Raw genomic sequence first — 115343 nt, 5'->3', positions numbered from 1 at the left:
CTAAGCATGTCTTGGCTGTCATCAGATTTCGTTCCAATTCCCCTTTTACAGGCTCAAGTAAAACCGTCAAAACACCATTACAGCCAATGCCCTGTCCCCAGGACAAATCGTCCTCCGCGCTCATATCAAAGCGGACAATCAACGGCTCTCCTGCAGCCCAGACCTGTTCTGACCGTTCAACGAGATCTTCTTCCAGACAACCGGCGGATAACATTCCGACTCTTGTTTTATCCCCTAAAATCAGCATGGAGGCCCCTTCTTTCTTATAAGCGGACCCCTCTGTTTTAATGATGGTAGCCAGTACCTTAGCTTTCTTAGAATTGGCGATGACATCCAAAATCCGGTGTATATCATCCATTTCATGTCCCCCGCTTTTACCTGATCATATCTGCATCTGTATATCCGTATTCTTTATTTCCAGAAAACATTACAAACGCTTCAGCAATTTCTTCGTTTCTAAAAAAAAAGAGTCTTTATAGACCTTATGACCGGGCGGCGGGTGCGACAGCATGTCGGAGCGGAGAGATTCCAATAACATGTTCTGTTCCTTCAGTTTCCGATTGTCTGTTTCACCCTGCTGTATGCCTTTAAAACCCGCAAAGTATTCACTTAACACTTGTAAATCATTCCCCAGCTCCCTTTTGTCACTTGAAGATAAAGCTCCTTCTTTTTCCCATTCTTTTAACGTTTTCACTATATTTGACAGATACTCAAATCCGGCGTTCAACTTTTGCATCTCTATTTGATAGCTTGAAATGATGTTTTTATGTTTTTTTCTGACGGGGTTGAATTTTAAGCTGTCAGAGGCTGTTTGCAGCATCTCTTTTGCCGTATGCAGCTCCCGCAGAAGATTGTTCATTTTATATTCCATAAGGTTCCCCTTTCCTTGTCCCCACTCTGATTGAACCCATTTGGAGAGGTCTGAAAGTGTGCCGGAAAGCTGACGAGCCAATGTTTGAAAAGAATCCGCTGCCTTTTTTGTGTAGTCCGGCGGAAAAAGAAACATATGAACCAGAATGGCGATGATGACGCCGATCACCGTATCGATGATTCGATCGAATGCATAATCTTTAGAGTTTCGTTCAAACGTAAAGACCAACAAAATGGTGAGCGCTACCTGATGTAAAACCGTTACATCTATTCGCAACCACTTCGCAATGTAAGTACCGCCTAACAGGAACAGCCCCAGCATCCAGCCATTCATTGGCAAGTGACTGACAAGATAGGACGTTAACATGATCCCAATCGCAGTTCCCGCAATACGATGAAAAGAAAAGCGAATCGACTGATCTATCGTTGGCTGCAAACATAAGATAACAGATAGCGGCGCTAAATAGGGATGCTCAGAGCCCGCCAGTTTTGCCGCTTCCCAAGAAACCGCAGATGCAATCGCCATCTTCCAAACCAAAGATGTTTTGTTTTGAATTTTTTCACTTTTCATCATACGCCCCCTCCTTTCAGAAACCTTTTCCACTAGGTTTCCGTGACGGAAAGGGATTTATACTGTCGTGTGGAAAATGCGAAAAGAAGCTGTTGTTTGCAATAAAGGTGCTTCTCTGGGCTCTTCTGGTTTCTTCCCTCCTTGATAACTTCGCATCAGATATGAACCCTACTCTCCTATGACTTTCGAAGGGAAACATACAAACCTTGTTGGTTAATGTGATGAAATTGGGTGAATTTTTTATCATTTTATATGGTAAGGGTTTAAGATGCAGATTGCCTTTGTTAGTATGGCAACCAAAGGAGGAGGATCAATTATGCAAAGCAAAATGAAGCTAACCGCAGTGAAACTGGCAGCCTTGGTATTCCTAGCAGGTGCCTTTGCCCTCCCGGTTTTCCCCCATGCTGCGGCTGCCGCAGAATCCCAAGCTACATACAAAGTTGAGAACCTCAACGACAGTGAGCTGAAGATGACGTTCCATCATGCAGATGTTCATATTGACGCTAAAGGCAAGGCAACCCTAAAAGACAACATAACGGGCGAGGAGCAGGCTCTTCCGAAAAGCTCTACTGACAAAAATGGTGACCCCGTTACACTGAAATATGAAAAAATCAAAAATGGCGTTTTAGTCAAAGTCGTAAACAAAGACGCTGGAAAAACGAGCGGTTCAATCAGCACCCAATCAGTCGGGAAATGTATTTTAGGTACTGGCGGTGGTGCGGTAACTGGCGGCGGCACACTGGGTCTCGCAGGAGCTGCTGTAGGAACAGTTACAATACCCGGCATCGGAACAGTAGGAGCGGGTGCCGTTGGAGCAATTACCGGCGCTGTTGGCGGTGCAATGACAGGAGCTGCCGCATCTTGCTTTTAACCATGAAGAAAAAGGGGCCCGCGCCCCTTTCTTTTACTAACTATGGAAGGTGGTCGACATGTACAAAATCATCATTCCTTCAATACTAGCCATCTTCATTCTCTGGATTCTCTTACAAATTTCGCTGGAGATAAGCATCGTTAAGAATCCATTGAATTATTTTATCGTATTCATTGTCTTCTTTCTCTTTATTAAGATGGTGAAAGAGAAGCAACAGTAGGTTGCTTCTTTTACCATGTGTAGAAAATAAATCCATATCTTAATGAATTGTATAAGCAGAAACCAGATTTAAATATATAAAAAGTCTATTCTAGACGCTCTATATATATTTATTCGAATTTAATTTTAGGCAGGCATTTATTTATGATACGATTCACAGGAATGTATCTAAATGAGGTTTTATTAGTTTACGATAAGTTCTCCCCTTTTTGAATCCTTGAGTTAATCCCCATCCACCATTTTGACTTTCTTTTACTGATAATTTGGGCATCTGTGAAACCCTAACTACTACTAAGTATATTCTTTAAATCCGCAATCAAATATTTTATCTCAATCTATTCAGTATTCCCTTTTCCTTAGTAATTTCTAACTGCTGTTCTCTTAATTCTTTATTTAAGGTAGATACATTTATGTCCTTCATCAAAATAAAAAGCTCCCTTATAGCTGAATCTTTTATTTGCATTATAGGGGTATCAACATTATGCCTTTTCATTTCAACAGCATTTTTAACTCTTTTTATATATTCAAACTGCTCTTCAAATAACCATATGTCAGAATAGGGGAAAGTACCTATTCCTAAAAGGGTTTCTTTCATTATATGAACATTGTACTTTAGATTATTATAGTTCCATTCAAGCAACTTAGCTAATAAGAGTTTTAAGTAGTATTTTACTTTTAGCAATTCATCTATATCTTTAGTTCTCTTTAACAAATCAGTTAATTTTCCTGCAACAATAAGACACGCAAAGTAAATAGATTTGTTGTTAAAATCAATTAAGAAATACATTAACCTTTCTTTTTTTTCTTCCTTTATCAATTCTATTAGTAGTGCACTTAAAGGAATTCCCGACATTGATAATTCACCATCGTACTGGTCCCTGATATCCCCCGCTACTCTATTCCATTGTGGATTTATTTTTTGAGGAATAAAGTAATGGTGAGAAGAATGAAGATCGATTAACATCATCCTTATATCTTCAAAGTACTCAGTTATATTATTGGAATAGTAATGCTTACTAGAAGACAAATCGCTCTTCTTATTTAGGATCTTATAGTAATCTACAAAGAATCTCCCGTAAATTCCCCTAACACTCAATAATTCACCCCTCAATTTTCCAAGTCGTGTGTAAGATAGATCGTTATTTAAAAGAAGAAAACAATACTCCATACTTAATTTCATAGCTGTCTTTATTTCTATGTATTGTGTTGAAGTTATTTCATCTTTAGAAATTGTTATGAGATCTATAATTTCCTTAAAATGATTTCCAATTTCATATGAAAAAATCACTGTTTCATTTTTAATAAAAACACTTAACATCCTGTTATATTGATACAGAGCTTCAAATTTTTTTGTTTTCTTTACTAATTCACTAATACAATTAGACCACAAAGAGATGATATCGGATTTGTTCATCATCTCCGTATGATTTTCCTGTATTTCTTTTCCGTAATTCTTCAATGAAAGATCTGTTATCTTTTCAAAAACCTTTAAATTCATTTTATATTCTATATCATCACGCCAGATTCTTTCTACTGTATCGTTAACTAATTCAAATAGATTGTTAGACAGTTCATAAGTTGGGTCAAAAGATTTCTTTGCATACTTTTTTATAATTTTTCTATTTTCCAAGTAATATAGTGCGATAATCTTGTTTCTCGTTAACTGTGGAAAATTAGTATAAGTAATAACTTTTAGAATTAAAATTGTTATTGCTATCATTGAAGATAGAAATAAGAAGACAATACTCTCTGAATCAGGCTTAGTCATCATCAGGTATAAATTTATAAATAAAAGAACAAATATGAATGGTGTTAATAATAGAATATTGCTTAGTATCGAATTTGAAAAAGCTACGCTATAAATTGAAGTTCCCAACATCTTTTCTTTCTTTATATTTGAGATAAGAGAAAACAGCGAAAGAATTAAAAAAGTTATACTTATTTGGGCTATTACAAGTCTGGTATTTATTTCAGAATTAGTTACAGGTATGTAAGACAATATTTTCTGCAGAAAATCAAAGTTTATAATTTTTGTTAATTGGAGGACTAATCCAACATATGTTATTAAGATGATATTTTCTAGTATTTTGAATATAAACATCATCCAATTATATAATACAAATCTTATCTTTAAATCTAAATAATTTTTTCCTCTTATTAAAGAGTGCTTAATTCCTTTAATTCTATGTTTGAATTTCTTCAATATTAATCACCCTTTACATAATCCTGAATTTAAAGCTATGTTTAAAATTTCTTTCTCATACAATGAGTACCCATTGGTATTGAAATGTTGATCACATATTAATTCTACGAAGTTCAACATCTATGGGAGTAAATTAGCCGAAATAAAAGCTAAGTTTGGTTCTTATGAAATTTGATAAAATTTTTTAAGTTCTGTTGTTATCCAAAGGAATACTGACTAAACGACCTAAAGCATTTGCTGGCGGGCTCCCGACGCCTTTATAAAACAGCTACTCAGTAGTTAATTGATAAGATTCACATTAAAACAAAAATCAAACTCAAGTTCAATATTGAACCTGAATTTGATTTTACTAATTGTAAACATTTTGAAAAAATATACTTGTTCACTTATTGTATCGTGAAACGGATAATGAAAACAAACTTTAGTACCTCTTCTAATAATGGGTTATTACCTTATCTACAACAATATTTCCCTCTACTTATGATAAGGCTCCCCACGATTAATCCGAAAAGCCCGATAAACCTGCTCCACTAAAATCAGCCGCATAAGCTGATGAGGAAATGTCATTTTTGAGAATGACAGCTTGTCGTCTGCGCGTTTCATGACGGCGTCGCTTAGGCCGAGTGAGCCGCCGATGACGAAGGTGATTTTGCTTTTTCCATAAGTCGCCAGCTTATCTATTGTATCGGCCAGTTCTTCGGATGTTTTCATTTTTCCTTCGATGGCGAGGGCGATGACGTGGGTGTCCGGGCTGATTTTGGCCAGGATGCGATCGCCTTCTTTGTCTTTGACGATTTTCATGTCTTGGTCGCTCAGGTTTTCCGGCGCTTTTTCGTCCGGGAGTTCAATGATGTCGATTTTTGCGTAGGCTGAGAGTCGTTTTTTGTATTCTTCAATGCCTTGCTTGAGGTATTTTTCTTTTAGTTTTCCGATGGTCACTATATTGATATTCACAGGTCATCCCCACTTTAGAAACAAGTTATTCATATATATTGTCCACAATTGTGGATATCTTTTCTGTATTTTGTGTAGGATCATTCGTTCCCTACTAGATATGTTGCAGTGTCCCCACATAATTCACAGGCTGTGGATAAACTGTTAGTATGTTCGATTTTTCTGATTTCGGGCGGAAGCTCATGATCATCTATGTACATGTCCAGCACGGTTTCGATATGTTCTTCACAAGAATAATAAGCGGTTTTCATTGTTACATCCTCCGATTTTCTTTTGCGCGCGGCAATTGTTCTCTTTTCAATATAACCTATTTATACACATGTTAGTAGTGCTTCGGGCTGAGTTTTATCCACAATTCGGCAAATCACGCGCAAAAAGAGCCGGTGTTTTCAGCATCCGGCTCTTTACGTGTTTTCTCTTTTTTCTAAGCGAAGGACGAACAGAATTCCTAATAGACACGCCAGCAGCGTACGGCATACATCTATCCAGTCCATCTTTCCGTCATTTAAAAACGCGGCAAGCTTTTTCTTCATCGGCTCCCTCCTAAATTCCTCTATCTCTATGTTCGGTGGGCTTTTCTCTTGTTATATAGCCTTATCATGAGGGTCACAACGATATATACAATCATAATCAATGCCCCGTTACTCACATCAGGGTATCCAATCAACATATTCATTATGACAAAAACAATGGTTATACAAATGACGGACAACAATAAGAAGATACTGAATGATTTCAAATGAACACCTTCTTTCCCGCAGTAACGTTTCATTATAAAAAGCTTACCAAAAGCGGCAAGCTCTTCCGAAATGTTTATACTCTTCAAAACCCACCCATCACCTGCACATCATACAGCTTGAGATGGCTTTTCGGCGTGACAATGTTTTTTAAGTTTGGGATGGTTCGGTCGTTCAGTTTTTTGCCCGTTTTCAGGTCGAAGGATTCGATTTTGGCGGGCTTTTTATAGCTGTACGTGAACAGATACAGCTTTCCGTTTTGATGGGTCAGCTCCTTGAAGTCGGCTTTCATTCGGGATGCGGGGAGGGTGAAGGCTTTTTTGCTTTTTCCGGTCTCAGGGTTGATGCGGTAGACGGTTCCGAAGCCGTCAACGAAATAGAAGCTGCGCCGCTCCATGAAAAAGCTTTTTTTGAAGCTGAACGGCATGGAGTCATAGATCGTCTGTTCGTCATTTTTATAAGCGGCGATGTCATACGTTTTGATGGCGCCGCTGTTTTTCATGACTTTCACCATTTGGTAGATGTGATCGGCTTTTTCCCCTCTGGTGACAAAGCAGACGGCGCTGTCGTCCGCGGCGAGCTGGGATTCGACAGACGTGCCTTCTTTGTACGTCCATGTCGCGATTGATTTTGTATGGAGCTTTTCTTTAGCGGCCTGAATGTCTTGGATGTGATAGCCTTTTTCGTCATCTGTCGGCGTGAGCGCGAAAAGATGATCTTTAAAAAAGCCTGAAGCGCGGATATAGTGCGGGATGACGTCTTGCTTCCACTTGCCGTCAATCTGGCGGTACAGCTCTGAGCGGTAGCTGCCGCCGCTCTTGTCGTAGCCCGAATTATACAGCGTGTAAAAGCCTTTCGCCCGCTCGATATATCCCGCGCTGTCTCCCGTATGCTGGTACGCTCTTTTATACGTGTGAAGGCCGCCCTGAACGGTGTAGATTCCTTTTTTGTCCTCCAGCAGCACGCTGCCGTCATGCACTTTGGCCGATCCGAGCTCAAGCCCCTTCATGTGATAAGAAGAGAGCCGCCCTTTTTCATCGGCGAAGAGGGCGTAGCTTTTTCCGCCGCCGAACGTGTCTTGGTCAGCCGCAGTGGAGAAATACAGCAGCGCCTCTTTATCTTTCAGAAAATCAGGGTCATTTAATGTGTCTCTCGCAACCTCCGCAGGATCTTCCGTGCGGAAATAGAAGAAGCATAAGACCGCTGCGGCGGCGATGATCACTAAGAGTATCCAGATGATTTTTTTCACGTTGTACTCCTTAGTGAATGGTCAGAATCGTGGCCGTGTAGGACGAACTTGTGATGTCGCGCGGGTATACGCCTAAGCCGCCGTTAGAGTCGATATCAATCCCGGCTTTTAAGAGGAATGCCGACCACAGCAGTTTTGAGCAGTTTTTGGCGCCTTCATGGCCCGTATTTCTGTTATTGACGAAGTTGAAGGAGTACTCATCACCGACTCTTGATACAGCCCAGTCAGCGGCGGCTTGTTTTTGGGCGTCGGTGACTTTTACGGTCTGGACGATTGAATTGTCTTCGACTTCTCTGCCGTTATAAGCAATCTGGCGGACGCCGTCTCCCGGCACGGATTCGACAATTTTATCAGCGGATGAATACATGCCGACATGCCCGTGGTTGTAATAAGCCGTGTATGAGTTCGTGTAATAAATATTGCCTTTTGTGCTTTTCGGAAGTTTTTTGGTTCCTGACGATCCGCCCATCGCAGAGATCCCTTCTTTGGAAGCGATTACATTTCCTTGCACCTTGTCTGCCGTGATTTCTTGATGAAACTGCTTGAGAATTGCTTCTGTTGAAACGTGCTTCTGTTTGGCAAGCTCTTTGGCGGATTGGAGAACGTCTTGGGGAGTCGTGCCCTGCTGAAGCTCTGCGATTTCTTTTGCGTAGCGGGCTGTTTCTGTTTCTTTCGCTTTTACATTCATACCGGAGAACGACAGAACCATGGTGAATGACAGGGCAAACGGGAGGACGGCTTTGAACAGCTTTTTACACATCATGACTTCGCCTCTTTTCTTTGAGTATAATTTTTCCACATTTGTATTATATGACGGAATTGCGATAAAAAAATATACAATTTACAGATTTTTAAAAATTTTATAACAATATGTAAATCTTATGCATAAAACATTTTCAAATATCAGGAAATCCGGTTATCATACAAGAAAGGGGGAGGACATATGAAGGACAGAACGATCGGTTCGATGCGGGTTTCCGCAATGGGGTTAGGGTGCATGGGCATGTCGGAATACTATGGCAGCCAGAGTGAGGAAGAGTCGATTTCCACACTGCATCATGCCGTTCATCTCGGCGTGAATTTGTTTGATACGGCTGATCAATATGGATTGGGTGCGAATGAAGAACTTGTCGGCAGAGCGCTCGCCCCATTCAGAAAGGAGCTGTGCCTCGCGACGAAATTCGGTTATGTCCGAAGCGAAAAGGGTGAGTTTATCGAAATCAACGGCCGGCCCGATTATGTGAAAAAAGCGTGTGACGCCAGTCTGAAACGTCTCGGGACGGATTATATCGACCTTTACTATCTGCACCGGGTTGATCCGCGGGTGCCGATTGAAGAAACTGTCGGCGCCATGAAGGAGCTGATAGACGAAGGAAAGGTGAGGTATATCGGATTGTCAGAGGCTTCCGCAGAAACGATCAGGCGCGCCGTCCGCATTCATCCGATTGCCGCGCTTCAATCGGAATATTCTTTATGGAGCAGGGAAGCGGAGGAGCATGTGCTGCCCGCCTGCCGTGAGCTCGGCATCTCTTTTGTGCCTTACAGTCCGCTCGGCAGAGGTTTTCTTTCCGGAAAGATGACGTCGACCGATCAGCTGGATGCCGATGATTACAGAAGAAGAACGCCGAGATTCCAGGGAGACAATTTGGCGGTGAATATAGGGCTAGTCCAAAAACTTACCGCCATTGCCCGGGAAATGAATATCACCGCGCCTCAGCTTGCGCTCGCATGGGTTCTCGCAAACGGCGATGACCTCATTCCGATTCCGGGCACAAAAAAGAAACACTACTTGGAAGAGAACCTCGCCGCTCTCGACATTGTGCTTCCCGAGGATGTGAAGGCGCGTTTGGATGAGATGTTTCCGATCGGCACCGCGGCCGGCGAGCGTTATCCGGAACACATGATGACATTGTTAGATGAATAACAAAAGAGGCCCAGCGTGCGGGCCCCTTTTCACGACAGCTTTTTGCTCATGATGACATCCGTCTCCAGAAATCCCGTCTTCTCATACAGCTTCCGCGCCGTTTCGTTATGAGCGAACACATGGAGAGAAATCTTGCGGACACCCAGGTCTTTGGCTTTGTCCTCCAGCCTTGCGAGTGCCTCTTTTGCATAGCCTTTGCCGCGGAAAGGCGGATGAAGGCCGAAATCATAAATAAATGCGTCCTGCTGCGGGTGGTCCGGATCGGCGTGAAGCCACAGCCAGCCGGCATTTTCCTTTCCGTCCAATGTCAGCGTCCATAAATAGTGATCGGCCGTCTCCAAGCCGTCAGGAAGCAGGTCTTCAAACGCCAGCTCCGCTAATTCCGGCGCTTCGTCAGGCAGCCATGTTCCCGCTTTTACCTTTTCTTCAGCGTAATGCTTGGTTGAATGGGCGAGATAGGACTGAAATTCTTGTCCTGTCATCGGCTGCAGCGTGATAGCCATTGAATCACTCCTTACAAAACACGGACTGAAAGCGGTATCATGCAGTATTATCCGAAGGCTCCGTTTTCCGCCGGTTTTATGATTTGGTCGGCTTGTGCCGTTGAACCAGTTTGCGCAAATAATCCAATCGAAATGAGACTTGCCAAGGCTGCTGAGAGTACAATGAATTTACATGTTTTCATTACGAATCCCCTCCGTTAATCTCAAAATTTGGTCATTGGCATCAATTGATTCCTGAAAATACTTCGCCGCCAGTTTGTAATTCTCCTGTTTTTTAAAATGCGCCGCGGCTTGATACGACAAATCGGAAACGTCACTCCACAGCTCTTTCCTTCTTAACTCGGCGAAAGCTGATTCAAGCGATTCTTCACTCTGGTCAATAAAGACATGCTGTAAGATGCGCAGCTTTTGGGTGTATACGGGCTCGTTTTTTTCTTCAGCGGCATTCAGCGCTTTATGCAGCCAAAACCGGCCCTCATCCATCTGTTCCTGTTTCAATAACACTCTGGCCAGCATGTACAGACTCCGCACCGAATATGCTGATTGCAAATGCTCCTTTTGATCGAGAGCCGTTTCAAACTCGACCCGCGCCTCCTCAAGCTTTTCCTGTCTTTCATAGCAAATGCCTGCGTTAAAGTGGGCGAGCGCCTCAATATGCGGATCGCCCGCTTTGGCGGCTTGATGAACCGCCGTCTGCAGGAGCTCTTCGGCTTTCTGGTAGTGAAACAAGTCCATTCTGTTACAGCCGATCACCATTAAACACTGTGCTTCTCTGACCGCGTACATTTCATTGGCTTTGTAGATCTCCAACGCTTTTTCCGCGTGGTTCATCGCAAAGTAGTTTTGGCGGATTTCATAGTAGGCAATCGCCACTTGATAATTAAACTCGGCTCTTTCAATCTCATTCGGTATGTGCCGGAGCCTGCTTTCAGCAATCCGGTAAAAATTAATGGCGTTCATAAACCGTTTACGGTAAAACTCGTGCATTCCGGAAAAGAAATAATAATAGTATTGAATCATCTGGTCTGTTTTTTCTTTATCGGCGTTCAGCTGGATCGTTTTTAAAATGCCGTCTGTTTTCTCATACTCTTCCATTAAAAGCTTATAGCGGGAATCAATTAAATTAAAATAAAGGAGCACCGTTTGATTTTGTGTCATATTTTGCAGATCCGTAAGCAGTTGTTCTCTTAACGCCTCAGCCGATTCGGTGTTGTGCTTTTTGATTTCCTCATACCAGTCACTGATTTTTTTCGCAACTGTTTCGTGGGCCATCACTTCAGCCATCTGTCAGGACACCTCCCTTTCCCATTTTGTGTAATAAATATATCATATTTACAGGTCTAAAAAGAGGGTGACAGCCCGCTAGTTTCCTCGTGGCAACAAAAAAACCCCCGCAAGTGCGGAGGCGCATATTTTATAGTAGTTTTTTTCCTAACAAAGATTCTACCAGCTCGACCGCTGTTTTGCCGGTTTTGTTTTTGTGATCGAGGATCGGGTTGACTTCGACAAATTCAGCTGAAGTGATGATGTCGGCATCATACAGCATTTCCATTGCCAAGTGGCTTTCACGGTAGCTGATGCCGCCGACGACAGGCGTGCCTACGCCGGGTGCGTCGCTCGGATCAAGGCCGTCGAGGTCAAGGCTGAGGTGAACGCCGTCACAGTCTGACAAGTAGTCAATGGTTTCTTCAATGACCTTTGTCATGCCGAGGCGGTCAATCTCATGCATCGTATAGACCTTCATGCCTGTTTCCTTAATGTATTCACGCTCGCCTTCATCAAGCGATCTCGCGCCGATGATGACGACGTTCTCCGGCTTGATTTTCGGGGCATACCCGCCCAGGTTCACCAATGTGTCGTGCCCGACGCCGAGGCTGACGGCCAGCGGCATTCCGTGAATATTGCCTGACGGCGATGTTTCCAGGGTGTTTAAGTCGCCGTGCGCGTCGTACCAGATGACGCCGAGCTGTTTATAGTGCTTTGCCGTTCCTGTCAGCGTTCCGATCGCGATGCTGTGATCGCCGCCCAAGACGAGAGGGAACCGCTCATTCTCAATGACGCTGTCCACCTTTTGGGCGAGCTGCTCGTTCCCCGAGAGCACAGAGTTCAGATTTTTCAGCTCTTCATCATTTTTGAGTTTTTCACGATTGACGGGGATGTCGCCTAAGTCTTCCACCGCATACCCCATGTCAGATAACCGTTCAATGAGATGCGCGTAGCGGATGGCGCTCGGGCCCATGTCCACTCCGCGTCGTGCTTGTCCTAAATCCATCGGCATTCCAATAACTGAGATATTCTTGTTCATCCGTTTTTCCACCTCAACATGTTGTATGTTGTCCTGTGCGGGTTTCTCAAAGATGACTTGGACACGAAAAGATTTAAAGCTCTATCTGTTTTTCTGACTGCTTATGCTTTTTTACATACAGATGATAGACGATAACGCACACCGCCATGAACGGAATGCCGCAATAAAGGGCGAGCCGCTGTTCTGAATCAAATGCGAGGCTGATCAGAACAACCGTGTTTAACGTCAGCCCGATAATAGGCAGCACCGGGTACAGCGGTGTTTTAAACTTCAGGTCTTCCACTTTGCCGCCTTCGCGGATGTATTTCCGTCTGAACATCAGCTGTGACAGGGAAATCGTAATCCAGCCGACCTGCGCGCTTAGTCCGGCTAATGATAAGAGAAACATATAAACGGTTTCCGGCGCTGCTACTTTAGACAGCAGTGACAGGCAGGCGACGGCCAGCGTCACGATCAGAGCGTTCATCGGCACCCCGCGTTTATTTGTTTTGCCGAGCGATTTAAAGGCTTGTCCTTCGTTCGCCATGGCATATAAGATACGCGTCGATGCAAACAGGCCTGAGTTGGCCACTGAGAGCAGCGCAATTAAGATAACAAAGTTCATAATATCGGCGGCATATGGAATACCGATTTGTTCAAATACCACGACAAACGGGCTTTCGACCACTCCCGCCTGCTTCCACGGAATCATGCCGGCAATGACGATGATGGAGAGAACGAAAAAGACAAGCGTTCTCCATACCGTCTGCCGGATAGAGCGCGGAATCGTTTTCTCGGGATTTTCACTTTCTCCCGCGGCAACCCCGATCAGCTCCGTTCCCTGGAACGCGAAGTTTACGGTAATCATCGTAATAAGCATAGCCTTAATGCCGTTCGGAAACAATCCATCCTCATAAAAATGGGAGAAGAAAGGAGCCTGCTCGCCGTGTTTCATGTCAATCAGGCCGAACATGGCGGCGCCGCCCAAAATAATAAACAGCAGAATGACTACAATTTTAATGCCGGAAAACCAAAATTCCGACTCAGCGAACGCTTTTGTGGTAATGGCGTTCAAAAGAAACATCAGTCCGACAAACACGAGGCACCACACCCATACGGGAACATGCGGAAACCAGCGGAGCATCAATTGTCCCGCAGATAAAAACTCAATGGCGCATGTCACCGCCCAGCCGAGCCAGTACAGCCAGCCGAATGCGAAACCGAAAGCGGGGCTGATGAATTTGGTTGCGTACGTCTGAAACGACCCTGATACGGGAAGGGCAACCGCTAGCTCGCCTAAGCAGAGCATTGTCAAAAACATAATAAAACCGCCGACCAGATAAGACAGAACCGCGCCCAGCGGTCCCGCCTGGTTAATTGTAAATCCGGTACTCAGGAAAAACCCGGTGCCGATCACTCCGCCTAATGAAATCATAAACAAATGGCGTGATTTCATTGTGCGCTGAAGCTGATTCTCTTTTTGATTTGTATTCACTATTCTGCACCCCTTCAGCAACTTGTATTGGAACCAAGCCGGTGCTTTGAAACCGATTTGCTGTCCAAAGAGCCTCTATTTGTATATGAATGTTATATGAAATTCATTTTCGTACATAAAGATACATTATACTAAAATACTGTCGCCGCGCAAATAGAGTGTGCTGAATTTTTTATTTGTAAATTCCATACAAGCCGAGGGAAAGCATTGCCGCATCAAGCTTTTACGCGTTTTGAAGCACGTTTGTGATCTTTTGGATCGCCCAGTCCAAGTCTTCCTTGGAAATCATTAACGGCGGTGCAAAACGGATCACGGTATCATGTGTTTCTTTGCATAAAAGCCCTTCGCCTTTCAGCTTTTCACAATAAGGGCGGGCCGCTTCTGTCAGTTCAACGCCGATAAACAGGCCGCGACCGCGCACGTCTTTTATGATCGGGTTATCAATTTTCTCAAGCTCTTCTTTAAAATAACGGCCAAGCTGAAGGGAACGCTCTGCCAGCCCTTCTTCCTCAAGGACTTCAAGAGATGCGAGCGATACTGCGCAAGCGAGCGGGTTTCCGCCGAATGTCGAGCCGTGGGAACCCGGGTTAAACACGCCGAGAATGTCACGGTTCGCCGCAATGCACGAAATCGGGAAGACGCCCCCGCCGAGCGCTTTGCCTAAGATGAACATATCCGGTACGATATTTTCCCAGTCAACCGCGAATGTTTTCCCTGTGCGGCCGAGTCCCGTCTGAATTTCATCAGCGATCAGAAGTACATTTTCTTCCTTACAAATGGCTGCCGCTTCTTGTAAAAATCCTTCCGGCGGAATGACGATGCCCGCTTCTCCCTGAATCGGTTCGAATAAGAAAGCGGCTGTGTTCGGGGTGATCGCCCGGCGCAGCGCTTCTGCGTCTCCGTATGGAATTAATTTTATACCCGGAAGCATAGGTCCGAAACCGCGTTTATACTCATCTTCTGAAGAAAGGGATACCGCAAGCATCGTTCTGCCGTGGAAGTTGCCGATACACGCAATGATTTCCGCCTGGTTATCCGCTACTCCTTTGACCTCATATGCCCAGCGTCTCGCCGCTTTGACAGCGGATTCAACGGCTTCCGCCCCCGTATTCATCGGCAGAATCATATCTTTTCCGGTCAGCTTGGCTGTTTTCTCATAAAACGGACCGAGCTGATCATTATGGAACGCGCGTGACGTCAGAGTGATTTTATCCGCCTGATCCTTCAGCGCCTGAATGATCTTCGGATGTCTGTGCCCCTGGTTCACCGCAGAATAAGCACTCAGCATATCCATATATTGATTACCTTCAGGGTCTTTTACCCAAACACCCTGCGCCTCGGAAATAACAATCGGCAGAGGATGATAGTTGTTCGCGCCGTAATGTGAAGTTTGGCTGATAATTTCTTGAGATTTTGTGAAAGCTGACATAATCTGATTCCCCCTTGTTTTGTAATCATTCAACATTAGATCTTGCTTTCCCTTTTTATAAAGCAAGTTCCGTGCCAATCCGAAAAAACGGGATGTTTCGCCAGCATTCTTTCTTTTCCCGCAAAATTTTCCGGCAGTTTGCGTGCAAACTTCAGCCAAGCGCAAAATTTTTTTGCGTTTTCCGTTCGATTTATTTTAAAATAATGAATGTTAAGACGATTGAGAGGGGGAATTGACCTGCACACAACCAGCGAATTTTACACACTCGTGTTACAAAGCATTCTGGAAGAGATTGATGTCGGGCTGCATGTGGTGGACGAGAAGGGCAGCACCGTCATTTACAATAAGAAAATGATGCAGATTGAAGATATGGATGAACGGGACGTCCTGCATAAAAACCTGACTGATGTATTTATGTTTTCCAATCAGCAGGACAGCACGCTCGTTCAGGCCCTTCAAGAAGGCAAAACGATTAAAAACGTAAAGCAAAGCTATTTCAATAACAAAGGCCAGGAAATCACGACGATCAACCACACCTTCCCGATTGTGCAAAACGGCGAGATCAAGGGAGCCGTGGAAATCGCCAAGGACGTCACCAAGCTCGAACGGCTGATCAGGGAGAACATGCACAGGAAAGAACAGAACAGCTACACGTTTGACAGTATTCTCGGCAACAGCCCGGTTATTCGGGAAGTCATCGAAAACGCGAAACGGGCAACCCGTACGTCATCGTCCGTTCTTTTGGCCGGCGAGACGGGAACGGGCAAGGAACTGTTTGCCCAAAGCATTCACAACGGCAGCCAGCGCTCAGGCGCCCCGTTCATCTCACAAAACTGCGCCGCCCTGCCGGACAGTCTGGTCGAAAGTATTTTATTCGGCACGAAAAAAGGCGCCTTTACCGGAGCCATCGACCAGCCCGGCTTATTTGAGCAGGCGCAGGGAGGCACCCTGCTCCTTGATGAGATCAACTCTCTCAATCTCAGCCTGCAGGCAAAACTGCTCCGCGCCCTTCAGGAAAAGAAAATCCGGCGCATCGGATCAGCTCAGGACAAACCGATTGACGTCCGCATCATCGCCACGATGAATGAAGACCCGATCACCGCCATTTCAGAAGAGCGGCTGCGCAAAGATTTATACTACCGCTTAAGCGTTGTCACGCTGATCATTCCCCCGCTCCGGGAGCGCAAGGAAGATATTCTGCCTCTGGCCGAAGTCTTTATCCAGAAAAACAATCACCTGTTCCAAATGCATGTCGATTCGATCAGTGACGATGTGCAGCGATTCTTCCTGGAATATGACTGGCCGGGCAACATCCGCGAGCTTGAACATATGATTGAAGGCGCCATGAACTTTATGACGGATGAAACGACGATTACGGCGGCCCACCTGCCTTACCAATACCGGATGAAAATCAAACCCGCTGACACGGAAACCAAAGCCGTCGCAAGCACCCAGCCCGGCACCGATTTAAAAGACAAAATGGAAAACTTCGAAAAATACATGATCGAAAAAACCCTGAGAAAACACGGCAATAACATATCCAAAACGGCAAACGAGCTCGGAATCAGCAGACAGAGCCTGCAATACCGCCTGAAAAAATTCGGTCTGGACCGGATGAAATGAATCCATACAAAAAAAGGCTGAGATGCTCCTCAGCCTTTCGTCAGGTTATATCTGATTGGCAAGCCGCTCTCCGGTAAACCAAAAGTTCTCACTCACTGCCAATGTATGTTCCGTATTCTCGACTTGATGCCACCAATGGCGCGGCGCGTAAATGATTTCTCCCGCCTTTTGTCTGAAGCGGATCGGAGACGCCTTTTGCACCAGCGGTTTTTGCTCAATGTCTTTTTCATCAAAGACATTGATATTTCCTTCGTACAAATACGGAGAGTCGTCCGGATGATAGAAGATCCATTCCTTCTCCCCGAAAATGACGCCGTTCCACGCGTGCGTGCTGTTAAAATCCTGATGCAGCGGCGTGCCTGTCTGCTTAGAACCGAGAAAGAACCATTTCCAGTCCCGTCCCGTTTCTTCATCCGCTCTCAATGTGTCTTTTGTAAAATACTCGGGTGCGGAATAGACAAGGTCTAAGTCATTTTGGTTCAGCTGCGTAAAATTCCAGTCACAGTACCATTTGTCATCATTCTGATCAATGTACTCGATATAGTTGGAAAGCTTTACTTGTTTAAACGTTTTGACCCCTTCGATATCTGATTTCCGGATGGTGACCATTCTGTCTCCATAGTGTTCGTCAATGTATTCAAGCGTCCACGGCCTGCATTCCCAGTGATCCATTGCCCCCGTCAAAATAAAAGGTTTTTTATCAGCATACTCGCTTACAAAAAGATCGTACGATAACTCATTGATTGTCAGTCTGTCAATGGTCATATCCATTCCCCTTTTATTCGGCAATCTGCCGTTTTTTTTGTTTGGCGTAACTGTATGGACCTGAAAAGATGGTGACGTTTTGATTCTCAAGCCAGAAAATCTTGTTGAACTTCTCCAGCAGGTTTCTGTCGTGAGAAACGCAGATGATGGTGCCTTGAAACTGCATCAGGCTGTTTTCGAGAATTTCCTGAGATTCAATATCCAAGTGGTTGGTCGGCTCATCCAGGATCAGGACATTCAGCTTTTTTTCCATTAAGATGGACAGCTTCAGCCTGATTCTTTCACCGCCCGACAGGACGGAAAGTTTTTTAAAGACCGACGACCCGTAAAATCCGTACTTGGCCAGCATATTCCGGGCCATGCCCTCTTCAGTCAGCAGATTTTCTTTAAAGAATTGCAGAATCGTCTGACTCGAATCTCCGACGTGGCTCTTTTGATCAATGTAGCCTATCTTAAGATTTTCCCCCACTTTAATGGTGCCGTCCGACAGTTCTCTTTCCCCGATGATGCAGCGGATCAGCGTTGTTTTGCCGACGCCGTTTCTGCCGACGATGCCGATTCTGTCTTTATGCTTTATGCGCAGGTTCACATTTTGATATAAAAGGGAAGATCCGTTGGTCACCTTTCCGTTTTCAATGAACACAATATCTTTTGAACCGGCGCCCGCTTCCTGAAATGCGTTTTTTAATTTTTGCTCCGTCCGGACCGGCTTATTGATCAGCTCGATCCTTTTCAGCGCCTTTTCCATATTATTCGCGCGTCTGTGCAGGCCGACAGACGGCGGATTTGAGCGGTTGGCCCAATCTCTCAGCTGGGCGATGGATTCCTTCATCTTCTGTATTTTTCTCTGCTGTTCTTCATATTTCTCAAACTGGGCGATGATGAATTCTTCCCGCTTTTTCAAATATTCGCTGAATCCGTAAGGCCAAATCTTCACCTCGGTATCGTCAATCTCGAGCACCTTCATCGCCGTTTGGTCGGCAAACGTTTTATCGTGGGTCGTAAACAGAATGGTTTTGTTCGATTTTTTAATAAACCCTTCAAGCCATTCAATCGCATGGACATCCAAATGGTTGGTCGGCTCGTCCAGCAGTATAACGTCGTCGTTGCGGATTAAAATTTCGGCAAGGCCGGCTTTTGTCTTTTCGCCGCCGCTCAGCTTTGAAAACGGCTGATCCTTTAATTCGCTGAGGCTGAGCCCATTGCATACTTCATCAATCATCGCGTGCATCTGGTAGCCGTTGTTCCGCTCAAATGTTTCCGTGTATTGACTGTACTTTTCCAATAAAGCAGTCAGCTCGTCATCACTCATCGGTTCCGAAAGCTTCAGCTCAATGGCCTTCATTTCCTTCTGGATCGCCGCGAGAGCTTCAAACGATTTTTCCAGATATTGATACAACGTCAGATCTTCATGGGGATCAGCGATCTGCTTCAGCAAACCGACCTTCGCCCCTTTGTTGATCGCAATCGTTCCTTCATCTGCCTCAAGCTCTCCGGAAAGCACCCTGAACAGCGTGCTTTTGCCGGAACCGTTCGGCCCGGCCACGAGCACTTTTTCGCCTTCATTGATGAAAAAAGAAACTTGTTTGAAAATCGTATCTCCCGCTAAATTTACCGTAAGATTATGAATATTCAGCAACTCACATCATCCCTTTGTCATTCTGGTTCAAAGCTCGACTTTATTCTGGATGGCGACGCTCGCTTTCAGTTTGTAAAAGCTGAGCATCATAAACAGCGACAATAAGATGGATAATACCCCGATTGCGGTCAGCAGCAAAGCTGAATCAAAATAGTCCGTTAAGAATCCGATAAACGGAAAGGCAATGAACATGAAGAGCGAGGTCATCAAACTGATAATGGACAGCAGCGTGGCTCTCGTTCTGGACGGAATCTCATTATTCACCACCTGACTGGATACGGGTTCTATCACATCATAGAGCGCGTTAATGACGACAAAAGCCGCAATCGTCACGTACAGACTGCCCGAAGGTATAAACAGATAGGCCGCCCCGATGATGCAGAATGTCAGCAGAAGCACGCGCCTCGGCGTGAATTTTTCCGCCGGCTTGGAAGAAAAGATGGAGCACAGCGCCTGCAAGATGGACAGTCCCGCAAAAATAATGGATATATTGCGCACGGACAGCCCTTCCTGACTTAACAAATCTTGTCCGTACATATAAAAAACCGATGTAATCGCAAAGAAGACGGAGAGTGACAGCACCAGATATTTAAAGGCTTTGTTCAGCCTGAAGAAATCTTTGACTTCTTTTAAGATGTCACCGACCGTCTGCGTTTCGTGTTCACTGTTTTCAAATTTGATTTCCGTCAGCTGTGTAATGACCGCCATCGCAATCAGCTGAGTGACAATCCCGGCGATAAACACATACGACCATGATATTTCCTGCAAGTAGCCGCCGATGCCCATGGCAATCGCAAGACCGAGTATGACAAGTCCGTTATAATTTCCGATGGATTTGCCGTACCACTTTTCTTTCCCTTGTTCTTTCAGTGAATCAAACAAAAAGGCGTGATCCGTTCCTGATATAAACGTCAGCCCGATACCGTATATAATATGGGCGATGAAGAGGGCGATGAAGTTATGGAAGCTCAGGAACATCACCAAATAGATAATGACCATAAAATGGCCGAGCAAGAGCGATTTTTTTCTCCCGATTCTGTCCGAGATGACGCCGCTCGGCACTTCCGCCAGAAACATCGCCAAATTCAGGACCGATTGCAGGATGCCCACAAGAAACAATGAATAATTCATGCTTGTTAAATATAAAATCCAAATTCCCCGTTCAAAAAAGAAGTTTCCGAAAAAACCGGAGAAGTAAAGCAAATTTCGATTCCGCAAATGAATACCCCTTTCCAGCTATCTGCATTTAACATCATGAACAGAAAGGAGCCCGTCAGTCTTTACACTAAAACCCTCTATACATGGATCTTGCAGATACAGACTTTTCCCAAAACAAATTGGGCAATAATGAGTTGTATTCTCGAATAACCCAAAAAGTTCCTTCTTTTTTTCAGATCCTATGGCATCAATGATCGTTTTTTTCTTCTCCGGATCGCTGATGTCGCGGATGAAATATTTGATATAGCTCAGCTCATGCATGTAAGCCGGCAGGAACAAATGGAGCTCAATATCAAACCCGCTTTTATCCATATGGTAATAATCATTGAAATGACTGACGCGGGAGACGGATACGTCCGCTCCGGCCCGCCGAAACAGATCAGCCAGCCTTTCAATGATCTCTCCGTTGGGATAATAATCGGCATAAACGATTCGGATCGGTTCTTCTTTTGTCAAAAGGGGCGGATCTTTCTGCGGTGTCCTCCCGCTTTCCCATATACCGATCAGTGAATCAGTCGGTGTGATGATATGCCCCAAATCCCCGGCCAGCTTTTGTTTATCAAAATAATGCTGAATGAAAGTTCTCAGCATGTCGTCCTTTACCTTGAAGGTAAATAACATCGGCAAATGATTTTCTTTAAAATCAGCATATTGCCGATACCTCATGTTTAAATGATGAAACTGGGTGTGGCAGGTCACGTCCGTTTGATTCGTTTCGTACAGCCCGATGCTTTTTTCCAGATCATCATTCAAAATAAATTGGATGGTCTGAACCGTGCGGTGATCCGCGGGCGTCATTTTATATTGCGGATTCCGCTCAAATTCCAGCCCCTTCTCAAACGTTCGCTTGAATCGGTACGGGCCGTTTTCCGGCACATCGCCCCCGGCGGTCGCCGGAATCAGAAAGCTGCTCTGCAAAACGGATTCTATTTCATCAGACGGCTCGTCTAAGGTGACTTCAAAGCGTTTTTCGCCCGTTACGTTCACCCCGAGCTGATCGGATGAGACGAGGCCTTTTACATACGGAACGGCCTGTTTTATGTTCAGGAAACTGCCGAGATGGGGGCTTTGATTTTCTTTCGTCAGATGATAGATGATCGTTTGAACCACACCCTCGGCGTCACCTAAATAGTCCGGGTGAATGTCCACCTGACAGGTGCGGGGATCTTTGCGGATAATCCGGCAGTTATAGCCGTCCTGCAGGCTTTCATACATAATGCTGCAAATCATCTTGCTTGTGTAATCCTGCGTATCTAATGGGTTCAAGCGTATCGGGCTTGTGTCGATTTCTATTTTCAGAGGGTCGCCCGGTTTTCTCGCCGTACGATGCATCGTCTTCATAAAGCGCTTTCCTTTTGAGAAAGCTTCGTTTCTGTAATATGAAGGCCGTCAAAGTCCAGGCCGATGCGGGTATTCAGGGATTTCGGGCTTCCGCCTGCAAGGTATGTGATAATGTCATGAGACATAAACGAGGATATAATACCGTTTGTCGCTCCTAAGGAACCTTTGATCGGTTCATCGGGGTAACAGTTCAGAAGTCCGGCCGGCATGTTTTTTTCATAAGTGACGCCGGATTGATAGGATTCAGGCGTGAGCAGAGGCCCCCATTGGCCGCTGAAGCTGCCGACACCCCCGGTCATAAACGCGATATTCCGCTCCTTACAATACCGGTAAACCCATTCAGAAATGTTATGGGGTTTGTCAGCGGCATTTATGACGATATCAATTTCATACGGATCTAACACACACAGGTCCTGCGGCTGTGTAATTTCCTGATGGTAAAGTGCTGCGTCCGCATGGGGATTGATACCCGCAATATAATCTCTGCATTCTGAGATCTTTAATTTGCCTACAGAAGATTTATTATAGACGAATTGTCTGTTCAGGTTATGTACTGATACGGCATCGAAATCAATGAGAATAAAATGCTGCATGCCCGCCGCCAAAAGGTTTTGAAGAATGATCGTTCCGACGCCCCCCAGACCCACGATCGCTGCCCTGCTGCCGTCTAATCTGTTTTGGATCAGATTGGGGTTTTGGTTGTATTTCTCAAAATGATACAGCTGCTTTTCAGTGATGCAGCCTTCACGGCCGTTTTGCCATGGCTCTATTAAAGCATCCAATTTCATTAACGCATCGAAAAACTGGTTTCCCGCTTCCTCTCCCAGAAGATCAGAAAGCTCTTGTTTTTCACAGCCGGTGATCAGCCGTTCAACCGCCTCTTTGATCTCACTCGTATGCGCAAGCTTAATCGCCTTTCGATATTGAATGATAATATGCGCCGTGTAGGTCAGCACCTGCACGCTGTCTTTAAACTTCCAGCGCTTACAGTCAGTTGACATCATGACATACCCCCTGAAAGATAATAACTCCCCAATGAGGGGAGTCACGGCTTTACTAGCAGCGATGCACCAAGCTTGCTGTTTCTGTATCAAGATCAAGTTCTTCAATCTTCATCAGTACACACCCCCTTTACCAATAACTAGATATTATCATCAATATTGGAAAAGGACAAGTTATTTTTTGAAAATTTAGAATTTATATATAAATTGTGATATTTCTTCCTGCTTCCCGGTTTATCCCGGCAGCCGGATGATGAACACGGAGCCTTTTCCCTGCTCACTTTTCACTTCAATTGTTCCGTTATGGCTGTCGATAATGGTTTTGGTAATGGCAAGACCCAGCCCCGCGCCGCCGGATTGACGGGATCGGGAGGTTTCCGCCCTGTAAAACCGGTCAAACAAATGAGGCACATGCTCCGGAGCGATTCCCGTTCCGTTATCCGCAATCATAAGCATGATTCCTCCGTCTTTCTGCAGGGAGACGGTGATGACACCCGTGTCTTCATCCGTATGCTGCACCGCATTGTAAAACAGATTGAGAATGACCTGCTTCATTTTGTCTTTGTCAAAAACGGATTCTATCTTTTGATCGACAAAGAACTCGAGCTTCCGGTTTCTCGCGAGTAGCTTCAGCTGAGCCTCCATTTCCAAAATGACGTCTCCCAATGCGCCTTTTTTCATTTCAAAGCTCGGCACCCGGTCAATCTTCGCTAGAAACAGAAGATCCTCTATCAGCTTATTCGCCCTGGCGGATTCCGCGTACATGCTTTGAAGCGCTTTTTCTTTCTGCTCCGGCTTCTCCGCCGCTCCGCGCATTAAAATTTCGATAAAGCCGTGAATGGAGGTAAGCGGCGTTCTCAGCTCATGTGATGCGTCTGATACAAACTGCCGGATTCGTTCCTTCGCTTCTTTTTCCGCCTGAAAAGAGGTTTCAATCCGTTCCAGCATCTGATTGATGGAGATGCCCAATGACTCAATTTCGGCCTGCTTCCTATCGATCGGCAGCCGTTTATCGAGACTGCCGGCATTAATGTCACCCATCATACGCACAATGCGGGACAGCGGCTTGAGTGTGAGCCGGATCACCGGCAAGAAAACAAACAGTCCGATGACCAAAGCCGCAAAGGAAAGCACCGCGAAAATGCTGATCTGGCGGAAAAGCGAATCATTCAGAGGCTGGGTCAGCGTGCTCATCTGCACAACTCCCGCCTGCCTGCCGTCAACGGAAATCGCCTGAAACACGACGATGATTTCCTCACCCGCCTTATTGTGAGCCACCTGATAGTGAAGCGCCATTGTATCTGTCAGCGCATCCTGATACACTTTTTTCGGGAAAGAAGGAGCGGCCCCCGCGTGCGGGTCTTCTGATAAAACAGACATCTTGTATGATGGATTGATAAAAGCAACCGTCACCCCAGGGTAAATCAAATTCGGATGAGCCGGTGTTTCGGAACGGGCAAGGGTTTTGATTGACCTCCATACGCTTTGATCCATTGAATTGATATAACTCTGAATGCTGATCGCCTGATTTTCATACATCGTCCGTGTCATAAACATGTACTGAGTGCCGCCGATGAAACATAACAGCAAGGCCAAAATCGCCAGTGACCTGAACAGGAGCTGGAATCGCAGGGTTCTGTACAGCCGTTTCATGCCAGATCCACCCTGTACCCGGCGCCCCGAACCGTGCGAATCACCTTGTGTTCTTTGTCCTTCAGCTTTTCGCGCAAAGAACGGATGTACACCTCGACGATATTGTCTTCCCCGTAAAAATCATAGCCCCATACCTGATCGAGAATCCTCGTTTTGCTGAGAACCGTTCCGTGGCGGAGCACTAAACATTTCAGCAGTTCATATTCGGTGGCGGACAGCTTCAAAGGCTGTTCATTGTAAAAAATCTCTCTGCTCCGGTCATCGATTCGGAAGGGGCCGAGCACCACCTCATCGAAAAGATGCGGAAACTGGTTGCGGATTCTTGCGTAAATTCTGGCAAGCAGCTCCTCAAAGCTGAACGGTTTGATCATGTAATCATCAGCGCCTTCAATCAGCGCCTTTACGCGAAACTCTACTTCATCCTTCGCGGTCAGCATGATGATGGCGGTATTGCTTGTTTTCTTAAGCATCCTTGACAGCTCAAGCCCATCCATTCCCGGCATCATCACGTCCAAAACGGCAATATGAGGCTGAAATGTTTTCACAAGATTCATCGCCGACATCCCGTCTGCCGCGGACATCACTTCAAACCCTTCATTGACAAGCCCCATCGTTAAAAAATCAATGATGGCGGGCTCGTCGTCTACAATCAGCACCTTGATGCCTTTCAACTTATCCATGATGCAGTCTCTCCTTAGATGTATCAGCCTGTGTTTATTTTTTTCGCTTCCCCTTCTATTATTCGCTTTTATCTGAAACAAAACTGAATCTAAGCTGAAAATCCGCTGAATTCAGGAAGTTTTCAGCTTAGATTCATGTTGTTTTCAGTTTGGGTCTTTACAATAAGCCTTAGTTGGGAAGCCAACAATGAAATGTTTAAGGAGGAATATATGATGGGAATTACAAAAGTTTTATCAGGAGCTGCACTGGGGACCATACTTTCAATCAGTTCTTTAACTTCAGCGCATGCGGCTGTCATTCATAAGGATGACGCAGCGCAGACGAAAGTGGAAACGAAACAGCAGGCTTCCGTTTCTATCTCTAAAGCGAAAGAGACCGCATTGAAAAACTGCAGCTGCAAAGGCGTCGTTCAATCAGCGCAAATGAAAAAAGTCAACGGCGCTTACGTATATGTTGTCAACGTCCTTGACGTAAAAGGAAAGCAGCACACCGTCAATGTCAACAGCTCCAGCGGAAAAGTCGTGAAACATCAAATTGAAAAGAAACAGCAATTCATCTCAAAATCCGGCGCTGAAAAAATCGCCGTGAAGAATTGCAAAGGAACAGTGAAGTCTTCTGAGCTGAAGACCGAACATAACGTCATGGTTTACGTGGTTCAGGTGTCAGGACAAGACGGGAAGCTTCACACATTCCATATCAATTGTAAAAACAGCAAAATCGTCAAACATGATATAAAGAATAACCAGCAACACATGACCCGTGCAAAAGCGGAATCGTTCGCACTCAGCCATTGCAAAGGCGCTGTGAAATCCGCTCAAATGAAAAAAGAAAACGGCGTATCAGTCTATGTTGTCAGCATATTCGGCCAGGACGGCAAGCTTCATACGCTCCACATGGACGGCAAAAGCGGAAAAATCCTGAAAGAAGAAGTGCAGAAAAAACAAGTGATGATCGCTTCTAAAAAAGCGCATTCCATCGCGCTCAGCCATTGCAAAGGCGCTGTGAAATCGTCTGAAATGAAGAAAGAAAACGGCGTCTACAAGTACATCGTGAAAATCACTGCCCAAAACCATACGGAACAAACGGTGAAAGTAAACGCTCAAAACGGAGCCATCTGTAAATAACAAAAAATAAGCTGCCGGCAGTTTCATCTGCCGCTTCAATTCAGCAGCACCAGTCTGTTTCAATCACAAAGTTCTAAGTTCATGTCTACCTTTTTCTAAATATACCCATTTTTAACTGAACGTGTTGTGACCCACGTTCAGTTCTTTTTTATGGCTTCTGAAAAAAGGCATAAAAAAAGCGCCCTGAAAAAGGACGTTTGATATGACATGTTTCATTTTCTTAAATTCTGCATTCTAAAATAATTCTTCCTTCACATTCACCTTCAATTTCATTCAATACGATGATCACATCAGCCGTTTTCATGTGTTTCACCTCCCCGTTTTCATAATAGTATAATATTAACAAATAAATCAATAAAAAACAGCCCGGATGTCCGGGCTGTTTTTTTATTTCTGTAATCGATCCGCTTCTGTCAGTTTGACTTCCGCTGTTTTTTTCTTTCCCGAACGGTAGAACGTGATGTTCACACGGTCGCCGATCTTTTTGCGATACAGGCGCTCACGGAGATCCACAACGTCATTGACCTTATGTCCGTCGAACCCGGTGATCACGTCGAGCTTTTTCAAACCCGCTTTTCCGGCCGGTGAAAACGCGTCGACACCCATAATGACCGCCCCGGTTTTAATGCCTTTCGGAAGTTTCAGCGTCTGGCTCCAATGGTAGCTCGCAATATCCGTTAAGGATTTCATCTCAATACCGAGGAAAGGCCGTCTGACTTCTCCGTATTTTTCTAAATCCTGAATAACGGGAATGACAAGCTTTGACGGGATGGACAGGCCGATGCCTTCAACGGCGGATTCAGCGATCTTCATTGAGTTGATGCCGACCACCTTGCCCGATATATCCATCAAAGCGCCGCCGCTATTGCCGGGATTAATCGCGGCGTCGGTCTGCAGCACTTCCGCATTCCAATCCGGCTGTCCGTCGCCGTTTGAGTCAACGGGCACTGCCCTTTCCGTGCCTGAAATGATCCCCTGTGTCACTGATCCCGCAAATTCAAGCCCGAGCGGATTTCCGATCGCAATGACCGGTTCTCCGACTTTGACCTGATCAGAATTGCCGAACTGGGCGGCCGATTTGATTTTATCAGACTTCACCTTCAGCACGGCAAGATCCATCAGACGGTCGCTCCCGATCAGTTCAGCAGGCACGCGTGAGCCATCCTTCAGGCTGATCTCAATTTCAGTCGCACCTGCAATGACATGGTGATTGGTTACGATATAAGAAGTGTTTCCGTTCTTTTTGTAAATGACGCCCGATCCGCTTCCCGCTTCGCCGCCCTCTCCCCAAATATCGGTCTTTTGGATATTGAGAACACCGACTACCGAATCTGATACACGGCTGACCATATTCGTGACAGCATCGTTGACATTTACGTTGACTGTTTTCACCTGTTCGCTGCCGAGACGCTGGCTGGTGCTTTTGCTGCTTTCTCCATGGTCTCCGCCTGTCCAGTACGGCAGCAGGAAAGCCATGAGCGCGGCCCCGACGATGACGCCGATCAGACTTGATAGAAAGTACCCTCTCTTGCTGCGGCGGGGCTGTTCGGAGGCGTACTGTTCATCATCGCGATTATAATCCACCCTATCTCAAATCCTTTCAAGAGTACTCGATTTGCTTATAGTGTGGGTCAGATCGCGGATTAATAATCATGATTCATTTGGAAAAATTACACGGCGCACAGCGGCGTCGGGATTTTCGGATCGGTATCAAATAACTGAAACGTTTCCCCGGCGACAAATCCTTTCGCAGCCAATGTCTGCTGCACGGACATTCTCGCCAGTTCCTTCATATTGTTGTCTTGGCTCAGATGCGCCAAATAGATGCGCGATGTGCCGTCGCCGATGACATCAGTCATGGCGAGCGCCGCGTCTTCATTCGAGACGTGGCCGACATCGCTTAAAATCCGCCGCTTAATGCTCCAAGGGTATCTGCCCATTTGCAGCATGCCGACATCATGGTTGCTTTCAAACACAAACACATTGGCCGAACGGATAATGCCTTTCATTCTGTCGCTCACATACCCGGTGTCCGTCATCAGCGCGAGCTTTCTGCCTTGGTAGTGGAAAACATAAAACATCGGCTCAGCCGCGTCATGAGAGACGCCGAATGACTCAACATCAAGCCCGCCGAAGGATTTCACGCTTTCCATCGGGAACAAAAACTTTTGTCCGGTATCCAGCTTGCCGATCTGATTCTCCATCGCTTTCCACGTCTTTTCATTCGCGTAGACGGGAAGACCGTACTTTCTCGCAATGACGCCGAGCCCTTTAATATGGTCGCTGTGCTCGTGAGTGACAAAGATGCCGTCGACGTCGTCTATCTTGCGGCCGATTCTCTCCATCAGCCCGTCCATCGCTTTACCGCTCAGGCCGGCATCCACCAGAAAAGAGTGCTCCTCTGTCTCCAGATAAAACGCGTTTCCGGTACTCCCGCTCGCAAGCACGCTAAATTGCAAGCCCATTGTGTCTCACTCCATTATTTATTTTGATTGTTATCAATGACTGTGCTTTCCAATGCGTTCACAGTGTACGTTTGCAGTGTCTTTTTCTTCGTCCCTTTTGACTTATCTTCAATTGTAATTCTCCATACCGGCGCCAGCACCTGCGTACTTGTCAGCGGATATTGGGCAATATAGCCGAACTTAACGCTTTTAACGGCGCAATTCGCTTTTAAGTAATTTTGAGAATACAATAATTCGACCGCATCCAGCTCAGGAATCAGGCTCTCCGTCTGGATTCGCTTGAATGACTCCAGCATGGTCTGCTCGTAAGATACGACCTCGTTTTTATCGTTCAGATGCAGAATCACCTGTCCGATCGCATCCGTGGACGAGTCAAAATCCTGATAAATAAACTGGCCGTCATACATCTGGTAAAAAATGATTTGTTTTTTATCCTTGTCGACTTTCCACAGTTTATATTTTTCACCGCCGGTTACTTTAGAGCTGACGAGCGATTCCGCATCCTCCTGCGTTTTTTGCTTCGATAAACCGACCGGATCGGTAAATTTCATTTTCAGCGTCGTAACCTTGTGATCATCCGCCGGCATCTCCATTAAAGGCTTTTGATCTTTCAAAGCATCAATATCTTCGGCGGTAAATACCTTTTGGCCCGCCGTCAGCCGGTAGCCCGTTGCGGAATCAGAAGACAGGTTGCCGAATGTGATATGATCCATCTCCATGTCTTTTTCCACATTTGAATTTTTAATCACTTCGTATTCACTGCTCGAGCGTTTTTCAAAAAACTGATAGCCGAGAAAAATATCGAGGATGAGGAAGGCAATGATGAAGATCGTTTTTGTCTTATTCCACTCCATTATCGTCCTCCTCCTTCCCCAGCAGATCTTTCGTAATCGGGACGATCTTCCCGTTGATTTTCATACTCCAGACGGGTTCCAGTTCAACGAGATCATTCGTTGATGAAGAGACCATTTGATAGGACAGGAAGATCTGGTCGATTTTATTCACGTCGTATTTATCCTGCTGCTCCAGCAGAGACACAACCTCATTGCCGTTCATCATTTTTACGTCTTTTGTTTTAATCGGATTCGGTCCGAGAACATAGTTCGGCCGCTTGTAGCTGAGAACCTCGTCATTGGCCCATTGCAGGGTCAAAACAGGTCCGGATCCGAAAGGCTTAGACGTGCTGTTGATCACGGGCATTTGGTCTTTAAACATGTAGAAACTCAGCTGCTGGTTATCACTCACATTGAAAAATTGATAATGATCCGTCCAGCTTCCCGTATCCTCTAAATATTTATAACTTTTCTTAATCAGCTCGCCTGTTTGATAAGAAGCGCTTTGTGCCAGGTTCCGATGCTGGAATTGAATCTGCCGCTGTGTCGAGTTGATTTCCAGACGGCTGATTCCGTCAGTCAGCACATTCCGATTGTAATTCGGGTCTTCTCTGACCGTGCTCGGATCATTAAAAAGCGTCTGCTTAAACAGGTTCGTCTTAATGGTTTCAGTGATAAATTCTTTTTCCTTCATATTAAACCGCGCATTCGGCATGAGAAATTCTTTGCTTTTTCCGACCGAATAGAGGTGGTATAACGGCATACTCGACTTTTTGCTGTACAGCTCATTCATCAGATTGCGGTAATTCGCCGATTCCACAGTCACTTCCAAAATCAGCTGCTTGCTGTATGAGACCATGTAAATCTTCTTATTCGTCTTATTCTCATTAAACGGAATGACAATATGGTCAAATGAGCTGTATTCCATTGACGGATTCGACCATTTAAACATCGTTTGGAAGAAATCAATCGGAATGGTGTCATTGAATTGCAGATCGAGCTTTGCCGAATTGCCGTTTCTGCCGTAAAGCCAATTTTTAAAACCGAGCTTGTCGTATTGATCGGAAATATCCTTCATCCCTTTTACTTCCCATTGCGGCAAATCCGCCCACAGGTCATTAAAGAGCGTCTCATCATTCACTTTGTAATGAGAGCCGTTTGTATGAATAAACATATCCCGGGGTTTTACCGTTTGCGACACTTTTTGGCTCGTTTTATCAATTTTATGCTTTTCCCGGACAGTCGATTTGGTTGAGGCCGTGCCTTCTGAAAAATTGGGCTGGAATGTCCAAATTCCCCATGTTAAAACAAGACTAATGACGACCAGCACTGACAGTATGACTGTTTTTATATTTTCACGCCTCATCCCAATCATCCTCTTGCTCTTCTTTATATGGAAGAGTAAATGTAATCTTCGTTCCTTTGCCTTCTACACTGTCGGCCCAAATGTCTCCGCCGTGCGCCTGAACCATCTCTTTTGCAATCGCAAGGCCGAGTCCGGTGCCGCCGAGTTTTCTTGTGCGCGCTTTATCCACTCTGTAGAAACGGTCAAAGACTTTTTCCACATCTTTTTTCGGAATGCCGATACCTTCATCTTTTACGCTGATATAAAGCAGCTCTTCTTTCTCATTCACATCGACTGAGAAAGTGACATGTCCGCCTTCCGGTGAGTATTTCAGTGCGTTAGAAATGATATTATCGAGAACCTGCGTCACTTTATCCTGATCAATCTCCACGTACAGATTTCTGTCCGGAAGCTCGCGGATAAATTCGACATGCTGTTCTTTCGTCATTTCAAAACGATCGATAATCAGTGACATAAAGCGGATCATATGAATCCACTCCCGATTAAACTGATAATCTTTGCTGTCGAATTTAGAAAGCTGAAGCAGGTCGTTCACCAATCTGATCATGCGCTCAGTCTCATTTTGGGTCACCATTAAGAAACGCGGAGCGATATCTTTGTTTTCCCACGCGCCTTCTGCAAGCGCCTCTAAATAGCTTCGCATGGTCGTCAGCGGTGTCCGCAGCTCATGAGACACGTTGGCAACGAACTCTCTGCGCTCCCGATCGAGTTTTTCCTGTTCGGTGACATCATAAAGAACCGCGATTAAACCGTCGATTTTTCCGTGCTCTCTCTGAATAACGGAAAAATTCACCCGCAGTACAGTCGTTTCATCGTCACGTTCGATCTCCAGCAGCATTGAATCCTGCTGTTCTACTAAATCCTCAAATGTAAAGTTCTCTTTTATGCCCAATAAAGACGTAATCGGCATCTCTAAAGCCGTTTCACGTGAAACATTCAGCAGCTCAAGCGCAGGGCTGTTTAAAAGAATAATAGCCCCGTTGCGATTCGTTGCGATGACACCGTCCGTCATATACGCGATAACGGAAGAAAGCTTTCTTCTCTCCCCTTCCGTCATGGCTTGGGCATCTTCAAGCTCTCTCGTCAGATGGTTGAATGTCGTTGCGAGCTGACCGATTTCATCATGCCCGTATTTCCGCACCTTTCTGGAGAAATTCCCTTTTGCCAGTTCCATCGCCTGCTTACGCATATCTGACAGCGGATGGGTAATGGTGCGGGCGAGAAAAATACCGAGAAGAGCCGTCAGAACAAGGGCTAAGCCTGTTCCTGAAGCAAGAATCGAGTTGACGGTTTTCATCTGGTTAAAGGTATCTTCCATACTGGCCACGACATAAATCGCGCCGACAACTTCCTGATTCTCTGTGACGACAGGTTTTGCTGAAATCAGCACTCTGTTTTTGCTTTTAGGATCATAATATTTTTTTGAATAGGCCTGTTTTGTTGAGAAAATCCGTTTAAAAATCGGGTCAGTCGTCTGTTTTCCCGCTATTTCCTCGCCATAAGGCCTCGAAGAACCGACGACCTCATAGCTTTTATCAACAAATGTAATCTCCCGTATTTCATTATTCTTCGTAAAATCATTCAAAATCCGTTTGACATCATCTTTAATAACGGTGCTGTCATTATCTCCTTTATATTCCTGCTCAATATAATAGGATAGATTGTCAATCCGCTGATTTAACGATAATTCATAGGACTTGAGAAGAGAATTCTCCACCTGTTTCACAAAGTACACGCCGATAATCTGCATGGCGATGATAATGAGAAGCACATAGATCAGCGTGATCTTAAACTGAATCGACCGAAAAAAACCAACCTTATTCATCGCCGGTTAGTCCTGTTCAGGGTTTCTCAAGTAATAACCGACACCCCGTCTTGTGACGATCCAGTTCGGATGGCTCGGATTATCCTCGATTTTCTCGCGAAGGCGGCGCACTGTTACATCCACCGTTCTCACGTCACCGAAATAGTCATAGCCCCACACAGTCTGCAGCAGATGCTCACGCGTCATAACCTGTCCGATATGTTTGGCTAAGTAATGAAGCAATTCAAACTCACGATGGGTCAGCTCGATCGTTTCTTCTCTTTTTGATACGACATAAGCGTCAGGGAAGATGACGAGAGAACCGATATGAATGTCATTAGAAGCTGATTCTTCCTCAGCCGGCGCAACCGTAAGCTGGCGGCGCAGGTTCGCTTTGACGCGGGCCAGAAGCTCACGCGTGCTGAAAGGCTTCGTGACATAGTCATCCGCTCCGATTTCAAGCCCGATGACCTTGTCAATCTCCGAGTCTTTTGCCGTCAGCATAATAATCGGCATATCATATTTTTTCCGGACTTCCCGGCACACTTCAACTCCGTCTTTATTCGGAAGCATAATATCTAAAAGAATTAAATCAGGCTGAAGCTCCTCCACCATTTCCACGGCTTCGTTTCCGTCGTACGCACAATGCACGTCATAGCCTTCTTTTCTTAAATTAAACTCTAATATATCTGCAATCGGTTTTTCATCATCGACTACAAGGATTTTCTTATCCATCATCTTGATTTTCCTCCTGCCAGAATGACTTCATTTCATCTATTGATGTTTCATGATGATCACAATTCGGATCGTGAAAAACGTTCCCCGTCTATTATAACGGTTTCAGGTCAAAAGATAAAAAAATTAAAGAGAACAGCGCAAAAACGTATTGAACTGCCATCCTTTTGTCATGTTTTTTATTTTCTTTTAAAAAATAATATTTTTTTGAAACCTCACAAAAAAAAACGCCGTCTAGTGTTTGACGTCTTCTTCTGGGCCGGCTGAAAAGCCGGCTCTCCCTTTTTTTATAACAAAAGAAAAAACGCACCTACTATTGCAGATGCGTTTGGGTAAGTGGCTCGGGACGGAATCGAACCGCCGACACACGGATTTTCAGTCCGTTGCTCTACCAACTGAGCTACCGAGCCAGATGTTTCTTTTCTATACTATAAAGTAAAGTAAAATGGCGGTCCGGACGGGACTCGAACCCGCGACCTCCTGCGTGACAGGCAGGCATTCTAACCAACTGAACTACCGGACCTTACAGTAATTTGTCCGGAAAGCCGTATCGTGGCGGCCCTCCGAGGACAAATAAGGAGTTAGCAATAACGCTAAAGTAAATCAATGACCCGTACGGGATTCGAACCCGTGTTACCGCCGTGAAAGGGCGGTGTCTTAACCGCTTGACCAACGGGCCATAAAAAGTGGTGAGCCATGAAGGACTCGAACCTTCGACCCTCTGATTAAAAGTCAGATGCTCTACCAACTGAGCTAATGGCTCTTGATGTGTCGGATTATGTATCATAGAGCATTCAGACAAAAGCTTTCTTGCAGTACTCTATTGAAGCTGTTCCGTAACAACGAGATTTATAATATCATAGAACATTCGAAAGTGGCAACTACTTTTTTGAAAAAAATCTATTATTTTTTTCCTACATAAAAAAACAAGCCTCCGTGACCGGAGGCTTGTTTGCTGCAAATTCTTAGTTAGCGCGGTATACACTGCGGATGACGTTCGTTTGTGAACGGTCGGGACCGACAGAGAAAATAGAAAGCGGAATACCTGTCAGCTGAGATACGCGTTCCAGATAATGGCGCGCATTTTCAGGAAGATCGCTTAATGTTTTTGCGCCTGTGATATCTTCCGTCCAGCCAGGCATTTCTTCATATACCGGTTCACACTCTGCGAGAGCTTTCAGACTTGCCGGGAATTCTTCAATCACTTCACCTTTGTAGCGGTAAGCGACACAGATTTTCAATGTTTCAATGCCAGTCAGCACATCGATTGAGTTCAGAGAAAGATCTGTGATTCCGCTGACGCGGCGGGCATGGCGGACAACAACGCTGTCAAACCAGCCGACACGGCGCGGACGGCCTGTCGTTGTGCCGTATTCGCGTCCGACTTCACGGATTTGATCCCCGATTTCATCTTTCAGCTCAGTCGGGAAAGGACCGTCACCGACACGGGTTGTGTACGCTTTAGATACACCGACGACGTGCTGGATTTTTGTCGGGCCTACGCCTGAACCGATCGTCACCCCTCCGGCGACCGGGTTGGATGAAGTGACAAACGGGTATGTCCCTTGGTCGATATCAAGCATAACCCCTTGAGCGCCTTCAAATAAAACGCGGCGGCCTTCATCCAGCGCGTCATTTAAGACGACGGATGTATCGCATACATACTTTTTAATCTGCTGGCCGTATTCATAATACTCATCCAGAATATCTTCAATTTTGAAGCCTTCCGTTTCATACATTTTTTCAAGCAGACGGTTTTTCTCTTCAAGGTTCCGTTCAAGCTTTTCTGCAAACACGTCACGATCTAGCAGGTCTGCGATCCGGATGCCGATCCGCGCCGCTTTGTCCATATAAGCAGGTCCGATGCCTTTTTTCGTTGTGCCGATCTTGTTGGCCCCTTTGCGTTCTTCCTCTACTTCATCCAGTTTCAGATGGTATGGAAGAATGACGTGGGCTCTGTTGCTGATTCTCAAGTTATCCGTGCTCACATTGCGCTCATGAAGATACGCAAGCTCCGTTACGAGCGCTTTCGGATCAACAACCATTCCGTTCCCGATGACACACGCTTTATCTTTATAAAAAATTCCTGATGGGATTAAATGAAGCTTGTACGTGACTCCATCAAACTTGATGGTATGTCCTGCATTGTTTCCGCCTTGATAACGTGCGATCACTTCTGCATTTTCTGATAGGAAATCTGTAATTTTACCTTTTCCTTCATCGCCCCACTGCGTACCTACTACGACTACTGAAGACATATATCCGTGCACCTCCGTTAACCTTTCAAAACGATATCTCATTCAAACAAATTAAGTGTATCAGTGCCGAAACAGAAAGTCAATCGTAAATCCGAACATTTAAATCTTATCAATCTATATTTGTTCGCCTTAAACATGATTAAAAGCGTTTTCTATTTCATTTGCTATCTATTACTCCCGAAACTTTCATGCTTTAACAAGAAAAAGAACCCGTAATCAGGGTTCTTCAGACAGTCATTTATATGCCGCTTGTATTCATCAGGACGACCCGCCAGCCGTCAGGATCTTCGATGGTCACGCCTTTTTCTTCCCAGTACGGATTTTCGGGTGCTTTCTCCTCATATCCCATCTGCTTTAATTTCGTGCTGATGCGAATGACCTCCTGCTGATCAGGGATGTAAAAGACAAGCAGGCTGTCGCCGTGCGGAACGGGTGCCGGCTGAGACGAACCGGTTTCTTCGGTGAATTCTAAGTGGTATTGCGTATGGGGCAGGCCGAACATGACACCGCTGTAGCCCTCATGTCCGGAAAAGCTGCCGATCCTCTTCAGTCCGAGGCCCTCTTCATAAAACCTGATGATTTCTTTGAGCTGTCCGGTCGGCCGGGCAATCCGGATTTGTGCCGCTTGAAATTGCGGAAATTCCATTGTCATCATCATTCCTCCCTTAATGTCATTATATAAAAGCGCTTTCTTTATTTCGTCTGCCGAACGGACGGCATTCTCTCATTCTTTCGGATGAAAAAAAGCCTCAAGACATTGCTTGAGGCTTTACGCACCTGCCGGAACACCGCCGTCATCAAAGCGCCGTTCCAGGTTTACGAACTTATTGTATTCTTTCACAAAAGCCAGTGAGACGGTGCCCACCGGGCCGTTACGCTGTTTGGCGATAATGATTTCGATGATGTTTTTGTTTTCGGATTCTTTATCATAGTAATCATCACGATACAGGAAGGCGACGATGTCGGCATCCTGCTCAATACTTCCCGACTCACGGATATCTGACATCATCGGACGTTTATCCTGCCGCTGCTCAACACCCCGGGAGAGCTGAGACAGGGCGATGACCGGGACTTCAAGCTCCCGCGCCAGCGCTTTTAGCGCCCGTGAAATTTCCGATACCTCTTGCTGGCGGTTGTCGCTTGAACGGCCGCTTCCCTGAATGAGCTGCAAGTAGTCAATTAAAATCATGCCCAATCCGTTTTCCTGCTTCAGCCGGCGGCATTTTGAACGGATTTCGCTGACGCGGATGCCGGGGGTGTCATCTATAAAGATACCGCTGTTTGACAGGCTTCCCATCGCCATCGTCAGCTTGCCCCAATCTTCTTCCGTCAGATTTCCCGTTCTGAGATTTTGGGCGTTAATATTCCCTTCGGCGCAGAGCATACGCATGACAAGCTGCTCGGCACCCATCTCAAGACTGAATATCGCGACGCTCTCATCCGTTTTGGTGGCCACGTTTTGCGCAATATTTAAGGCGAACGCTGTTTTCCCCACAGACGGACGGGCCGCGACAATAATCAAATCATTCCGCTGAAACCCCGCTGTCATCCGGTCAAGCTCGATAAAACCGGTCGGAATCCCGGTAATATCGCCTTTCCGGTTGTGAAGCTGCTCAATGTTGTCGTATGTTTGCACAAGCACGTCTTTAATATTTTGGAAGGCGCCCGAATTTTTTCGCTGCGCGACCTCCATAATCGTTTTTTCCGCATCGCTTAATAAATCTTCAACTTCATCCTCGCGCGTATACCCGTCTTGAGCGATCGAGGTCGCCGTTCTGATTAAACGGCGGAGAATGGATTTTTCCTCAACGATTTTCGCATAATATTCTATATTAGCCGCTGTCGGAACGGAATTCGCGATGTCCGTCAGGTAAGAGACGCCTCCCACCTCTTCTAACAAATCGGTATTCGCAAGCTCTGACGTTACCGTGACCAAATCAACCGGTTCACCGCGGTCTCCGAGCACGAGCATGGCATTGTAAATTTTTTGATGTGACATTCTGTAGAAATCATCCGGAATCAACACTTCAGAAGCCAGTGTTAACGCAGACGGCTGTAAAAAAACAGCACCTAACACGGCCTGCTCAGCTTCTATGTTTTGCGGCGGCAGCCGATCATTCAGAAGGTCTGTCATGCTAAGCACCGTCCTCTCCTTAAAAAATATCCAAACTCCATTTTACCATTTCTCAAGAAAAAGAATAGAAAAATATCGCTTTCCCTGTATTTGTTAAACAGCGGCTGCGTGTTTCGCCATTCTGAATGCCGGGAAACTGATAAATAAATCGAAACCAGGAGGTAAGAAGGATGAAAACATATGCAGTAACACCCAGTGTTGATGCGGACGGATGGTTTGTGAAGGTGGAAAATGTGGCGCCGACGGCTCTTTATACATCGAAGGACGCGGCGATCGAGAAAGCGGAGCAGACGGCTAAAGAGAACAGTCCGTCTAAGCTTGTCATTTATGATCAGCATAAAAACATTGAAGAAGAACGGTCCTTTTAAGAAAAGCCTTCGCCCGAGCGAGGGCTTTTCTTATTCGATGAAACGGATGTGCAGCACCGTCTGCGCCATGAGATCGGCCGTTTTTTGATACAGCTCCCATTCTTCACAGGCGGCGAATACTTTCATCATGTCCTGCAATGTCTGTTTCAGTATGATAAATTCGTCAATTGTCCGCAGTTCTGCGGCTTTTTTCTGATAATCAGCCAGCTTCAGCTGTAATAACATCAATGGCGATTGCATAAAAAACCTCCCCCATTCTGTTATAAAGCCCCGCTTTTCAAACCTCCATTCCTTTGTCATATCCTCTTACGATAGATTTCTGATTTTAGTACAATAAAGAAACGGAAGGAGTGATCACATGAAACCGCTGCAAATTTCCGCCGAAACGGCGCAAAAACTCGCAGAATCACTGAATATGCCGCTTGAGAGAATCATGCACATGCCTCAGCACATTCTGCTTGCCAAATTAGCTGAAATCCAAAAAGAGAACGATCACAAATAAAGGCTGCTCTCTCATATATATGTGCGGGAGGCGGAAGCGATGGCTTTCCGCCTCTTTTTTTCGTGAAGAAAATTTTGGTAAAAAATTCTTTGAATCGTTATCGTTTATTCATAACTTTTTCATATTTATTTTTTACAATGGGGTCACAAAAGAGGTGAAACCATTGAAAACAAAACGACTGGACATCGTTCTTATTGGTATTTTATCAGCAGCGGCGGCTTTGAATATGTACGGCATTTGGCAGGATGATGCCGCCAACCAGTATTATTTGGCTGCCGTCAAAAGCATGACGCAAAGCTTTCACAACTTCTTCTACGCATCCTTTGACCCGTCCGGCTTTGTCACGGTAGACAAACCGCCTGTCGCTTTATGGATTCAAACGATTTTCGCTTTGGTCTTCGGCGTACATACATGGAGCGTGATTCTTCCTCAGGCTTTGGCGGGGCTCGGTTCCGTTCTGCTGCTGTATTTCATGATAAAGCCTTCGTTCGGCACGGGCGCGGCCAGAATCGCCGCTTTTGTCATGGCGCTGACGCCGATTGCGGCGGCCGTCAGCCGGACGAATAATCTCGACAGCATGCTCGTCTTTACACTGCTTCTCGGTTCCTGGTGTTTGATGCGCGCGGTGAAACGCGGCAAAATCATTTGGCTCTTATCCGCATTCGCACTTGTCGGTCTTGCCTTTAATATGAAAATGATGCAGGCCTACATCGTGCTTCCGGCTTTTCTGCTTTTTTATCTCATTGCATCACACACATCCATTAAGAAAAAACTGATCTCACTTCTCGCTTCTTCAGCCGTTCTCCTGGCGCTCTCCGTCTCATGGGCAGCAGCCGTTGATTCCATTTCCGCATCAAGCCGCCCCTATATCGGCAGCAGCCAGACAAACTCCGTGCTGGAGCTGGCATTCGGGTATAACGGGACGGAAAGGCTGCTCGGGCAGACGACGGGCCTCTCTCACGGCAGCATGACCGGCGGAAAAAGCGTGATGCAGGAAGGGATGGGCATGCAGCCTCCGGGAACGAACAGCCCGGCAATGGGCGGCAGCGCTCCTCAGGGAAAAAACGGGCAGGTTCAAATGCCCCGGCAGCCATCCGGACAGAACGCGGCCTTACCGCAAGGGAGCGGAACTCCTCCGGCACAAAACGGCGGCTCACAAGGCCCCGGCGGCGGAAAAAGCATGAGTATGAACATGTACGGCAACGGTACCCCGGGTGCGCTCAGGCTTTTCCAATCTGAATTATCGGGGCAAATCAGCTGGATGCTGCCTTTTGCGCTCACCGGTTTGTTCGGCGCCATCATCAGCTGGTACAGAAACCGCCGGGAAAAAGCGGAGGAAATGAAAGAAACGATGTTTTGGACAGCATGGCTTGTGCCTGCCGCCGGTTTCTTCAGCATCGCAAGCTTTTTCCATCCGTACTACTTAATCATGCTGGCGCCTCCGATCGCAGCCCTTTCCGGAATCGGCTGGCGGGCCTTATATGATTTATACAAGCATGATAAAGGCTGGACGGGCTGGCTGCTGCCTGCGGGTGTCTTTCTCACCGCCGGTTTTCAGGTCTTCATCGTAAGCGGGTATACAAACCAGATCGGCAGCGCTTGGATGTACATCCTCGGACTGTTGGGGCTCGGCACTGTCATTGCCCTCATTGTGATGAAATACAAGCCGTTCGGCAGACAACTGACCGTGATCACCATGTGTGTGTTGATGCTCACGCCGCTGTACTGGTCAGCCACGCCGATCCTTTACGGCGGAAACAGCGTCATACCTGAATCCGGCCCGCAGCTGAAAAGCTCAAACGGCGGCAATATGTTCACCTCTGAAGTGGATACAGGCCTGCTGTCTTATTTGAAAAAACATCAGACAGGTGAGGAATATCTGTTTGCAACGCTCACCACGGTGACTGCGGCGCCTTATATCATCCATACGAATGAATCAGTCATGGCACTCGGAGGCTTTAACGGAACCGATCCGATTTTAACCGTCTCACAGCTGAAAAAACTTGTTGATGATGGAAAAGTGAAGTATTTCTTATTATCCGGAAACAGTTCAGGCAACACAAAGCTTGTCTCATGGATTAAAAAGAACGGCACAAAAATCTCAGCTGACCAATACAGCACCGGAAAAACAACCTCAGCCCGGCAAGGAATGACAGGCGGCCCGGGCGGACAAAGTCAGCAGACTCTGTATGAGATGAAAAAATAGTTCGGAAAGAGGCTGGATAGTTAAACACCGGCCTCTTTATTTTGCTCTTGAAGCACCTGCCATGCGGCGCCGGTATCATTCAGAAAAATGATTGATAAATACTTTCTATTTTTGAAACCATCAGTTCCTGGCGCAGATGCCGGCCGGCATAGGAGCGTGCTTCTTTTCCAAGCCGTTCCCTGAGAGACTGATCCGTAATCAGCATTACGAGAGCATCAGCAAGCTCGCGGCTGTTGCCGGGCTGACAGATAAGCCCTGTGGCCTCATGCCGGATCATCTCAGGGATTCCTCCGCAGTCAGTTGCGACAATGGCTTGACCTGAGAACATCGCTTCGATGATCGCTATAGGGAAATTATCATTCAATGTCGGCAGGACAAATATAGATGATTCAGCCAAAAGCGCCGGCACATCACGTCGTTTTCCGAGGAAAAACACATTTGAGAGGCCCAGTTTCCGTCTCTTCTCTTCCAGAAACCCTCTCATGTTTCCGTCTCCGATGATCCATATATCAACTCCGGATAAATGGTGCCGGATGCGGGCGAGAGCGTCCAGCATCACATCATGTCCTTTTCGCTCGGTCAGACGGGAAACGCACGCAATCACGAGCTTTTCAGCACGTTTGGACTCAGGGGCATCCTGAATATCAATGCCGGTATGAACAGTCGTCAGCTGAGCCTCCTTCGCTCCGTACTCCAGCAAGGGCTCGTGAAAGGAGTCGCTGATTGTAATGATTTTATCCGAAGCCCGAATACCCTGCCTTTCTATTTCACTGAAATATGCCTCTTCTATTGAACCCTTTTGGATTTTATGAAACTTCATCCGGCTTTTCGTAAAATGTCCGTGCGGCGTGAAAAAAAGAGGACGCTGATACGTTTGATTAAGGTATCCCAGCAAAAATACCGCAAATAAATCCTGCGCGTGAAACAGGTCATATTGTTCTAAGTCTTTCTCCTTCAAAAATCTTTGAAAGACATGTAAATAGCTGAGATTCTTCAAAAACTTTTCGTTTGCGGCGCCGTATCTGCCAACAAGAAACGCTCTGATCTCGTCAGCGGCCCGCGGGATATCTTCCTGAAAAAAAGATGGCGGCATTTGGAGCGGCGAGATGACATCCGCCTGATGACCGATGCGCTCAAAACCCGTCTTAATTGATGTGATATAGCTCGCCAACCCTCCGACATTCGGGTAACGGAGAAAGGTTGCGTACAGAATACGCAATGGCTTTTTTCGTTTGGGGGAGCTTTTTCCTTCCGCACAGAACGAATACAGCATCTCTGGCTCACTTTGATGTTCGATCCCGTAAAATTGATCCATGACGCGCAATAAGGCAAGAGGCACCAGACCGTTCGGCTTGCCGATCTCTTCTTTCACATCCGCTCCCCCTCTCTCAAACTTATAATCCTAATTCCCGTCCCCATTTTGACACTTTGTCAACATGATACGGCAGCAGTTCTCCTCCCCGATTGTCGAAGATTCTCCGCAATTGGGTATGAAGCCCTTTCTCAAGTGTTCTCTGCAAATAAGCCATTTTATAAAGCGTCATAGGAGGGGTCTGAAAATGAATGCCCCGCTTTTTCATTTCTTTCGTATACACTTTTACGCAATACGTACGAATATCTTCTGCGTGCCGGCTCCAATCTTTTCTGAAGCCAAGCAGAATTTCAACCAGCACCGTCATATCAAACCAAACCGGCGCGTATTTTGCGGATTCCCAATCGATGAATTGAATATCCCACGGTTCATGGCCGGACGCATCGTGGGTGCAGATATTCTGCATATGAAGATCACCGTGTGTGATGGCTGAGCCGTTTTGTATCAATTCAGGGAAAAAATCCGGCTCCTCCTGCTCAAGCAAGTTTGTGATTTGCCGATAATGAGGCTTCACGATATCTTTTGTGCGCTCATCTTTAAGAGCTCTATCCAAAAATTCCGCTGTCTTTTTGATCTGCTTTTTACGCCCTTTTCTCATGGTTTCCGATCCATATACCGGCAGCCACGACCGCCATTTACCGTCAGAAATATTCTTGTTTTCAAAGGTGCGGCTGTGCAGTTCTGCGACAGACGGAATAATATACTTGAAATGCTTCGGGTGAAATGTAAGCTGTCCCCTGATCTGGCTGACAAACTCCATAAATATCCACGTTTCATGGTCACTTTCTTCTATAAGATAGATATCCGGCAGCAAATCCCCTAAAACAGAACGGGCTTTCCCGTATATATTAATCTCGATCTTGTTTTTTTCACGGGAAGATTTATACACCTTCAATATCAGCGGAACAGTTCCGGATTTTTTCTTTACAAACAGTTTATAAATGGAGCTTCTGTCTGTTGATTTCAGACAAGTGATGTCATCCGGATTCACCGCAGCCCTTTCACCGAACGAATACGACAGTTTTTCGTCAATTCTCAGTTTTTGAAATGCGCCATACAAAATCTCCTTTTCATACATGCCGATCTTCCTTCCGCTTCCGTTTCCAGCTGTTTTTGAGATGAGACCAAGTGTTTCTGATAAATGGCATCGGGTCATTCCAAGCAAAAAGAGCGTACTCTTTTTTTCCTTTACACCCTTTCCAAAAATCCCGGAACGTCATTTCTCCTCTTTTTCGTTTCTTCAAAAACGTTAAGAAATAACGCACCTCATAAATCCAGTTGATTCCGTCTTTTTGTTCGAGCTGGGGCTTCACATGCTGTCCGGTCAAATACAGATAGTACATGTAAACGAAATGAACGCCTGCCGGTTCTGTCAGGCTATGGCTGAGCCAAAAGCGCGGATTAATTTCGATAAACTTGTAAACATTGTCCCGGGGATCCTTTTTAAATTCCGCCATGCCTACTCCCTTCAGCTGAATCGCTTCAAAAAACGGCAGGGTCTTCTTGATTAAATCAGGAAGCCGTTTGCTGACGACGTGGGCCCCCGCGCCAAAATCAGCAGGGAATTGATGGTTCTTTTGCAGAGAGAATAGGCCCATTAATTTCATTTGGTCATCATAAAAAGTGGCGACTTTATAAAAACACTGGTTGTCTCCGGGGATGATCTCCTGCACGAGCAGTTCTCCATTTTCTCTGTAGGAGCTGAACTCCTTGCGCAATTGTGCTGCATCCTTCATTACAATTGCTTTTTTGTTTACTTTTTTTCTGTATTCATGGCCGGCCACCGGTTTTAAAATACACGGGAAATCAATATTGGCGATGGCCTCTTCCAGCTCATCCTGGTTGTTCGGAAAAAAGGTTTTCGGGCAGGGGATGTGATGCTTGACCGCTAATTCATATGCTTTGCTTTTATCTAAGACCGTTTCTAACAGAGAGTGGCTCGGGAGCAAAAATAAAAAAAAACCGGCTAATGTCTCGCGGAATTTAGATATAAATCCCGCATAATCATCAGAACCTGCGTACAGAACCGGCTTTGCTTGGAATCGCTTCCCGAAATCAGTCAGAAATGTCAGCAGTTCTTCCTCTTCTGTTAAAGGGCTGGGACATATCCCGCAATCTGCCAATCTTGATTTTCCGATACGATAAGGTCCCTCCGTGTCAAACGCGTAAACATCGATTCCTCTTCGGGCAAGACTGCGAATGATCCCAATCCCGTTTGCACTGAAATCAAGTACAACGGCTGCATGTTCATGTTTCATGATCTCCCTCCGAGCTGTTGGTATTTTGATAAATCGATTCGATATTTTTTATCATCGTCTCACTGCTTAAATATTTCTCCGCGTAGGCCTTTGCGTTTGAAGCAGCCTTCTCCCGCGCAGATTTGTTAGAGATAAAAAACGCTAAAGCCCGGGCAAGAACCTTTGCATTTCCCGGCTCGACAATAAGTCCCGTTTTGTTATGGCGGATCAGATCCGGAATACCCCCGCAATCGGTCGCGATGATAGCCGATCCGCTGAACATCGCTTCAATAATCGAAATCGGCAGACTATCATTAATGGTCGGCAGTACGAATATGTCCGTCATATTCAAAATAGCGGGAACATCATCTCTTTTTCCTAAAAAGGAGACCATAGATAGATTCAGTTTTCGAGCCTGTTCCTCTAAGGCGCTCCTCATCTCTCCGTCGCCCGCGATCAGCACTTCAACATGTTCAAGCAGATCAGACGGAATTCTTGAAAGTGCGTCAAGCAAATGATTATGTCCTTTTCTCGGGCCTAATCTTGCAATACACGCGATGATGATCTTATTTTTCGGTATCGGGGTTTTTCTTTTCCCGCCTGTTTTTGCATCGTAATCGATTCCTGTGATCACCGTTGCCATGTCTTCCTGTTCGGCTCCGAGCTTCATGAGCGGGCTGCGGAACGTATCGCTGATAATAATCAGGCGATCTGCGTATTCAATGGCTTTCATCTCTAGTTTTTTATAATAAAACTCTTCTACCGATCCTTTTTTAAAAATGTGAAATTTTAGTCTGTTGAAAGTAAACATGCCATGCGGTGTAAAAAACAAAGGTTTTTTATAAATACGGTTGAACCTGCCCAATATATTGGCTGTAAATAAATCTTGAGCATGAAACACATCATATTTTTCCAAATGAATCTTTTGAAGCATTTGCTCGTATATAAACATCAGCCGATTATTCTTCAAAATATGATCACTGTAATCCCCGTATCTGTCACTAAAGAAATCTTTTAATTTCGGAACAACATCCGCCCGCAATTCTTTTACCTGTGCGGAAGGAAACTGATTGGGGGATATGACATCCACCTTATGACCTCTTTTTTTCAGTCCTTCACTAAGCGTTTTAATATAGTTTGATAAACCGCCCGTGTGCGGGTAGTCCCAAAACGTGGCAATCAAAATGGATAACTTCTGTTTTTTTCCGTATAATCGCGGAATATGATGTGCATGTTTCATCTGAGTCTTTACTGCCGTCTTTTTTTGCGGGTGCGCTTTGACCCCGTAATAGCGGTCAAGCGTCTGAATCATATACGGATACGGGACGGAAAATGTCTTGATCATTTCCAGATCCTCCGCACGACTTCAAAAGCTTCAGCGTATTCCACACCCGCCGTCATCCCTCTGACTCTTCCTAAATGTGTAACGCCTTCATATGAACGGGGATGAGGGTAATCCCTCATTTCTACGTCATAGTGGTGAAGCGCCGCGAGTTTGGCATCCATTGTGTCTGTGATATTAACGAAGTAATTAGGCTTGAAGAGTTTATCAGCCGTATTCCTCTCCCACTCGCTTGAAGATAGCGTTTCAAACGTAAGCAGTTCGATAGGCTTTTGATTCGGAAGCGGTCTGGCGGCTGTTAAAACTGCTTGGAACGTTCTCTGGTGGTCCATATTGACATCGCCGTAATGATGTGTAAAGATTTTTTCAGGCTGATAGACGCGAATGAGCTGTTCTAATTCTTTGACAAGCTTATGAAGAGGGATACATTCCAGCTCTAAATTCGTATGCTCCAAAAAGATGACTTTCTCAATTCCTAGCTCTTGATTCGCGCGTTCGCCCAATTGTTTAATATGATGAGCTTCTTCTTTTCTTCCTAATGCTGTAATAATGGAAATCACTTTATATCCTTCATTGATCAGCCGTTTTATGGTGCCCGCTGATCCCAATAGTTCATCGTCGGGATGAGCGCCGATAACCATAATATATTCTCCCATTTTTTCCACACTCCACCAAACAAATGTTACAAATATCATATGACGACCCTAAAAAAAGGAAACTTACATATGCGGATTTTCAGAAACTTACAATTCCCTTCGCCATTCCCGGTAGCGTGACGGATTTAATTTTTTTATGGTGTTCAAAAACTCATCCGCCAAGCCGTATTTGTCCAGTCCTTTTAATAGTTTTACGGGAACTCGGGTAACGGTCGAAAAGGCTCTTTTATGGTCGATCACTTTAAGTTCACCTTGTTCGTTCATCAGAATATGTCTGATTTCGGCATCCCATCTGGCAAAACCGATATCTTTTAATTCATCCAGCATGTTTAAAATATCAGCTGTCAGTTTGACGGACAGGGATTTTTCTTTTTTGATATGGCGCGCAAGGGAGGTGCCTTTGACGTATTCCATCACAATATAATGATCTCCGTATTCATACAGTTTCGGGATCACCGGTGAACCATATCCGAGCTGTAAAGCTTCCAATTCCTTCTTACATGTCTCTTTTTTAAAAAAATATTTTACGCATTTGTTGTGTGTTAAGCGATAGACCTCCCCGTCTTTTCCGTCTCCGATCAGCGGATAGTGTTTCAGCGCTTTTTTATTCGCCGGATAATTAAAATATGTTTCAGAAAAAAATCGTTTCATACCGACACATCCTTCGTCATGATGTAATATAATATTCAATCCGTAACGATCGGAAATGAAACAATCTCATCATTTTCTTGCGCTGCGACGTCTGCTGACATGAAAAAAACCCGCCGGATCGGCGGGTTTTTCATTGTGTATTACTCTTCTTCTTTTACGTGAACCTTCAGCACAGCCTGAACTTCAGGGTGCAGCTTTACAGGAACGTTTGTATATCCCAGTGTGCGGATACCGTCTTGGAGCTCCAGTTTCCGTTTATCCACTTTAATCTTATGCGTTTTTTGCAGCGCTTCTGCAATCTGTTTACTTGTGACAGATCCGAATAGACGGCCGCCTTCACCGGATTTGGCACTCAGCTCAACAGTCAGCTGTTCAAGCGTTTCTTTCAAATCTTTCGCTCTTTCAAGCTCGGCAATCGCTTCTTTTTTCTCTTTTTCTTTCTGTCCTTTCAATGCGCTGATGTTTGTCGCATTTGCTTCGACAGCGAGGCCTTTTTTAATGAGAAAGTTATGTGCATAACCGTCTGCTACGTTTTTCATTTCGCCTTTTTTTCCTTTACCTTTTACATCTTGTAAGAAAATAACCTTCATCTCTGAACGCCTCCCTCAAAATATTCATCAATGGCTTCCTTCAGCCGGACGAGCGCTTCTGAGACAGAAATGCCCGATAACTGGGTTGCCGCATTGGTTAAATGCCCTCCGCCATCCAGCGCCTCCATAATAATCTGCACATTGACCTCGCCCAGCGATCTCGCACTGATGCACACCGTATGCTCATCCCGCCTGGCTACCGCAAATGAAGCTTCCACTTCACTCATCGATAAGAGGGAATCAGCCGCCTGCGCAATCAGGACCTGGTCAAAGTACTCCTCTTCGTTCTCAGGAAGAGAAGCAATCGCGATATGTTCTTTATAAAGAGACGTATGCTGGATCAGTTTCGCCCGCTTGATATAAGAACCGACGGATTCTTTGAGAACTTTCTGCACCAGAACCGTATCTGCGCCTTTCGCTCTCAAATAAGAAGCGGCGTCGAACGTCCGCGAGCCCGTGCGAAGGGAAAAGCTCTTCGTATCCACTATTATACCAGCTAACAGGGCCGTCGCTTCAATCATATTGATTTTGAGCCGCTTCGGCTGGTATTCAAGCAGCTCCGTCACGAGTTCTGCGGTGGATGAAGCGTATGGCTCCATATAAACGAGCAGCGGGTCTTTAATAAATTCCTCGCCTCTGCGGTGGTGGTCAATCACAACGATGTGCTCGATTTTGTTCACGAGACGCTCTTCCATCACAAGGGACGGTTTATGTGTATCAACGACGACAAGCAGCGTGTCATCATTTGAAATTTCCATCGCCTCTTCCGGCGTGATGAACCGCGACCACAGCTCTTCATATTTTTTAATTTCTTCAATCAGGCGCTGAACGCTTGATCCGATCTGGTTCGGATCAATGACGATGTAGCCTTCTTTGCCGTTGGCCTGCGCCACCTTTAATATTCCGATTGCGGCTCCCACCGCGTCCATATCAGGAAATTTGTGCCCCATGATAATGACATTGCTGCTTTCTGAGACAATCTCCTTGAGCGCGTGAGAAATCACCCGGGCGCGCACCCTTGTGCGCTTCTCCATCGGATTCGTTTTGCCGCCGTAAAATTTCACCTTGCCGTTCGGCATTTTGATCGCCACTTGGTCGCCTCCGCGGCCGAGAGCCAAATCGAGGCTGGACTGCGCCAGATCTCCAAGCTCCTTCAAGGAAGAAACCGAGGCGCCGATCCCGATGCTGAGGGTCAAAGATACAGTGTGAACGGATGTTTTTTCTCGGATTTCATCCAAAATCGAAAATTTCGCGTTTTCAAGCTCCGTTAAAATGTGTTCATTTAACACCGCGATAAACCGCTCCGAGGACGTCCGTTTCAGGAAAATGCCGTACTCCTGCGCCCACGCATTTAATAATGAGGTGACCTGGCTGTTCATCGTACTTCTCGTTTGGTCATCCAGCCCCTGTGTGACGTCATCATAGTTATCTAAGAAGATATATGCCAGCACGGTTCTCTCATTTTCGTACTGCTTTTCAATCTGAATCTGTTCTGTCACATCAAAGAAATAAAGCAGGCGCTCATCTCTTTTAATCACTACTTTAAACTTCCGCTCATTCAAGGTGATCGTTTCCGAATCGACCTCCTGCTTGATCAGCGGCACGACGGCCTCGCATGTGTCATACAGCGAGCGTCCGACGAGCGTGCTTTCATTAAAACAGGAAGACAAAAACGGATTCGCCCACTCAATGTAATATTGATCATTAAACAGCATAATCCCGATAGGCATTTCCATTAATGCCTCTTCGCCTACTTTTTTCAATCTATACGATAACGTGGAGATATAATCGTCAATTTCTTTTCTGATCAGAGAATCCGCACGCTTAATGAAAAACAAGATCACGGCGAGCAGCACAACGCCGATGGCTCCTATCAGCCAGTTAAAGTAAATGCTGATGAGGATTATGATGATTGACAATGCAATCAATGCATAGATGGGATACCGAAACAACGGTTTTTCATAAAAACTAGGCATTTCTATCAACTCCCCACCTGTAAGTCACACTCAATTTCGCGTCACCTTATTTCTTATGTTAAAGCCTATGTCAATGATGCCTAAGAGGAGATACACGGACAAGATGAGCGGAAAAAGCACCCCCAGCACAATTGCTAATACAGGAACGGCTTTCGGCATCTCCATTTCGCGGCAATAGAAAAAAATAAACGCTAATCCTTGAATACAAATCAGCAAGCTGAGAATAAATCCCCCATTCAATGAAACCGAATACAGCATATGCCCTTTTTCTAAAGGCAGAAACCCTAATATCGTCACAATAAAATACAGAATGACAACGCTTTGCGGGAGTTTGAGCTCTCTAAAAGGCTTCATCTTCGGAAGATCAGGGGAAAATCGCCGTAAAAGCGGCCTTGCCATCGCATAACTGAGGAAAGAAAAAACGATGCCGGTCAATACGAGCACTGTCGGAAAAAGATATTGAACCGTGCTCAGCTGACTTTCCATCAGCTTGATCTGCTTCCCGAACTGGTCTCCATAACCGAGTTGCTTTGACATGGTTTCTGCTAAAGACAGCGACTCCCGAAGCTGGGACATGGTGGTATCAACCACATTCATGTTAAGGAACACGATGCTGACCACAAAAAAAACGACGCCGCACAGCACATACGCCATAGCGCCGGCAGCAACCGCATAGCCGGGCTGTTTCTTTTTAAAATAATATCCCATGGCGATTCCCGTATAGGCTGCCGTAAAAGCGCCTGTAAGCCCGGTAAACGAACCTACAATAAAGCTGACAGGAAGGCTGGCAAGCCCCATCCATACCCCGGGCTTCAGACCGTGCCGAATGGTGTAAAGAATGATCGGCAGCGGCAAAGCAAAGAGAAGAATTGCCCCCAGTAAAGGGAGGTACACGACCAAAAGGGAAATGATTGCAAAAATACTGATCAAAATGGCGCCTTCTAATAGAGCCCTTGTATTTTTCACTTACTCACCTCAAACCTTGTATCATTCGAACATACGAATAGAAAAGAGCAGCTTAGACGACTGCTCTTTTGACGCCGCAATGTCTCTTTCAAGACCTGAATTTTCCATAAACTCTCCAAAATACACGTATATATTTTAACATAAGTCGAAATCGCAAGTAAAATGAGCGCGGACAGCCGCAATGTTCCATGTGAAACATGAAAACAGACAAACGGACATCCCAGTGAAAGAATGCCCGTTGTATCAGTGATCCTGATCATCCATGAAACCAGAAGTATCTCTGTTTTTCTTTTTGGTTTTTCGTACATATAACAAGACGATAACGATAAGTAAGAGAGTGGTCGCCTGCAAAACCCCGCTGCTGAAAAGGAAGAAGTTCTTTATCATGTCCCACATATAGTTTCACCTCTATTTCGTATTTCCTTTACATTGAGTTTCCCTTTCTGGAAACTTCAAAACATCAGGAACAACATCGGGACCGGGGCATATGCTGAAAGTGAAAATGAAGGATAAAGGAGATTCTTACACCATGACTGAGCGGAGAACATTAGCATGGCATGAAACATTAGAACTGCATGAGTTAGTAGCTTTCCAGGCAAACGGACTTGTGAAATTAAAAAGAACAGAGCGGGACGTAAGCGATGCCAGATTAAAACAGCTTTACAGATTTTCCATCCATTCGCTCGAACAAAATCTGCGTGAACTGCTTCCTTTCTTCCCTGAAGCTCCCGCTTTTCGTGAGGATGAAACAGAAGAGCGCGCTGATTCCTCCTTTTACAGCGGCGGCCTGCTGATCATGGCCAAAACGTCTGTCCGCAATTACGCCGGAGCCATTACAGAGACGGCCACACCTCAATTAAGAAACGTTTTCGTCAAGCACTTAAACGCGGCCATCAAGTGGCATCAAATGGTCTTTGAGTATATGGAAGAACGCGGTCAATATCCGGCTTACAACCTGAGCGAATTGCTGAAGAATGATGTGCGCAACGCCAGAAAAGCCATCGCGATGAAATAAAAAAAAGCAGCAAGGAATTTAATCCTTTGCTGCTTCTTATTTTTGAGCGGACTGATCTTGAGGAGACGTTTTTTCCCGGTATGCCTCGAGAAACTCCCGGTTGGCATCTCCCCATTTCTTCATTTGCAAAACGATCGGTTCCAGCGACCTGCCGAATTCGGTGAGTGAATACTCCACCTTTGGAGGCACCTGCTGATATACCTCGCGATGCACGATGCCGTCCGCCTCGAGCTCGCGAAGCTGAAGCGTCAGCATACGCTGCGTAATGCTGGGACAAATGCGCCGAAACTCATTAAACCGCTTTTTTCCGCCGATCATATGATAAAACAAAATACCCTTCCACTTTCCGCCGATAACGGAAAGCGTCAGTTCAACCGGACAACCTTCTTTATTCGGATATATGTTCATTTTTCATCCTCCATAGTACCTTTTTTGATACTATATGCTGATTAGCATCTGACTTACCCAGTATTTTACTCGCAACCCTCCCCAACTCTCAACAAAAATGCTTCTTTTTCACATCAATTTTTAAGGTTTTGAAGATTACACCCTCCGCAAGACGTGTTAAACTATAAAAAGATTGTTTACACTACAAAAAAGGACAAGGAGTTATTATGGAAAAAATTCTTATTTTCGGACATCAAAACCCAGACACAGATACCATTTGCTCTGCCATTGCCTACGCTGATCTAAAAAATAAACTCGGCTTCAATGCTGAGCCCGTCCGCCTCGGACAAGTCAACGGCGAAACACAATACGCGCTTGATTATTTCAAGCAGGAAAGCCCGCGTTTGGTGGAAACAGCCGCAAACGAAGTAAACGGCGTCATCCTTGTTGATCACAATGAACGCCAGCAAAGCATCAAGGATATCGAAGACGTTCAGGTTCTTGAAGTTATCGACCACCACCGTATCGCCAACTTCGAAACAGCGGAACCTCTTTACTACCGTGCTGAGCCGGTCGGCTGTACGGCTACGATCTTAAACAAAATGTACAAAGAAAATAACGTGAAAATCGAGAAAGAAATTGCGGGCCTCATGCTGTCAGCAATCATTTCCGACTCTCTGTTATTTAAATCTCCGACTTGCACGGAGCAAGATATCGCAGCGGCAAAAGAGCTTGCTGAAATTGCCGGCGTAGATGCGGAAGAGTACGGCTTAAACATGCTGAAAGCGGGCGCCGACTTAAGCAAAAAAACGGTGGAAGAACTGATTTCTCTTGATGCGAAAGAGTTCACGCTCGGCAGCAAAAAAGTCGAAATCGCCCAAGTCAACACAGTTGATATTGAAGATGTGAAAAAGCGGCAGCCGGAATTAGAAGCGGCTCTTTCAAAAGTAATTGCTGAGAAGAACCTTGACTTGTTCCTTCTCGTGATTACGGATATTCTGGAAAACGATTCCCTTGCGCTTGCCATCGGTGATCAAGCGTCAAAAGTGGAAAAAGCATTCAACGTGACTTTAGAAAACAACACGGCTCTTTTAAAAGGCGTCGTATCCAGAAAAAAACAAGTCGTTCCTGTTTTAACAGACGCGATTGCAGAATAACCAAAACACCCCGGAAACCCGCCGGGGTGTTTTTTTATTGCTCATTCATCAGACGGCCGTTTCGTAAGCGCCTTCTCCGAAAATCATTTTGACGTAATTTGATATGCAATATATAATATATCACATGAAAGGCGTTCGTTTTCCTAATTATTGTAAGTCAATATCACAACATCAGAATCGGGGGGGTCTATCCTGGAAAAACACGCTGCTCTTTCTTATTCACGAACAACAGGCATTTGGCTTGTGCTGACAGGAGCTATCTTATGGGGGGTCTCGGGAACTGTTGCCCAGTATCTGTTCCAGCACCGCCATTTTAATACAGAATGGCTGACTTCGGTGCGCCTTCTGGTGTCAGGGGCGCTTCTGCTCGGCATCGCGTACCGCAAAGAAAAAGGACGGATATGGGCTGTTTGGAAAGATAAACGGGACAGAATTCCCCTTCTTTTATTCGGGGTTTTCGGAATGTTAGGCGTTCAATACACCTACTTCGCGGCAATTGAGTACGGCAACGCGGCCGCTGCTACCGTTCTTCAGTATTTAGGGCCAGCGATCATTACATGCTTTTTAGCGATTCGCGCAAAGAGAATTCCTTCAGCAAAAGAGCTTCTCGCCGTCTTATTGGCGGTTGCCGGCACATTCATTTTGGTCACGCACGGGAATGTCGGAAGCCTGTCCATATCCGGTCTGGCTGTCTTTTGGGGCATCAGTTCGGCGTTTGCACTGGCGTTTTACACCCTTCAGCCGCATCGTCTGCTGAAGAAATGGGGATCGGCCATTATTGTCGGATGGGGCATGCTGATCGGCGGAGCCGCCCTCAGCTTGATCCGCCCGCCCTGGAAATTTGAAGGCGAGTGGTCCTTGCCGGCATATGCCGCGATTGTGTTTATCATCATTTTCGGGACGCTCATCGCTTTTTATTGCTACTTGGAAAGCCTGAAATATCTGAGTGCCTCTGAAACCAGCCTGCTCGCCTGTGCGGAGCCGCTGTCGGCAGCTTTTTTAGCTGTTATCTGGCTGCATGTTCCCTTCGGAATATCAGAATGGCTGGGTACTTTGCTGATTTTAGCCACCATCGCTTTATTATCTATCAAGAAAAAATAACCTCTCTTTTTTAGAGAGGTTTTTTCCCAGGCTCAGAGCACACCTTAGTCTCAATTACCCATAAATTAAAAGGTCTTTTTTCATTTTACTATCATCCAAAAGAGGAAAATAGACCAGTTGTCAATAGAATCAGACTCTAATAGAATGATGTCGACAAGTAAATCATGCAGGATTGTTACTGATAAAGCAGGCAAGACCTAAAATGTGTTAAGGGCAAAGTGTATTCTTTGGCGTCACCCCTTACATATTTTAGGTCTTTTTTCTGTAACAAACCTGCCATCCATGGATGCAGGAGGATCGAATCGGCAGATCGCAAAAAAAGGTACATACAAAAGGAGACATGAACATGAACATCAAAAAATTTGCAAAACAAGCCACAGTTCTAACTTTTACGACTGCACTTCTGGCAGGGGGAGCGACTCAAGCCTTCGCGAAAGAAAATACCCAAAAACCTTACAAAGAAACGTACGGCGTCTCTCATATCACACGCCATGATATGCTGCAGATCCCTAAACAGCAGCAAAGTGAAAAATACCAAGTGCCTCAATTCGACCAATCAACCATTAAAAATATCGAGTCCGCAAAAGGACTGGATGTGTGGGACAGCTGGCCGCTCCAAAACGCTGACGGAACAGTAGCTGAATACAACGGCTATCACGTCGTGTTTGCTTTAGCGGGAAGCCCGAAAGACGCTGATGACACATCCATCTACATGTTTTATCAAAAAGTCGGCGACAACTCGATCGACAGCTGGAAAAACGCGGGCCGTGTCTTTAAAGACAGCGATAAGTTCGACGCCAACGATGAAATCCTGAAAGAACAGACACAAGAATGGTCCGGTTCTGCAACCTTTACATCTGACGGAAAAATCCGTTTATTCTACACTGACTTTTCCGGTACACATTACGGTAAACAAAGCCTGACAACGGCACAGGTAAATGTGTCAAAATCTGATGACACGCTCAAGATCAACGGAGTGGAAGATCATAAAACGATTTTTGACGGAGACGGAAAAACATACCAGAACGTTCAGCAGTTTATCGATGAAGGGAACTATACATCCGGCGACAACCACACGCTGAGAGACCCTCACTACGTTGAAGATAAAGGCCATAAATACCTTGTATTCGAAGCCAACACGGGAACAGATAACGGATACCAAGGCGAAGAATCTTTATTTAACAAAGCGTACTACGGCGGCAGCACAAACTTCTTCCGTAAAGAAAGTCAGAAGCTTCAGCAAAGTGCTAAAAAACGCGATGCTGAATTAGCGAACGGCGCCCTAGGTATCGTAGAGTTAAACGATGACTACACATTGAAAAAAGTCATGAAGCCGCTGATCACTTCAAACACGGTAACTGACGAAATCGAGCGCGCGAATGTTTTCAAAATGAACGGCAAATGGTACCTGTTCACTGATTCACGCGGTTCAAAAATGACGATCGACGGTATTAACTCAAACGATATTTACATGCTTGGTTATGTATCAAACTCTTTAACAGGTCCTTACAAGCCGCTGAACAAAACTGGTCTTGTACTGCAAATGGGTCTTGATCCTAACGATGTGACGTTCACTTACTCTCACTTCGCAGTGCCGCAAGCCAAAGGCAACAATGTCGTGATCACAAGCTACATGACAAACAGAGGCTTCTTTGAGGATAAAAAGGCAACATTTGCGCCAAGCTTCTTATTGAACATCAAAAACAAGAAAACATCCGTTGTCAAAAACAGCATCCTTGAACAAGGACAGCTTACGGTTAACAACTAATAACAACAAAAAGAAAATGCCGATACTTCATTGGCATTTTCTTTTATTTCTCAACAAGATGGTGAATTCAATCATGGCACGAAAATGGCCCATTGTAATATTGATCTTTTTGGGTGCGTTCCTGTTTGTCGGCTTACTGCCGAACAAAACCCACAATTCCTCTGACACAAACACGGAGCATAAGAAGAATTACCGGGCGGCGTATCATTTTACGACCCCGGACAAATGGAAAAACGACCCTCAAAAGCCCATTTTTTTCGAGGGGAAATATCATTACTACTATCTTTATAATCGGGATTACCCGAACGGCAACGGCACAGAATGGCGGCACGCCGTATCAGAGGACTTGGTGCACTGGACGGACGAAGGCACGGCTATTCCGAAATACACCAACGAAAACGGCGATATCTGGTCCGGTTCTGTCGTCATTGATAAACACAACACGGCGGGCTTCGGCAAAAACGCGCTGGTCGCCGTCACAACGCAGCCGACAGCCAAAACAAAAGCCCAGGAACAATATTTATGGTACAGCACGGATAAAGGAAAAACGTTTACTTCCTATAGTGATCAGCCCGTGATGAAAAATCCGGGAACTAAGGATTTCCGGGACCCGAAAGTGATCTGGGATGAACAGGATGACAAATGGGTGATGGCCATGGCCGAAGGCGAAAAAATCGGTTTTTATGAATCACCCGATTTAAAAAATTGGACTTACACGGGCGGTTTTATCACTCAGCAGATCGGTCTCGTCGAATGCCCCGACCTTTATATGATGCGTGGAGATGACGGAACAGCCAAGTGGGTTCTAGGCGTAAGCGCAAACGGCAAACCCGCAGGCAAACCGAATACGTACGCGTATTGGACCGGAAACTTTGACGGGAAGGAATTTACCGCCGATCAAGAAGAACCGCAATGGCTCGATTACGGCTTTGACTGGTACGGCGGCGTCACATTTGAGGACGGTAAAAGCGAAGATCCGCTGACAAAACGCTATGCGCTGGCATGGATGAACAATTGGGATTATCCGAATGAAACACCGACACTAAAAAACGGCTTTAACGGCACGGATTCTATCGTCCGTGAAATCCGCCTTCAGCAGCAGGACGGCGGCACATACAGCCTTGTGTCAGAGCCGGTTGAAGCATTGAACCAATTAACCTCTTCAACTGACAGCATAGAACACAAACAGGTGAACGGTTCAGAGACACTGCCGATCAAAGGTGATACATATCAGCTTGATATGGATATCGCTTGGTCAGATATCAAAAATGCAGGCGTCAGACTCAGAGAATCGGCAGACCAAAGTCGGCATATTGATGTCGGTATTTCAGCAGAAGGCGGCTACGCCTATGTGAACAGATCGTTTACAGGCCAGCCTGATAAAACCGGCGCATACGCCGAAAGCAAAGCCCCATTTGACGGAAACAAAGGGCGCGTCCATCTGAAAATTCTCGTAGACAAAACAAGTATTGAAGTATTTGCAGACGACGGAAAAACCGTTCTGACAAATGAAGTGTTCCCAAAACACGAAGATCAGGGAATCACGCTCTTTTCTGAAGGCGGCTCCGCTGACTTTCAGCATATTGAGATGAAGCATCTCGGTTCGATTCATTCTTAGACGTCCCTCTTCATTTCTAACCAGCGCCCGGACTGTGGTAAAATGCAAATATGTATACTACGATTCATGAGGTGTTCCATTGGATAATCAAAACAAAGAACCTGTGCTGAAAAGAACCATCATGCGGGACGAAGTGTATCGCACACTCAGAAACTGGATCATAACGGGCAAGCTCAAACCGGAAACAAAGTTAAAGGACAAGGATTTGTCGGAAACATTGGGAATCAGCCGCACCCCGATACGGGAAGCCTTATTGCGGCTGGAAGATGACGGCTTGGTGATAACAAAAGCGAACAGATGGACGCTTGTCGCTCCGATTGAGTTAAAAGAAGCGGAAAACTTGTATTCCATCGTCTGGACGCTTGAAAAACTCGCATTGCAGCAAGCTCTCCCGCATGTGGACGATGCCGTGATTCAGGAATTGAAACAGCTGAATGAAAATCTTCTTCAAATGATGAAAGACGGCGATAAACTGGCCACCCTGGAAGCGGACAATGCATTTCACCATCGCATCATTCTGCTTGCGGACAACGCCGAACTTCACAAATTGCTAGTAAGCCTGAAAGTCAAAATTCAGAGAATGGAAATCCGCTATTTCAGTGAAAACGGCGCTTTAAACAGATCATATAATGAACATTCTGATATCATTCACGCATTAGAACAGCAAGATGCCGCCGCTGCTTTTACAGCGCTTGAAGCGAATTGGAAAAACAGTTTAGAACGGCTGCAGAACATGGCATAGCAAACGAAAAAGCCAAATCACTTATATGATTTGGCTTTTTTACTGATATCACAAGACAGCCGCGTTGGCTGTCTTGTTTACTTTTTGTTTATATATAAATAAATACCGTAATCCGTAGGCACAGAAGCATACCCCATCTGTCTGAGCATGGCTGTTATATTCCCGCGATGATACGTTCCGTGGTTCACAACATGGAGGATCATATCGGCCGCTGCGGTTTTCATGATGTCACCTGACGGATGCTCTATTTCAAGGGGGAGACTGATATTTTCTTCCTTTTGCAAAAATAATTGATACCGGTCTGATAATTCCGAGAACATATCTTCCAGCTCTTCTATCTCTTTAGACAAGATGTCCTCTTTTTGCTGTTCAGCTGATTTCAGCGTATCCTCCAGACGCTCTCCGGAGAACACATCAAACCACCCCTTATCCGACAGATACACATGAGTCAATACACCGGCTATCGACGGAAAGACACTTTGAATCTCCTTACGATACACATCCTCCGGAAGCTCTTTAAGCCGGGTGAATATTTGCTGATTTGCCCAAAGATGATAATCATACAATTTCAGTGCCAGATGTCCCACATTACCCTCTCCTCTCTCGATATAGAACGTACGTTCCTAATTATACTACACTACATGCGGCTTTGTACCATCTTCTTCATTCGCAGCTGAGAAAATCCGATAAAAGCCGAAATTAATAAGAGGAGGCCTGCGCCAATATAAATAAACCGCACGCCGAATACATCCGAGATAACCCCCGTTCCGATAATGGAAAACATAAAAATGAACTGAACTAAAGCTGATCTCGCCGCTAATATATTGACCCTTGTCTTTTCGGTCGTGATGTTTTGAAGTAATGTTTCCTGCGTGAGATCTCGTAATACACAAGCCGGCCCCATACACAGCACCAGAAAAAGGGCCGTAACGGCGCTTGTGATCAACCCATAAATAAACGTGAACATTCCATATGCCAAAGCTCCCGTCAACATAAGCGGAATGAGATGATGCTGAAACTTACCGGATAGCTTATAGATGATCAGTCCGCCGATCATCGTCCCTGCATAATAGACTCCGTTGACATACCCCCACCAAGCCTCTCCTTTATGAAGGACGTCATGCACATAAGTTAAGGACACAGACCCGATCCATATCATGCCTGCCCACGATTCGATCACATCCATCACAATGAGAACCCTGAGCTGTTTTTGCTGAAATAAATACACCCAGCCGCTTGCCGCATCTGCAAAAAGGGAACGTTCCCTGACTGCTGCCGGCGCACACATGCGTACTTGAAGAAACAGAATGATGCCCAAAAGCGAAGAAACCAATAACATGACAGTGACGATCATTGTATCGCTCTCTCCCAAGAAGGCTATGATGACGCCGCCGAGAGACCACCCCGCAAACTGAACGGTTTGATCCGCCGCAGATAATAAACCGTTCGCTTTCGCCCTTCGATCAGGAGGAATGATTTCCCCAATCAGCGCGCTTTTTATCGGAGCAAACCATCCGTTGCAAAAAGAAATGCCTCCGATCAGACAAAACAGCAGAAAAAAGAATGCGGATGAACCGGTTTGGATGACAAAAAACAAACAGACTAACAGTGTGATCTGTATCAATTGAGAACTGATTAACAAAGACCGAAGCGTGAACCGGCCGGTGACCAGCGGCAAAACGGCGCTGCCCAATACACGACATACAATGCTGACGAACGTCATAAGAGAGGCCATCGCCGTCGAACCGGTTTTTGTAAACAAAAACAAGATAACAGCCATCGTATAAAGTGAGAACCCCAAGTTGATAGCGGTCTGGCTGTATAAAATAGCATAATACGCTCTCTTCATATTCATCCTCAGCAACCTCACTCCCTGATTATGTAAATCATACCATATTTGCTGATCAGCTTTTTTTAAAAAAACAGATTGACATGGAGTCCACTCCATCTATTAGGCTTTATTAGCAGAAAGAAGACTTTCAGCAAATAACAATTAAGAAGGATGGAGTGACACATGTTTAAAATCATCAGTGCGATTATCATTGTTACGTTCGTGTGGGGGTATTTGTGGGTGCCCACCAAAATCGGACTCGGTTATATTTCACCGTTTTTCTTTACGGCCCTGCGGCTTTTTACAGGAGCTCTGCCATTGTTCCTTATACAAATCTTGCGTCAAAAAGACTGGATTCCGGCCAAAAGAGACTGGAAAAAGCTGATAACGATGAGTTTGTTTATGTGCCTGGGGTATTACGGACTTTCAACATTCGGCATGCAATATGTCAATTCAGGTCTGGCTTCCGTTCTTGTCTATACGATGCCGATTATCGTCAGCGCTTTGGCGCACTTTTTTTTACAAGAAAGACTGACGGTAAATAAGATTATCGGTCTGTTTATCGGCTTGGCCGGTTTGCTGGTCATTATCGGCCCGCAATGGTCTGATATGGAAGGAAGCCATACATTATTTGGGGAATTGACGATTATTCTTGCGGCTTTCTTTTGGGCATGCGCTAATATTTACAGCAAAAAAACATTTTCCGGCTATGACACATTAAAGATGACTTTCTGGCAGATGCTGATAGGCGGACTCATGCTGCTGGTCATATCGGCTGTCAAAGAGCCGATCATGCAAACCAACTGGTCAGCTCCTTTAATATGGTCACTGCTGTATGCTGGATTAATGGGCTCAGCCGTTGCCTTTGTATTGTGGTTTTGGATACTGCAGCATATTGATGCTTCGATCGCTTCCATCGCATTGATGGCCGTGCCGATACTTGGTTTATTTTTCGGGTGGCTCCAGCTGCACGAGCCACTGACTGCAAACATTATTTACGGAGCAGTGTTTGTCTGTCTCGGTATTTTCTTTGCTTCAGTGAAATTGCGCATCCGAAAACCGAAAAACGAGATAAAGAAATCAGCTTAGGGAAAAATACAACAAAAAACTCTTACACCATCGTATAAGAGCGGAGATTGAAAAGAGGCTGTTATGTACACAATCGGACAAGTATCAAAAATATCGGGCTTTTCCATTGATACCCTTCGTTATTATGAAAAAATCGGCTTGCTTCCCCCGCCGCAAAGAAAAGAAAGCGGTGTGCGCATTTACTTTCAAAAAGACATCGACACACTATCTTTTTTGCGATGCTTAAAAAAGACGGGGCTCTCTGTTGAAGAGATGACTGAATTCATTCACGCCAGAGGCTTTGCTCTCGCTCATAAAACCCCTATGACCGAAGAATATGCAGCTTCCGTCAAAACGAAGGTGGAAATCTTAACGAAACACGTCAGCAAGCTGGAAAAACAGCTGACCGACATCGAAAATGTCATTTCTTTAACGAAAAAGAAAATCGGCACTTATCATGATATTTTGAGTCAGATGAAAGAGTAAATGATGTACAGAATTTCGGACAAAAACAAGAGCCGATGCGCGCAGGCATCGGCTTTCAAATTAACCTATCATCTCAAGAACAAGGGACACAAAAGCTTCAGCGGCCGGAAGCTGCCATTTTTTCTTTTTGACCAGCATATGAGAATAAAGCCGCTCGAACGGCTCAGACTGCTGAAGAATTTTCAGCTTCCCCGCTTTTACCTCTTCTTTTACCGTAATATAAGGTAAAACGGAGAAACCGAGTCCGCTCATCACCGTCTGCTTAATGGCCTCTATGCTCCACAGTTCCATTGTTTGTAAATGACTGATATCATGTTTGACGAGAAATCGTTCAAACATAGTCCGATAGCTGCATCCTTCTTCATTTGTAATAAAAAAATGCTTGCCGCTTTGTTGATAGTCGTCAAAATGTTCCGGTGCGTCACTGCCCGCCACGAGGACGATGCGTTCCTCCAATAAAGAATAATGTATGCATTTTTCCATTTGTATCTCCGGATACACCATAAATGCAATATCCACACGGCCGCTTACTAATTCCACCTGATTCTGTCCGCATGTTCCGTTGCTCAATATGATATTGACGTTCGGATACTTCATGGAATATTCCCTGATAATCGGCCCCAGTCTGGAAATGGTCAAAGACTCCGGCGCCGCAATTTTTAAAACGCCCTTAACCTCGTGAGTGCTTTGCATATTTTTGATCTTGTCATGGGCGGAAAGTAAATCCTCGGCTAACGGTATCAGCTCTCTTCCTAAAGGCGTCAGCTTCAAACGCCTTTTTTCGTACGTAAATAATGCGCCGCCGATCTCCTGTTCAAGCGCTTGAATATGAGTCGTAATCGTCGATTGCGTATATCCCAGCTTCACCGCCGCTCCTGTATAGCTTCCCTTATCTACAATGGCCTGAAATGTAATAAGATGTCTGATCTCCATACGATTTCACCTCTACTGAATGTATCGAAAAAATCAATAATGCGATTTTATTTTTCAATTTTATTTATACCTATTCTTATCATACAATAAAAAACGGCTCCATCACATTAGCAAATGAAGGTGATTTAATGAGTATCATAGCTTTTCTTTCTTATGTCCTGATGACATCTATTACACCCGGGCCGAGCAATATTTTAATGATGAATGAAGCGCGCAGAGCCGGCTTTATCGGTTCATGGCGTTTTAACGGCGGAATCCTGACGGGATTTGCAGTGCTCGGCATTCTCAGCGGTCTGTTTACAATGAGTGTTTATCATTGGATTCCCGTCGTGGAACCTTACTTTAAAATTGCCGGAGCCGTCTACTTGCTCTATTTGGCCTGGCAGTTTTCTCTTCCCAAAACATCAAAAGGCGATTCTGAAAAAACCCGCTCGTCTTTTCTATCGGGATTTCTGTTTCAAATGATCAATATAAAAAGTATTTTATTCTTTTTAACGTTGATGAGTGCTTTTATATTGCCGTTTCAGCACACGTACCCATTGATTACGTTCTGGCTCGCCTCGGCTATTCTCCTGGGCTGGGCGGCTCTACTGCTGTGGTCGGCGTTCGGCTCTGTTTTTAAACATCTCTTTGAGAAACACGATAAAGCGTTTCGGATCGTGATGTGTCTGCTGCTCATTTATTCTGCGGTAAGCATTTATCTGTAATTCAAAAAAGATAAACGCCTATTGGTGTTTATCTTTTTTCGTTTGAATCAATGTGATTGTTTGTTTTGTCAATAAACCCAACCAGATTGAAACGGAGGCCGAAACGGCTGAAAGCACCGTGATCATGGCGACAATACCGTTCCACCCGAATTGGTGATAGAATGCACCGCTTGCAGTCCCCCCGGTGCTTCCTCCGACATAATAGGAAAACAAATATACTGCGGCGGCCTGCGCCTTATCACGGCCGGCCAGTTCGCCAACCCAGCTGCTGGAGATCGAATGGCCAGCAAAAAAACCGAATGTGAAAATCGCAACTCCTAAAATCATGATCCGTATATCAGTGAATAAAGTAATGCAGACACCAATCATGACAATCGCTAATGAGAGCGGCAGGATTTTTCTTTTGCCGTATTTGTCTGCTAACATGCCCATCCACGTTGAACTGAACGTACCGACAAGATATACGAGAAAAATAAAGCCGACTGCCGTTTGGCTAAGTGAATAAGGCGGCTTCATCAATTGAAAGCCGATATAGTTATATAAAGATACAAATCCGGCTTCCAATAAAAAACCGATAATCAAAAGACAGACGAAACCGGGCGTCTTGCACTGACGGCAAAATGAGATGAGAATTTGCTTTCCATTATATGAGCGGGATGTAAAATGAGAAGAAGAAGGAAGTACCTTCCAAAAAATAGTGCTTGCCAGCAAACTTATGATGCCGATTGTCAGCAAAGCCGTATGCCAGCTGAAGACATCCGTCAGAAAGCCGCTGATGATACGCCCCGTCATGCCGCCAATCGAATTGCCGCTGATATACAGCCCCATTGCCATCCCTAAGCTTTCCGGCTCGATTTCCTCAGCCAAATAAGCCATTGCCGCTGCCGGAAGCCCCGCTAATGCGACTCCCTGAAGCGCCCTGCAAACGACAAGCAGCTGAAAATTCGAAACAAATCCTGAGAGAACGGCCAGTACGGATGCAGCAATTAATGATACGCCCATTATCTTCTTCCGCCCGTACATTTCTGATATAAAACCGGCGAATAACAGACTGATGGCCAAAGCAATCGTTGTAGCAGATTGGCTTAAGCTTGAGACCGCCGGTGACAGGTGAAAATCATTTGCGATGTCAGGCAGCAGCGGCTGCGTTCCCCAAAGGATGGCAAACGTGCAGAATCCGCCTGCAAACAAAGCGAAGTTCACCTTTTTAAATTGGCGTGTGCCGCGGCGAATGTAAGCCATTTGTTTACCCCTTTCTGTTAAGCCGTGTTTGAATAAACGCTATAAAATTCTCCGCTGCCGGTGATAAATAGCCGTCTTTTCTCCAGGCCAAACCAATCTCTCTTTCACAAACAGGATTTGTGACGCTAAGCAGTTTGACCTTTCGTTTATCAAAAACGTGCAAGTCAGGGATAAGAGACACCCCTAATTTCGCGCCGACTAACCCGGACGCTGTCACAATATCCTCTCCTTCGAATACGACATCCGGTGAAAATCCGGCTTTTTCACACAACTCTTTAATCATGCCATGAAGAACATTCGTATCTTTAAAAGAGATAAACGGTTCATGCTCCGCCATTTTCAAATCAATTTCATCATATGAAGCGAGCGGATGTTCAGCAGAAACGGCTAAGTATAACTCTTCTGTTAAAAGCGGATGACAGATCACCTCTTCGTTTTCATCACGAAGCGAAGTCAATGCGATGTCCACTTCTCTTGACGTTAATTGCTCGATAATCTGCTGATTTGATGCTTGGGTCAACTGAAAATTGACATGAGGATACATGTGTTGAAACGAACTGATCATGTCCGGAACCATACTCATTCCAAGCGATGGCAAAAAAGATAACAATATTGTGCCGTTGTTGGGATGGATTTCATTCCACACTTCTTGCTTACCGATTTCAATTTGTCTGATAGATTGTTCCACACGATGCAAAAACAATTTCCCGTACCGATTCAAATAAATATTTCTGCCTCTGCGATCAAAAAGCTGAACGCCCAGCTCATCTTCAAGCTTTGAAATAGAACGGCTGAGAGCGGGCTGAGATATAGACAGCTGTTTCGCTGCCTGTGTGATATGCTGCACTTGCGCCACTATCTGAAAATAATTAATCTGATGCCAATCCATTGATTGCCCCCGCTGATTTGTTATTTTCATTTATCATACGTTACCCAATCTATAACTTCTAATTGTTAGTTTGCATGAAAGTGATGCATATAAGGAATGTTTTTCAAAACGGAAATAAAAAAGAGGGCTCCCATTCCGGAAGCCCTCACTCCGTTCTGCCTACGCCGCTAAAAGAAAAATAAGCGCTAAAACAGCCGGAAGTCCTTGTTTTACGATAATTGATTTGTTTGAAGTAAAGCCTCCGAAAATGGCCGCGATGACCACACAGATGACGAAAAACATTTGAATCATATGGCCCACCGGATCAGCGAGGATCAGCCCCCAAATGAGACCGGCAGCCAGAAATCCATTATACAGACCTTGATTTGCAAACATGACCGCCACATTCCGGTCACCTTCTAAATGCTTCGGCAATTTGAAGGACCGCTTAGCTGCCTTCGAATTGATAAAAAACATTTCAAGTATCATGATAAATACATGTTCTAAAGCTACAATTCCGACGAAAACAGCCGCAATCATGTCCACTGTCCCTCTCCCCTCAGCTTCACTTCAACCTTATTTCCATTGTGCGATTGTTTCGATAGGAAGACGGTAGGAAGCATATCCTTCGTCTGCCGCTTTTCCGATTGATAACAGCATGACCGGTACATAACGCTCTTTATCCATTCCGAAAACCTCGGCAACCTTTTCTTTATCGTAGCCGCCGATCGGGTTTGTGTCATAGCCGTGCGCGCGTGCCGTAAGCATCAGCTGCATGGAAACGAGGCCTCCGTCGATCAGAATCGTTTCACGGTTCACTTGCTCCGGAAGTTTTTCAAAGTGCGCCGTCAACGCAGCGATTTGTCTGTCTTTTACTTCCTGCGGCATGTAGCCCAGTTCGACCGCTTTCGAATAGATTTCTTCTAAATAGTCATCATTGTTCATATCTGCGAAAACCGCGATCACCGCAGATGATGTGCTGACTTGTGTTTGGTTAAAGCTGGCAAGCGGCGCGAGTTTTTCTTTTCCTTCAGGGCTGTCAATGACAAGAAAACGCCACGGCTGCGCGTTGACTGAAGACGGTGCTGTCGTTGCTTCTTCCAGAATTTGAGTCATTTCTTCTTTGCTGATTTTAACAGCCGGATCGTAATTCCGAATGGAACGGCGGCCTTTCATAATGTCCATAAAGTCGTTTGTTTTCAGTTCTGTTTTCATGTGTAATACACTCCTATGCTTTCATATTTTCTATATTATTCTGCATCTGCGACAATACGTTTTTTAACATACTGCGTTCTTCCTCGCTGACACCGGCAAGCATTTCCTTTATGAAACGCTCCTTCTCCTTTTTGGAAGCCTCAATTCTCTCCCGCCCCTGATCAGTAAGCCGGACAAGTATAATTCGGTTGTCCTCGGGCTTCCGCCTTCTTGTGACCATTTCTTTGGCTTCAAGCTGTTTCAAGTGTCTTGTCACGGCTGCGCCATCAATATTCACCTTTTTCTGAAGATCGCTTTGGCTGATCTCGTCGACGTAAAAAAGCACGGCGAGAAGCTCAAGGCGGGATTGGCTGATTCCGGTGCACGCTTCAAACTTCGTGCCGATCACTTTGTGCAGTGATTGGAGCTGATATAAAATCTCGCCTTCCTCTGAACAACATGCTGTCAAAACCCATCCCCACTTTCTTTTGCGCAATTAATTGACTAGTCAATGTTTGATATATCAACAATATACAGCCGCCATTCTTTTTTTGCAAGTTTTTTCTCCTTTTTTAAAAAAAGCTGCCGGTTAACGGCAGCTCTCTACTTAATGATTATGGACTTTTCTGAAATTACTGCCTTTTACTTCTGCGACATCATATACCGTCACAAAGGCTTGTTTATCAATGTCATTAATAATTTCCTTCAGTTTGGTTTCTTCCAAACGGTTGATGACACATGTGATTTCTTGGAATTTTTCATGAGAAAAACCGCCGTATGCTTCTTTATAAGTAGCGCTCCGGCCCAATTCTTCACGAATGGTCTCTACCATTAATGCAGGCTCATTGGTGATAATCTGAAATGTTTTAGAACCGCTTAAGCCTTCCTCAACCACATGAATCACCTTAGATGCAATGTAGTAAGCAATGACCGAAAGCAATGCGCCTTGCAGCCCAAATACAAAAGAAACAAAAATAAACACAAACATGTTTAAAAATAAAATGAGGTCGCTCGTGCCAAACGGCAATTTCCGTGACAGAAGCACAGCCAGCATATCAATTCCATCTAATGCGCCGCCGTTGCGCAATGCCAATCCCATTCCAAAGCCGAGAATAATCCCGCCGACAACGGTGATTAACAGGGTGTCTCCCTCGATGATAGCCGGTGTGTGGTGGAAAAAACTCGTGCCCGCGGCAAGTGAGACAATACCGATAATTGATAGAAACGCAAAACCTTTCCCGATTTGCTTATATCCTAACCAGACAAACGGTATATTGATCACCGCAATTAAGATCCCAAGAGGCAAATGAAACAGCTGTGAACCGACAATGCTGAGTCCGGTTACACCGCCGTCAGATACACTATTCGGAATCAATACGGTTTCCAGTCCATACGCGGCAATAATTCCGCCGATGATGACCATGATGGCCCGTACGATTGATTTCACTCTGAATTTCTTACGTCTTTGTTTTTCGATTGTACTCATATCATTCCCCGCTTCAATTATTTTTTCTTATTTAAATATACCATAATTGATACTTTTCGTTAAAAATAAGCCTATCGGCTATGTTGAAGCAGGAACCGAGGAAGGAGATTTCACAGATAACGTATCCATTTATGACTTTAATCATTCACCAAAAGGAATTAATAACCATCAATAATCTCTTTTATTCCCCTTCTTCACATATTCCCAATCATGTTCTATATTTTTTCTCACCCGCTGAAGAAGTCCAAAAATGGTTTCTTTTTCCTCAGATGTAAAGCCGGACAGGGCTACCTCCGCAGAATGCTCTCCTTCTCTTTGCAATAACGGATAAACCTTTCTCCCTTTTTCAGTCGGGAACAGTTTTTTTATTTTTTTATTTTGATCATCAGGACGCTTTTCAATAAACCCTTGTATTTCCAATTTTTTGATTGCCCTCGCCGCTGTTGTTCGGTCAACTTTAATCATTTCCGCCACTTTTTCCTGTATCACTCCCGGGTTTTCACATATACGCACAAGATAGAGATACTGCCCTTTTGTTAAGCCTAATTCCTTAAATTCAATATTGCTGATGGAATCCAATGCCCGTGCGATCATGCCGATTTCCCGCAAAATATCAGTCATATCTTTTTCAAACCCTTCATGTTTTTGTTGCATTTGCAATATAATTGTTTTATCGTTACTTCTATAAGAACACAAGCAAGCCGTGCAGTCCAGACTAACATGTGAAAAGGATTGGTTGATCATGCAGATAAAAAGGATAACAACGGAAATTGATTTACAAGCAGCGCTTGAGATTAGAAAAGCAGTATTCATTGAGGAACAGCAAGTACCTGAATCCGATGAATTTGACCAGTTCGATACGCTTGAGGATCAGTGCGGGCATGTCTTGGTTTATCATGAAAATCAGCCTGCCGGCACAGGACGCGTCCGCATCGTAAACCATACAGGCAAGCTCGAACGAATCTGCATCCTGAAGCCTTACCGCAAATACGGGTTGGGCAAAGTCATCATAAGCGAATTAGAAAACATGGTAAAAGAAAAAGGCATCACCCAATGTAAACTGCATGGACAAACACATGCGGAAGGCTTTTATCACAAACTAGGCTATCAGACAGATTCACCGGAATTTATGGAAGACGGCATCCCGCATGTCTTGATGACAAAAGAGCTGTGAGCTGTCACTGAATGAGCAGCCAAACGGCTGTATGAATTATTTACCGAAAGCCTTGTATAAAGGCTTTTTTTCTTAGCCTGAACGCCTTAAAAAAATCAAACCCAGGATAAAACTACCAATTTATAGTGTTTTCATTTCTTAAATAGTCCGATCAAAAGCTTTTAATCTATTAAAAATTAACAGTTAAAGAGATTATAAAAAGGGAATGAAATCCTGAATTATGCAAGAAAGGCTGATTCTCTCTAATATGGACTGCTGACGCGTTACATTCTTTCTATCTTCACATATCTTTAATACTAAGTACGTTATAAATAGATTCCAGGAGGAGATATGAAGTGGAAGAAACGAGTATGGAGCCATCACGGCTCTGCAAAGAATTTGCTAGAATTCTCAATTCAACGCCAAGTGTCGTAAATGGCGTATGTACGGCGACAAGATTTCGAAGCAACATTCATCCGGTGGTACTCGGAAGAAGAGCCGAGGCATTTCCTTTTATTCCTCAGGCCTTTTCATTTGAAAGCATGGATCGGGAAGGCAGAGCTTTATGTTTAGGTGAGACTGTTTTACTGCAAGAAGAAGTGAACCCGTTAATGAGTGAGCTGCGCAAATTCGGTATCATCGTAACTGCCGTTCATAACCATTGGCTGTTTGATAAACCGCGTCTGATGTTTATGCATTTTGAATCAATTGATAAACCTCTCAATTTTGCAAGAAAAGTGAGAGAGGCCCTGAGAGTTCTAACTACTAAAACTGTGCGTGCGGTACCAAAAACTGACGGGGAAATGATTGAACGGCATGGTCTTTGTGACGAATTCAACGATATTCTAGGCGGAACCATGCATACGTTTGAAAATGGAATTTGTACAGTAATGAGATCCCGAACGAATATAAAACCAGTAGTACTGGGACGGCCCGGAAGATCATTTTTGCTCATTCCGCAAATGTTTTCATTTGAATCAATGACAAAAGACGGCCGTGCTCTTTGCAGCGGAGAAACTGTAATTCTGCAAAAAGAAATCAATCCATTTATCAGCGTCCTTCGGAAACATGATCTGACTGTAACGTCACTTCACAATCACTGGCTGTTTGATAAACCGAGACTGATGTATATTCATTTCGAATCGATTGATAAACCTGTCAACTTCGCCTTAAAAGTGAGAGATGCTTTAAGAGTGCTTACTGATAAAGAGGTCAAAGCTTAGCATGTTTTGAAGTATCAAAAAGCGATTAAAATAATCGCTTTTACATATGATCAACCGAAAACAAAAAAGATTTACTCTTCAAAAACCAAGCCTATGTGCCTCTAGGAAAGACATAACCATACAGATTGAAGTTTGAATAAAACAAGGAGAGCAGAGGTTAGCCTTTTTTTTATATTTGGCATCTTAACTTAAGAAAAGCCGCTTTGTCGGCGGCTTTTTTATCCTGAATCCTTTAATGTGAGAATGTTAAAAAGCAGCGGAATAGTTTTTGTCTTGCAGAATCCGAAGAAGTTGATGGGGTTCTTTTACAAAGTATGTCGGTGAAGCTGCAGATAAGTGTGTAAGATTCCCCTCTCCCCATAAAGCGCCCGCACTTTTCATATCAGCAGCATGAGCTGCCTCAATATCTGTCATTTGATCTCCAATATATAAACAATCGCTTACATCTGCATGTAAGTGATTTATCGCTGTTAGTAATGGCTTAGGACTCGGTTTGTACTCATCACAATCTTCAGCCGTGAGAACGACTTTAAAAAGCCCATCTAATTTATTATTGATTAACTCGCCATAAGCAAATTTTTTCAATTGTGAGGTCACAATCCCCAAACCATATCCTCTTTCACTTAAACTTTCCAGCAAAGAGATAACACCCGGATACGGTCTGATTTGATGGATTTTATTTTCGAAATACTGCAATATCGAGGAACGTATTTGCTCTGCCTCGTTTGGAAATCTTCTCAAAAAAACCGCAATAGGCTTACCGACAAGAGACTCTCTCTCTTCATTCGTTAATTTTCTCTTTAATACTGTTTCAGTTCCATGATTATAAGCCTCTTTTGCCAACCATTCACTATTTACCAAGGTTCCATCTAAATCGAATAAAATTGTATGCATTTTTATTTTCTCTGACTTTCAAATTTATTAAGATAACTCTCTAAAGCATTTTTAGTAGTTAACGTTAAGGGATCAGGCAAATTTTGAAGAGAAAACCAGCCAACATCAATTATTGCATTTAACTCGCGGTTTCTTACAGTCCCAGTTTGAATACTGCATTGATACGTCGGACATACCCAATGAGTCTCCTCATCATGTAAAATATGGTTTGTGACACAAAGTAAAGAATCAACCTGAATAGTTACCCCTACTTCCTCTTTTATTTCACGGATAACTGTATCTTCTGCCTTTTCCATCCACTCAACTTTACCGCCGGGTATACTCCAATGATTAGCTTCAGGGTCCTTCTTTCGTAAAACTAAAAGTAATTCCTGTTCCTCATTCAGAATAAATGCTCCGACTCCCACTCTTGGGTGCTCTGTTTTTTCCACTGTTAGTCCTCCTTTTAGACAGTAGATGTCAGCTCCTTATTGCTAGGTTTTTTACCATTAAGAATATCTCTTGCAATAACGATTCCAGTAGTCGCTGCTTGAATAATTCCGCGTGCCCATCCAATGGCATCTCCGGCAACATAGAATCCAGGTACATTGGTACGAAGACCCTCTTCTGCTTGAACACGATCCCAGCATAGTTCCCATACCGGAGCGTGCAGTAAGGTATCACCATTAATAAGATCTTCAGATAATAAAGACAAATGATTTAAAAATTCCTCCACTGCTTCTGTTACATATTGAGGAAGAACCCAATGCAGATTTGTTGGCGCTGCATCCGGCAGAGTAGATTTAATGCTATTCTGCTTCAATTTTTCTTCAATTGTTGGTATTCTGGCAACGAAACCTTCATAACGCTGGAATTGGTCAAACGGTATACTTAATTTTCCGGATACATATATAATCAACTTGAAAGAACGTTAGAAATAGTCGAAGAAAAAGCTGCAGCTGTAAACATACAATCTAAATGGACATTGATGGAGTATGCGTCGACAATATAACAATTAAATTAATTCAATTCGGTTCCTCTTTCCCTAAAGAAAAACTTGTGCCTAAAAATCAGTCACATCATCCATCTTCAGCCTCCAAACATTATCAAGCCTTGATGAGGCAAGCAAACACGGAGTATCATAGTTAGACACAACAAAAAAGATCTCATTATCCAAAGTCAGATTGAGTATTTTAGTTGTATAAAATAAAGGAGGAAATAGATTGACTTTACATCATTTTATTGGGGCTGACAAAGAACTTCCTATTGGTGAGTATGGCAGGAATCCTACACTTAAGCCCATCTCCGAACTAGAAATAAAAGGAATTGATGTCAACAAACGCTCTCAATTTAAAAAAAATCGAAAGAATAGCGAAAATTCACTTGTAAAGGTTTATGACACAGAAGAAGATGCATACGGAATTGATATTGTTCATTTAGATCCTGGATATGAAGCAGTCAGAAACAAATTCACACATCCTTATATATATGAATTACAAGGGTACTTACACGCCAACAATACACCTGGCCAACGTAAATCTATTAAATCACTTTTTCTTTTCATTGAAAAACACTTGTCAAAAGGTGAATCAGTTGAAATATATTCCTGCTTAGATGGATATGAAGATGAAGATAAAGATGACAGTATGGATGTAGTTATCAATTTAAATACTTTACAATTTGGAAAACATATAAAGTTTAAAGATATAAATCACCTTAGTCATATATTCTATTTGGAAGATAAACAATATGTATTAGTCAAGAAATAAACAAGAAAAATCCCAATTGAATAATGTTAGTTTAATAAGTAAGGAAACCATTCTATACGGTTTCCTTACTTATATATATTATTATTCACTAAAAACCATGCAACTCTTTTATAAAAAGTTGAATGGTTTTAATCCCATTTTTCAAAATGCACTTTTAATCCTGGTATACTCAATATTCTTTGTATTTCTTTATCATCTTCAGTATCGATATAACTTTCTTCTTCATGAGAGCATGTTACCAACCACTCCTTTCCATCTTTGAAAAAAGACAAGTCTTCTGGTAAATGTGGCTGCTCCCAAGCATATAAAGAATTTGCGGATTCTTTCAGAATGTTTTTTGCGTTTTCATCTGTATAATAGTAATAAACTTTTGCTTTTTGATTGTCTCCTAGAATAGTACTGGCCCATTCTGATTGCTCTTTCATTACTTTCAACGAACTTTCAAGTTTTTTTAACAGAGGATCGAATGATTTTAAAGATCCCATATCTTTTCTTAAAACTAAATGAAATTCGTCGCAAATTTCGAAAGCCAAATCAATTAACTCTGAATACAGCTGATCCTTTGGGTTGTGATCAATAATTAACATAGTTACCTCCTTCTCCTATCTTTTAATTACTTTAAAGTTAGATGTTTATAAATTAATCTATATTATCTTGCTGCACCATAGAAAGCATGAGCTTTCATACGGACACCTTTTCCATGTTTATACCTAGAGATCGAGTGATAATGATAATGTTTACCTTTACCCTTTTTATCTATCTCCGGACCAACTATTTTTTTAATCGGACTTGCGGCTTTAGCAATAGATTTGGCATTGTTCTTCGACGTAGACCAAGTGTCATCACCCCTTTTAAGGCGTGCAATTGCAGCAGGTCTTTTCAAACCATTACCGATAAATAATCCTTTAGACTTTCTTACTGCCATATAATGAGAATAGGTTCTTTTACGCTTCTTAAACTCAGAATAGGCAACATAAGTCACTCCTGAAATAGTCACAGCTAATCCAATTGAAATTAAATGCGCTAAAAGTGCCTCTCCAATAACTATTCCTATAGGTATAAACCAAACAAAAGAAGCTGTTACCTCATCTGAATTAATCTCATATTTTTTATTTGTTTCCGTATCAGTAAAAGTTGCTTCTATCTTCTCATTTGTAGCATTTTCAATATTAACTTTATATTCTTTACCTTTTTCACCAGTCTTCTGCGAAATTTCATCGGTTATTAATGAAAGTTTCATATTTTCTTTATCTAAAGTCATTAAACCTTTAACTCCGCCTTTTTCCGCTGTGATTACTAATTTCTCTTCATCGTTTGTTACAATTTGGTAATCCTTATTGTTTAAAGCCTCAGCTTTTGATTCATTATGTAAAATAAAAGTGAAAGTTAATACTAGGCTTAAAATAACTGCAATACTCTTTTTAAAACATTTCATTCAAATTAACCCCTTTACTTAAAAGATAAAAAACCTTTTCCATAAATTTCATCTCTTCCTTTCTTTCCAAGATCGATGGACAATTTGGACAATACATGGTTAACCTGATTATAAATATCCTCTTTTGAATTAATTCCGAATTTATCTCTATTTTGTAAAATTAATGATATTACACCGGTAACATGTGCAGCTGCTAAAGATGTACCACTTTCAGTTTTATATCCATTATTGAGGGATAGTATCGGTATATCTACACCAGGTGCAGAAAAGTCAATCTTTCCTTTAGGTGAAAAGTTAGCTATTTTATTATTTCTATCTACAGCATTAATAGAGAGAACTTTTTCATAAGCTGCTGGATAATCAACATCTCCGCCATAATTGTTACCTGCGGCCGCAACGATTATGATCCCACTGTTTACTGCTTTATCAATTGCACCTCTTAACAACGGTTTATCTTTGGATAATCCAAAACTCAAATTTATTACCTGAATATTATTATCAATACACCACTCTATAGCTTTAACAAGGTTATCTAATGAACCTTTTCCTTTTGAATTTAGTACTTTAACTGAATATATTTCAGTGTCTGGAGCAATTCCAACTAATCCAAAACTATTATCTTTAGCTGCTATAATGCCTGCAATAGCAGTTCCATGCCCCACATCATCATCTGAGGTTAAAGTCATGTTTATTGGATTAAATTCTCCTTTAACTTTCCCTTTTAAATCTTTATGCTCTTTATCAATACCACTGTCTAATATAGCAACTTTCACTTTCTGTTTCTCTCTTGAAGTCCATATTGAAGCAGCATTGATTTTTTTCACCCCCCACGGTACTTCTTGTACACGGTTATGATTAATTTTTTCTGTTCCATTTCTCTCTATATGCTTAAAAATGAATAAAAAGCACGCAAAAAAACCTAATGTAAAGATTAATATAAATAATAAAATATGAGGTTTTTTAATTGCTAACACCACTTTTTGAAGATTTGAAAATATTCTCATCCTTGGCCAAGAATAACAAAACTATTATATCAATCTACAATTAAAAATCAAAGTTTTTTTAGGAAATATTTCATTGATACATTGCAGTTATAAAGTAGTGTATTTCTTAGTCACTATAAAGAAAATTGACCTTCAAATACATATTTAAAACAAATCTCAATAACTGGCATATTAACTTAAATAATTTTGAAGACTTCTGCTAGTGACGGTTTTAAAGATAATCTTTCTCTTACGGTTCTTTGAATATCAAGTTCTCCTCATTATTTTTAAACCAGTACCCCAACCGTAGTCAGCGAACAATTCGCCATTTAACTTAATCGAATTTGATCACCGGAGTTTTCTCTTTTTATCTCGAAAACTTCCCAGGATCATGAAAGCAGGTGAGCCCATGCCAATTAACAACAAACCCAATAGATTAATCGATGAGATGTCTCCATTTACTCCAACACGCCCACACCCCCGTAAACTGGCACCCGTGGGGAGAAGAAGCATTTGAAAAAGCGAAACGCGAAAACAAGCCGATTCTTGTCATTGATAGCATGTCTCTTTCTATTAAAGTAATCATTATATATTTATCTGCTTGCCAATTCCTTAATCATCAAACCCAATTCATAAATTCCCTTTTGAAGGTCTTCAAGAGATGCATAAGCATATGATAAGCGAATATAGTTCCCTTTTTCTTGAGCATAGATACTGCCGAGATTGAGAAGTATCCCTTTTGTCAAAGCTTTTGTATAAAGTAATTTCATAGATAGTGAAGGCAATATTTTTACCCAGACAAAGAATCCTCCCTTCGGCATATTCCATGTAGCGACATTCTTCAAATTGGTTTCTAAGAGACTCATGACCAATTGTCTTCTCACCTTTAATTGACTTCTCACCTGTTCTAGATGCTGCTGGTATTCACCGGATGTAAACCACTCTGCCGCTACTCTCTGGGATAACGAACTGGAGCCGTAATCTGTTTGCATTTTTATGTCGGATAAACGTTCAATCACTGGTTCCGGCCCGACGATCCATCCAATTCTTAAGCCGGGGCTTAATGTCTTAGATAAACTTCCTATGTAAAGCACATGCCCATTTTTATCAATTGTTTTAATAGGATCTGGAGGAATTTCATCGATCCATAACTCACGATAAATGTCATCTTCAATAATGGGAAGCTGTGCATTCTCACTTGCCGCAAGGATTTCTTCTCGTCTCTTTTTTGACATTAAAATACCTGTCGGATTATGAAAACAAGGATTTGTATATAAGATAGCCCTCCCCCGTTCCCCCCTTGCCATGTGGATATGTTCCGGCAAAAGTCCATCATTATCCATAGGAACTCCAGTCAGCTTCATACCGGCTGATTGAAATACGTGTAATGAATAAAGATAGGACGGCTGGTCAAGATAAACGGTCGATCCCCTTTGCAAAAGCCCCATTGATATCAGCTGCAAGGCTTGCAGTGCGCCCGAAACAATAAGAATGGAAGAAGATGAAGCTTGAATACCGATTGTTCTTAAATAGCCGCTTAATGCCTCTCTCAAAGGCAAATATCCTTTTGGTTCCTCATACCCAAATGCCTCTATGTTTTGAGATACCTTTCCCATCATCTTTTTCATAGCAGCTAAAGGAAAAATCTCATGTGAAAGTTCTCCTTTACTGAGCTGTATAAGATCGGAATTTGATTCTGATTTATTGATCTCTTGAACAATTTTTTGGCTTGGCTGCTGGATTCCGGAGGTTACATACTGATCCCAATCGGGGGCGGAATTCTTAGCCAAAAGTGTCCATGTATTGTTCGTAACAACTGTCCCTTTGCCCATTCTGCCTTCGATTAATCCATCCGCCATCAATTCCTCTAAAGCTGTAATGACTGTGCTCCTGTTCACCTCAAAGTGTTTGGCAAGCGTGCGCTGGCTTGGAATCTTACTTCCAATCGGCCATTCTCCATTTCCTATTTTCTCTTTTATAAATTGAATGATTTGTATGTACTTAGGAAGCTTTTTCATCTTTTTTTCTTCTGGAGCGCTCATAAAAAGTATCCTCCTTAAAGTGGTTGGGTCAAAATCTATTTAACTGGTTGAAGTCATATCATCAAATCTTTATTAATATAGAAACACACTAAATAACTGGTTGGTTTTTGTAAAGAGGAGTGAGAAAGATGCGAAAGAAAACAGTTCGAATCGGTATATCTTACAGTCTGATGATTGGGTTGTGGGCATCAGCTTTCCCGGGAATTCGCGCGGGTTTGGAGAGTTACACGCCGGAACACCTCGCTTTGTTTCGCTTGTTGATTGGGTCAATGGCACTGGTGGTTTTTGCTGTTTTGACTCATATGCGTTTACCTGACATGAAGGATATCCCTGCTATTTTATCTTTAGGATTTTTAGGTTTTGCACTATATCACATTTTGCTGAATATCGGAGAAAAAACAGTCAGCGCAGGGGTAGCAAGCTTACTCGTGACCATGACACCTATTTTTTCTGCAATGTTATCTCGTCTGTTTTTTGGTGAACAGTTTGGGCTTTATAAATGGATTGGCTCTATCATAAGTTTATTAGGTGTGTTGATCATTACATTTGGGGCAGGAAACTATACACATTCAGTGAACGGCATTTTGTTAATCCTGCTGGCAGCTTTTTCGGAGAGTATTTATTTCGTTTTTCAAGCCCGCTATATAAAAAAATATGGATTTATTCCATTCGTTACATTCACTATTTGGGGCGGGACAATTCCTATGCTTGTATTTCTGCCTGGCTTAGGGGAAGAGTTTTTGAACGCTTCAATGAACTCAACATTGTCTATCGTTTACTTAGGTTTATTACCAACGGTTGTGCCTTACTTTGCACTTGCATATGTAACTTCACTCGTCGGTACTTCAGAAGCAACCATTTCACTTTATTTAACACCAGCCGTAGCCTTGGCCATTTCTTGGGTGTGGTTAGGTGAGGTACCTGCGTTTATTGCACTGACAGGGGGGATGGTTACAGTCGCCGGGGTGTGTTTCACTTATCTGAAAGCAAATAAAATTAGGCTCAAATGAAATGAATTTTTCAGAATTGTGATATGTTAAGTATATCAATATTAAAAAGAAGAAAATCCATGATGCGATAGTTTACAACTTCTTCTTTGCCTGCTTGACTTTCAGTTTCTGCAATTAGCGCATCAAAGGGGTGTAAGGAAATGAAGATAACAGATAGTATTTATGGCGATGATGAAATAGATGGAATTCTTGAAGAGCTTATTTTCAGTCATCCAGTACAAAGACTAAAAGGGGTTTACCAAGGAGGAGCAAGTTATTTTGTGAATCAAAAGTGGAATGTCACGAGGTATGAACATTCCATAGGCGTAATGCTCCTCATAAAAAAGCTTGGCGGTTCTTTAGAAGAACAAATCGCAGGTTTACTTCACGATGTATCTCATACCGCATTTTCACACGTTATTGATTTTGTGTTTGAAAATAAAAATGAGGATTATCACGAAAACATTTATCATCAAATCATAACTGATTCAGAGATCCCGCATATTCTTGGTAAGTATGGATTTAATTACAAAGACATTCTATTAGACAACTCTAATTGGAATTTGCTCGAACAGCCATCTCCTGAGTTATGCGCTGACCGGATAGATTATACCTTAAGAGATATGTATCGATACGGAAACATCCTAATGGAGGAAGTTGATCATTTCTTAAATCATCTAATTATTAAAGAAGGAAAAATATATTTAAAAGATATAAAAACTGCTGAATGGTTTGTAAGAACCTATTATAAAGAGGTTATTGATTTCTTTATGAATCCTCTTAATATTTACGGTTATGATTATTTGGCTAAGACTTTAAAAACCGCTTTGGATAAACAAATCATTAACATAAACACACTGCTTGGAACAGATGAAGAAGTAATGAACATCTTGCGTTCTTCCGGGGATATAGATGTTAAAAATCTTATTAGTCGCTTACATCGAAAAGTTATTGTTAAAGAAGATAAGGCTGATTATCATTTGCATCGTAAGAATAAAATGAGGCTTATTGATCCGTCTGTATTCTATGATGACAAACTTATCCCTTCTTCTGCATTATCAAATGAAATTAAAACGCTGAACGAAAACGCTAAGAAAAAAGCTGAGGAAGGGATGTATGTAAAAATAATTTTAAACTGATTTACCTCTTATGCCTGCTTGATAAAAAACCAATACAGTTTGACAAAGCAATCATTAGGCAGACGTAGGGAACAGTCGATCGTTAATGAAAAAGTAAAACACGAAAACAAGCCGGCTCTTATCAGCATTGCTATTTCGACGTGTCACTGGCGGCATAACTCTTAGAATAACCAATAAAGGCAACCAGTTTCGGCTGCCTTTTTAATTATTTTTTAGAAACCCAAGTTTAAAAACTTTTTCTCTTCTAATTTAATGACTGTTATCTTTTCTTTGGATTCATTCCATGTTACTCTGACCTCTAATTTATGACCCTTAATATCCTCCTCGGGCATATAATCAAAGGTTGAAATGTGGTCAGGTCTTTCTCCACCCTCTTTTAAGCTTTCACCATTATATTCAGATAGAGAGTAAGGACCATTCTCTTGATAAACTTTTCCGTCGACCATCAATTCAATTTGTTTGATAGTGATTTTTTTCTCTTTATTTTTGCTACCTTGCCAGTATAAGTTTAAAAAATAGTTTGGCCCAATTGATGTTTTATCTGACTTTTCGATGGAAACCTTCCACTCATTGTCATTACTTGTCCCTTTATAAAGATCTTGTTGATCGTATATTGAATATAAAACAACAAATACCCCCAATAAAATTACAATCGGAATGATTATTTTCATTATCTTTCTTTTTTTCACATACTCCACTCCTATATTTTTATAGGAAAAAATTAAATTTAACCCAAAAGAATGATGTGGCAAAAAAAGGTTTCACTAGTGATTATACCAAATTAGCTTATTATCTAAAAAGCAATAAGGCGGATGAAGTTTAACCCTGAAAATAGAGTCATAAGCCGTTCTCCTTTTTAATGACTTGGGTTTGGTTCACAAAGTTGAGTGTATGAATTTTTTTAGAGGATTGTGGTATGTTAAACGTACAAATAATAAGAGAAAGCAGGTGAGCCCATGCCAAACAATAGTAAACCCAACAGTCTAATCACGGAGAAGTCCCCCTATCTGCTCCAACACGCCCATAATCCCGTAAACTGGCACCCTTGGGGAGAAGAAGCCTTTGAAAAAGCGAAACGCGAAAACAAGCCGGTTCTTGTCAGCATCGGTTATTCGACGTGTCACTGGTGCCACGTAATGGCTCACGAGTCCTTTGAGGACGAAGAGATCGCCCGTATTCTAAACGATAAATTCATAGCCATCAAGGTTGATCGTGAAGAGCGGCCTGATGTGGATTCCGTGTATATGAGAATCTGCCAGCTGATGACGGGGCAGGGCGGGTGGCCGCTGAACGTGTTCGTCACACCAGATCAAAAGCCGTTTTATGCGGGGACGTATTTTCCGAAGACGAGCAAATATAACCGTCCGGGCTTTATCGATGTGCTTGAACATCTGTCCGAAACGTTTGCGAATGACCGGCAGCATGTCGAGGATATCGCCGAAAACGCCGCCGCTCATCTTGAAGTTAAGGTTCACCCGGCTGAGGGCATGCTTGGCGAACAGGCGGTTCATGACACGTATCGCCAGCTGGCCGGCGGGTTTGATACGGTGTACGGCGGGTTCGGCCAGGCTCCGAAATTTCCGATGCCGCATATGCTCATGTTTCTGCTTCGCTACTACAGCTATACGGGCAAGGAACAGGCTTTGGCCGGTGTAACCAAGACACTCGACGGCATGGCGAACGGCGGGATTTTTGACCACATCGGGTTCGGATTCGCCCGCTACTCGACTGATAATGAATGGCTCGTGCCGCATTTTGAGAAAATGCTGTATGACAACGCCCTTCTCCTGACCGCATATACAGAAGCCTACCAAGTCACGGGTAATGAGCGCTACAAACAGATTGCGATGCAGATCGTAACGTTTATTCAGCGGGAAATGATGCATGAAGACGGCAGCTTTTTCTCAGCTTTAGACGCTGATACCGAAGGCCGTGAGGGGAAATATTACATATGGTCCAAAAAAGAAATCATGAACCTTCTCGGTGATGAACTCGGCCCGCTTTACTGCAAGGTGTATAACATCACAGACCAAGGCAATTTTGAAGGCGAAAACATCCCGCACCTCATTTTCACGCGGCGTGAGGCCATCCTAGAAGAGACCGGCCTCACAGAACATGAGCTGGCCGAACGCCTTGAAGAGGCAAGAACAAAATTGCTGGAGGCCCGTGAAAACAGAAGCTATCCGCATACAGATGACAAAGTGCTGACCTCATGGAACGCGCTCATGATTGCCGGGCTGGCAAAGGCCGCAAAGGTATTTCACGAGCCTGACTTTCTCAGCATGGCGGAAACAGCGATCCGCTTTCTCGAACGGCACCTCATGCCGGACGGGCGCGTCATGGTCCGCTATCGCGAGGGCGAAGTGAAAAACAAAGGGTTTATCGATGATTACGCTTTTCTCATCTGGGCTTACCTTGAACTGTATGAAGCGGGTTTTCATCCGTCTTATCTGCAGAAAGCGAAAACGTTATGTACAAGCATGCTGGAGCTGTTCTGGGATGAACGGCACGGAGGCTTCTTCTTTACGGGGAATGATGCCGAAACCCTTCTTGTCAGGGAAAAAGAGGTTTATGACGGGGCAGTGCCTTCCGGAAACAGCGCGGCTGCCGTACAGCTGCTTCGTCTCGGCCGCTTGACGGGTGACATATCACTGATTGAAAAAGCCGAAGCGATGTTTTCCGTGTTCAAACGGGAAATAGAGGCCTATCCGAGCAGCAACGCTTTCTTCATGCAAAGCGTACTGGCACATACAATGCCCCAAAAAGAAATCGTTGTTTTCGGAAGGAAAGATGACCCGGACAGAAAACGTTTCATTGAGGCGCTTCAGGAGCATTTCACTCCCGCCTATACGATTCTCGCCGCAGAACATCCGGAAGAGCTTGCCGGCATTTCTGACTTTGCCGCGGATTATCAAATAATCGATGGGAAGACAACGGTCTACATTTGCGAGAATTTCGCCTGCCGGAGGCCGACGACAGATATTGATGAAGCAATGAACACCTTACAAATCAGCAGCAGAGCCTAGGCGGCCTGCTGCTTTTCTTTTTTCACAAAACGGAACGCGAGCCATGCAAAGATGATATTGATCACCAGAGTCGATATGCAATCATATATTTCATAGCCGCCGGCTGCTGTTGTAAATATCGACGGAATGCCGCCATACACCGAATGATCCTCTGTGAGAAAGATAAATAAAAACATATTATTGGCAGCGTGACCGCCAAGGGACATCTCCAGACTGCCCGTTTTAATCGTGATAAAGGTCCAGATCATGCCAATGGTGACATATCCGATTCCCGCCCAGAGAGCTCCATTTTCCATCTCCGGATTTCCGAAATGAAGTGCGCCGAATAATCCGCCGATAATGACTGTCAGAACCACCGCGTTTGCCGTCAATTTTCCGGCGAACTGAAGCAGAAAACCGCGAAAGAGAAATTCCTCCGCAGAGGTTTGAATCGGCACCAACAAGACGGCCGCCGCTAACAGCAGCAGAAAACGTGAAGCATGGAATTCCTGAAGCATGAAACGATCCGGATGAATTGTAAAATCAATCAGCCCCGCGACAAACATCAACACAACATATGTGCCGAATCCAAAGAAAATTCTCTTCCAGTTCAGCGACTGATTCGGTGTGATGATGGATAAAAACCGCCGCTTCATAATGAAACGAACCGCTATCCAAATGCCCGGAATCGCTATGAAATAGACGATATGCTGTAAATAAATATCCGCCAGCGGGTCACTTAATGCCGCCTCATCCCAATTTATCGTCAGTGAAGGGTTGAAAGCGGACGTGAGAAACATATAAAACACGGTCAGTATGCTTCCAAAAAAGAACAAACCCACAATGACCAACAGAGAAAGAAGATATCTCGATACACTATTTCTTCCCTCTGCGGGCCGTACAAACGTATTCATATTTATGCATCAACTTCCTTTCCTTCAACATTTTACAATATAAACAGAAACAGATATAGGAAATGTTATATATTTTAAGAAGAAAGCGCTATGCCGTTTCCTTTGGCTCTGGTTATTTACACTCTGTTTTTGCCAAAAAAAGACCTTTATAATGTATTCGTCAGATAAATTTACAGTATTTTCTGATTACAATTGCAAAGTCAGGGGGTTTTTTATGAAACATCAGACATTCTCAAATGTAGCGAACCGATTAGACCGTCTCCCCATTTCGCGTGTGCACTATCAAGTATTAACCGCTCTCGGAATCATCTATTTTTTCGATCTCGCTGATCTGTTTACGCTCAGCAACGTGGCTCCGGCGCTGATTGAGCATTGGGGCGTGAAGCTGTCCACCATTGCCGACATTACGGCCGCATCCTTCCTGGGCATGTTTTTAGGCGCGTCCATCGGCGGAAGGCTGTCCGATCGGATCGGCAGGAAAAAAGCGCTGAATTGTTTTGTCCTTGTCTTTTCGATCTCATCTTTTCTGAATGCGCTGGCATGGGACATTCCGTCCTTAATGATTTTCCGCTTCTTGACCGGGCTCGGCGTCGCGGCCGCCATGATTGTGACGAACAGCTATTTGGCGGAATTTTTTCCATCCTCCGTACGGGGAAAATACATCTCCTTTTGCGCCATGATCGGACTGATCGGCGTTCCCGTCACAAACGTTGTTTCCGCTTTTGTCATTCCTTTAGGCTCATGGGGGTGGCGGCTCGTATTCGTATGGGGGGCGGCCGGTCTCATTTATTTCTTTTTTATCCGCCGGCTTGAGGAATCGCCGCGCTGGCACGAAAATCGGGGCGCATATAATCAGGCAAACACCATTATGAACCGTCTTGAAGCACGTATAGAGAAAGAAAAAGGCCCGCTTCCCGCGCCAAAAGAGGCGGCTGAAGTACATACAGTGAAGCACGCAGGCTACTTAGGGCTGTTTCAGGGCAGGAATTTAAAGATCACCATCATCCTGTCAGCGGTATGGATTCTTGAAACCTTTGGCTTTTACGGCTTTGCTTCATGGGTGCCCAGCCTGCTGAAAAGCAACGGCATCACCATGGAAAAAACGCTGTGGTACAATGTGCTTCACTCTGTCGGCGCGCCGCTTGGCGCATTGCTCGGTTCCATGATATCCGAGACGTTCCAAAGGAAATGGATTCTGGCCGCAAGCGCTTTTCTGACTGCCATTGCCGGACTGTTATACGGCATGACGTTTATTCCCGTCATGATTATTGTGTTTGGATTTGTCGTTAACGTCACGGAACGGATCTTCACCTCAAACTTATACGCCTATACTTCGGAGCCGTATCCTACGGAATATCGCTCGGCCGGGAGCGGGCTGGCGTACGGGCTCGGCCGTTTTTCCAACATATTCGGCTCCCTGCTCGTCGGATTTATTGCCGTTAAGCTCGGCTACATCAGCGTCTTTTTGTTCATCGGTGGCTGCTGGCTTCTATGTTCCGTTTTGTTAATCCTCTTCGGCCCGAAAACAAATGCTCAGCAAATTTAATCAAAAAAACAGTGCGGGTTCCCCCGCACTGTTACACTGTGATTTCTATCAAATTGCCTTCCCAATCCTCTATCACACTCTCATAATATCCGTCACCCGTTACGCGCGGGCCGCTTACAACCTGAAATCCGTCGTTTTTAAACGTCTCCGTCAATTCATTCACCCGCTCCTTGCTGCCTGTAGAAAATGCGAGATGCGCCCATCCGGTCATATTCTGTGACGGAGCTTCATCAATGCCGCCTTTTTTCATAAGTTCCAGCCTGCTTCCGGAGTCAAATGTCAGAAAATACGATTTGAAATCTTTTTTCTCATTATGATAAAGGTCATTGGCCTTGGCGCCGAAGTATGTCTCATAAAACTCTTTCATCCGTTCTAAATCTTTCACCCATATCGCTGCATGTTCAATTCGCATATGTCCGCCTCCTTTTTTTCTCAATCTAGTTATAAAGCATGAAACCCATTTCAGCTCAAGACTTTTTCCGCTGAAATTGATGCATAATTTGTTTTTTAGCCGTTTCTTCGTGAAAAAACAGCAAAAATGCTTCCTTTCCGACCCGTTCCAAATGAAGTTCCAGGGATGGAATATTCAATGCCCGGCTGACGCTCAGATTTCCCTCGCCGATGATCTCCGCGTCCCATTTCTGTTCTTTCGCAAACTGGAACAAGCCGGCAGCCACATCATCACTGTGCGCATAGATGGCCGTCGGCGCCTTGTCGAAACCCCGGAAGTGCTCACCCGCCCGCTTTCCGTCGTCCATATCATGGCATCCGACCAGAATGCGGGTTTCATCAAGAGAGCCGAAAACCGCCTTATATGCGGTTACCTTGTCGGCCGTACTCGGGCTTTTTTCCGCTTCCCGCACACATGTAAAAGCAACGTCTTGATGCCCGCGGTTCTTCAAATACAAAAAGCTTTCTCTGTATGCTGCCTGCCTGTCATTATAAGCGCAGGGAATCTCTTGATGCTGTGTATATTCACAAGCGACAATGGGACCGTATTCCAGGTAAGGTACGGCGGTTTCCCATTCATTCGCACGGGACGTGACAATCAGTCCGTCAATCTTTTTCATTTTCAGCAGTTCGAAATATGTCAACTCTATAGCGGGGTCATAGTTGGTGGGGAGAAGGGTTGTCACGTAATCATGGGCAAACGCTTCCTTCGTGATACCGTTTACAATTTTGTCAAAGCAGGGATGGTCGCTGTACGGCAAAATCACGCCGATTGTATTGGTCTTTCCGCGAATCAGATCAATGGCAGTTCGGTTAGGGGTATAATCCAGCTCCTTCATCACTTGATTCACAAGACGCCTTTTCTCCTCAGATACGTACGGGTGTCGGTTTAATACGCGTGATACGGTGGCCACCGACACATTCGCCAGTTTCGCAATCTCTTTTATATTTGCCATGTGCTCCTCCATTTTCGGTGATAAAAAAGCAGCAAGAGTGGATTTCTCTTACTGCTATCTCATCATAAATCCACTGTCATTTCAACAGGGCAATGGTCAGAACCCATGATATCGGCACAAATGGCCGCTTCGCTGATCCGCTGCTTCAGTCTGTCTGAAACAATAACGTAATCAAGCCGCCAGCCGATGTTTTTCTCACGTGCGTTCGTCCTGTAAGACCACCAGGAATAGGCGCCTTCCCGATCAGGCGATCTGAATGTCGCACACAGGGAGATAGACTTAAAAAATCCGAAAGCCAACCGGAAGAACGCCGGTTTCTCGGATCAGGAGCGGGAAGCGTTCAGCGCCCTGCTGAACGCCGGATTTACCGATTCATTCCGCTATTTATATCCATAGAACACGTGCAGCGGCTTTTCTTTCGAAAAAACAGCCGTGCCTGAGTAGCCTTTTTTCACCGCATAGTTCCAATAGGCGTGATATCCTTCAGCCTGTAATGATACTTGTCCGTCCTGTACTTTTGTTTCTTGCAGACATAGAATATCGGCTTCCGTTTCCTGAACGTAAGTATTGATATCTATCTTTTTCATCACGGCACGCAAGCCGTTTACATTCCAAGAAATCAGTTTCATGTGATCCCTCCTGTCCGGCTCAGCCGGTATTCCAGTGTTTCAATGTTTCCGCCCTCTAATGCCAGCAGCTGCTTTTTCATTTCTAAACCGCCTCTGAATCCGGTCAGTTTCCCGTTTTTCCCGATGACGCGATGGCACGGAACCGTAATCAATACCGGATTTTTTCCAATCGCGGCGCCCACTGCTCTTACAGCTGCCGGTTTCTGAATCATTTCTGCTATATCCGAATAGGAGTATGTCTCGCCGTACGGTATGTCCATAAGCGCTTTCCATACAGCAAGCTGAAATTCTGTCCCGTAAAGATCCACCGGCACTGAAAAAGCTGATCTGCCATTGTCGATGTACTCGGACAGCTCTGCCGTGTAAGACGCCAGCTTTTCATCATCACGTGCCAATCGGTATTGCGGTATTGCTTTTTTTGCCCACTGCTCAAGCTCTTCAAAGCTTCCATGATTTGAACCTATAAAGCAAAGCCCCTTAGATGTGGCGGCTGTATACAGGCTCCAATCATTCCGTGTGAAGAGTGTCCAATAGATCATAGGCTCTTTACTCATATTGAACCTCCCTGTCCCATTTTGGCCGTTTTTCTGTATTCTGTGGGCGAACTCCCGGTTCCCTTTTTAAAAAGGGTCGCGAAATGCGCTGTGTTTGGAATTCCGACAGTCAGAGCGATCTCCATGACTGTCATATCAGTATGCTTTAAAAGGTGTTCCGCCTTCGACAATCTTATTTTCTGTATATACGCAATCGGGGACATTCCCCTGATTTTTTTAAATGTCCGCTGTAAATGATAGGGGCTGCCGTGACACATTTCGGCCAGTACACTCAGAGTCAGAGATTCGTGATAATGGCGTTCAATGTATTCAATGATTTGAGCAATCCATTCTTCATCAGGAAGACGAAGACCGTTCGGCCGGCACCTTTTACAGGGACGAAAATGTCTCTCGAGCGCTGCATCAGCCGTATCAAACACCAGCACGTTTTCTTTATTCGGAACTCTCGATTTACAAGAAGGCCGGCAGAAAATCCCCGTCGTTTTTACTGCATAATAAAATACTCCGTCATAAGAAGCATCATTGCGTATGATTGCGCTCCACTTTTCATCAGTCAGGATATTTCTGTCTGTCTCCATCTCAGCCACCCCCTGTTTTTCAGTATAAACAAATTCATTGCATAAGTACGCGTTTTTGAATAGAGGAGCAAGATAACAAAGATATAGGTGTCAGGAGCACTTCCATGTTTCATGTGAAACATTTCGGCAGGATGGAGGGGTACTGATATAAAAAAAGAGCAGGAGCCCGCAGGCTCTTGCTCTTTTCTTTCGGCTTACTCGCCAGTTACGTATGGAAGTAAAGCCATTTGACGTGCGCGTTTGATCGCGATAGTCAATTTACGTTGGTATTTCGCGTTTGTTCCAGTTACACGGCGAGGTAAGATTTTACCACGCTCAGAAACAAACTTTCTAAGAAGATCTACATCTTTGTAATCGATGTGCGTAATGCCGTTAGAAGTGAAGTAACAAACCTTACGGCGTTTCGCACGACCGCCTCTGCGTCCTCCTGCCATTGTCATTTCCCACCTTTCTCGTTATGAATATAGCGATAATCTATTAGAACGGAAGATCATCATCCGAGATGTCAATCGGCTTGCCGTCGTTGGCAAATGGATCATCATTAAAGCTGTTCCCTTGATTTCGTCTCTGGTTGTTCTGATTTCCGCCGAACGGATTATCATTTTGGCCTCCGCCAAAGTATTGGCCTCCGCCGCTGTTTCCTTCGTTGTATCCGCCTGATCCAGAACCGCCGCTGTTTTTAGGCTCAAGAAATTGAACACTTTCAGCTTGGACTTCTGTCACGAAGACACGCTGTCCCTGCTGATTTTCATAATTTCTTGTCTGGAGTCGGCCGTCTACGCCGGCAAGGCTTCCTTTTTTAAGAAAGTTTGCAACGTTTTCGGCTTGTCTTCTCCAAGTGACACAATTAATGAAATCGGCTTCACGTTCTCCGGACTGGTTCGTGAATGTACGATTCACAGCAAGAGTAAACGTGGCGACAGCCGCACCGCTTGGCGTATAACGAAGCTCTGGGTCTTTTGTCAGTCTTCCGACTAATACAACTCGGTTAAGCATATGAAAGACCACCTTTTAACATTATATATTTCAAATTGCTTATTCTTCTTCTTTAACAACGATGTGGCGAATGATATCGTCACTGATCTTAGCTAAACGGTCGAATTCAGCAACCGCTGCAGCTTCAGACTGAACGTTTAAGATTTGGTAGAAACCGTCACGGAAATCATTGATTTCGTAAGCAAGACGACGTTTACCCCAATCTTTTGTTCCAGTGATCTCCGCTCCGTTAGAAGTCAATACGTTGTTGAAACGCTCGATAACTGCCTTCTTTGACTCTTCGTCAATGTTCGGACGGATAATGTACATAACTTCGTACTTTTTCATCTGTTTGCACCTCCTTTTGGTCTAAGCGGCCCTATAATGGGCAAGGAGCAATAATTCTATTACTCACAAGTTTATATTATACCAAAGCTCTTGTCCCTTTACAACTGTGTCCTATACATTAAATCGGAAATGAATGACATCTCCGTCTTGGACTACATATTCCTTACCTTCCAGACGCACTTTTCCGGCTTCTTTCGCTCCGGACATTCCGCCGCCTGCCAAAAGGTCTTCATAAGCAACCGTTTCAGCGCGGATAAAGCCGCGTTCAAAGTCAGTGTGGATGATACCCGCACACTCAGGAGCTTTCATGCCTTTTCTGAATGTCCATGCGCGCACTTCCTGTTCGCCCGCCGTAAAGTATGTCGCAAGGCCGAGAAGAGAGTATGACGCTTTAATCAGCTGATCAAGACCTGATTCTTCGATGCCGAGCTCCTCAAGGAACATTTGCTTTTCTTCGCCTTCCAATTCAGCAATTTCGGACTCAATTTTCGCGCAGACGACGATAACCTCGGCGTTTTCACCCGCGGCGTACTCCCGGATTTTCGCAACATATTCATTATCTGAAGGATCAGCCACTTCATCCTCGCTTACATTTGCCACATAAAGCACGGGTTTTGACGTAAGCAAATGAAGCTGCTTCACAAGCTTTTGCTGTTCTTCCGTAAATTCAACGGAACGGGCAGGCTTTTCTTGTTCGAAAGCTTCTTTTAATTTAGACAGAATGTCAAATTCAAAAACCGCTTCTTTGTCTTTTTGCTTCGCAAGCTTGCTTACACGCGTGATGCGTTTTTCGACTGTCTCCATGTCGGCAAGAATCAATTCAAGGTTGATCGTTTCAATATCGTCAATCGGATCGACTTTCCCTGACACGTGCGTAATATTGTCATCAGCGAATGCCCGTACAACGTGACAGATCGCATCTACCTGACGGATATGAGAAAGAAACTTATTTCCGAGTCCTTCACCTTTAGATGCCCCTTTTACGATCCCCGCGATATCAGTGAATTCAAACGCAGTCGGCACCGTTTTTTTCGGGTTCACCAATTCAGTCAGCTTTTGCAGACGTTCATCCGGCACTTCCACGATTCCCACGTTCGGATCAATTGTACAGAACGGGTAGTTGGCTGATTCGGCACCAGCCTGGGTAATTGCATTAAATAACGTCGATTTTCCGACATTCGGCAAACCGACAATTCCAGCAGTTAAAGCCATTCTTTCATCTCCTCTATATCAAACCATCATCGTATAAACGTATTGTAAACCTAGAGCAATTATAAGGAGGTTCATAGGAAAAGACAAGCTGAGAAAAAAGCATTTCCCGCCCTCTCTCTCCTTAGATTATCCTTTTTTAACCGCTACCAGACAGTCAAAAAGCGTACTTCCCATTCCATTATCGGAATTTGAATCCTTTGTGAGCATGTTGACGGAGCCTCCGAATGCCGCCCACATGCCTTCATCTATATTCACCGTCTTCGGGTGAGCCTGCTTCATGATTTTCACCCTGCCGCGCAGACGGCCGCGGTCATTGTATACCTCTGCCGTATCTCCGTCTTGAAGTGAAAGCTCCTCGGCGATATCCGGCGACAGATCCACCTGAATCTGCTGAAGCTTTTCAATAAACGGCACGTGCTGTGAATGATTGGAGCGCTGCGGGTGAATGGACAGCAGCGTATACGGGTATTTCCCGGCAAGCCCGGCGTCATGATAAACAGACTCCTCCGGCACCTCCAATTGAGGGAGGCCGCTGTATCCTTTCTCTTCTGCCAGTGACGAGACGAATTCAAATTTTCCGCTCGGGGTTAAAAATTGAAAATCACTCCACGGAACCTGTTTGACCGGAAGCGGCATATGTCCTTTTTCCTTTAATTGCTCAAGGGTGATTCCTTCTTTCTCCAAAGAAGAGAGCCCCATTTTTAAGAAATCTTCCGTACTGTAATCAAACAGCTCCCCGAATCCGAGACGCTTTGCGAGTTCCGTCCAGATCCAGCGGTCTGATTTTGCCTCTCCCTGCGGTTCCGCAAGCTTCTTGCCATATTGAACATAGTGATGATACATGCTGGAATAATAAATATCTTCCTCTTCGAAAATAACGGCCGTCGGCAGCACATAGTCACAGAGCTTCGCCGTATCGGTCATGACCGAATCAATGGCCACTGTGACCGGTGTTTTTTCAAACGCTTCCTTCACTTTTTTTGTATTCGGCACCTGTGTCAGCGGATTGCCGCACGTCACGATGATCATCTCAATCGGCGGATCGGCTGCATTCAGCGCCTCTTCAGCTTGAGTCATCATCGAAAACGTTCTCGAACTTTTCTTCAGATCAGGACGGGTGAGCTCGGCCTTTGCAAAGCTTTCACCGACTTGCACATTTCCGAAGTTTGCGCCGCCGCCTTTGATACCGACATTTCCGCTCGCCGCAGCTAAAGCGTCAATCCACCGTATCGTCCCGCCCCCGTTTTTATATCTCTGCATCCCAAGACCCATAAAAGTGGAGGCGGGACCGTCAGCATATAAATCAGCAAGATATTCAAGCACTTCTAAAGACGTTTCTGTTTTCTCAATGATCTCCTCAAAAGAAATCGTCTTCAGAAGCTTTTCTATTTCTTCAAAACCGACCGAATGCCTTTGAATGAAATCGGAATCGGTTCTGCCGGTTTGGCATAATATTTTTAAAACACCCGCCGCAAGCCAGCCATCCATGCCGGGTTTGACGGATATATACCGATCGGCAAGCTTTGCAGTCGGGTTAAAAATAGGATCAATGACCGTCAGTGTCGCTCCTTTTTTCTTCACCTGCTGCAGATGATGATAGAGGTGCATATTCGTCCGGGACACGTTTCTGCCCCATACGATCACATGCTTGCTGTGATAAATATCAAGCGGTCCATGCCCGTAAGAACGCCCGAAATCCCAGCGCTGCGCTTCAATGCCGGAACCCCAGCAAATGCTGCCCGCAATCTCCGTTACACCGCCGTATCCATTGAAAAAACGCTGGTCGAGCGCCTTCAAAAGACCGTTATTGGCGTAATCATGACTGTGCAGCACTGCGGCAGTGCCCAACGTCTCCTTAATCACCGCCATTTTTTCCGCGATTTCATCTAACGCCTGCTCCCAGGAAATGCGGACAAATTCGCCGTCTTTCTTTTTTAAAGGAAAACGAAGCCGTTCCGGCGCATTCGTTTTCGTCTCCAGCATTCTGCCCCGGCCGCAAATTTTTCCTTCCGTAATGGGATGATTCGGGTCTCCGTCTACTTTCGTCACCTTTCCATCCTCAACTGTCACCAAAAAGCCGCAGCTGTCCCAGCAATTCAGCGGGCACGCTGACTGATGCACTTTGCTCATCGGGCCTCTTCCTCTCCTCTATATGAAAAAGCATGAGCGCCAGCCCTTATGATGTAGGCTCCTCATGCTTGACGAGTACTTTTTTCAGCTTTCTCTCAAAATCTCTTCTCGGAATCATGACACTGTGGGAACAACCCGTGCATTTGATCCGAATATCCATTCCCATCCGAATGATTTTCCACCTGTTTTCACCGCAAGGATGCGGTTTCTTCATTTCAACAATATCATTCAGGCCAAAGTCTTTATCCGCCAAGACCCTTCACCTCTCTCCATAGACTGCTTTATTTATTGTACAAAAAAAGACAGGATAAGAGCAACGGCCGCACTCAAAATGAGCATTATACTTTTTTCCATCTCCCTAAAATAGGGTAAAGAAGAAGACATACTAGCAAATAAAGACTCAAAAGCCCGTAAATGGGATATAAAATGGCGATCAAATCTGAAAAACCGATTGTCGTAAAAGGCACCATCACAGCTAAAAGAAGAGCTACGAGCGTCCATCTCGGCAATTTCACAAATGCAAGCATGCGGCTGGAAAGCCCGAACAGACCGGTCACGGTTGTCGTATAGATGGCTAAAAAAAGCACGGCGGCCATACAAAGAAATAACGGATAAGGAGCGCCTTCAAGGACGGCGAAAAGAGGCATCTCATATTGTGTAAGACTGCCTGAAAGCTGCACAAGCGTTTCATTGTAAACAAATGAAATCACACCGAAAATCAGCCCGCTTGCAACGCTTGCGATTTTCGCTTCTCCCAGTCCTTTCATATCTTTCCCGATTGAAGAAAGAACAGCGACAACAGAAAGGATGTTTAAGGACGTGAAGGTAATGCTTGCCGGCCAATTATACTGGCGGGTCAAATCTATCGTCCACGTGTAATGATGGGTTGTCTGAAAAAAGACCAATGCATATAACAGCCCCGCTACAAGAATCGGTATCAAAATACTATTCAGAGATAATATTCCTTTTATATCCCAAAAGAATAAACCGACGGTCACAATGCAAAGAAGAAAAATACCGATCCAAAACGGCAGCTTGTACATTTGCAGCGTCACACCGCCGCCGGCAATCATAACCATCGTCATTGAAAACAAATAAAACATAATAAGCACATCATAGACTTTAGCAAGAGCCGGCCCCATCAGATGCTCAAGCACAGGTAAAAAGTGCGTTGATTGAACCCGATAGCTGATCTTCAACACAATATAAGCCGAAATCGTAAACATGACTGTAAACAATACAATAGCCAGTCCGCTTTCGACACCGAAAAACTGCCATATTTCCTGCCCGCTTGCATACCCAGCCCCAATCTGGCTGCTTAATATGAGCAGCATCCACTTCATCCCGGCTCTCCACACCCTCATCACCTCATAAAATTTCTGATAATCTCCGCATATTGCTACTATATTGAGTGACAGCGGCAATCATTCATACAAATGGGACAAATATGGTATGATAACGACGATTGACTATTCAGAAAATTTTATTTATATAAGGAGCTCAAATCATGTACATCAGGCGTTTAACCGCAAATGATACCAAGCCTTACACCGATATCAGGCTCAAAGCTTCAAAAGATCACCCGGACGCGAGGCTTGAATCCGGTAATGCCATCGTGCTTGGTGCCTTTGAAAAAGACAGACTGATAGGAATCCTCAAGATCTCCAAGCATTCGCTGTTTAAACTAAGACACATTGCGGTTATCGGTTCTATGTATATTTCCCCCAAACATCGAAGGTCAGGCGCAGGAAAAGCGTTACTGACGGAAGCCATCAGCCAGGCAGCAAAAAAGATGAAAGACACAGACAGCTCCATCTCTCTGTTACTCAACAAATGAACCCGCAAAAAAACTCTACGCTCAGTTAGGATTTACCCTCTTTTCTACAGAAAAAAGAGCGCTGAAATTAGATCATCAGCAATATGTAATGTAGATCAAATGGTCTTATTTCTTTCATGAACTTAAAGAATAACTGCTCTGAGTTCTTTTTTCTATCCCGTTCTTTTCAAACAACCGGCATGCTGATCATGACATAAGCATAAAAAAAGGCAGCGCTGGATATACTGTAAACAACCTACATCACCAAAAACAACAATGTAATACTCGTATGACATGACAAGGAAGTGAACCTTATGAATCGAAAAGGCGGGCTTTTTTCTCAAGAACGGGCAAAACAATATGTATCTCATACGGATTCTTCTGCTGCGAATCAAATACAAGCGATCCTTACTTCATCTTTACGTAAAGCAGCCGGCAGACCGTTAGTCACCGTGTGTATCGGTACAGATCGGTCGACCGGAGATTCATTAGGTCCGCTCGTAGGAACAAAGTTAGAAAAAATGAATTTAGGCAGATTGCACGTTTACGGCACGCTGTCAGATCCTGTTCACGCCGTCAATATGAAAGACAAGCTGAAAGATATTCAACATCTACATAAAAATCCGTTTATTATAGCGGTTGATGCTTGTTTAGGCCGCGTCAAAAGCGTAGGCTCATTTCAAATCGGCGATGGGCCGCTGAAGCCCGGAGCAGGTGTTCAAAAAGACCTTCCTGAAATTGGTGACGTCCATATCAATGGAATCGTCAATGTCAGCGGGTTTATGGAGTATTTTGTCCTGCAGAATACGAGGCTTCATCTTGTTATGAGCATGGCAAATGTTTTAGCAGAGGGGTTACAGCTGACAGATAAATCAGAAGGCCGGCAGGAACGGCTCAGTCCGTTTCATAAGCTGACAAGACGTATATAAAAAACCATCTTTTAAAAAAAGATGGTTTTTACGCTTCTCTTTCAGACAATAGTTCTAGGATACGTTCAAGATCTTCATTTGAGAAAAACTCAATCTCAATCTTCCCTTTTTTCTTTTGTCTCTTAATATTTACTGTTGTTCCGAAGTAATTTTGCAAATACGATTCCCGCTCTTTTAACACAACATCTTGAACAGGTTCTTTTTTCTTTGTTTCACGTGGAACATTGTTGTTTAACTGCTGAATCAGCTGCTCAAGCTGACGGACGTTCAGCTGTTCTTCAACCACTTTCTTCACAAGCGGTTCAAGCTTGTTTTTATTTTTCAAACCAAGCAAGGTTCTGCCGTGTCCCATGGATAACGTACCTTCTGCAATGAGGTTCTGGATGCTTTCCGGCAGCGTCAGCAGTCTTAAATGGTTGGCAATATGAGGCCTGCTTTTCCCGAGCCGTTTAGCGAGCTGTTCCTGGGTTAAATCCAAATGCTTCAGCAGTGAGTCATATGCCAGAGCTTCTTCAAGCGGTGATAAGTCTTCACGCTGAAGGTTTTCCAAAAGAGCGATTTCCCGCATCAGCGATTCAGATAAATCCCGCACGATAGCCGGCACTGTCTCTTTACCGGCAAGTTTTGCGGCGCGGTAACGGCGTTCGCCGGCTACAATATCATAGCCCTTCAATGATTTTCTCACGATAATGGGCTGAAGAATGCCATGCTGAATGATGGATTCCTTCAGTTCAGCTAATGACTCATCGTCAAATTGTTTTCTTGGCTGATAAGGATTGGGGCGCAAATCACTGATTTTAATCTCTTCCACTGTCTCTTCAGACAAATCAACCTGATTAAACAACGCGTTAATCCCTTTTCCGAGCCCGCCTTTAGCCATTCGCTGCCACTTCCTTTGCTAAATCTAAATATACTTCCGCACCTCTCGAACGCGGATCGTATAATATGATCGGCTTGCCGTGACTCGGCGCCTCACTTAAACGGACATTGCGAGGGATAATGGTTTGATACACTTTATCTCTAAAGTATTTCTTTACCTCCTCTATCACTTGAATGCCGAGATTCGTTCTGGCATCAAGCATCGTCAGAAGCACTCCTTCTATCATTAAGTCGGTATTTAAATGTTTTTGCACAAGCCGAACTGTATTTAATAATTGACTCAATCCTTCAAGAGCGTAGTATTCGCACTGAACCGGGATAACGACTGAATCTGAAGCAGTAAGCGCATTAATCGTTAATAACCCGAGAGACGGAGGACAATCAATAATCATGTAATCGTAATTTTGTTTCACTGATTCTAATGCTCTTTTCAGCCTGACCTCCCGTGAGATCGTCGGAACCAATTCGATTTCCGCTCCCGCAAGCTGGATCGTGGCCGGAATGACATCTAAGTTCTCTACTGAAGTCGGTTTAATAATATCTGTAACATCTGCATCATCTACTAAAATGTCGTACACACAATGATCCACATCGGCTTTTTCAATCCCTAATCCGCTCGTTGCATTGCCCTGCGGATCAATATCAACAAGAAGAACCCTTTTACCTATGTAAGCCAAGCAAGCCCCCAGATTAACAGAAGTCGTCGTCTTCCCGACTCCGCCTTTTTGGTTCGTAATTGCTATGATTTTTCCCACGATGTCACCTACCTTCACATGAACATGTACTGTCTTGTTTCTATCTTATCAAAAAAAGAGTAAAGCGTTTTATTTTTTTCATAATTTGTTTATCAGCAAGTGAAAAAAATGTAAACGAAAAAGACACTTTCTAATATAAGTTCTCCGATAAAGTGACTTTTTTGACTGTAAAAAGACAATTCACGACACAAAAAGATAAAATTTTACATATATAATGTATAGTGCACAATAAATCTATCATTATCTCAAAATAGTTTTTTGATTAAAATAAAAACTCCCCTGCTGATCAGGAGAGTTTTTATTTAGGTATCCGAATGGTAAGCTGGATGTACTCTTCGAATTCTTCTTCTTCAGTATTCAGTCTGACGCCGCTGTCTTCTACCATGGACAGTGACTGACGAATCGTATTCATCGCAATTCTTGTATCCCTGCTGAACGCTTTGCGTCTCGGCTTTGGTTTCTGCTTATTCTGTTCAAGCATTTTCACCACTCTGTCTTCCGTCTGCTTGACGTTTAAGCTTTTCTCAATGATTTCCGCAAGCAATGTGACCTGAAGCTCCGGCTGTTTGAGCGGAATCAGTGCTCTTGCATGACGTTCCGTAATTTTTTTCTCCATAATCGCATCCTGGACCGGTTCCGGGAGCTTTAACAATCGGAGCTTGTTCGCAATCGTTGACTGGCCTTTTCCTAAGCGCTGCGCCAAGGCTTCCTGTGTTAAATCATGAAGTTCTAACAGCCTTGCGTACGCATGAGCTTCCTCAATGGAGGACAATTCTTCCCTTTGCAGGTTTTCAATCAAAGCGACAGATGCTGTTTCCGTATCAGAAAAATCTTTAATAATTGCGGGAATCTTCTCCCATTCAAGCGTCTGTACCGCTCTCCAGCGCCTTTCACCCGCAATGAGCTCATATTGTCCTTCATCTTCTGTATGTCTGACAACAATCGGCTGAATGATGCCGTGTGTATGGATAGTCATTGCTAACTCTTTGATTTTTTCATCTGAGAAAATGGTGCGTGGCTGAAAACGGTTGGGAACGATAGCATGTACCGGTATTTCGAGTATCTCTTCTTTGTTTGTATCATGCTCAGCTATCTCCGGTTCCTCTTCCTTCTCACCAAACCCGAAGAAACGAGAGAATGAATGCTTCATGTACCTACACCACCTTTAAAAACTGCCATTTTTATAATTCTATTTTCTCATGGTTTTTCCTGCTGTATCTTCATCAATTTTGCAGAAAATATGATGGAATTGTCACATCAGGCTGTCTAAATTACCCTTCAATTGGCGATTTATTTGGAGTACCCGGTTTTCTCGGATATTTTTTCGGAGTGCTTTTCGTCTTGCGAATGATCATAATGTTCCGTTCACTTTCTTCAACAGGAAGTGTAAAGGAATGAACTTGTTCAAGCTCTCCTCCCAATACTTTAATCGCCTTTTGCCCCGCTTTCAGCTCTTCATCAGCTGCTGCTGCTTTTAGTGCGGCAAATACGCCGTTTTTCTTGGCCAGCGGCAGACAAAGCTCACTCAGGACCGACAGACGCGCCACCGCACGGGCCGTCACGAGATCGAAGCTTTCCCGTACGTCTTTCCGTTGTCCGAATGTCTCCGCTCTGTCATGGACAAATGTCGTATGCTCTAATTGTAAAGCATCAGAGAGAGTTTCCAAAAACGTAATCCGCTTATTCAGTGAATCGACGATGGTGACATGCAGATGCGGGAAGCAGATTTTGATGGGCAGGCTTGGAAAACCGGCGCCGGCGCCGACATCACAAAGAGTGGTGACCTTTTCAAAATCAATATAAAATGCCGCCGTTATCGAATCATAAAAATGCTTGAGATAAACTTCCTTTTTCTCAGTGATGGATGTCAGATTCATTTTTTCGTTCCATTCCACGAGCATCCGGTAATACAACTCGAATTGCTCCAGCTGGCGGTCAGAAAGGGAAATCCCTTTCTCCGCTAAACTGGATGTAAATTCCTCTATATTCATGCCGTCATCCTTTCTATTCAGCTACCTTGGCAATACGGCCCTGCTCCAGGTATACCAGCAGGATTGAAATGTCTGCCGGATTGACGCCGGAAATACGGGACGCTTGAGCAACTGATAAAGGACGCACTTCTTTCAGCTTTTGACGGGCTTCAGTAGCAATTCCTTTAATGGCGTCATAATCAATCCGATCAGGGATTTTTTTGTTTTCCATTTTCTTAAGCTTTTCCACTTGCTGCAAGGATTTTTCGATATATCCTTCATATTTCACCTGAATTTCCACTTGTTCCGCCACATCTTGCGGAACCGGAGAATCTGCAGGCGCAAGTTTTGTCACTGTTTCATAGTTCATTTCCGGACGTTTCATTAAATCTGTGCCGCGCACTCCGTCTTTCAGCTCGCTTCCGCCGAGTGAACGGATATATTCCTGATTCTCAGGAGACGGCTTGATAATAACAGACCAGAGACGTTTTTTCTCTGCCTCGATCGCCGCTTTTTTCTTCTCAAACGCTTCATAGCGCTCATCAGAAATTAAGCCGATATCGTGGCCGATTTCCGTCAGACGAAGATCCGCGTTGTCGTGACGGAGCAGCAGTCTGTATTCCGCCCGTGAAGTCAGCAGACGGTACGGTTCATTGGTTCCTTTCGTTACCAAATCATCAATCAATACACCGATATAAGCATCGGAACGGCTGAGGATCACTTCTTCTTTTCCAAGCGCTTTGCGGCCTGCGTTGATCCCTGCCATAATTCCTTGCCCGGCTGCTTCCTCATAACCTGATGTACCGTTAATTTGACCGGCTGTGTACAGGTTAGGGATTTTTTTCGTCTCCAGTGTAGGCCAGAGCTGCGTCGGTACAATTGCGTCATACTCAATCGCGTATCCGGCTCTCATCATCTGCACCTTTTCCAGTCCCGGAATGGTCGCCAGCATCCGCTGCTGCACGTCCTCAGGAAGACTCGTGGATAAACCTTGAACGTATACTTCCTGCGTATTTCTGCCTTCCGGCTCAAGGAAAATCTGATGACGCGGTTTATCATTAAACCGAACGACTTTATCTTCAATCGAAGGGCAGTATCTCGGTCCCGTTCCTTTAATCATACCGGAATACATTGGCGAACGATGCAGGTTGCTGTCGATGATCTCATGAGTCTCAGGACTCGTGTAAGTCAGCCAGCAAGGCAGCTGATCGGTAATGTATTCAACCGTTTCATATGAGAAAGCGCGCGGAACCTGGTCCCCCGGCTGGATTTCTGTTTTGCTGTAATCAATGGAATCGCTTGAGACACGAGGAGGCGTGCCCGTTTTAAAACGGACGAGATCAAAACCGAGCTCCTCTAAGTGCTCAGAAAGTTTAATAGACGGCTGCTGGTTATTCGGACCGCTTGAGTAAGACAAATCACCGAGAATGATCCGTCCTCTTAAATACGTTCCGGTTGTCAGCACGACCGTTTTTGCCTTATATTCAGCACCGGTTTGCGTAATGACACCGCGGCACTCTCCGTCTTCAATGATTAAACGCTCGGCAATCCCTTGAAGAAGTGTCAAATTCGGTGTTTTTTCCAGCGTATGCTTCATTTCGTGCTGATATTGGAATTTATCCGCCTGCGCACGCAGCGCCCGTACGGCCGGACCTTTTCCTGTATTCAGCATTCTCATTTGAATATGAGTTTTATCTATATTTCTAGCCATTTCTCCGCCGAGCGCGTCAATTTCGCGGACGACAATCCCTTTTGCGGGGCCGCCGACAGACGGATTACATGGCATAAACGCAACCATATCAAGATTAATCGTCAAAACAAGCGTTTTGGCTCCCTGGCGCGCGGATGCGAGGGCAGCCTCAACACCGGCATGCCCGGCGCCGATGACAATCACGTCGTATTGGCCTGCTTCATACCCCATGGTTTTTTCCTCCCTTTTATTTACCTAAACAAAATTGTGAAAAGAGCTGATCAATTAAGCTTTCGTGGACGGCATCACCGATGATTTCGCCCAGCAGCTCCCAGCACCTTGTCAAATCAATTTGGACCATATCAATCGGAACATCCTGTTCAATTCCGTTCAGCGCATCATCAATCGCTTGCTTTGCCTGATGCAGAATCGAGATATGACGGGTGTTGCTGACATAGGTGAGATCTCCGCTTTCGATCGCTCCTGTATAAAATAGCGACTGAATCGCTTCCTCTAAATCTTGAATGCCTTCTTCTTTCAGCAATGAGGTCGTGACGACAGGCCGGCCTTTCGCCAGTTCCTTGACGCGCTCAGCGTCAATCTTAGCCTCAAGGTCCGTCTTATTCATAATGACAATGACGTCCATTCCCTCAACGGCTTCAAACAATTTTACATCTTCTTCAGAAAGCTCTTCGCTGTGGTTAAGCACAAGCAAAATGAGATCCGCTTCCTTCAGAACCTGCCGTGACCGTTCCACACCGATTCTTTCGACGATATCTTCTGTCTCACGGATTCCGGCGGTATCGACAAGCCGAAGCGGCACGCCTCGCACGTTGACATATTCCTCAATCACATCACGCGTCGTTCCCGGAATATCGGTTACGATCGCCTTCGTTTCATGGACAAGGCTGTTAAGCAGAGAGGATTTTCCGACGTTCGGACGGCCGATGATCACGGTAGACAGTCCCTCACGCAAAATTTTCCCCTGCTCAGACGTACGGAGCAGCGCCTCGATTTCTTTCTTCACGCCGCTTGCCTTCTCCACTAAAAGCTGATGCGTCATTTCTTCGACGTCATCATATTCCGGATAATCTATATTAACCTCAACATGGGCAAGTGTTTCTAACAGCTCATCACGCAGACGGCGGACAAGCGCGGAAAGCCGTCCTTCCATCTGGTTCATGGCGACATTCATGGCACGGTCCGTTTTGGCCCTGATCAGATCCATCACCGCTTCCGCCTGTGAAAGGTCAATCCGTCCGTTTAAAAATGCGCGCTTCGTAAACTCACCGGGTTCTGCCAGTCTCGCGCCTTCCCTTAAAGCAAGCTGGAGCACCTGATTAACCGTCACAATACCCCCGTGACAGTTGATTTCAATGACATCTTCCCTTGTGAATGTTCTGGGCGCTCTTAAAACAGACACCATGACTTCCTCAATAATCCGTCCCGTCGTGCTGTCCGCGATATGCCCGTAATGAATGGTATGCGATTCTGCCGAACTGAGCGTTTTGCCTTTCGGACCCTTGTACATTTTGTCGGCGATCTTTACGGCTTCCGGGCCGCTCAGCCGAACGATCGCGATCGCGCCTTCACCCATCGGAGTTGAAATCGCTGCAATTGTATCCATGCTGTTCACCTCTCTTTATCTCTGTTTCCATCTATATAAAAAATTTTATTTACGCCAAAATTAAAAGATAACATAGTTTGGTTTGAAGTGGAAGATACGTTATCCACAAAGGCAGAAATTCATCCCTTATTACTTTAACTTATCCACATGTGAATAACAATTAATTTTATTTCCTAAAACCTTTTTTATCAACAGCATAGACCGAAAAAGAAAAAACTTAAACGCTAAAAATGCGATTCTGCTTAGGAATAGAGCCACTTTTACCAATAAAAAAACCGAAGTTCCGATTTTACCCGGACTTCGGTTTTCTGCTATCTTTATGGGAAATAACGAGATGGCGGTACCGGCCTTCACCGGTAGAAAACGTTTTGATATTTGGATGCTTTGACAGCGCGTCATGGATGATTTTTCTTTCACCTGACGGCATCGGTTCTAAATGCACATCTTTTTTCGTTTTCGACACTTGCTTGGCCAGCCTGTTTGCCAGCTGATCCAAAATTTCTCTTCTTTTCCGCCGATAATTCTCAGCGTCGACAACAGCTTGGCGATACTGGCCGGAGCCGCGGTTCAAAACAAGCTGCGTCAATGTTTCCAGGGCATTGAGTGTTTGTCCTCTTTTGCCAATAAGCAGCGCCGCTTTTTCACCTTTAATGTGAAAACAGACTGTTTTCTTGTTTTCTTCCGTAACAATCTCAGAAGGTCCGGCAATGGAATGGATGATTTCTTCCAAATACGCTTTCGCTTCCTGAACAGGATTTCTTTTCTCTTCCAGTTCTACGATCGCATTCTTTTTTCCGAAAATACCCAAAAACCCTTTATATTCTTCTTGCACCACCGTTATTTCTACTTGATCTTTCGTCAGTTGAAGTTCCTGAAGGCCTGATTGAACTGCTTCTTCGACATTCCGTCCCGCAGCAGTCACCTTCTTCACTTTTTCTTTCCTCCCGCTTTCTGCGTTTCCGGATCGTGTTTAATGTCAGGTCCTTTAATAAGGAATGTCTGAGCAATCATAAACAGGTTTCCGACTACCCAATACAGAGAAAGTGCGCTCGGGAAGTTGATCGCAAATACGATGATCATGATCGGCATAATCCATACCATCATTGCCATTTGAGGATTCTGAGTCGGATTTCCGGCCATCATCAGCTTCTGCTGGACAAAAGTGGCCACACCGGCAACGATAGGAAGAATATAGTAAGGATCCTTCTCTCCTAGGTCAAACCATAAAAAGCTGTGCTGTGAAATGGCTTGCGTACGCATAATGGCGTGGTAGAATCCGATCAAAATCGGCATTTGAATCAGGATCGGGAAACATCCCGCCAGCGGGTTTACCCCGTGCTTTGAAAACAGGGCCATTGTTTCCTGCTGAAGCTTCTGCTGCGTTTTTTGATCTTTAGAGCTGTATTTTTCTCTGAGCTTCTGCATTTCAGGCTGCAGCGCCTGCATCGCTTTTGAGCTTCGAAGCTGCTTGATCATCAGCGGCAGAATCAGCAGACGAATTAAAATCGTAACGATGATGATCGATAAACCATAGTTATCGCCCGTCAGTTTCGCTACGTACGTAATGACTTCTGACAATGGATACACAACATATTTGTCCCAGAAATGCGGACTATTCGCCGTAATCGGCTCTTTCACACTCGAGCACCCGGCCAGCAGCACGAGCATACCGACCATACTCAGTAGTAACCATATTCTCCTTTTCAAGAACGTTTCCTCCTATACCAATCTTTATAAACCTTGTATGTATTTTAGCATCTTTCAGTTTCAAATGGCGTTCATTTTTCGCCAAATAAAAGGAAGCGCTTTTAAAAACGTGAAGAAAACAAAATATGAGCTATTTTGACGAAGATTTCTTATATAATGAGGTTTTTCTGAATAAGTGCTGCAGACTCTTTTTCGTTTCTTCAAAACTGAGGTCGCCGGCGGGTTTTCTTGCGATAATAATAAAATCTTTCGGCTTGAGCAGCTCTTTTTCCTCCTGAACAGCCTGCCTTATTAACCGCTTCACCCGATTGCGCACGACGGCATTGCCGATTTTTTTACTGACAGAAAGCCCTACCCGGAGCTCTTCCTGTTTCGGCTGATCAAGCGTATACAGCACGAACTGGCGGTTTGCCATAGACGTTCCGCGTTTAAACACTTTTTGAAAATCTTCATTTTTCTTTAACCGATTTCGCTTCTTCACTTTAATTCACTCCGATATTCACTCGCAGAAACTTTTATTTCTATCTAAAAAAAACGGGCCGCCGGAATACTGAAGAAATTTCTCCAGTACCGGGCGACGCATGACATCTCACTCTCTTAATGTGAAAAAAGACCACTGACATTATTCAGTGGCCTAAGCTGATAATACTTTTCTGCCTTTGCGGCGACGGCGTGCTAATACTAGACGACCGTTTTTTGAACTCATACGGCTTCTGAAGCCATGAACTTTACTGCGTTTACGGTTATTCGGTTGGAATGTTCTTTTCATTTATGACACCTCCCTCGAGGAATAGCTGTTAAAGACAGTCTTACTTATTATATTTGTGCTGCCTATTCATTGTCAACTTCAGCAGTGCTTTTATTTCTTACAACCATAATAGGATAACATACCTTAATCAGTTTAGAAACCTTATTTTTCATATTCCTTTTTTTAACGCAAAAAAAAACCGCGCTCCCTCGAAAAAACGACATGTGGATAATTTTTCGGTCTTTTTTTAATATCCACAATCGTTATCGACAACATTTTCACATTGCTAACCCCTGTGGACAAAGATTTTTCAACAAGTTGTCAGGTTTGTGGATAAGATTACGAGAACCATTGCAAGTCCTCGCTTAATTTGATATTATATTTGTGTTTTAACTCTTAATTACTTATCCAGTCCATTCTCCTTATCCACAATTTGTGGATAAGTTGTGGATTGTTTTCACACAGCTTGTGTAGATTGTTGTCCACAACTTGTGGAATTTGTCGAAAAGCTATTTTTCTACTATACTATATGTTTTCAACATTTCGTGTGTACGAATGGTCAGAGCCATATGCTCTTTTTTTGTGTTCTATAACAGGGAAAGGGCGCTGATTTTTAAAGAAAAGGAGGGCTGTGCCGGATAATGGAGAATATATTGGATCTTTGGAATCAAGCTCTAGCTCAAATTGAGAAAAAGCTAAGCAAACCGAGTTTCGAAACTTGGATGAAGTCGACGAAAGCCCATTCGCTGCAAGGAGATACCTTAACCATCACCGCTCCTAATGAATTTGCCAGAGACTGGCTGGAGTCCAGGTACTTACATCTCATTGCAGATACCATATATGAATTAACCGGGGAAGAATTGAGCGTCAAATTTGTCATTCCTCAAAATCAGGACGAAGAAGACTTTTTACCGAAACCGCAAGTGAAAAAAGCGGCAAAAGAGGAACCGTCTGATTTTCCCCAAAGCATGCTCAACCCGAAATATACATTCGACACATTCGTCATCGGATCGGGAAACCGATTCGCCCATGCAGCATCACTGGCTGTGGCGGAAGCACCCGCTAAAGCGTACAACCCTTTATTTATATACGGGGGAGTCGGCTTAGGAAAAACCCACTTAATGCACGCGATCGGCCATTATGTCATTGATCATAATCCTTCAGCCAAAGTGGTGTACCTGTCTTCTGAAAAATTCACAAATGAATTCATCAACTCAATCCGCGATAATAAAGCCGTTGATTTCCGCAACCGCTACCGGAACGTTGATGTACTTTTGATAGATGATATTCAATTTTTAGCCGGAAAAGAACAAACACAGGAAGAGTTTTTCCATACATTCAACACGCTTCATGAAGAAAGCAAACAAATCGTGATTTCCAGCGACAGACCGCCGAAAGAGATCCCGACCCTTGAAGACCGCCTGCGTTCGCGGTTCGAATGGGGATTGATTACGGATATCACACCGCCGGATCTGGAAACGCGGATTGCCATCCTGAGAAAGAAAGCGAAGGCGGAAGGCCTTGATATTCCGAACGAGGTCATGCTTTACATCGCAAATCAGATTGACAGCAACATCCGCGAACTGGAAGGGGCATTAATCCGGGTTGTCGCCTATTCATCCTTAATCAATAAAGACATTAACGCAGACCTGGCTGCAGAAGCATTGAAAGATATTATTCCGTCTTCAAAGCCGAAGGTCATTACGATAAAAGAGATTCAGCGGATCGTCGGACAGCAGTTCAACATTAAGCTTGAAGATTTCAAAGCGAAAAAGCGCACGAAATCCGTGGCGTTCCCAAGACAAATTGCGATGTATCTTTCAAGAGAAATGACGGATTCTTCTTTGCCTAAAATCGGGGAAGAATTTGGCGGCAGAGACCATACAACCGTCATTCACGCCCACGAAAAGATTTCAAAACTGCTGATTGATGACGAGCAGCTTCAGCAGCAGGTGAAAGAAATAAAAGAACTGCTTAAATAATAGTGCCCTCGGATGAATCGGGGAAAGTGTGAATAACTTTTTCATAGCCATACACAGTCTGTCCACATGTGGATAGGCTGTGTTTCCTGTCTTTTTCACAACTTATCCACAAATCCACAGGCCCTACTATTACTACTGCTATTTTTAAAATATATTAATTATATTATCCGTTAGGAGGATAAACATGAAATTTACGATTCAAAAAGATCGTTTAGTCGAAAGTGTACAAGACGTTCTAAAAGCCGTTTCATCCAGAACCACAATTCCCATTCTCACCGGTATTAAGATCGTCGCCTCAGATGAAGGAGTATCTTTCACAGGAAGTGACTCTGATATTTCAATCGAGTCATTCATTCCGAAAGAAGAAGATGATAAAGAAATCGTGACGATCGATCAGCCGGGAAGTATCGTGCTGCAAGCGCGTTTCTTCAGCGAAATCGTTAAAAAACTGCCGATGGCGACTGTTGAAATCGAAGTTCAAAATCAATATTTAACGATTATCCGTTCCGGAAAAGCCGAATTTAATTTAAACGGCCTTGATGCAGATGAATATCCGCATCTACCGCAAATCGAAGAGCATCACGCCATTCAGATTCCGACGGATCTTTTGAAAAACCTGATCCGCCAAACCGTGTTCGCTGTGTCCGCCTCAGAAACACGCCCTATCTTGACAGGTGTAAACTGGAAAGTCGAAAACGGTGAATTATTATGCACTGCCACGGATAGCCACCGACTCGCTTTAAGAAAGGCGAAGCTTGATATTCCGGAAGACAGCTCTTATAACGTGGTCATTCCCGGGAAAAGCTTAACCGAGCTGAGCAAAATTCTTGATGACAACCAAGAACTGGTTGATATCGTGATTACAGAAACCCAAGTGCTGTTCAAAGCGAAAAACGTATTGTTCTTCTCAAGATTGCTTGACGGAAACTATCCGGACACGACCAGCTTAATTCCGCAGGAAAGCAAAACGGAAATCGTCGTGAACACGAAGGAATTTTTACAGGCGATAGACCGTGCTTCTTTATTGGCGAGAGAAGGCCGCAACAACGTTGTAAAGCTTTCTGCCAAACCGGCGGATTCGCTTGAAATTTCATCAAATTCTCCGGAAATCGGAAAAGTGGTCGAAGCTGTGCTGGCTGACCAGATTGACGGCGAGGAATTAAATATTTCATTCAGTCCAAAATATATGATGGACGCACTGAAAGTACTTGAAGGAGCGGACATCCGTATCAGCTTTACGGGAGCGATGAGACCGTTTCTTATCCGTACGCCGAATGATGAAACCATCGTTCAGCTCATCCTTCCGGTCAGAACGTATTAATCAAACAGAATGTGCTGCCGGCTTAGTTCGGCAGCTTTTCTATTCATCAGCCGCTCCCTCAAGTTTTCCCTTTCCTTATTTCAGGATTTTTTAGTACAATTAGATATTAGTGATATTTGAAAGAGGTCGATATTATGGCAAATCCGATTTCGATTGATACAGAAATGATTACGCTTGGCCAGTTTTTAAAATTAGCCGATGTAATTCAGTCCGGCGGCATGGCGAAATGGTTTCTGAGCGAGCATGAGGTGACTGTCAACAATGAACCTGACAATCGCCGCGGCAGAAAGCTTTACGTTGGAGACGTGGTCGCGATTGAAGGATTTGGTTCATTTCAAGTCGTCAATTAAAGCGGGTGACAGCGGTTGTATATCCAAAATTTAGAATTAACATCCTACCGTAATTATGAGCGCGCTGAGCTTCAATTCGAAAACAAGGTGAATGTGATCATCGGGGAAAATGCCCAAGGCAAAACCAATCTGATGGAAGCCATCTATGTCCTTTCGATGGCAAAATCACACCGCACCTCAAATGACAAAGAACTTATACGGTGGGACGAAGACTATGCTAAAATAGAAGGAAGAGTGATGAAGCGCAACGGGGACATCCCGATGCAGCTTGTCATCTCCAAAAAAGGTAAAAAGGGCAAGGTCAATCATATAGAGCAGCAAAAACTCAGTCAGTATGTCGGAGCGCTGAACACCATTATGTTTGCCCCCGAGGATTTAAATCTCGTCAAAGGAAGCCCTCAGGTGAGGAGGAGATTTCTCGATATGGAGATCGGGCAGGTTTCTGCCGTTTATCTGTATGATTTATCTCTTTATCAAAAAATCCTTTCACAGCGGAATCATTTTCTGAAACAGCTGCAAAGCCGGAAACAGACTGACCGGACTATGCTTGACGTTCTCACTGATCAGCTGATTGAAGCAGCCGCAAAAGTTGTCGCCAAACGTCTGCAGTTTACGGCACAGCTTGAAAAATGGGCGCAGCCGATCCATTCCGGCATTTCCCGGGGACTTGAAGAACTGACGCTTAAGTATCACACGGCGCTTGATGTATCAGATCCCAAAGATTTGTCGAAAATAGGTAACAGCTACCAGGAGTCTTTTTCGAAATTAAAAGAAAAAGAAATAGAACGAGGCGTCACATTATTCGGACCGCATCGGGATGATGTCCTTTTTTATGTGAACGGACGCGATGTGCAGACGTACGGTTCGCAGGGACAGCAGCGTACGACGGCTTTGTCTTTGAAGCTGGCCGAAATAGATTTGATTCATGAAGAAATCGGAGAATACCCCATTTTACTTTTGGATGATGTACTAAGCGAGCTGGATGATTACCGACAGTCCCATTTGCTTCATACGATCCAAGGCCGTGTGCAGACATTTGTCACCACGACAAGCGTGGATGGCATTGACCACGATACCTTACATCAAGCAGGAATGTTCCGTGTGGAAAACGGTACGTTAGTGAAGTGAAGAAATGAGGTGAGCGATTGTATATTCATTTAGGTGACGACTTTGTCGTTTCAACACGCGATATCGTCGGCATTTTTGACTGCAAGGTCAATGTATCGCCGATTGTTGAAGAATTTCTGGACAGACAGAAAGAAAAAGTAGTGCCGTCCGTAAACGGCACGCCAAAGTCTATCGTAGTCACGACTGAGAATATATATTACTCTCCCTTATCTTCCGGCACACTGAAGAAACGTGCGCAATTTATGTTAGAAATAGATTCTTAGCGGATCTTTACAATGAATATATCGTTTAAGAAAAGTGTAGGTGAATGTGCATGGCTATGGAACAGCAGCAAAATAGTTATGATGAGAATCAGATACAGGTATTAGAAGGTTTGGAAGCTGTTCGAAAGAGACCGGGGATGTACATCGGATCAACTAACAGCAAAGGCCTTCACCACTTGGTGTGGGAAATCGTCGACAACAGTATTGACGAGGCCCTGGCCGGTTATTGTACAGATATTAATATCGAGATTGAAAAAGATAACAGCATTACCGTTAAGGACAACGGGCGCGGAATTCCGGTCGGTATCCAGGAGAAGATGGGCCGCCCTGCGGTTGAAGTCATCATGACCGTTCTCCACGCCGGCGGTAAATTTGACGGAAGCGGATATAAAGTATCCGGCGGTCTTCACGGTGTAGGGGCGTCCGTCGTAAACGCCTTGTCGACCACTCTTGACGTTACGGTTCATCGTGACGGAAAAATCCACTATCAGGCGTACGAGCGCGGTGTGCCTGTGGCCGATCTTGAAGTGATCGGTGATACTGATAAGACCGGAACGATTACGCACTTCGTTCCGGATCCGGAAATCTTCAAAGAAACAACTGTATACGACTATGATCTGCTTTCAAACCGTGTCCGGGAATTGGCCTTCCTGACAAAAGGCGTAAACATCACGATTGAAGACAAACGTGAAGGACAAGAACGGAAAAACGAGTACCACTACGAAGGCGGAATCAAAAGCTATGTTGAGTACTTAAACCGTTCCAAAGAAGTCGTTCATGAAGAGCCGATTTATATCGAAGGCGAGAAAGACGGCATAACGGTTGAAGTTGCATTGCAATACAACGACAGCTATACAAGCAATATTTATTCTTTCACAAATAATATCAACACATACGAAGGCGGGACGCACGAGGCCGGATTTAAAACTGGTCTGACCCGTGTCATAAACGACTATGCAAGAAGAAAAGGGATTTTCAAAGAAAATGATCCGAATTTAAGCGGGGATGATGTGAGAGAAGGGCTGACTGCCATTATTTCAATTAAGCACCCTGATCCGCAATTCGAAGGGCAGACGAAAACCAAGCTCGGCAACTCTGAAGCGAGAACGATCACTGACACGCTGTTTTCTTCTGCGCTGGAAACATTCCTTCTTGAAAATCCGGACTCAGCCCGCAAAATCGTTGAAAAAGGTTTAATGGCCGCAAGAGCGCGGATGGCAGCGAAAAAAGCGCGGGAATTGACCCGGCGCAAAAGTGCGCTTGAGATTTCCAATCTGCCGGGCAAACTGGCGGACTGTTCTTCTAAAGATCCGAGCATTTCCGAGCTGTATATCGTAGAGGGTGACTCTGCGGGCGGATCAGCGAAACAGGGACGGGACCGTCATTTCCAAGCCATTCTGCCGCTGCGCGGTAAGATTCTGAACGTTGAGAAAGCCAGACTTGATAAGATTCTCTCAAACAATGAGGTCAGATCAATGATCACGGCCCTCGGAACAGGAATCGGCGAAGATTTTAATCTTGAAAAAGCGCGTTATCATAAAGTGGTCATCATGACGGATGCCGATGTTGACGGCGCCCACATCAGAACGCTTTTATTAACGTTCTTCTACAGATACATGCGGGAAATCATCGAAAACGGCTATGTCTACATTGCCCAGCCGCCGCTTTATAAAGTGCAGCAGGGAAAACGGGTGGAATACGCTTATAACGATAAGCAGCTTGATGAGCTGTTAAAAGAGCTTCCGCAATCACCTAAGCCCGGCCTCCAGCGTTATAAAGGTCTTGGAGAAATGAACGCGACTCAGCTTTGGGAAACGACAATGGACCCTGCGACCAGAACGCTTCTGCAAGTCAATCTTGAAGATGCAATGGACGCTGACGAGACTTTTGAAATGCTGATGGGTGACAAAGTAGAACCGCGGAGAAACTTCATAGAAGCAAACGCCAGATACGTGAAAAATCTTGATATTTAACCAAGAAAGCCTTATTTTCGTTAAGAAATAAGGCTTTTTTCTCAAAGCGGCTTCTAAAGCCTCTGAAAACCCGCAAAACCCGTATATTCTACTAAATTAATGTGTATAAACACAAGTTTATTGATATAATGGAGAATAGTGAAATCGTATTGAAGATCATAATGGACAATCTACTCCCACATTATTTCATGTGATACTTCAGGGAGGTTTTTTTAATGAGTGAACAAAACACACCACAAGTACGTGAAGTCAATATCAGTCAGGAAATGCGGACATCCTTTCTGGACTATGCAATGAGCGTTATCGTATCCCGGGCGCTTCCGGATGTGCGTGACGGTCTGAAGCCGGTTCACAGACGGATTTTGTACGCAATGAATGATTTAGGCATGACCAGTGACAAACCATATAAAAAATCTGCCCGTATCGTCGGTGAAGTTATCGGTAAGTACCATCCGCACGGTGACTCAGCGGTTTACGAATCAATGGTCAGAATGGCGCAGGATTTTAACTACCGCTACATGCTTGTTGACGGACACGGCAACTTCGGTTCGGTTGACGGCGACTCAGCGGCCGCGATGCGTTACACAGAAGCGAGAATGTCAAAAATCGCAATGGAAATTCTGCGTGACATTACGAAAGACACGATTGACTATCAAGATAACTATGACGGTTCAGAAAGAGAGCCTGCCGTCATGCCTTCGAGATTTCCGAATCTGCTCGTAAACGGGGCTGCCGGTATTGCGGTCGGAATGGCGACAAACATTCCTCCGCATCAGCTTGGAGAAGTCATTGAAGGCGTGCTTGCCGTAAGTGAGAATCCTGAGATTACAAACCAGGAGCTGATGGAATACATCCCGGGCCCGGATTTTCCGACTGCTGGTCAGATTTTGGGCCGGAGCGGCATCCGCAAGGCATATGAATCCGGACGGGGATCAATCACAATCCGGGCTAAGGCTGAAATCGAAGAGACATCATCAGGAAAAGAAAGAATTATTGTTACGGAACTTCCTTATCAGGTGAACAAAGCGAGATTAATTGAAAAAATCGCAGATCTTGTCCGGGACAAAAAAATCGAAGGAATTACCGACCTGCGAGACGAATCCGACCGTAACGGAATGAGAATCGTCATTGAGATCCGCCGTGACGCCAATGCTCACGTCATTTTGAATAACCTGTACAAACAAACGGCCCTGCAGACGTCTTTCGGAATCAACCTGCTGGCGCTCGTTGACGGACAGCCGAAGGTGCTGAGCCTGAAACAATGTCTGGAGCATTATCTTGATCACCAAAAGGTTGTGATCCGGCGCAGAACGGCTTACGAACTCCGCAAAGCGGAAGCGAGAGCTCACATTCTGGAAGGTTTAAGAATCGCTCTCGATCATTTAGATGCCGTTATTTCTCTTATCCGCAGTTCCCAGACGGCTGAAATTGCGAGAACGGGTTTGATCGAACAATTCTCACTGACTGAAAAACAAGCGCAAGCCATTCTGGATATGCGCCTTCAGCGATTAACCGGTCTGGAGCGCGAAAAGATTGAAGAGGAATATCAATCACTTGTTGCGCTTATCGCCGAGCTGAAAGATATTTTAGCCAATGAAGAAAGAGTTCTTGAGATCATCCGTGAAGAGCTCAATGAAATCAAAGAGCGTTTCAATGATGAGAGACGCACTGAAATCGTGACGTCCGGTCTTGAAACAATTGAAGATGAAGATCTTATCGAGAGAGAAAATATCGTCATCACACTGACCCATAACGGCTATGTTAAACGTCTCCCGGCGTCCACATACCGCAGCCAAAAACGGGGCGGAAAAGGCGTACAGGGAATGGGAACGAATGAAGATGACTTTGTGGAACACTTAATTTCCACATCAACGCACGATACGATCCTGTTCTTCTCTAATAAAGGGAAAGTATACCGTTCTAAAGGATATGAAATCCCTGAATACGGCCGTACGGCAAAAGGCATTCCGATTATTAACCTTCTGGAGGTTGAAAAAGGCGAATGGATTAATGCTATTATTCCGGTCAGCACGTTTGATGAGGAGCAATACCTCTTCTTTACGACCAAACAAGGGGTGTCGAAACGTACGGCACTGTCCCAGTTTGCGAATATACGGAATAACGGGCTGATCGCCCTGGGTCTCCGGGAAGACGATGAACTGATGGCCGTCCGCCTGACTGATGGCAAGAAACAAATCATCATCGGCACGAAGAACGGTTTGCTGATCCGTTTCCCTGAAGAAGATGTAAGACAAATGGGACGAACAGCTGCGGGTGTTAAAGGCATCACGCTGACAGACGATGATGTCGTTGTAGGCATGGAGATTCTTGAAGAAGACTCCCACGTCCTCATAGTGACAGAAAACGGCTACGGCAAACGCACACCGGCTTCAGAATACAGAGTTCAAAGCCGGGGCGGAAAAGGCCTTAAAACATGTAAAATCACTGACAGCAACGGTCCGTTAGTAACCGTGAAAGCAACAAAAGGCGAAGAGGACTTAATGATTATTACGGCAAGCGGCGTGTTAATCAGAATGGATATTAATGATATCTCCACTACGGGACGTGTAACACAAGGCGTCCGTCTGATCCGCATGTCTGATCAAGAGCATGTAGCCACTGTGGCGCTTGTGGAAAAGAATGAAGAAGAGCCGGAAGAAACGGAAGAAGTATAAACGAAAAGCGCAGCTGTAACAGGCTGCGCTTTTACTATATAAAGAAATGAAAAAAAGCTTTGACACATAGCGATGATACTGATATAATTCTTTTTGTTGTCTTTTTAATAGAAAGGCAAGCCTATCGAAAATATTTTTTAAAAAAAGTATTGACCTAGCAAACTGAAAATGTTATGATTAAGAGGTCGCTTCGAGAGAAGCAACAAAGT

Annotated in this window: 115 protein-coding genes, 4 tRNA genes and 2 pseudogenes (1 of these 121 only partly in view); 34 read left to right on the top strand and 87 right to left on the bottom strand. The window is 44.4% G+C overall.

Annotated elements, in window-relative coordinates; all coding sequences use genetic code 11:
- Positions 1 to 358, bottom strand: partial view of an XdhC family protein gene (locus K3G25_RS10890; protein ID WP_232489299.1) — the 5' end (the start) only. The gene continues 659 nt to the left of window position 1, outside the view; 358 of the gene's 1017 nt are visible here — the first part of the coding sequence; it begins with the start codon at positions 356 to 358; the stop codon falls past the left edge of the window.
- Between the two features lie 69 nt (positions 359 to 427).
- A complete protein-coding gene (locus tag K3G25_RS10885) occupies positions 428 to 1444 on the bottom strand; it encodes an FUSC family protein (RefSeq protein WP_232489298.1) in 1017 nt (338 codons plus the stop codon).
- Positions 1445 to 1757: 313 nt separating this feature from the next.
- Here K3G25_RS10885 and K3G25_RS10880 point away from each other — a divergent pair, with 313 nt between their 5' ends.
- Together K3G25_RS10880 and K3G25_RS10875 are read left to right on the top strand one after the other, a co-directional pair.
- Positions 1758 to 2312 carry a hypothetical protein gene (locus tag K3G25_RS10880; RefSeq protein ID WP_021494650.1) on the top strand — a complete coding sequence of 185 codons (555 nt, stop codon included), beginning with the start codon at positions 1758 to 1760 and terminating at the stop codon, positions 2310 to 2312.
- 58 nt (positions 2313 to 2370) lie between these two features.
- On the top strand, positions 2371 to 2532 hold the full coding sequence (locus tag K3G25_RS10875) for a hypothetical protein (protein ID WP_004393168.1): 162 nt from the start codon (positions 2371 to 2373) through the stop codon (positions 2530 to 2532).
- 324 nt (positions 2533 to 2856) lie between these two features.
- On the opposite strand, the gene K3G25_RS10870 is transcribed toward K3G25_RS10875, so the two are convergent.
- The 6 genes from K3G25_RS10870 to K3G25_RS10850 form a co-directional block, all read right to left on the bottom strand.
- Positions 2857 to 4734 (bottom strand): hypothetical protein, encoded by a 1878-nt coding sequence (locus K3G25_RS10870; RefSeq protein ID WP_029973004.1) that lies wholly within the window; start codon positions 4732 to 4734, stop codon positions 2857 to 2859.
- A gap of 474 nt (positions 4735 to 5208) precedes the next feature.
- Positions 5209 to 5688 (bottom strand): 23S rRNA (pseudouridine(1915)-N(3))-methyltransferase RlmH, encoded by a 480-nt coding sequence (gene rlmH, locus K3G25_RS10865; RefSeq protein WP_029973005.1) that lies wholly within the window; start codon positions 5686 to 5688, stop codon positions 5209 to 5211.
- Between the two features lie 80 nt (positions 5689 to 5768).
- Complete coding sequence (locus K3G25_RS10860; protein ID WP_004393147.1) at positions 5769 to 5939, bottom strand: CxxH/CxxC protein; 171 nt, start codon at positions 5937 to 5939, stop codon at positions 5769 to 5771.
- A 153-nt stretch (positions 5940 to 6092) separates the two neighbouring features.
- Complete coding sequence (locus tag K3G25_RS20740; RefSeq protein WP_260564669.1) at positions 6093 to 6221, bottom strand: hypothetical protein; 129 nt, start codon at positions 6219 to 6221, stop codon at positions 6093 to 6095.
- A gap of 289 nt (positions 6222 to 6510) precedes the next feature.
- The gene (locus tag K3G25_RS10855) at positions 6511 to 7674 is read right to left on the bottom strand and encodes a hypothetical protein (protein ID WP_121984301.1); all 1164 of its coding nucleotides are present in this window, start codon (positions 7672 to 7674) and stop codon (positions 6511 to 6513) included.
- Positions 7675 to 7684: 10 nt separating this feature from the next.
- Positions 7685 to 8434, bottom strand: coding sequence for a YiiX/YebB-like N1pC/P60 family cysteine hydrolase (locus tag K3G25_RS10850; RefSeq protein ID WP_029973009.1), 750 nt, complete (start codon positions 8432 to 8434; stop codon positions 7685 to 7687).
- Between the two features lie 183 nt (positions 8435 to 8617).
- On the opposite strand from K3G25_RS10850, the gene K3G25_RS10845 reads away from it, so the two are divergent.
- A complete protein-coding gene (locus K3G25_RS10845) occupies positions 8618 to 9598 on the top strand; it encodes an aldo/keto reductase (protein WP_123117543.1) in 981 nt (326 codons plus the stop codon).
- A gap of 29 nt (positions 9599 to 9627) precedes the next feature.
- Here K3G25_RS10845 and K3G25_RS10840 read toward each other — a convergent pair whose 3' ends face one another.
- From K3G25_RS10840 to K3G25_RS10820, 6 genes are all read right to left on the bottom strand, one after another.
- Positions 9628 to 10101, bottom strand: coding sequence for a GNAT family N-acetyltransferase (locus K3G25_RS10840; RefSeq protein ID WP_022554029.1), 474 nt, complete (start codon positions 10099 to 10101; stop codon positions 9628 to 9630).
- A gap of 47 nt (positions 10102 to 10148) precedes the next feature.
- Positions 10149 to 10283, bottom strand: coding sequence for a hypothetical protein (locus tag K3G25_RS20735; protein ID WP_004393139.1), 135 nt, complete (start codon positions 10281 to 10283; stop codon positions 10149 to 10151).
- Positions 10270 to 11385: a response regulator aspartate phosphatase gene (locus K3G25_RS10835; protein WP_014419331.1), complete on the bottom strand. Its 1116-nt coding sequence runs from the start codon at positions 11383 to 11385 to the stop codon at positions 10270 to 10272. Before K3G25_RS10835 ends, K3G25_RS20735 begins: the two co-directional genes overlap by 14 nt.
- Positions 11386 to 11515: 130 nt before the next feature.
- Positions 11516 to 12406, bottom strand: a complete 891-nt coding sequence (rocF, locus tag K3G25_RS10830) for an arginase (protein WP_007407883.1) — start codon at positions 12404 to 12406, stop codon at positions 11516 to 11518.
- A gap of 73 nt (positions 12407 to 12479) precedes the next feature.
- Positions 12480 to 13880 (bottom strand): amino acid permease, encoded by a 1401-nt coding sequence (locus K3G25_RS10825; RefSeq protein WP_021494640.1) that lies wholly within the window; start codon positions 13878 to 13880, stop codon positions 12480 to 12482.
- A 223-nt stretch (positions 13881 to 14103) separates the two neighbouring features.
- A complete protein-coding gene (locus tag K3G25_RS10820) occupies positions 14104 to 15309 on the bottom strand; it encodes an ornithine--oxo-acid transaminase (RefSeq protein WP_004393130.1) in 1206 nt (401 codons plus the stop codon).
- Between the two features lie 207 nt (positions 15310 to 15516).
- Between K3G25_RS10820 and K3G25_RS10815 the strand changes: the two genes are divergently transcribed.
- A complete protein-coding gene (locus tag K3G25_RS10815) occupies positions 15517 to 16932 on the top strand; it encodes a sigma-54 interaction domain-containing protein (RefSeq protein WP_022554030.1) in 1416 nt (471 codons plus the stop codon).
- A 45-nt stretch (positions 16933 to 16977) separates the two neighbouring features.
- Here the strand turns inward: K3G25_RS10815 and K3G25_RS10810 are convergent, their stop codons facing one another.
- The 7 genes from K3G25_RS10810 to K3G25_RS10780 all read right to left on the bottom strand — a co-directional run bounded on the left by K3G25_RS10810 (position 16978) and on the right by K3G25_RS10780 (position 25229).
- A complete protein-coding gene (locus K3G25_RS10810; protein ID WP_017418503.1) occupies positions 16978 to 17697 on the bottom strand; it encodes a cupin-like domain-containing protein in 720 nt (239 codons plus the stop codon).
- Between the two features lie 13 nt (positions 17698 to 17710).
- Positions 17711 to 19336 (bottom strand): ABC-F family ATP-binding cassette domain-containing protein, encoded by a 1626-nt coding sequence (locus K3G25_RS10805; RefSeq protein WP_007614956.1) that lies wholly within the window; start codon positions 19334 to 19336, stop codon positions 17711 to 17713.
- Positions 19337 to 19363: 27 nt separating this feature from the next.
- Positions 19364 to 20554: an MFS transporter gene (locus tag K3G25_RS10800; RefSeq protein WP_012118887.1), complete on the bottom strand. Its 1191-nt coding sequence runs from the start codon at positions 20552 to 20554 to the stop codon at positions 19364 to 19366.
- A gap of 18 nt (positions 20555 to 20572) precedes the next feature.
- The gene (locus K3G25_RS10795; protein ID WP_022554032.1) at positions 20573 to 21895 is read right to left on the bottom strand and encodes a periplasmic substrate-binding domain-containing protein; all 1323 of its coding nucleotides are present in this window, start codon (positions 21893 to 21895) and stop codon (positions 20573 to 20575) included.
- Entirely contained in the window at positions 21892 to 22899 is a 1008-nt protein-coding gene (locus K3G25_RS10790) for a ThiF family adenylyltransferase (RefSeq protein ID WP_094296164.1), read from the bottom strand. The genes K3G25_RS10795 and K3G25_RS10790 overlap by 4 nt, the downstream gene beginning before the upstream one ends.
- Before the next feature lie 231 nt (positions 22900 to 23130).
- A complete protein-coding gene (locus K3G25_RS10785) occupies positions 23131 to 24549 on the bottom strand; it encodes a sensor histidine kinase (RefSeq protein ID WP_232489297.1) in 1419 nt (472 codons plus the stop codon).
- Positions 24546 to 25229, bottom strand: a complete 684-nt coding sequence (locus tag K3G25_RS10780) for a response regulator transcription factor (protein ID WP_095060437.1) — start codon at positions 25227 to 25229, stop codon at positions 24546 to 24548. The genes K3G25_RS10785 and K3G25_RS10780 overlap by 4 nt, the downstream gene beginning before the upstream one ends.
- Before the next feature lie 213 nt (positions 25230 to 25442).
- Here K3G25_RS10780 and K3G25_RS10775 point away from each other — a divergent pair, with 213 nt between their 5' ends.
- Positions 25443 to 26354, top strand: coding sequence for a PepSY domain-containing protein (locus K3G25_RS10775; protein WP_154817802.1), 912 nt, complete (start codon positions 25443 to 25445; stop codon positions 26352 to 26354).
- A gap of 387 nt (positions 26355 to 26741) precedes the next feature.
- Here the strand turns inward: K3G25_RS10775 and K3G25_RS10770 are convergent, their stop codons facing one another.
- The 13 genes from K3G25_RS10770 to dnaB form a co-directional block, all read right to left on the bottom strand.
- A complete protein-coding gene (locus tag K3G25_RS10770) occupies positions 26742 to 27938 on the bottom strand; it encodes a S1C family serine protease (protein WP_022554034.1) in 1197 nt (398 codons plus the stop codon).
- Positions 27939 to 28024: 86 nt separating this feature from the next.
- On the bottom strand, positions 28025 to 28819 hold the full coding sequence (locus K3G25_RS10765; protein ID WP_004393110.1) for an MBL fold metallo-hydrolase: 795 nt from the start codon (positions 28817 to 28819) through the stop codon (positions 28025 to 28027).
- Between the two features lie 14 nt (positions 28820 to 28833).
- A complete protein-coding gene (locus K3G25_RS10760; protein ID WP_014419340.1) occupies positions 28834 to 29673 on the bottom strand; it encodes a two-component system regulatory protein YycI in 840 nt (279 codons plus the stop codon).
- Positions 29660 to 31018, bottom strand: a complete 1359-nt coding sequence (gene yycH, locus K3G25_RS10755; protein ID WP_014419341.1) for a WalRK two-component regulatory system regulator WalH — start codon at positions 31016 to 31018, stop codon at positions 29660 to 29662. Before yycH ends, K3G25_RS10760 begins: the two co-directional genes overlap by 14 nt.
- Complete coding sequence (gene walK / locus K3G25_RS10750; protein WP_004393106.1) at positions 31008 to 32843, bottom strand: cell wall metabolism sensor histidine kinase WalK; 1836 nt, start codon at positions 32841 to 32843, stop codon at positions 31008 to 31010. Before walK ends, yycH begins: the two co-directional genes overlap by 11 nt.
- Positions 32844 to 32849: 6 nt before the next feature.
- Positions 32850 to 33557, bottom strand: a complete 708-nt coding sequence (walR, locus tag K3G25_RS10745; protein WP_004393104.1) for a cell wall metabolism DNA-binding response regulator WalR — start codon at positions 33555 to 33557, stop codon at positions 32850 to 32852.
- Positions 33558 to 33894: 337 nt separating this feature from the next.
- A tRNA-Phe gene (locus K3G25_RS10740) sits at positions 33895 to 33967 on the bottom strand.
- A 36-nt stretch (positions 33968 to 34003) separates the two neighbouring features.
- Positions 34004 to 34080, bottom strand: a tRNA-Asp gene (locus K3G25_RS10735).
- Positions 34081 to 34164: 84 nt separating this feature from the next.
- A tRNA-Glu gene (locus K3G25_RS10730) sits at positions 34165 to 34236 on the bottom strand.
- An 8-nt stretch (positions 34237 to 34244) separates the two neighbouring features.
- Positions 34245 to 34320: transfer RNA gene (locus K3G25_RS10725), tRNA-Lys, on the bottom strand.
- A gap of 202 nt (positions 34321 to 34522) precedes the next feature.
- Complete coding sequence (purA, locus tag K3G25_RS10720; protein ID WP_022554035.1) at positions 34523 to 35815, bottom strand: adenylosuccinate synthase; 1293 nt, start codon at positions 35813 to 35815, stop codon at positions 34523 to 34525.
- 238 nt (positions 35816 to 36053) lie between these two features.
- Entirely contained in the window at positions 36054 to 36467 is a 414-nt protein-coding gene (locus K3G25_RS10715; protein ID WP_154817803.1) for a VOC family protein, read from the bottom strand.
- Positions 36468 to 36584: 117 nt separating this feature from the next.
- Complete coding sequence (gene dnaB, locus K3G25_RS10710) at positions 36585 to 37949, bottom strand: replicative DNA helicase (RefSeq protein ID WP_004393100.1); 1365 nt, start codon at positions 37947 to 37949, stop codon at positions 36585 to 36587.
- Between the two features lie 170 nt (positions 37950 to 38119).
- On the opposite strand from dnaB, the gene K3G25_RS10705 reads away from it, so the two are divergent.
- Entirely contained in the window at positions 38120 to 38317 is a 198-nt protein-coding gene (locus tag K3G25_RS10705; protein WP_007407900.1) for a DUF2188 domain-containing protein, read from the top strand.
- Between the two features lie 30 nt (positions 38318 to 38347).
- On the opposite strand, the gene K3G25_RS10700 is transcribed toward K3G25_RS10705, so the two are convergent.
- Positions 38348 to 38557 carry a hypothetical protein gene (locus K3G25_RS10700; protein ID WP_015418617.1) on the bottom strand — a complete coding sequence of 70 codons (210 nt, stop codon included), beginning with the start codon at positions 38555 to 38557 and terminating at the stop codon, positions 38348 to 38350.
- Between the two features lie 118 nt (positions 38558 to 38675).
- Between K3G25_RS10700 and K3G25_RS10695 the strand changes: the two genes are divergently transcribed.
- Both K3G25_RS10695 and K3G25_RS10690 read left to right on the top strand, forming a co-directional pair.
- The gene (locus tag K3G25_RS10695) at positions 38676 to 38819 is read left to right on the top strand and encodes a YycC family protein (RefSeq protein ID WP_014306172.1); all 144 of its coding nucleotides are present in this window, start codon (positions 38676 to 38678) and stop codon (positions 38817 to 38819) included.
- A 163-nt stretch (positions 38820 to 38982) separates the two neighbouring features.
- On the top strand, positions 38983 to 41025 hold the full coding sequence (locus tag K3G25_RS10690; protein ID WP_232489295.1) for an ArnT family glycosyltransferase: 2043 nt from the start codon (positions 38983 to 38985) through the stop codon (positions 41023 to 41025).
- 79 nt (positions 41026 to 41104) lie between these two features.
- Here K3G25_RS10690 and K3G25_RS10685 read toward each other — a convergent pair whose 3' ends face one another.
- The 10 genes from K3G25_RS10685 to K3G25_RS10640 form a co-directional block, all read right to left on the bottom strand.
- Entirely contained in the window at positions 41105 to 42397 is a 1293-nt protein-coding gene (locus K3G25_RS10685; RefSeq protein WP_232489294.1) for a glycosyltransferase family 4 protein, read from the bottom strand.
- A 22-nt stretch (positions 42398 to 42419) separates the two neighbouring features.
- On the bottom strand, positions 42420 to 43475 hold the full coding sequence (locus K3G25_RS10680; protein WP_232489293.1) for an ecdysteroid 22-kinase family protein: 1056 nt from the start codon (positions 43473 to 43475) through the stop codon (positions 42420 to 42422).
- Positions 43468 to 44655, bottom strand: coding sequence for a carboxylate--amine ligase (locus tag K3G25_RS10675; RefSeq protein WP_032863864.1), 1188 nt, complete (start codon positions 44653 to 44655; stop codon positions 43468 to 43470). The genes K3G25_RS10680 and K3G25_RS10675 overlap by 8 nt, the downstream gene beginning before the upstream one ends.
- Positions 44645 to 45979 carry a glycosyltransferase family 4 protein gene (locus K3G25_RS10670; RefSeq protein WP_014419352.1) on the bottom strand — a complete coding sequence of 445 codons (1335 nt, stop codon included), beginning with the start codon at positions 45977 to 45979 and terminating at the stop codon, positions 44645 to 44647. Before K3G25_RS10670 ends, K3G25_RS10675 begins: the two co-directional genes overlap by 11 nt.
- Positions 45976 to 46632 carry a PIG-L deacetylase family protein gene (locus K3G25_RS10665; protein ID WP_017418490.1) on the bottom strand — a complete coding sequence of 219 codons (657 nt, stop codon included), beginning with the start codon at positions 46630 to 46632 and terminating at the stop codon, positions 45976 to 45978. Before K3G25_RS10665 ends, K3G25_RS10670 begins: the two co-directional genes overlap by 4 nt.
- Before the next feature lie 87 nt (positions 46633 to 46719).
- On the bottom strand, positions 46720 to 47283 hold the full coding sequence (locus tag K3G25_RS10660; RefSeq protein WP_029973029.1) for a protein kinase family protein: 564 nt from the start codon (positions 47281 to 47283) through the stop codon (positions 46720 to 46722).
- Between the two features lie 140 nt (positions 47284 to 47423).
- A complete protein-coding gene (rplI, locus tag K3G25_RS10655; RefSeq protein WP_232489292.1) occupies positions 47424 to 47873 on the bottom strand; it encodes a 50S ribosomal protein L9 in 450 nt (149 codons plus the stop codon).
- Positions 47870 to 49849: a DHH family phosphoesterase gene (locus tag K3G25_RS10650; RefSeq protein WP_007407911.1), complete on the bottom strand. Its 1980-nt coding sequence runs from the start codon at positions 49847 to 49849 to the stop codon at positions 47870 to 47872. Before K3G25_RS10650 ends, rplI begins: the two co-directional genes overlap by 4 nt.
- A 30-nt stretch (positions 49850 to 49879) precedes the next feature.
- Positions 49880 to 50815: a YybS family protein gene (locus tag K3G25_RS10645; RefSeq protein WP_053285276.1), complete on the bottom strand. Its 936-nt coding sequence runs from the start codon at positions 50813 to 50815 to the stop codon at positions 49880 to 49882.
- Positions 50816 to 51058: 243 nt separating this feature from the next.
- Complete coding sequence (locus K3G25_RS10640; protein WP_004393059.1) at positions 51059 to 51211, bottom strand: hypothetical protein; 153 nt, start codon at positions 51209 to 51211, stop codon at positions 51059 to 51061.
- Between the two features lie 133 nt (positions 51212 to 51344).
- Here K3G25_RS10640 and K3G25_RS10635 point away from each other — a divergent pair, with 133 nt between their 5' ends.
- Positions 51345 to 51830, top strand: a complete 486-nt coding sequence (locus K3G25_RS10635; RefSeq protein ID WP_110124467.1) for a spore coat protein — start codon at positions 51345 to 51347, stop codon at positions 51828 to 51830.
- Between the two features lie 36 nt (positions 51831 to 51866).
- On the opposite strand, the gene K3G25_RS10630 is transcribed toward K3G25_RS10635, so the two are convergent.
- Positions 51867 to 52238, bottom strand: a complete 372-nt coding sequence (locus tag K3G25_RS10630; RefSeq protein WP_007615010.1) for a winged helix-turn-helix transcriptional regulator — start codon at positions 52236 to 52238, stop codon at positions 51867 to 51869.
- 206 nt (positions 52239 to 52444) lie between these two features.
- On the opposite strand from K3G25_RS10630, the gene K3G25_RS10625 reads away from it, so the two are divergent.
- The 5 genes from K3G25_RS10625 to K3G25_RS10605 all read left to right on the top strand — a co-directional run bounded on the left by K3G25_RS10625 (position 52445) and on the right by K3G25_RS10605 (position 58603).
- Positions 52445 to 53374, top strand: a complete 930-nt coding sequence (locus K3G25_RS10625) for a manganese-dependent inorganic pyrophosphatase (protein ID WP_004393053.1) — start codon at positions 52445 to 52447, stop codon at positions 53372 to 53374.
- 189 nt (positions 53375 to 53563) lie between these two features.
- Positions 53564 to 54475 carry a DMT family transporter gene (locus K3G25_RS10620; protein WP_280157171.1) on the top strand — a complete coding sequence of 304 codons (912 nt, stop codon included), beginning with the start codon at positions 53564 to 53566 and terminating at the stop codon, positions 54473 to 54475.
- Between the two features lie 346 nt (positions 54476 to 54821).
- Positions 54822 to 56243: a glycoside hydrolase family 68 protein gene (locus K3G25_RS10615; protein WP_014419358.1), complete on the top strand. Its 1422-nt coding sequence runs from the start codon at positions 54822 to 54824 to the stop codon at positions 56241 to 56243.
- Between the two features lie 61 nt (positions 56244 to 56304).
- On the top strand, positions 56305 to 57861 hold the full coding sequence (locus K3G25_RS10610; protein WP_121692609.1) for a glycoside hydrolase family 32 protein: 1557 nt from the start codon (positions 56305 to 56307) through the stop codon (positions 57859 to 57861).
- 79 nt (positions 57862 to 57940) lie between these two features.
- The gene (locus tag K3G25_RS10605; protein ID WP_014419360.1) at positions 57941 to 58603 is read left to right on the top strand and encodes a GntR family transcriptional regulator; all 663 of its coding nucleotides are present in this window, start codon (positions 57941 to 57943) and stop codon (positions 58601 to 58603) included.
- A 77-nt stretch (positions 58604 to 58680) separates the two neighbouring features.
- On the opposite strand, the gene K3G25_RS10600 is transcribed toward K3G25_RS10605, so the two are convergent.
- Together K3G25_RS10600 and K3G25_RS10595 are read right to left on the bottom strand one after the other, a co-directional pair.
- Positions 58681 to 59190, bottom strand: coding sequence for a DinB family protein (locus tag K3G25_RS10600; RefSeq protein ID WP_014419361.1), 510 nt, complete (start codon positions 59188 to 59190; stop codon positions 58681 to 58683).
- A 50-nt stretch (positions 59191 to 59240) separates the two neighbouring features.
- Positions 59241 to 60458 carry an MFS transporter gene (locus K3G25_RS10595; RefSeq protein ID WP_053285275.1) on the bottom strand — a complete coding sequence of 406 codons (1218 nt, stop codon included), beginning with the start codon at positions 60456 to 60458 and terminating at the stop codon, positions 59241 to 59243.
- 159 nt (positions 60459 to 60617) lie between these two features.
- Between K3G25_RS10595 and K3G25_RS10590 the strand changes: the two genes are divergently transcribed.
- On the top strand, positions 60618 to 61523 hold the full coding sequence (locus K3G25_RS10590) for a DMT family transporter (RefSeq protein WP_021494614.1): 906 nt from the start codon (positions 60618 to 60620) through the stop codon (positions 61521 to 61523).
- Between the two features lie 63 nt (positions 61524 to 61586).
- Positions 61587 to 61988, top strand: coding sequence for a MerR family transcriptional regulator (locus tag K3G25_RS10585; RefSeq protein WP_021494613.1), 402 nt, complete (start codon positions 61587 to 61589; stop codon positions 61986 to 61988).
- A gap of 60 nt (positions 61989 to 62048) precedes the next feature.
- Here K3G25_RS10585 and K3G25_RS10580 read toward each other — a convergent pair whose 3' ends face one another.
- Positions 62049 to 62921: a LysR family transcriptional regulator gene (locus K3G25_RS10580; RefSeq protein ID WP_160216678.1), complete on the bottom strand. Its 873-nt coding sequence runs from the start codon at positions 62919 to 62921 to the stop codon at positions 62049 to 62051.
- Positions 62922 to 63049: 128 nt separating this feature from the next.
- Between K3G25_RS10580 and K3G25_RS10575 the strand changes: the two genes are divergently transcribed.
- Positions 63050 to 63628, top strand: a complete 579-nt coding sequence (locus K3G25_RS10575) for a LysE family translocator (protein WP_058906494.1) — start codon at positions 63050 to 63052, stop codon at positions 63626 to 63628.
- Positions 63629 to 63646: 18 nt separating this feature from the next.
- Here the strand turns inward: K3G25_RS10575 and K3G25_RS10570 are convergent, their stop codons facing one another.
- From K3G25_RS10570 to K3G25_RS10540, 7 genes are all read right to left on the bottom strand, one after another.
- Positions 63647 to 64870 carry an MFS transporter gene (locus tag K3G25_RS10570; RefSeq protein ID WP_058906495.1) on the bottom strand — a complete coding sequence of 408 codons (1224 nt, stop codon included), beginning with the start codon at positions 64868 to 64870 and terminating at the stop codon, positions 63647 to 63649.
- A gap of 4 nt (positions 64871 to 64874) precedes the next feature.
- Positions 64875 to 65759 carry a LysR family transcriptional regulator gene (locus K3G25_RS10565; protein WP_021494609.1) on the bottom strand — a complete coding sequence of 295 codons (885 nt, stop codon included), beginning with the start codon at positions 65757 to 65759 and terminating at the stop codon, positions 64875 to 64877.
- Positions 65760 to 65918: 159 nt separating this feature from the next.
- Positions 65919 to 66284 (bottom strand): DUF1304 domain-containing protein, encoded by a 366-nt coding sequence (locus tag K3G25_RS10560; RefSeq protein ID WP_160216679.1) that lies wholly within the window; start codon positions 66282 to 66284, stop codon positions 65919 to 65921.
- Positions 66285 to 66314: 30 nt separating this feature from the next.
- On the bottom strand, positions 66315 to 66953 hold the full coding sequence (locus K3G25_RS10555; protein ID WP_232489728.1) for a nitroreductase family protein: 639 nt from the start codon (positions 66951 to 66953) through the stop codon (positions 66315 to 66317).
- Between the two features lie 13 nt (positions 66954 to 66966).
- Entirely contained in the window at positions 66967 to 67428 is a 462-nt protein-coding gene (locus tag K3G25_RS10550; RefSeq protein WP_014722085.1) for a MarR family winged helix-turn-helix transcriptional regulator, read from the bottom strand.
- Between the two features lie 111 nt (positions 67429 to 67539).
- Positions 67540 to 68418, bottom strand: a complete 879-nt coding sequence (locus K3G25_RS10545) for a YitT family protein (protein ID WP_012118921.1) — start codon at positions 68416 to 68418, stop codon at positions 67540 to 67542.
- 168 nt (positions 68419 to 68586) lie between these two features.
- On the bottom strand, positions 68587 to 69039 hold the full coding sequence (locus K3G25_RS10540; RefSeq protein WP_232489727.1) for a MarR family winged helix-turn-helix transcriptional regulator: 453 nt from the start codon (positions 69037 to 69039) through the stop codon (positions 68587 to 68589).
- A gap of 121 nt (positions 69040 to 69160) precedes the next feature.
- Here K3G25_RS10540 and K3G25_RS10535 point away from each other — a divergent pair, with 121 nt between their 5' ends.
- Together K3G25_RS10535 and K3G25_RS10530 are read left to right on the top strand one after the other, a co-directional pair.
- Positions 69161 to 69592 carry a GNAT family N-acetyltransferase gene (locus K3G25_RS10535; RefSeq protein ID WP_061861715.1) on the top strand — a complete coding sequence of 144 codons (432 nt, stop codon included), beginning with the start codon at positions 69161 to 69163 and terminating at the stop codon, positions 69590 to 69592.
- Positions 69593 to 69927: 335 nt separating this feature from the next.
- Entirely contained in the window at positions 69928 to 70794 is an 867-nt protein-coding gene (locus K3G25_RS10530; protein ID WP_021494606.1) for a DUF1259 domain-containing protein, read from the top strand.
- A 246-nt stretch (positions 70795 to 71040) separates the two neighbouring features.
- Here K3G25_RS10530 and K3G25_RS10525 read toward each other — a convergent pair whose 3' ends face one another.
- The 3 genes from K3G25_RS10525 to K3G25_RS10515 are packed head-to-tail and all read right to left on the bottom strand — an operon-like array spanning position 71041 to position 72586.
- The gene (locus tag K3G25_RS10525) at positions 71041 to 71688 is read right to left on the bottom strand and encodes an HAD family hydrolase (protein ID WP_115941212.1); all 648 of its coding nucleotides are present in this window, start codon (positions 71686 to 71688) and stop codon (positions 71041 to 71043) included.
- A gap of 2 nt (positions 71689 to 71690) precedes the next feature.
- On the bottom strand, positions 71691 to 72119 hold the full coding sequence (locus tag K3G25_RS10520) for an NUDIX domain-containing protein (protein ID WP_115941213.1): 429 nt from the start codon (positions 72117 to 72119) through the stop codon (positions 71691 to 71693).
- Positions 72120 to 72133: 14 nt separating this feature from the next.
- Positions 72134 to 72586 carry a hypothetical protein gene (locus K3G25_RS10515; protein WP_232489726.1) on the bottom strand — a complete coding sequence of 151 codons (453 nt, stop codon included), beginning with the start codon at positions 72584 to 72586 and terminating at the stop codon, positions 72134 to 72136.
- A 304-nt stretch (positions 72587 to 72890) separates the two neighbouring features.
- Here K3G25_RS10515 and K3G25_RS10510 point away from each other — a divergent pair, with 304 nt between their 5' ends.
- The gene (locus K3G25_RS10510) at positions 72891 to 73436 is read left to right on the top strand and encodes a hypothetical protein (protein WP_014419372.1); all 546 of its coding nucleotides are present in this window, start codon (positions 72891 to 72893) and stop codon (positions 73434 to 73436) included.
- A 128-nt stretch (positions 73437 to 73564) separates the two neighbouring features.
- Here K3G25_RS10510 and K3G25_RS10505 read toward each other — a convergent pair whose 3' ends face one another.
- The 3 genes from K3G25_RS10505 to K3G25_RS10495 form a co-directional block, all read right to left on the bottom strand.
- Positions 73565 to 74023, bottom strand: a complete 459-nt coding sequence (locus K3G25_RS10505; protein WP_014419373.1) for a hypothetical protein — start codon at positions 74021 to 74023, stop codon at positions 73565 to 73567.
- A gap of 62 nt (positions 74024 to 74085) precedes the next feature.
- The gene (locus tag K3G25_RS10500) at positions 74086 to 74871 is read right to left on the bottom strand and encodes an SAR2788 family putative toxin (RefSeq protein WP_014419374.1); all 786 of its coding nucleotides are present in this window, start codon (positions 74869 to 74871) and stop codon (positions 74086 to 74088) included.
- A gap of 14 nt (positions 74872 to 74885) precedes the next feature.
- Positions 74886 to 75695 carry a S8 family peptidase gene (locus tag K3G25_RS10495; protein ID WP_224988719.1) on the bottom strand — a complete coding sequence of 270 codons (810 nt, stop codon included), beginning with the start codon at positions 75693 to 75695 and terminating at the stop codon, positions 74886 to 74888.
- 568 nt (positions 75696 to 76263) lie between these two features.
- Between K3G25_RS10495 and K3G25_RS10490 the strand changes: the two are divergent.
- Positions 76264 to 76405, top strand: a pseudogene (locus K3G25_RS10490) (DUF255 domain-containing protein); the annotation flags it as partial.
- Between the two features lie 42 nt (positions 76406 to 76447).
- Here the strand turns inward: K3G25_RS10490 and K3G25_RS10485 are convergent.
- A complete protein-coding gene (locus K3G25_RS10485) occupies positions 76448 to 77896 on the bottom strand; it encodes a MocR-like pyridoxine biosynthesis transcription factor PdxR (protein WP_232489725.1) in 1449 nt (482 codons plus the stop codon).
- 128 nt (positions 77897 to 78024) lie between these two features.
- On the opposite strand from K3G25_RS10485, the gene K3G25_RS10480 reads away from it, so the two are divergent.
- Positions 78025 to 78906: a DMT family transporter gene (locus tag K3G25_RS10480; protein ID WP_232489724.1), complete on the top strand. Its 882-nt coding sequence runs from the start codon at positions 78025 to 78027 to the stop codon at positions 78904 to 78906.
- Between the two features lie 140 nt (positions 78907 to 79046).
- Complete coding sequence (locus K3G25_RS10475; protein WP_021494599.1) at positions 79047 to 80024, top strand: HD domain-containing protein; 978 nt, start codon at positions 79047 to 79049, stop codon at positions 80022 to 80024.
- Between the two features lie 212 nt (positions 80025 to 80236).
- Here the strand turns inward: K3G25_RS10475 and K3G25_RS10470 are convergent, their stop codons facing one another.
- Positions 80237 to 80713, bottom strand: coding sequence for a DUF4944 domain-containing protein (locus K3G25_RS10470; protein ID WP_021494598.1), 477 nt, complete (start codon positions 80711 to 80713; stop codon positions 80237 to 80239).
- Between the two features lie 267 nt (positions 80714 to 80980).
- On the opposite strand from K3G25_RS10470, the gene K3G25_RS10465 reads away from it, so the two are divergent.
- Positions 80981 to 83050: a thioredoxin domain-containing protein gene (locus tag K3G25_RS10465; RefSeq protein ID WP_022554055.1), complete on the top strand. Its 2070-nt coding sequence runs from the start codon at positions 80981 to 80983 to the stop codon at positions 83048 to 83050.
- Here the strand turns inward: K3G25_RS10465 and K3G25_RS10460 are convergent.
- Positions 83047 to 83943, bottom strand: a complete 897-nt coding sequence (locus K3G25_RS10460) for a CPBP family intramembrane glutamic endopeptidase (protein WP_017418443.1) — start codon at positions 83941 to 83943, stop codon at positions 83047 to 83049. The genes K3G25_RS10465 and K3G25_RS10460 overlap by 4 nt on opposite strands.
- Before the next feature lie 214 nt (positions 83944 to 84157).
- On the opposite strand from K3G25_RS10460, the gene K3G25_RS10455 reads away from it, so the two are divergent.
- Entirely contained in the window at positions 84158 to 85489 is a 1332-nt protein-coding gene (locus K3G25_RS10455) for an MFS transporter (RefSeq protein WP_094296145.1), read from the top strand.
- Between the two features lie 31 nt (positions 85490 to 85520).
- On the opposite strand, the gene K3G25_RS10450 is transcribed toward K3G25_RS10455, so the two are convergent.
- The 12 genes and pseudogenes from K3G25_RS10450 to K3G25_RS10385 form a co-directional block, all read right to left on the bottom strand.
- Positions 85521 to 85901, bottom strand: coding sequence for a VOC family protein (locus K3G25_RS10450; RefSeq protein ID WP_094296144.1), 381 nt, complete (start codon positions 85899 to 85901; stop codon positions 85521 to 85523).
- Positions 85902 to 85956: 55 nt separating this feature from the next.
- Positions 85957 to 86895 (bottom strand): LacI family DNA-binding transcriptional regulator, encoded by a 939-nt coding sequence (locus tag K3G25_RS10445; protein WP_100262114.1) that lies wholly within the window; start codon positions 86893 to 86895, stop codon positions 85957 to 85959.
- A 62-nt stretch (positions 86896 to 86957) separates the two neighbouring features.
- Positions 86958 to 87524 (bottom strand): annotated as a pseudogene (locus tag K3G25_RS20875) (endonuclease/exonuclease/phosphatase family protein).
- Positions 87521 to 88078 carry a methylated-DNA--[protein]-cysteine S-methyltransferase gene (locus K3G25_RS10425; protein WP_014419383.1) on the bottom strand — a complete coding sequence of 186 codons (558 nt, stop codon included), beginning with the start codon at positions 88076 to 88078 and terminating at the stop codon, positions 87521 to 87523. The pseudogene K3G25_RS20875 and the gene K3G25_RS10425 overlap by 4 nt, the downstream one beginning before the upstream one ends.
- Positions 88075 to 88656: a bifunctional transcriptional activator/DNA repair enzyme AdaA gene (locus tag K3G25_RS10420; RefSeq protein WP_017418438.1), complete on the bottom strand. Its 582-nt coding sequence runs from the start codon at positions 88654 to 88656 to the stop codon at positions 88075 to 88077. Before K3G25_RS10420 ends, K3G25_RS10425 begins: the two co-directional genes overlap by 4 nt.
- A 194-nt stretch (positions 88657 to 88850) precedes the next feature.
- Positions 88851 to 89090 carry a 30S ribosomal protein S18 gene (gene rpsR / locus K3G25_RS10415; protein WP_004392983.1) on the bottom strand — a complete coding sequence of 80 codons (240 nt, stop codon included), beginning with the start codon at positions 89088 to 89090 and terminating at the stop codon, positions 88851 to 88853.
- Between the two features lie 43 nt (positions 89091 to 89133).
- A complete protein-coding gene (gene ssbA / locus K3G25_RS10410) occupies positions 89134 to 89652 on the bottom strand; it encodes a single-stranded DNA-binding protein SsbA (protein ID WP_004392979.1) in 519 nt (172 codons plus the stop codon).
- A 39-nt stretch (positions 89653 to 89691) separates the two neighbouring features.
- Positions 89692 to 89979 (bottom strand): 30S ribosomal protein S6, encoded by a 288-nt coding sequence (gene rpsF, locus K3G25_RS10405; RefSeq protein ID WP_004392977.1) that lies wholly within the window; start codon positions 89977 to 89979, stop codon positions 89692 to 89694.
- A 111-nt stretch (positions 89980 to 90090) separates the two neighbouring features.
- Positions 90091 to 91191, bottom strand: a complete 1101-nt coding sequence (gene ychF, locus K3G25_RS10400) for a redox-regulated ATPase YchF (protein ID WP_004392975.1) — start codon at positions 91189 to 91191, stop codon at positions 90091 to 90093.
- Between the two features lie 126 nt (positions 91192 to 91317).
- Positions 91318 to 93321, bottom strand: a complete 2004-nt coding sequence (locus tag K3G25_RS10395) for a molybdopterin-dependent oxidoreductase (protein WP_100262115.1) — start codon at positions 93319 to 93321, stop codon at positions 91318 to 91320.
- A gap of 46 nt (positions 93322 to 93367) precedes the next feature.
- The gene (locus K3G25_RS10390; protein WP_004392973.1) at positions 93368 to 93574 is read right to left on the bottom strand and encodes a DUF951 domain-containing protein; all 207 of its coding nucleotides are present in this window, start codon (positions 93572 to 93574) and stop codon (positions 93368 to 93370) included.
- Between the two features lie 85 nt (positions 93575 to 93659).
- Positions 93660 to 94685, bottom strand: a complete 1026-nt coding sequence (locus K3G25_RS10385) for a YkvI family membrane protein (protein ID WP_099721928.1) — start codon at positions 94683 to 94685, stop codon at positions 93660 to 93662.
- Between the two features lie 143 nt (positions 94686 to 94828).
- Between K3G25_RS10385 and K3G25_RS10380 the strand changes: the two genes are divergently transcribed.
- Positions 94829 to 95158 carry a GNAT family N-acetyltransferase gene (locus K3G25_RS10380; protein WP_223257575.1) on the top strand — a complete coding sequence of 110 codons (330 nt, stop codon included), beginning with the start codon at positions 94829 to 94831 and terminating at the stop codon, positions 95156 to 95158.
- A 293-nt stretch (positions 95159 to 95451) separates the two neighbouring features.
- A complete protein-coding gene (gene yyaC / locus K3G25_RS10375) occupies positions 95452 to 96066 on the top strand; it encodes a spore protease YyaC (protein ID WP_004392969.1) in 615 nt (204 codons plus the stop codon).
- Between the two features lie 28 nt (positions 96067 to 96094).
- On the opposite strand, the gene K3G25_RS10370 is transcribed toward yyaC, so the two are convergent.
- The 10 genes from K3G25_RS10370 to rpmH all read right to left on the bottom strand — a co-directional run bounded on the left by K3G25_RS10370 (position 96095) and on the right by rpmH (position 105463).
- The gene (locus K3G25_RS10370) at positions 96095 to 96946 is read right to left on the bottom strand and encodes a ParB/RepB/Spo0J family partition protein (protein WP_004392966.1); all 852 of its coding nucleotides are present in this window, start codon (positions 96944 to 96946) and stop codon (positions 96095 to 96097) included.
- A complete protein-coding gene (gene soj / locus K3G25_RS10365) occupies positions 96939 to 97700 on the bottom strand; it encodes a sporulation initiation inhibitor protein Soj (RefSeq protein WP_007409899.1) in 762 nt (253 codons plus the stop codon). Before soj ends, K3G25_RS10370 begins: the two co-directional genes overlap by 8 nt.
- A gap of 298 nt (positions 97701 to 97998) precedes the next feature.
- Complete coding sequence (gene noc, locus K3G25_RS10360; protein WP_007615083.1) at positions 97999 to 98850, bottom strand: nucleoid occlusion protein; 852 nt, start codon at positions 98848 to 98850, stop codon at positions 97999 to 98001.
- 121 nt (positions 98851 to 98971) lie between these two features.
- Positions 98972 to 99691 carry a 16S rRNA (guanine(527)-N(7))-methyltransferase RsmG gene (rsmG, locus tag K3G25_RS10355; protein WP_007409901.1) on the bottom strand — a complete coding sequence of 240 codons (720 nt, stop codon included), beginning with the start codon at positions 99689 to 99691 and terminating at the stop codon, positions 98972 to 98974.
- A 13-nt stretch (positions 99692 to 99704) separates the two neighbouring features.
- Positions 99705 to 101591, bottom strand: coding sequence for a tRNA uridine-5-carboxymethylaminomethyl(34) synthesis enzyme MnmG (gene mnmG / locus K3G25_RS10350; protein ID WP_029973051.1), 1887 nt, complete (start codon positions 101589 to 101591; stop codon positions 99705 to 99707).
- Positions 101592 to 101607: 16 nt separating this feature from the next.
- Positions 101608 to 102987: a tRNA uridine-5-carboxymethylaminomethyl(34) synthesis GTPase MnmE gene (mnmE, locus tag K3G25_RS10345; RefSeq protein WP_007409903.1), complete on the bottom strand. Its 1380-nt coding sequence runs from the start codon at positions 102985 to 102987 to the stop codon at positions 101608 to 101610.
- Positions 102988 to 103276: 289 nt separating this feature from the next.
- Entirely contained in the window at positions 103277 to 103918 is a 642-nt protein-coding gene (gene jag, locus K3G25_RS10340; RefSeq protein ID WP_017418434.1) for an RNA-binding cell elongation regulator Jag/EloR, read from the bottom strand.
- Positions 103915 to 104664 carry a YidC family membrane integrase SpoIIIJ gene (gene spoIIIJ, locus K3G25_RS10335; RefSeq protein WP_007409906.1) on the bottom strand — a complete coding sequence of 250 codons (750 nt, stop codon included), beginning with the start codon at positions 104662 to 104664 and terminating at the stop codon, positions 103915 to 103917. The genes jag and spoIIIJ overlap by 4 nt, the downstream gene beginning before the upstream one ends.
- A gap of 160 nt (positions 104665 to 104824) precedes the next feature.
- Positions 104825 to 105175 (bottom strand): ribonuclease P protein component, encoded by a 351-nt coding sequence (gene rnpA, locus K3G25_RS10330; protein WP_004392944.1) that lies wholly within the window; start codon positions 105173 to 105175, stop codon positions 104825 to 104827.
- 153 nt (positions 105176 to 105328) lie between these two features.
- On the bottom strand, positions 105329 to 105463 hold the full coding sequence (gene rpmH, locus K3G25_RS10325) for a 50S ribosomal protein L34 (RefSeq protein WP_003178075.1): 135 nt from the start codon (positions 105461 to 105463) through the stop codon (positions 105329 to 105331).
- 620 nt (positions 105464 to 106083) lie between these two features.
- On the opposite strand from rpmH, the gene dnaA reads away from it, so the two are divergent.
- The 7 genes from dnaA to gyrA all read left to right on the top strand — a co-directional run bounded on the left by dnaA (position 106084) and on the right by gyrA (position 115134).
- A complete protein-coding gene (dnaA, locus tag K3G25_RS10320) occupies positions 106084 to 107424 on the top strand; it encodes a chromosomal replication initiator protein DnaA (protein WP_004392913.1) in 1341 nt (446 codons plus the stop codon).
- 184 nt (positions 107425 to 107608) lie between these two features.
- A complete protein-coding gene (dnaN, locus tag K3G25_RS10315; RefSeq protein ID WP_014416704.1) occupies positions 107609 to 108745 on the top strand; it encodes a DNA polymerase III subunit beta in 1137 nt (378 codons plus the stop codon).
- Between the two features lie 134 nt (positions 108746 to 108879).
- Positions 108880 to 109095, top strand: a complete 216-nt coding sequence (rlbA, locus tag K3G25_RS10310; protein ID WP_004392910.1) for a ribosome maturation protein RlbA — start codon at positions 108880 to 108882, stop codon at positions 109093 to 109095.
- Positions 109096 to 109110: 15 nt separating this feature from the next.
- The gene (gene recF, locus K3G25_RS10305; RefSeq protein ID WP_007409910.1) at positions 109111 to 110223 is read left to right on the top strand and encodes a DNA replication/repair protein RecF; all 1113 of its coding nucleotides are present in this window, start codon (positions 109111 to 109113) and stop codon (positions 110221 to 110223) included.
- Between the two features lie 17 nt (positions 110224 to 110240).
- Entirely contained in the window at positions 110241 to 110486 is a 246-nt protein-coding gene (gene remB / locus K3G25_RS10300; RefSeq protein WP_004392908.1) for an extracellular matrix regulator RemB, read from the top strand.
- A 56-nt stretch (positions 110487 to 110542) separates the two neighbouring features.
- Entirely contained in the window at positions 110543 to 112459 is a 1917-nt protein-coding gene (gyrB, locus tag K3G25_RS10295) for a DNA topoisomerase (ATP-hydrolyzing) subunit B (RefSeq protein WP_014720600.1), read from the top strand.
- Between the two features lie 215 nt (positions 112460 to 112674).
- The gene (gyrA, locus tag K3G25_RS10290) at positions 112675 to 115134 is read left to right on the top strand and encodes a DNA gyrase subunit A (protein WP_014416706.1); all 2460 of its coding nucleotides are present in this window, start codon (positions 112675 to 112677) and stop codon (positions 115132 to 115134) included.
- Positions 115135 to 115343: the final 209 nt, after the last annotated feature.

Source organism: Bacillus sp. FCW2 (genome assembly GCF_021228595.1).
GTDB classification, from domain to species: Bacteria; Bacillota; Bacilli; order Bacillales; family Bacillaceae; genus Bacillus; species Bacillus velezensis.
Note: the sequence above shows the minus strand (reverse complement) of the source record. Positions and strands in the feature narration are given on the sequence as shown.

Excerpts from the sequence above, each read along its gene's own strand:
- yycH (WP_014419341.1), bottom strand. The coding sequence starts at position 31,018 with ATGAGGCGTGAAAATATAAAAACAGTCATACTGTCAGTGCTGGTCGTC.
- gyrA (WP_014416706.1), top strand. The coding sequence starts at position 112,675 with ATGAGTGAACAAAACACACCACAAGTACGTGAAGTCAATATCAGTCAG.
- K3G25_RS10700 (WP_015418617.1), bottom strand. The coding sequence starts at position 38,557 with ATGCAATCGCCATTGATGTTATTACAGCTGAAGCTGGCTGATTATCAG.
- K3G25_RS10785 (WP_232489297.1), bottom strand. The coding sequence starts at position 24,549 with ATGAAACGGCTGTACAGAACCCTGCGATTCCAGCTCCTGTTCAGGTCA.
- walK (WP_004393106.1), bottom strand. The coding sequence starts at position 32,843 with ATGAATAAGGTTGGTTTTTTTCGGTCGATTCAGTTTAAGATCACGCTG.
- K3G25_RS10480 (WP_232489724.1), top strand. The coding sequence starts at position 78,025 with ATGCGAAAGAAAACAGTTCGAATCGGTATATCTTACAGTCTGATGATT.
- K3G25_RS10680 (WP_232489293.1), bottom strand. The coding sequence starts at position 43,475 with ATGTATGAAAAGGAGATTTTGTATGGCGCATTTCAAAAACTGAGAATT.
- K3G25_RS10420 (WP_017418438.1), bottom strand. The coding sequence starts at position 88,656 with ATGGAGACAGACAGAAATATCCTGACTGATGAAAAGTGGAGCGCAATC.
- K3G25_RS10835 (WP_014419331.1), bottom strand. The coding sequence starts at position 11,385 with ATGGCTGAAGTGATGGCCCACGAAACAGTTGCGAAAAAAATCAGTGAC.
- K3G25_RS10660 (WP_029973029.1), bottom strand. The coding sequence starts at position 47,283 with ATGAAACGATTTTTTTCTGAAACATATTTTAATTATCCGGCGAATAAA.
- K3G25_RS10500 (WP_014419374.1), bottom strand. The coding sequence starts at position 74,871 with ATGAAATGTTTTAAAAAGAGTATTGCAGTTATTTTAAGCCTAGTATTA.
- rocF (WP_007407883.1), bottom strand. The coding sequence starts at position 12,406 with ATGAACAAGAATATCTCAGTTATTGGAATGCCGATGGATTTAGGACAA.
- K3G25_RS10625 (WP_004393053.1), top strand. The coding sequence starts at position 52,445 with ATGGAAAAAATTCTTATTTTCGGACATCAAAACCCAGACACAGATACC.
- ychF (WP_004392975.1), bottom strand. The coding sequence starts at position 91,191 with ATGGCTTTAACTGCTGGAATTGTCGGTTTGCCGAATGTCGGAAAATCG.
- K3G25_RS10525 (WP_115941212.1), bottom strand. The coding sequence starts at position 71,688 with ATGCATACAATTTTATTCGATTTAGATGGAACCTTGGTAAATAGTGAA.
- K3G25_RS10695 (WP_014306172.1), top strand. The coding sequence starts at position 38,676 with ATGAAACCGCTGCAAATTTCCGCCGAAACGGCGCAAAAACTCGCAGAA.
- K3G25_RS10580 (WP_160216678.1), bottom strand. The coding sequence starts at position 62,921 with ATGGAGATCAGACATCTTATTACATTTCAGGCCATTGTAGATAAGGGA.
- K3G25_RS10670 (WP_014419352.1), bottom strand. The coding sequence starts at position 45,979 with ATGATCAAGACATTTTCCGTCCCGTATCCGTATATGATTCAGACGCTT.
- K3G25_RS10460 (WP_017418443.1), bottom strand. The coding sequence starts at position 83,943 with ATGAATACGTTTGTACGGCCCGCAGAGGGAAGAAATAGTGTATCGAGA.
- K3G25_RS10840 (WP_022554029.1), bottom strand. The coding sequence starts at position 10,101 with ATGGCTATCACGCTGCAGCCGATGACAGGACAAGAATTTCAGTCCTAT.
- K3G25_RS10850 (WP_029973009.1), bottom strand. The coding sequence starts at position 8,434 with ATGTGTAAAAAGCTGTTCAAAGCCGTCCTCCCGTTTGCCCTGTCATTC.
- K3G25_RS10450 (WP_094296144.1), bottom strand. The coding sequence starts at position 85,901 with ATGCGAATTGAACATGCAGCGATATGGGTGAAAGATTTAGAACGGATG.
- K3G25_RS10555 (WP_232489728.1), bottom strand. The coding sequence starts at position 66,953 with ATGAAAACAGAACTGAAAACAAACGACTTTATGGACATTATGAAAGGC.
- K3G25_RS10815 (WP_022554030.1), top strand. The coding sequence starts at position 15,517 with ATGTTAAGACGATTGAGAGGGGGAATTGACCTGCACACAACCAGCGAA.
- K3G25_RS10535 (WP_061861715.1), top strand. The coding sequence starts at position 69,161 with ATGCAGATAAAAAGGATAACAACGGAAATTGATTTACAAGCAGCGCTT.
- K3G25_RS10575 (WP_058906494.1), top strand. The coding sequence starts at position 63,050 with ATGAGTATCATAGCTTTTCTTTCTTATGTCCTGATGACATCTATTACA.
- K3G25_RS10395 (WP_100262115.1), bottom strand. The coding sequence starts at position 93,321 with ATGAGCAAAGTGCATCAGTCAGCGTGCCCGCTGAATTGCTGGGACAGC.
- K3G25_RS10585 (WP_021494613.1), top strand. The coding sequence starts at position 61,587 with ATGTACACAATCGGACAAGTATCAAAAATATCGGGCTTTTCCATTGAT.
- spoIIIJ (WP_007409906.1), bottom strand. The coding sequence starts at position 104,664 with ATGGTCGGTATGCTCGTGCTGCTGGCCGGGTGCTCGAGTGTGAAAGAG.
- K3G25_RS10370 (WP_004392966.1), bottom strand. The coding sequence starts at position 96,946 with ATGGCTAAAGGCGGGCTCGGAAAAGGGATTAACGCGTTGTTTAATCAG.
- mnmG (WP_029973051.1), bottom strand. The coding sequence starts at position 101,591 with ATGGGGTATGAAGCAGGCCAATACGACGTGATTGTCATCGGCGCCGGG.
- gyrB (WP_014720600.1), top strand. The coding sequence starts at position 110,543 with ATGGAACAGCAGCAAAATAGTTATGATGAGAATCAGATACAGGTATTA.
- K3G25_RS10635 (WP_110124467.1), top strand. The coding sequence starts at position 51,345 with ATGACTGAGCGGAGAACATTAGCATGGCATGAAACATTAGAACTGCAT.
- purA (WP_022554035.1), bottom strand. The coding sequence starts at position 35,815 with ATGTCTTCAGTAGTCGTAGTAGGTACGCAGTGGGGCGATGAAGGAAAA.
- rpmH (WP_003178075.1), bottom strand. The coding sequence starts at position 105,463 with ATGAAAAGAACATTCCAACCGAATAACCGTAAACGCAGTAAAGTTCAT.
- noc (WP_007615083.1), bottom strand. The coding sequence starts at position 98,850 with ATGAAGCATTCATTCTCTCGTTTCTTCGGGTTTGGTGAGAAGGAAGAG.
- K3G25_RS10425 (WP_014419383.1), bottom strand. The coding sequence starts at position 88,078 with ATGAGTAAAGAGCCTATGATCTATTGGACACTCTTCACACGGAATGAT.
- K3G25_RS10795 (WP_022554032.1), bottom strand. The coding sequence starts at position 21,895 with ATGAAGACGATGCATCGTACGGCGAGAAAACCGGGCGACCCTCTGAAA.
- K3G25_RS10640 (WP_004393059.1), bottom strand. The coding sequence starts at position 51,211 with ATGTGGGACATGATAAAGAACTTCTTCCTTTTCAGCAGCGGGGTTTTG.
- K3G25_RS10385 (WP_099721928.1), bottom strand. The coding sequence starts at position 94,685 with ATGAGGGTGTGGAGAGCCGGGATGAAGTGGATGCTGCTCATATTAAGC.
- K3G25_RS10505 (WP_014419373.1), bottom strand. The coding sequence starts at position 74,023 with ATGTTAATTATTGATCACAACCCAAAGGATCAGCTGTATTCAGAGTTA.
- K3G25_RS10765 (WP_004393110.1), bottom strand. The coding sequence starts at position 28,819 with ATGGGCTTGCAATTTAGCGTGCTTGCGAGCGGGAGTACCGGAAACGCG.
- K3G25_RS10820 (WP_004393130.1), bottom strand. The coding sequence starts at position 15,309 with ATGTCAGCTTTCACAAAATCTCAAGAAATTATCAGCCAAACTTCACAT.
- K3G25_RS10615 (WP_014419358.1), top strand. The coding sequence starts at position 54,822 with ATGAACATCAAAAAATTTGCAAAACAAGCCACAGTTCTAACTTTTACG.
- K3G25_RS10455 (WP_094296145.1), top strand. The coding sequence starts at position 84,158 with ATGAAACATCAGACATTCTCAAATGTAGCGAACCGATTAGACCGTCTC.
- K3G25_RS10485 (WP_232489725.1), bottom strand. The coding sequence starts at position 77,896 with ATGAGCGCTCCAGAAGAAAAAAAGATGAAAAAGCTTCCTAAGTACATA.
- yyaC (WP_004392969.1), top strand. The coding sequence starts at position 95,452 with ATGAATCGAAAAGGCGGGCTTTTTTCTCAAGAACGGGCAAAACAATAT.
- K3G25_RS10590 (WP_021494614.1), top strand. The coding sequence starts at position 60,618 with ATGTTTAAAATCATCAGTGCGATTATCATTGTTACGTTCGTGTGGGGG.
- ssbA (WP_004392979.1), bottom strand. The coding sequence starts at position 89,652 with ATGCTTAACCGAGTTGTATTAGTCGGAAGACTGACAAAAGACCCAGAG.
- dnaN (WP_014416704.1), top strand. The coding sequence starts at position 107,609 with ATGAAATTTACGATTCAAAAAGATCGTTTAGTCGAAAGTGTACAAGAC.
- rlbA (WP_004392910.1), top strand. The coding sequence starts at position 108,880 with ATGGCAAATCCGATTTCGATTGATACAGAAATGATTACGCTTGGCCAG.
- K3G25_RS10760 (WP_014419340.1), bottom strand. The coding sequence starts at position 29,673 with ATGGAGTGGAATAAGACAAAAACGATCTTCATCATTGCCTTCCTCATC.
- K3G25_RS10565 (WP_021494609.1), bottom strand. The coding sequence starts at position 65,759 with ATGGATTGGCATCAGATTAATTATTTTCAGATAGTGGCGCAAGTGCAG.
- K3G25_RS10465 (WP_022554055.1), top strand. The coding sequence starts at position 80,981 with ATGCCAAACAATAGTAAACCCAACAGTCTAATCACGGAGAAGTCCCCC.
- K3G25_RS10885 (WP_232489298.1), bottom strand. The coding sequence starts at position 1,444 with ATGATGAAAAGTGAAAAAATTCAAAACAAAACATCTTTGGTTTGGAAG.
- rsmG (WP_007409901.1), bottom strand. The coding sequence starts at position 99,691 with ATGAATATAGAGGAATTTACATCCAGTTTAGCGGAGAAAGGGATTTCC.
- K3G25_RS10775 (WP_154817802.1), top strand. The coding sequence starts at position 25,443 with ATGGGAATTACAAAAGTTTTATCAGGAGCTGCACTGGGGACCATACTT.
- K3G25_RS20735 (WP_004393139.1), bottom strand. The coding sequence starts at position 10,283 with ATGAAAACATGTAAATTCATTGTACTCTCAGCAGCCTTGGCAAGTCTC.
- K3G25_RS10705 (WP_007407900.1), top strand. The coding sequence starts at position 38,120 with ATGAAAACATATGCAGTAACACCCAGTGTTGATGCGGACGGATGGTTT.
- K3G25_RS10875 (WP_004393168.1), top strand. The coding sequence starts at position 2,371 with ATGTACAAAATCATCATTCCTTCAATACTAGCCATCTTCATTCTCTGG.
- K3G25_RS10380 (WP_223257575.1), top strand. The coding sequence starts at position 94,829 with ATGTACATCAGGCGTTTAACCGCAAATGATACCAAGCCTTACACCGAT.
- K3G25_RS10595 (WP_053285275.1), bottom strand. The coding sequence starts at position 60,458 with ATGAATATGAAGAGAGCGTATTATGCTATTTTATACAGCCAGACCGCT.
- K3G25_RS10780 (WP_095060437.1), bottom strand. The coding sequence starts at position 25,229 with ATGGATAAGTTGAAAGGCATCAAGGTGCTGATTGTAGACGACGAGCCC.
- K3G25_RS10665 (WP_017418490.1), bottom strand. The coding sequence starts at position 46,632 with ATGGGAGAATATATTATGGTTATCGGCGCTCATCCCGACGATGAACTA.
- K3G25_RS10880 (WP_021494650.1), top strand. The coding sequence starts at position 1,758 with ATGCAAAGCAAAATGAAGCTAACCGCAGTGAAACTGGCAGCCTTGGTA.
- K3G25_RS10845 (WP_123117543.1), top strand. The coding sequence starts at position 8,618 with ATGAAGGACAGAACGATCGGTTCGATGCGGGTTTCCGCAATGGGGTTA.
- rplI (WP_232489292.1), bottom strand. The coding sequence starts at position 47,873 with ATGAAGGTTATTTTCTTACAAGATGTAAAAGGTAAAGGAAAAAAAGGC.
- K3G25_RS10475 (WP_021494599.1), top strand. The coding sequence starts at position 79,047 with ATGAAGATAACAGATAGTATTTATGGCGATGATGAAATAGATGGAATT.
- rpsR (WP_004392983.1), bottom strand. The coding sequence starts at position 89,090 with ATGGCAGGAGGACGCAGAGGCGGTCGTGCGAAACGCCGTAAGGTTTGT.
- K3G25_RS10860 (WP_004393147.1), bottom strand. The coding sequence starts at position 5,939 with ATGAAAACCGCTTATTATTCTTGTGAAGAACATATCGAAACCGTGCTG.
- K3G25_RS10810 (WP_017418503.1), bottom strand. The coding sequence starts at position 17,697 with ATGACCATTGACAGACTGACAATCAATGAGTTATCGTACGATCTTTTT.
- mnmE (WP_007409903.1), bottom strand. The coding sequence starts at position 102,987 with ATGGATACAATTGCAGCGATTTCAACTCCGATGGGTGAAGGCGCGATC.
- K3G25_RS10675 (WP_032863864.1), bottom strand. The coding sequence starts at position 44,655 with ATGAAACATGAACATGCAGCCGTTGTACTTGATTTCAGTGCAAACGGG.
- K3G25_RS20740 (WP_260564669.1), bottom strand. The coding sequence starts at position 6,221 with ATGAAGAAAAAGCTTGCCGCGTTTTTAAATGACGGAAAGATGGACTGG.
- dnaB (WP_004393100.1), bottom strand. The coding sequence starts at position 37,949 with ATGACAGACCTTCTGAATGATCGGCTGCCGCCGCAAAACATAGAAGCT.
- walR (WP_004393104.1), bottom strand. The coding sequence starts at position 33,557 with ATGGATAAGAAAATCCTTGTAGTCGATGATGAAAAACCGATTGCAGAT.
- dnaA (WP_004392913.1), top strand. The coding sequence starts at position 106,084 with ATGGAGAATATATTGGATCTTTGGAATCAAGCTCTAGCTCAAATTGAG.
- K3G25_RS10445 (WP_100262114.1), bottom strand. The coding sequence starts at position 86,895 with ATGGCAAATATAAAAGAGATTGCGAAACTGGCGAATGTGTCGGTGGCC.
- K3G25_RS10715 (WP_154817803.1), bottom strand. The coding sequence starts at position 36,467 with ATGACAATGGAATTTCCGCAATTTCAAGCGGCACAAATCCGGATTGCC.
- K3G25_RS10540 (WP_232489727.1), bottom strand. The coding sequence starts at position 69,039 with ATGACTGATATTTTGCGGGAAATCGGCATGATCGCACGGGCATTGGAT.
- K3G25_RS10790 (WP_094296164.1), bottom strand. The coding sequence starts at position 22,899 with ATGATGTCAACTGACTGTAAGCGCTGGAAGTTTAAAGACAGCGTGCAG.
- K3G25_RS10630 (WP_007615010.1), bottom strand. The coding sequence starts at position 52,238 with ATGAACATATATCCGAATAAAGAAGGTTGTCCGGTTGAACTGACGCTT.
- K3G25_RS10570 (WP_058906495.1), bottom strand. The coding sequence starts at position 64,870 with ATGGCTTACATTCGCCGCGGCACACGCCAATTTAAAAAGGTGAACTTC.
- rpsF (WP_004392977.1), bottom strand. The coding sequence starts at position 89,979 with ATGAAAAAGTACGAAGTTATGTACATTATCCGTCCGAACATTGACGAA.
- K3G25_RS10545 (WP_012118921.1), bottom strand. The coding sequence starts at position 68,418 with ATGAGTACAATCGAAAAACAAAGACGTAAGAAATTCAGAGTGAAATCA.
- K3G25_RS10650 (WP_007407911.1), bottom strand. The coding sequence starts at position 49,849 with ATGCCTAGTTTTTATGAAAAACCGTTGTTTCGGTATCCCATCTATGCA.